The following is a 115,343-nucleotide window of genomic DNA, read 5'->3' as shown; positions in this document are numbered from 1 at the left end:
CGCCGTCTGCAACCGAGAACATTCAGGTCTCGATTTTTGCTGGCCGTGCCGCGAAATCCGGGGTATTGTCAAGATCGTGACGCCCTTCGTTTTTGATGCGGGCGTATTGACATAGTACCTGCGACTTCATCTGCGCCGCGGCATGCCCGAGGGCGCTGGTCAAAGACAACGTGCTTGTGCAGCCAAAGTAGATCTTGGTAGCATTGAACTAATTCATTGCGCCTTATTCAATATTTTACTAAAGTAACAGAATATAGAAATTTTTTAATATTAGCAGGTTTCCATGACGACATTCGTTCCCGATGGCAGCCTATCTGCCCGCGCTCATCACCGAGAAACCATTGATTTTGCCGTTCAGCAGAGCGGGGCTACGGTCGGCCTCTTTGACCTTTGGGCCGTGGTCAAGAGGCGGTTCTGGTTTCTTGCATCAATCATCATCGGCTGCACATTGCTGTCTGCAGTTGCTTCTTTTTCGCTCCCCAAAACCTATACCGCTAGCTCGGAAGTGGTGCTGGAGCGCAAAGATGTCCGGCCATTTGCCACCGATGCAGCTCTGACATCCATCGACCGCGACCGCTCGGCGGCGGAAACCGAGATGGACGTGTTGCAGTCGCGCAAGTTTGCCGGCCGCATCGTGGACCGGTTGAACCTCATCGGTGATCCCAGTTTCAATCCTTATGCGCCGGGCGGGGACAAGTCGGGCGACCGGGGCCTGGTTGACGAGATCAAGGAATTCATCGGTATCGGCAGTTCTTCGGCAACCGTTCGGGTCGTACCGGATGTGAGGACGCAACGGGATCACGCGATCTCCGCGCTGCTGTCCCAGTTCGAGGTGAGCCGGACCGGCGAAAGCCTCGCCGTGCGGCTTGTCGTAACCAACCAGAATCCGAAACTCGCCCAGGAAATCGCAAACACGATCGCCACCCTCTATGTCGAAGCCTCGCTCGAATTCAAGCAGGACGAGCGGGTCGCGGACAAGGAACGTGCACTCAACACCGGCGGTGCAGTGGCTTTTCTTCGGCAGAGCATGACGCAGCCGCTTCTTATCACGTTGCGGAACGAAGAGGCCCGGCTGCTGCAGAGCAAGGCCGAACTCGCTGCCAAATACGGCAAGAATCATCCTCAGATGATCGATGCGGATTCGCAGATAGCAGGCATCCGCAGCATGATCGAGGATGAAGTTCAGCGTATTCTGTCCGATCTCGAAGCCGAGTCCTTGAAACCCAGCGCACGAATCGTATCGACAGCCGAACTCCCCAATTCACCGTCGTTTCCCAAGCCCGGACTTATCATTCCGGCCGCATTCGCCGGCTCCACGCTGCTGGCCTGCGTGCTCGCGCTCCTGCTGGAAACGACCGACACCCGTGTCCGTAGCGGACAGCGCGCGGCGCAACTGCTGCGGATCCCCAATCTTGGCTATGTACCGAAGATACCGAAGCATCTCACCTCTCCGGGCGCCAAGCGATCCTCGTGCATTCCGGACTGGAGCAATTTCACGTCCGCCGAAGCGGAGCGGGCGGTCTATATGGCCGGTCGCTATTCCGACGCAAAGCAACTGCGGCGCATCGTGATGGTCACCTCCTGCGTTCACAACATCGCAAACGCGTCGACGGCTTGGGGAATCGCGACAGCCGCAGCAGCGGATGGCCGCCCTACCGCCTTCGTCAATCTCGATTTCAATCGCCACAACGTTCCCTATCTGAAAAGCGTTGAACGTTCACCGGAGCCAATCGAACGCTATCTCAGAAATCAAGCGGTCATTGGCGAGATCGTGCAGTCCATCCCGACCTTGCCCGGTTTCGGGTTCATCGACGCGACGCATGTGATGATGGAGCCATTCAGATCCCTGGACTCTGACAAGCTCTGCGAACTCATCATGGACCTCAAGCAAAGCGGATACGACTTCATCGTACTGCATGCTCCGCCTGTGCTCGCCTCCGGCGATGCGACTTGGCTGGCGCCCTTTGTCGATGGCGTGGTCCTTATAGCCAATTGGGGTAAAACGACTGAAGAGCAGTTGCTGGAAGCCGCTGCACAGCTGCGGATGAACCATGCGCATCTGATCGGCACAGTGATCAATCAGGTCAATCCGGAAATCCACAGGCGCCACCACTATGGCGGCTTTGTCATCACGTCCAAGCGCATCCCGGCTGGCCGCTGGCATCGCGTCCGCGGCAATGGAGCATTCCCCGAACGGGCGGACGCGGACGTCAACACGCTTCATGCTCCCGCGGCGAGACCTTCGATCACGCGCCCGTCGAATGTCGCTTAGAACAACTCTTCCCGCGCCCGCAGACGCGGCGCTGCTGGATCTCTTTGACAAACGGACTTGGTCTGGCTGGATACCTGTGACGAGCACAGGGATGAGGAAGTCAAGCAAGCCGCGGCGGGTATCCGAATTTCAACGGGACCTAATCCGCGGTATCGCCCGCCATGAAATGGAGAAACGCTTCGAGATTTGTCCATCCGTCGCCATCCAAGTCCTGTCGCCCATCGCTGGCATCTGCCGGATCGGTGCCGCTTTCGACCTCCCAGTCATCCGAGATACCGTCCATGTCGCTGTCCGGGTACGGCACCCCGGCATCGAGTTCCGGCCAACCGCCGACGTCCTGCGGACCGTTCACGAGCAGTCGTCCACTGCGATTCCTGACCGCCTCGGTGATGCGGCGATCGACGGCGTCGCGCCGAGGCTTCGTCGCACCCGCACCTGCGAGGACGTCCTCGTAAGCAATTTCGGGCGCAGAAGCGCGGACCGCCGGTGCATCGAATGCCGACGCTGAAACGAACCTTCTTTGTTTCTCGGCCAAAACAAGGGTGTCATCCTCGCTGGCGCCAGTGCGATATGGTTCGTCGTAATTGTCCTTCAAATAGATTGCGTGCCCGCGTCCGCTTTCTTCGAAGAGATGAACCATATGATCGTCTCGCAGCTTTTCCCCCGCGATCTTGTAGTTGCCGACCACATTAGCCTGGATCCGCGCCCATTCATCGCCGAAGCTTAGGACATATTGCCACTTGGGCGAGTAAAACACGTTGTTCACGACATCGGCGACGGCGCCGGGAATTTTCATCTTTATCAGCGGATTTCTGAACTGGCCGAAAGCGAAGAGAGAGTGATGCACGGAGACGTTGCCGCCCTTCGTGAACAACATGTTGCGCGCACGCTTGTCTTTCCCGGGGCCGCCCCGCAGCAGCGGTTCGCTCGCAATACCCCACTGCCAGGTGAAGTTGCTCGCGTCTTCCGAATCGATCGTCTCGTCTGATCCCCAGCTGGCGGAGATATGATCGAGCATGATGTCCTTCGCCGAGCTGGAGTACATTCCGAGGCCTCCGGAACAGCAAGCCTTCACGGCATGCGGACCGGGGCGAAGACGAATGTGCCTGATGATCACGTCATTGGTCACGATTTCGATTGAAGGACGAATTTGCGTCTCGCCGTTCCGGATGGCGATCCCGCCGCCCGGCGCCGTCTCTCCGGCAATCGTCAGGAATGGATGTCGAACGACCAGCGATCTTTCGCGAAGAACAATGGTGCCACCCGTGCGGAAAATACAAATGCGCGGGCCGGATGCCTCGATGCACGCACGCAAGGAGCCCTGCCCTGACTCGTTCGTGTTGACGACATAGACCACCTTGCCCCCCCGCCCTCCAAGAGAGCCGGCCCCGAAGCCTTCGGCCGTAGGAAAGGCACGTTGTCTGCCGTCTGGAAGCTTGGGTGAAAGTGGCTCGGTCAGTGCCGCCTGGGCTAGAGCTTGCCGTGAGAAGCCGACCCATGATCCGCAGACCAACCCTGCCAATATCAGGCAACGCGCTATCGTGAAACCAAATGCCCTTACGTCATGCGCTTGGTAGATTACCGTCATGCTCTTGTGCCGCCATCCCGCAGAAATATGACACCGACCTTCACAGATAGCCGTAGCGTCGGAGCATCCAGCCGCCCAGCCGCTGGAAGGAAACCTGCTGACGGGCCGGCATCCGTGTTCGCCACGTTTCGTCCTTGTTGAGCGCGATCGATGCGTTCATGCGCAGCCGATTGCCAGCCACCTGATGTCCCGGCCCCATGGCCTCGCCATTCTGCAGCGATGTACCCACCTGACTCAGGTCAAGCTCGAGGAACGTCCCGATTTGCTGCATAACGGCAACAGGGTCAGAGGCGAAATCCTCGTATCTGACACGCATGACCTTTTCAGAGCCCAATTTTCGCGAGAGATATTCAACCGCAAGATTGACCATGCTCCAGCGCAAGGCTGTCCTGAATACTGATTTCGGCTTGATTTCCTTCTGCAAGCCCGATTTGGCATCGCGCTCGTAACCCTTCAGCAACGACCAGGCTACACCGCGCCCGTCACGCACCAGATGAATGACCCGCATGTCGATCCCGGGGATCTGCGCAACGGCCATCGCTCTCCCCGGCAGCTTCGAGGAATCGACGACCACCTGCCGGCCCGAACATGACTGCATTGCGCTGAACAGGCGCTTCGTATGAAGTATATACAGAGAAAATTGTTTTCCGAGACCCATGCTGCTGAGCAGTCTCGTCATCATCGACAGCCCTTCGAACTTTTGCTGAAGGGCGCAATACTCCTCCATCAGCCCGGGATCCTGGCCGTCGGACCACTCCCTGCGGACCGAGCTCCAGAAGGAGCAGTCGCGAATTGCATTGCCGCATGCACAATATTCGTTGTGACGCCAGACGTGACGTGTGAGCGACGTTATCTCTCCGGCTCCCACCACGGCAGCATGCTGCCCCAGCGCAATGTCGAGTATGGTCGACCCGCTGCGTCCGTAACCTGCGATATAAGCGATGCGAACTGGTTGCGAGGGCATCATGAAGCCTTCCATTCTCTAGAAGTTTGATTTCCGCTTCGGGAGACCGCGACGTTCCATTCCGGCCGTGTATGGCTCCGCCTCACGATGCACGGAAATCCAGCAGAAGCTTTTCGATCTCCGATCCGCCCCCGACGCGCTCCAGCGCGGCGAACGAACCATCCTCCTTGAGTTCGAACAAGGTTCCGGCGTTTTCCTGCGCGCGGTTCGTACGGGTCACCACGACCAAGGCGCCCGGGCCGCGGAGATAGGAGTGGATGTTTTCGATTGCGGTCCGGATCTGGTCCAGCGAGAAGTAGTTCGTATTCAGAATGTTCGCGGCTCTCACGAGATCGAACCGGCCGGCCAGGTGCTGCGACCGGCTCATAATATCGTCTTCGACGAAGTTTATTTTGCCGTTCTCGGGCAAGGATCGTGTGATCATCTGCACCTGCCTGCTCTTGCCTGCCCGTACACGGGCGCGCAGGCGGGGTTGCAACAGGACACGCGCCAGCAGCAGTGGGGCAAATGCCAGCGTCACATAGTCCAGCCTTCTGATCCAAGGACGAACAGTGACGCCGCGCAGATCATATTGCAGCGGCCAGCCTTCCGGATCGCAAAAAACCGTGACCCCGGGAGCAAATTCGACAATGTGGGCCTCTACGAAGAGATCCGTCGCTGTGATGTGGACCGTGGCGCCGCAGCTTTCGAGGAACTTGGACAGTTCCACCGTCGTCAATCCGGTGGAGACACCCACATCCAGAATGTGGTGGAGGGATGCCGCGCGCTTCGCGATGAACGGCCGAAAAGCGACCTCCAGCTCTCGAAATCGGGACGGCTGAGTCAGTTTGAAGGTGCCATTGCGCATCTTCAATCTGGCGAAAAAAGCTGATTCCGATACCAGGTCGATCGTGTTGGAACTCAATGAATAAAATTTCTTGGCACTTACGGTCATGGCGTAACAATCCGTATCCATTAAACCAAAAGCGAACATTTTTTCGGAACTTGAAACACCGTTCCGTTGCAGGGCGGGAGTCGCCCTCTTAAAAAATTGCCACGACGTGGCGTCTTAATTATGCGTTTTTATATTCAAAATCTTATCTAATGACTGGCGGCATCATCCGCTCAGGCAAGACGTAGCATAATTTCCGGGGCGCAGCAATTTGCAACGTTAGCTGGTGGCGCCCTATTTTGCGGCATTGATCACGATGATTTTAGGTCGGGTCGCGCTAAAACATGAACGTGACCGCGACGCGGGGCGGAAATCCCACACACTTTTCCTCATCCCGCACTGGACTTCCGCACCTTAGTTGTGTTCGATAGGCCGATATTATTCTTGCATTTAAATGCCGTCGGCTCGGCGGCAGTCACTCATTTCATATTCAGCTTTATGGTGTGACCATGCGTATCGTATTCGTCGGCGCCGTCGAGAGTTCCAAGATCGCTTTGGAAGCGCTGATTAGGGCAAATCGCACTCCGGTGCTCGTAATAACGCTGCCGCCCGAAGCAGCGGGGCGCCATTCCGATTTTGTGGACCTCGGGGAGATCGGGCGGGCGGCCGGAAGCGCGATCCATTACACGACGGACATAAATTCCCAGGCGACGTTGGAGGCCGTTGCAGCGGCCGCCCCAGATCTCTCGCTCGTCATAGGCTGGTCGCAAGTCTGCCGGCGCCCGTTCAGGGATGTGGCGCGCGCGGGCACCGTCGGTTTTCACCCGGCAGCCTTGCCGCGACTGAGGGGCCGCGGCGTCATCCCCTGGACCATCCTCCGGGGTGAGGAACGGACGGGCTCGACCCTTTTCTGGCTGGACGACGGCATCGACTCGGGACCGATTCTGTTACAGCGGCAGTTTCCCGTTGCCCCGGACGAGACAGCGCGCAGTCTTTATACAAGGCACACCGAAAACCTGGCCGAGATGGTCATCGAGGCGGCGGCACAGGTCGAAGCGGGAACCGCGGCCCGTACGGAACAAAACGAGGCGGAGGCGAGCTATTGCGCGAAGCGCACCGCGGAGGACGGCCGGATCGATTGGCATGACCCGGCCGCATCCATCTTGCGGCTGATCCGCGCGGTCGGAGATCCCTATCCGGGCGCCTTTACTTTCTACAAAGGCCAGAAAATACGCATTGATGCGGCAACCCCGGTCGAGAATTCCAGGCAATATATCGGCCTGAAAGGGCAGATTCAGGCGCATACGGAGCGCGGGTTCATCGTGCTTTGCGGTGACGGGGAATGCATCGAGGCACACGCATGGGCATGGGCCTCGGACAGGCGGCCTCCGAATCACGGCAAGCTCGGCGGGTCTGACCTGGTCCAGGCTCTTACGCAAAATACATAAGAACAGTAGAAAACTATAATTGGGCCAATACTGGAAAACTGTTTACAACCCATTAAAGACGTGCTTTTTTATTACGGTATTCGAATATGCCAAGGAATTTTGCGTTGCGGTTGGAATGATCGCGAACGCCTATTTTTGTTGAATTCATTTTATCTAGCCTTTCGAGCCGGTCGAATAGACACACAACAGACGCACTGTTCTTAGCCACCATAAGAGCTTTGGGGGTCGTGCGTTCGTCGTTCGGCGGAGCTGTAGGGCTTAAAAGTATTGGAAGGGGCCGTCATGCAGCGTATACACGCCGCCGCGAAGGCAGTTCGTAATCATTTCCTGGCGTTACCGACTATTTTGGCAAGAGAGGGGGGCAGCGGAGCACCGGCCAGAATGTTCTGGGCGATCTGCGGAGCCGCCCTCGATATCGGCTTCAGGCGGATAAGGGGAGCGGTCCGCAGCGTTCAGAAATATCCTGCCCTCTATCTCACCGACCTGGCATCGGTCGGCGTCGCGCTCGCGATGGCATTATTGCTACGCTACGGCGTCGAAGAACTTTCCGCACGACCAGAGACCGCCTCGGTGCTGCTATGGTCGGGTGCGCAATACCTCACCATATGCGCACTCGTTTTCCCCCTCTCCGGCCTCTACAGCCGAAATTGGAAGTATGGTTCCATTTCCGACCTTTTCATCATTTTGCGGGCGGTGTTGCTGACCTCGCTGCTGCTCGTCTCGCTGCTGTTTTTCTCGACCAGGCTCACCGACATCCCGCGGACCGTCGTTCCGATGCAGTCGCTCCTGCTCATCGCCTTCCTGGCGGCTGCCCGGCTGAGCTTCCGCGCCGAGGAACTCGCTCTGAGGCGGCCCGTTTTCAAGTCCGGGCGCAGCAAGGACGCGCAGGACGACAACCGAATTCCGCTGCTGCTCATCGGCGCGAGCGATGCCGCCGACCTTTATCTTCGGGCTCTCGCACGCGATCCCAACGCGACCTATACGCCCGTCGCATGCCTCGACAGAAGTGAGGATCAAACCGGCATGAGCCTGCGCGGCGTGCCGATCGCCGGCCGTATTCAAGACTTCGAGCGGGTGGTCGCAGAGTTGCAGCAACAGGGCAAGCAGCCGCGTCACATCGTCTTCACCGAGGCCCCTGCGGCCTTTGGCGAGGAGGCATCCGACGGCCTGCTGAGATCCGCAGAAAGACTGGGCATCGCCGTTTCGCGCCTGTCGCAGATGACGGAGCTGAAGCGCGCCAAGGGCGACAACCCCTACGAGCTGCGCTCGATCGAACTGACCGATCTCCTGGAACGGCCGCAGGCAGCGCTCGACCGGGAGGCGATCGGTCGCCTCGTTCGCGGGCGCCGGGTGCTCATCACCGGGGCCGGCGGCTCGATCGGCAGCGAGTTGACGGCCCAGGTTGCCGCCTGCGCTCCGGCGGAGATCGTCCTGATCGACAACACCGAATACAATCTCTACGCAATCGACATGACGCTCACGGAAAGCTTCCCCGAAGTTCCGCGGTGGAGCTATCTTTGCAGCGTCCGCCGCAGCCAGCGGGTCGAGGAGATATTCGAGCGGCACCGGCCTGAACTCGTCTTTCATGCCGCGGCCTTGAAACATGTGCCGATGGTGCAGATGAATCCTTGCGAGGGCGTACTCACCAATGTCGTCGGCACCATGAATGTCGCCAATGCCGCCAAGAAATACGGCACTCTCGCGATGGTCCAGGTGTCGACCGACAAGGTGGTCAACTCGACGAGCGTCATGGGCGCGACGAAGCGTCTTGCCGAGCTCTACTGTCAGGCGCTCGACCTGAACGGGCTAGAAACGGGCCTCGGCCCGCGCTTCATGACCGTCCGCTTCGGCAACGTGCTGGGTTCCAGCGGTTCGCTGATCCCGCTCTTCAAGCGTCAATTGGCCCGCGGTGGCCCACTGACCGTGACCGACGCAAATATGACGCGCTTCTTCATGACGATCCGCGAGGCGGTTGAACTCACCCTGCAGGCTTCCGCCTACGGCTTCGAAAAGCAGCTCGGCCAGGGCGAGATCTTCGTGCTGGACATGGGCGAACCGATCAAGATCATCGATATCGCCCGCCGGATGATCCGGCTTGCCGGCTTCACGCCGGACCAGGAGATCGAAATCAAGATCATCGGCTGCCGGCCGGGCGAAAAGCTCTTCGAGGAGCTTTTCGACGAAACCGACAAGCGCACGAGTTCGCCGGTGCCAGGCGTCCTCGGAGCGGTGCCTGAACCCATTCCGCTGCCGACGCTGAGGGACGCTTTCGCGCGCCTGCAGCGCCATTCGGAACGGGGCAACGAGGCCAGCGTCGTGGCGGTCATGCGCGAATTGCTGCCGCGATATGAGCACGAGGCGGATCGCAAGATGGCGGCGGCGAGCAAGCGCACGCCGTTGCGGCCGAAGGGGCGGATCAAGGCCAAGGCAGCGAAATCACCACGCGGCTACGGCGCGGAACTCCGCCTACCCGGGAGGTGACGACGACATCGTGACGGCACTGCGTCCGCCTGCGAGAGCCCGCCGATCGGAAGCAGTGTCACGCGCCGATCTTGCAGCAGACCAGTCGGCGCCCCCCGCGCGGCCCGCATATGCGGCCGACGCAGTGAGAAGTTGAACGTTGAATACCACCGCTCGACGGTGGAGCCGATCCCGGGAGACGAGCAGTGAATCTTGTTGAAAAGGTTTCTCGCACCGAAGCCGAGCACTTTGCGGACTGTTCGGCAAAACACGGCGGAATGGCGCGCCCGTCTCGGCAGAAGCGCGTTATTGCCGTCGTCGCCAGCCTGACGGCATCTCTCGTGATCTTTCGGCTCGAGCTGCTCAAGCGGTTGGTCGCCGCCGGGCACGATGTCATAGCCTTCGCACCCGAACACGACCCCCGCGTCGAGGAGGAGCTTGCACGCATCGGCGTGCGCTTCATCCAGATCCCCATGGCGCGCACCGGGCTCAACCCGCTGGAGGACCTGCGGACCTTGTGGACGCTGCGGCGGCACTTTGCCCGGCTCCAGCCGGACATCGTCCTTCCCTATACCATGAAGCCGATCATCTATGCCGGGATCGCGGCCAGGACGCTCGGGATAAAGGAGCGCTGCTTCCTCGTGACGGGGCTCGGCCATATATTTTCGGAGGCCGCCGGTGCTTCGCTCAAGGCGCGGGCAATCCGCTACCTATGCGTCCGGCTATACCGTTCCGCGCTGCGGGGCGCCCGCGTCGTCTTCGTTTACAACGACGCGGACGACGACGACATTCGCCGCTACCGAATGTTGCAGGGCGACCTCTCGCCGACGATGATCTCCGGATCGGGAGTCGATCTCGACCATTTCGAATTCTCGAAGCCGCCTCGCGGCGGGCCGACTTTCCTGATGGTCGCCCGGCTGCTGCGCGACAAGGGCGTCGTCGAATATGTCGAAGCCGCACGGATCGTGCGTCGCTCTTTCCCGCATGCCAGATTTCAGCTGCTCGGCCATTTCGACAGCAACCCGACGGCGATTTCCCGCGAGGAAATCGACGGCTGGGTGCGCGAGGGAATACTCGACTACCTTGGCACGACAGTGGACGTGCGGCCTTATCTCGCGGCGTGCAATGTTTTCGTTCTGCCTTCCTATTACCGCGAAGGAATTCCGCGGAGCATTCTCGAGGCACTGGCGACGGGACGGCCAGTGATCACGACGGATTTGCCGGGCTGCCGAGACACCGTGCAACCGGGAGCCAACGGCATGGTCGTGAAGGCGCGCGACGTCGCCGCGCTCGCCGACGCCATGGCCGCCTTTGCGCAGGACCCGGACCTGGCGGAGAAAATGGGACAGCGGTCGCGAGAGCTCGCGGAAACCAAGTTTGACGTCCACATGATCAACAGGATGCTGTTTGCCGGCATGCACCTGGCCGTTTGAGGGATTTTCATGGTGCTGCAGATCAGCCACGTAGAACGTCGCCGGGGCGGCAGACCTGGGGCACCGCGATGATAATGCATGTCATCACCAATTTCACCGCTAGTGCCGGCGCCGAAACGATGCTGGCACGGCTGCTGCACGGAGCGACGGACGAGCGCATCGTCGTGGTCTCTCTCATCGGCGTTTCCGAGCGGAACCGCCGCCTCGCCGACAATCCGAGGGTCGCCTATGTCTCGCTAGGTGCGGCTTCGCTCGCGGCGCTTCCCGGCGCGATCCTGCGGCTTGCCCGGCTGATCCGCAAGGAGCAGCCCGACGTGATCCTCTGCTGGATGTACCACGCGATGGTCGCCGGCACCTTGGCGGCGGGAATGGCGCGGCATGGGGCGCCGGTTTTCTGGAACGTGCGCCAGTCTCTGGACGATCCCGCTTCCCTTACGCGCAGTTCCCGCGTCGCGATTGCGGCCGCGAAACTGTTGTCGCACCGGCCGACCGGCATCATCTACAACAGCGCCCGCGCGCTCGATCTGCATCGCGCCTACGGCTATGCAAACCGGAACGCGGTCGTCATTCCCAATGGCTTCGACATTCCGCAGCTCGCGGCCCCCGAACCGCGAACAGCCCGGCGAATCGGTATTGTGGGCCGCTTCCACCCGCAGAAAGATCACGGAACTTTCTTCAAAGCGGCCGCTCAGGTGGTGAAGACCCACCCGCAGGCGGTCTTTTCCGCAGCCGGCAACGGACTCGTCCGCGACAACCCGGCGGTCATCGAGCTGATGGCACAAGCCGGTCTTCCGGCCCACGCAGTCGATCTCCGGGGGGAGATCAGCGACATGCCTGCATACTATCAGAGCATCGATCTCTTGGTCCTCTCATCGCGGACCGAAGGTTTCCCGAACGTCATCGCGGAGGCCATGAGTTACGGCAGACCGATCGTCACGACGGATGTCGGTGACGCGGCCGCAGTCGCCGGGAACGCCGGCATCGCCGTACCGGCGCGCGACCCGCAAGCTCTCGCCGACGCAATGCGCGCCTTTCTCGACCTGCCGGAGGCGGAGTATGCGCGCTATGCGCGCACGGCGCGGGAACGCATTGAGAATGAGTATGCGATTGCTGCAGTGACTACCAAATATTCAGAATTCCTAATGGCTTAAATGAAGGAATTGCCCACAACTAATTGATGCGACCCTGTCCAACATATGGCGCTTTACGGTAGCATCATACAACCACATGTGACTTCGCCAAACCTTCCTGTGCAGTTGAAAGTAATTGATGGTTTCTAAGATAAGTAGTATATATAGTTTTATTTGAAAAGTGAATTAATTCCTGGTGGCGGCAAGCGACTATAGGCTGAGGATCACTTTGCGCCCTATTCTCAATTTACCCGCCCTCCGGCCCACAGCTAGAGGAAATCAAAATGATTCTGAAGGGAACCAATCTTTCCGACACGATCCGCGGCGCTCTGAGCGACGATGAGCTTTGGGGCTACGCGGGCGACGATTATCTCGATGGCGCCGAGGGCAATGACAAGCTTTTTGGCGGCGATGGCAATGACTTCATTGTCGGCGGACTCGGCGACGACTATGCCGAAGGCGGCACGGGTAACGACAGGTTCGACGGCGGCCTTGGGCACGACACGCTGAAGGGCGGATTAGGGAACGACATCTTAGACGGTGGCGACGGCAGCGACATTCTCGATGGTGGCGACGGCCATGACCAGATCCTGGGAGGCCGGGGCCACGACAAGATTTTTGGCGGCGCAGGCGAAGAATACATCGACGCAGGTGATGGCGACGACATCATCTATGCCGGTTCGGGAGACGATGGCTTCAACAACCGCGTAAATCCGGCAACCGGCCAGGTCACGCAGCAGGCGGTAGCCGGAGGCGCCGGCCACGACAGGATATATGGTGAAGAAGGCAATGACGCTCTCAAGGGCCAATCCGGCAATGATTGGGTCTATGGTGGCATCGGCAACGACATCGTCGATGGCGGCGACGGGAACAACTATCTCGACGGCGGCGACGGCAATGACTTGCTGGACTCCGAGGGCGGCATCGACGAGGCCCACGGCGGCAGCGGCAATGATAAGATCGTCGTCGGTGCCGGCGACGATCGGGTCTTTGGGGATGACGGCGACGATATGCTGTACGGCGAAGCCGGCAACGATTCTTTGAGCGGCGGCAACAACTACGATCGCATTTTTGGCGGCGACGGCAACGATACCCTGCGCGGCGACGCCGGCCAGGACGTCCTCATTGGCGAGGCGGGAACCGATATTCTATGGGGCGGAGCCGATTCCGATCGTTTCGTCTTCAAAGGTGCCCCGGTGCTCAGCGGCCAGGATACCGTCATGGATTTCCAGGATGGTGTCGATTTCCTCGTCATAGAGAAGCTCGGGATCAACCAATACTCCAGCTCAGGCGCCGCAGGCACCGTCTACGCCTATGACGCCACCGGCGGCGACGTGCTGGTAAAGGGCTACGACGCCTCCGGCAAAGCCTTCTCCATCCTGGTGGACGATCCCAACGGCACCCTTAGCGCCGCGAATTTTTCGAGCAGCGATTTCCTTTTCGCCTGATCGGTGAAGGAAGGGTCTTCGCAGCGCCGCGTATCTTTGGACGCGCGTCGCTGCGCTTCGAACCACTTGCCTGTTTCGAAGCCTCTACGCGTGCACGTTCCCGTCCTGAAAATCCCTCAGGCCGGTCATCGATTTCCATGCTTCGATCCCTTCCCGGAAGGAGAGCGGCGCGTAGTTCAGTTCGTTTGCGGCCTTGGAAACGTCGAGCGCCCTGAAGCCGCGCGGCGCCGCATCGGTGCTGCCGCCCTCCACGGCAATGAGGTGCCGTTCTGCCCCAACTGCATCGGCGACGATCTGGGCGGCTTCGAGCGACGTGCAAGCACGCCCGCTTCCCGCATTGAACACGCCACCTTCCGCCGTCTCCACCGCCTGCAGCGCCAGCGTCACGACATCGTCGACATAGACGAGGTCGACACTGTATCGCCCCCCGTCCTGAATGACGAGGGAACGACCGCTTCCGAGCGTTCGCACGAAGGTGGGCACCATACCGGTATCGTGCATGCCGGGACCGTACACCGATGCGAGGCGGAGCACCGTTACGGGCATGGCGCTGGATTTGCCGAAGGCCAAGAGACATATCTCCGCGGCGAGTTTGCTCGCCAGATAGTAGCTCGCCCGGTGCACGGGATAGGCCGGGCTCGCTTCCGAAGCGGGGCCCGTGCCGGGAGCATAGACCTGCGCCGATCCGAACAGGACAAAATGCTTCATGCCCCGCGATGCCGCTTCCATCGCGATCTGGATGGCCCCGTTCGTGTTGATCTCGAAGCATCGGGCGGCCTGACGCGCATCGCTGAGATCGGCGGGAATATAGGCGGCAAGATGAAGAACGGCGTCGGATTGCCCCAGCGGCGGGAGAGGATCGCCAATCGACCATCTCTCGACGCTGACACGCGCGCCGTTTGTGGCTGCGACCCGCTCCGGATCGCGCGCAAGCGCAGTAACCTCGTACCCTCTCGACAGGGCACGATCAATCAATCTGGAACCGATGAAGCCGGTCGCGCCGGTAACCACCAGCCGCATTTTCCTCATACCGTTTCGTCGAGTTTCGCGGAAGCAGTGACCAGGTCGCCGGGGCTCACCACGGTTTCAGACCAGTGCCGCAATATCGTCACCGGCGTGATCTGCGGCTGCTCGATCGGCTCGTCGAAGAGGAGATGGCGGATGCACATCTCCACCTCGTTGAAGCCCGCATGGATCCTGACCGCCGTCGTTCCGGAGAACCGCGCATTGATCTCGAAGATGCGGGGGACACCGTCGTCCAGTCGGAACTGGAAGTTCGCCGGGCCATAAGCGCCGAGGGCATCGGCAGCTTCCGCCATGGCCTTGTTCAGCGCGGGGAAAGGCTCTGCAAATGCCCTGTAGGTATTGCCGTCCCGAAGGTCCCTGCGCATGACGATCGTCGCGCGGCATTTCCCGTCGAAGGTCAGCGTCCCGGCAGTATACTCGGTCGTTTCGGTGCCGACATGTTTCTGGATGACGATGTCGGGCTGCTCCTCGATTGCGCGCACCAGCTGCTCGCGGTTGCGAACGACGCTGAAGCCGATCGAACGTGCCCCAACTCTCGGCTTGACGACGAGCGGAAATCCGCATTCCTCGATCAGCGTGTCTTCGTCGCCCGGCAGACAGGAGGGAACATATCCGAGGCCCCGTTCGCGAAAGAACTCGGAGGTCAGCCACTTGTCGTTGGCGATCGACACCACCCGCGGCGAACTGATGATCACCTTGGTTCCGTAGGTTCTCTCGATCGCGTCCCTGTTCGCCGCGAGGATCGGAAGTTCCACGTCTGTTCCCGGAATGAGGATGTCGGGCCGTTCGGCATGCAGGAGTTCGCCAAGCCGGTCCAGGTATGAGGGGTCCTTGGCCATCGGCACGAGATAGGCGGCATCCCCCCAGTAAAGCCCGGCCGAGAGCGGACTTGGGTCCCCCACGATTATCCTCGCGTTCAAAGTCGAGCGCCGCAGGGCGCGAATGATGCCTTGCCCGAGCAGGGCACCTGCCCCGGTGATAAAGACCTTCATGACCGCCCTGCTCCCAATTCGATTAGCTGATCTCTGCAATTGCCCAGTTCGCTCAACCGGTGCGCATCGGAACCGATCGAAACGAACGGATTGACCTCCTCGCACAGGGCCAGAAACGCCGGCATGTCGACGAGGTAGGAAGAGTTGATCTCGATCGCGATTCGCCGTTCGAGCGTCGCGCTCATTAAGTCTCTGAAATAGGTTTCCGGAAAACGCCCGTGCCGCCTCAGGCTCATGCCGCCCGGATGCGCCAGGACGTCGATGGGCGCGTTTTTGACCATACCCATCGACAGGCGGAACTCGATCCCGGCGGTCTCTTCATAGGAAATCCGCTTGAAATCCAGATATCCGCCGCGGCCGTCCGGAAGCCGGTGAACGACGCCGAGAACGATATCGCATCGATCCAGCACGTCCTGCGACGCATCCAGCCTGCCGTCGTCATCCATCGCTTTCGTCTCGCAGCCGACATAGACGCTCATATGATCGAAACGACGCGCGGCGAAGCGTATCTCGTCCCTGAACTCAGGAAACCAGGACGTGTCTTCGCGCACGTGCTCCGTGAAAGCCAGCGCCGTGAGACCGCGTTCACTGGCCGTTTGCAGGATTTCAAGCGCAGTCGCCTGCCCGTCGGTCCAACTCGTGTGGACCTGGAACTCCACGTTCAGTTGCTCTCGGCTGAGATCCCGATAGCGGCAGAACACAGGCCTGCCGGCACGTATCTTCTCCTGACCATTCATGCGTCACTCGGCCCTTTGACAAACGCTGCGGCGGACTCGCGCTGTTCACGACAGCGCGTAAGCCGGCTGAAGACCCTCGGCATCGGACAGGTGGAGCAAGGACATATCCGCCCAGGCGATGAAGTGCGGGTTTGCGAAGGCACTGTCCTCCTCCTGCACCGTCTTGCCGTAGCGGAGGCGCGAGCCGTCCAAGCGGACGACCGATCCGCCGGCAGCTTTCAGCACCGCGTCGCCGGCGGCCGTATCCCACTCCATCGTGCGGCCGAACCGCGGATAGACGTCCGCCTTGCCTTCCGCCAGCAGGCAGAATTTCAGCGACGAGCCCACGGAAGCGTAGTTCATGACGCCGTGGCCGGTGAGGAAGGCCTCGGTCTCGGAACTGTTGTGCGAGCGGCTAGCAACCGCCGTCAGTTCCACACCCCGCATCCGCACGCGGATCGACTGCCGGTGTTCGAGTGCCCATGCCGGATCGAGCAGAAGCTTTTCCGCCCTGCCGCCGTCGGCGACATAGGCGCAGCGCTGCGCGGGTGCATAGACGATGCCGGCAACCGGCACATTGCCCTCGATGAGGGCAATGTTGACGGTGAAGTCGTTTCGGCGATTGATGAATTCCTTCGTGCCGTCGAGCGGATCGACGAGAAAGAACGTGCCGCCGCTGATATCCGGAACGCGGCCCGAGGAAACGGACTCCTCGGCAACCACGGGAATCTGCGGAAACGCCGCCGCAAGTCTCTCGAGAATGATCGCTTCGGCCCGCTCGTCGGCTTCGGTGACGGGCGAGTGATCGTCCTTGTAGCAGACTTGGGGACCGGCGTCGTAGACCTCGAGAATTGCCGCTCCCGCATCGAGCGCTATGCGCTCCAGCATTTCGCAAAGGGGCGTCATTTGTCCTCCATCCTGCGGTCAAGGAATTCCTCGATCGCGAGCGCCAGGTCGGTCGGTTCATGCCCGACGGTGCGTATATGGAGTTCCGGATTTTCCGGGGCCTCATAGGGCGAGGATACGCCGGTGAAGTTCGCGATCTGGCCGGCGAGCGCCTTCTCGTAGAGCCCCTTCGGATCGCGGCGCGCACACTCGCCGAGCGGAGTGTCGACGAATATCTCGATGAACTCGCCCTCCTCCATCAATTCCCGCGCCATCCGCCGCTCGTCGCGGAACGGCGAGATGAAGGAGACGAGAACGATCAGACCGGCATCGGCCATGAGCTTGGCGACCTCCGCCACGCGGCGGATGTTCTCTACCCGGTCCTCCTCCGTAAAGCCGAGGTCCCGATTGAGGCCGTGACGCACATTGTCGCCGTCGAGCAGGTAGGTATGCTTGCCCTGAGCGTGGAGGATCCTGTCGAGCTCGTTCGCGATGGTCGATTTTCCGGAGCCGGAAAGCCCGGTGAACCAGAGAACGGCAGGGAGCTGATTTTTCATGGCGCTGCGCGCGCTCTTGTTCACCTCGAGCGCATGCCAGTGGACGTTGTCTGCGCGCCGGAGCGGAAAATCGATCAACCCAGCACCAACCGTGGCATTCGTCACCCGGTCGACGATGATGAAATTGCCCGTCGCCCGGTTGTCCTTGTAGGCGTCGAAGGCGATCGGCGCCTGTGTCGAGATGTTGCAGACACCCACTTCATTCATCTGCAGCGACTTTGCCGCCTCACGGATGAAGCTGTTGATGTTGACCTGGTGCTTGAGCGTGGTGACCGTCGCGCTGACGCTGTCGGTCTCCGTGCGCAGGATATAGCTTCGTCCCGGCATCATCGGGTTCGCATCGAACCAGATCACATGCGCCTGGAACTGGTCCGCCACGAAGGGCCGGGCACCGGGGGCGACAAGCATATTGCCGCGGGACGCATCCACCTCGTCGGAAAGGACCAGCGTCACCGCCTCGCCTTCCCCTGCCGTCGCAAGCTCCCCGTCATAGGTCACGATGGCCTTGACCGATGTGCGCTGCCCGGTCTTCGCGACGACGACCGGATCGCCCACGGAAATCCTCCCGCAGGAGATCTGCCCGGCATAGCCGCGAAAATCCGCGTTCGGCCGCATGACCATCTGAACCGGGAAGCGGAAAGGCTTTGCCTGGTCCGTTGGCTCGAGTTCGACCGTTTCCAGATATTCGAGCAGCGCCGCCCCTCTGTACCAGGGCGTATTGGTGGAAGCCGAGATGACGTTGTCGCCGTCTCGCGCCGAGATCGGGATTGGCCGTATGCTGGCAAAACCGAGCTCTTTGGCGAAAGCCATGTAGTCGGCGACGATTTCCTCGTACACCTGTTGTTGATAGTCAACGAGATCGATCTTGTTGACGGCCAGCACGACATGGCGGATGCCGAGGAGTGAGGCGATATAGGAGTGGCGCCGGGTCTGCTGGAGAATGCCCTGCCGGCTGTCGATGAGGATGATGGCGAGATCCGCCGTAGAAGCGCCGGTCACCATGTTGCGCGTATATTCCTCGTGGCCGGGCGTATCGGCGACGATGAACTTGCGTTTGGACGTGGCGAAATAGCGATAGGCCACGTCGATGGTGATGCCCTGCTCGCGCTCGGCCTCAAGCCCGTCGAGAAGCAAGGCGAGATCAATCTCCTTGCCGTTGGCGGCGCCGGGAGAGCCGACGCGCCCGAGGTTTGCGAGCTGGTCCTCGAAGACCAGCTTCGCATCGTAAAGCAGTCGCCCGATCAGGGTCGATTTGCCGTCGTCGACCGAGCCGCAAGTGATGAATCTAAGGATCGACTTGTTGTCGTGCTCGGCCAGATGCGCTTCAATGTCATGCGGCGGTATAGATTGAACATACGACATCAGAAGTAGCCCTCCCGCTTCTTTTTCTCCATCGCCCCGACTTCATCCGTGTCGATCAGCCGGCTCTGCCGTTCGGACGTGCGCACCGTCAGCATTTCCCGCAATATCTCGGGAACGGTGACAGCGTCGGACTCGACCGCCCCGGTCAGCGGATAGCAGCCAAGCGTGCGGAAACGCACGAGCTGTTCGGTAACCTCCTCTTCGGGTTGGATGGGCATGCGGTCGTCGTCGACCATGATCAGCATGCCGTCTCGCTTGACGACCGGGCGCCTGGCCGCGAAATAAAGCGGCACGATCGGAATTTCCTCGCGCAGGATGTATTGCCAGATGTCGAATTCGGTCCAGTTGGAGAGCGGAAAGACCCGCATCGTCTCGCCTTGCCCGACCCGCGTATTGTAAGTCTTCCACATCTCGGGCCGCTGGCGCTGCGGATCCCAGCCGTGCTGGGCGCTGCGGATCGAGAAGATGCGCTCCTTGGCGCGCGACTTCTCCTCGTCGCGCCGCGCCCCCGCGAGCGCCGCGTCGAAGCCGTATTTCTCGAGCGCCTGCCGGAGCCCCATCGTCTTCATGACATGGGTGTGCACGTTGGAGCCGTGCGTGAATGGGCCGATGCCCTGATCGATCCCGTCCTGATTGACGTGGACGAGGAGATCGAAGCCGAGCTCTCGCGCCATCCGGTCGCGAAACTCGATCATCTCCCGGAACTTCCATTTGGTATCTACATGCAGGAATGGAAATGGCGGCTTGGCGGGGTAGAACGCCTTCATCGCCAGATGCAGCAATACCGAGGAGTCCTTGCCGATCGAGTAAAGCGCGACCGGGTTGGAGAATGTTGCAACAACTTCTCGAATGACATGGATCGCTTCGGCTTCAAGCCGCCGAAGATGGGGAAGAGACATATCGCAATCCCTCTGATTTTAAATAATAAAAATGGCATGCAAATAAAAATGTAGCCGTCTGCGAAATGTTGCAGACGCAATCAAATAATCGTGCAGCAGTTAAATGTGATCCCGCCGACTGGTGCGCATTTAAGCGCTATATCGGCAATATTTCAAGTAAGAATAACAATCCGTATTTTCGCGAGCGATTCGCCACGCCGTTAGCGCTCAGGGCGGCCCCGCGGCCCGCGTCTTTAGGATCGCTGAAAAACGCGGATCGAAGGTCCGGCTGATCGGCTCGGCCGCGGCACCGATCGCAACCGCCCACGGGTCCGTGAAACCCAGTTGCAGCCGCGGCGCGCTGCGTTGCCGCCGCTCGGCGATCGACGGCAGCAGCGGGTGGAGAGCGTCCATGAGAAGGCGAGCGAGCCCGGATGGCATGCCGCCGCATAGAATGATCGTCTGCGGATCGAAAACCGTTTCGAGCAACTGGATCGTCGCCCGCAATTCGAACGCCGCGTCTGCGATCCAGGTAGCTACGCGACGATCCTTCAAGTGAGCGACGGCGTCGATGCGGTCGTAGAGATCGCCATCGGCGGGATCGATCTCGAGAATCTTGCACAGAGAGGCGATCGATATCCGGTGCTCCAGCGGTGCCCTCCCGTCGTCGGCGCCGCCACGCGGCCTGCTCAGAATCATGCCGATCTCGCCGGCATTGCCATGCGCGCCACGATAGAGTTCGCCATTGAGGATCAGTCCCGCTCCAAGACCGTAACCGAGATAGACGCAGAGGGCGTGGTCGACTCCATGGGCAGCGCCGACCATCTTTTCCGCGGTCGCGGCCGCCGCCGCGTCGTTCTGGAGGCGCACGTCGAAACCAGTCCCGGCCGCGAGGCTTTCAAGCAAGGGAAAGCTCTGCCAGGCAGCCATCATCCAGGGATCGTCGGCGTCGGCGTCGACGCCGAACGGGCCCGGCATCGCCACACCCAGCCCCACCAGACGGTCCCTGGATTGCCGTGCGATGGCCAAAAGTTCCTTCCGTGTTTCGTCGATCAGGGTGAGTATGGCCTCGACACCCGTCTCAGGACCGCCGGCCGGCAGGATCACCTCGTTGCGGGCGAGTACTGTGCCGATCAGGTCGACGGCGACCGTACGCGTCACGTGTCGGTCGATCTGAAGGCCGATGGCAAAGGCGCCTTCCGGTACCAGCCGATAGGGCGTCGATGGCTGTCCCCGCCCCTTGCGCACCGCGGCAAGCGACGCCACGAGCCCGTCGTTCTCGAGCTCCTCGATGATGTTGGAAACGGCCTGCTTGGTGAGTGCGGTCGCACGTGCCAGATCGGCCCGCGACAGGTGCCCGTTCAGCCGCAGAGCGTCGATCATGACACGGCGGTTGTGTGCGCTCGCGCCTTCCTGATTGGTGCCGCTCTTGGCCCGGATCGGGCGGATCTCGTTCATGAACAAATCCTCTTGACACATCTGGACTATTGAACAAAAAATAAGTCAAGACAATTGACTTAATAAGGGGTCGAAGAACCTCGGGGGAACGAAAGCGGGCTGGAAATGCCCGCGAACGCTCCGGTTTGATTTGTCGAAGGCGGCCGCGAGAAGCGGCGGAATTCCTGTTCGGCGCGCGCCAGGCGCGCCGCGAAGACTGCAACGGTCAGCTACTGGAGGCGACAATGTTGAAATCCACCCGCAACGCTTTGATCGGCGCGACGCTCATCGGGGCCGGCTTCACCGGTCATGCCCAGGCTGAAACGACGCTGAACGCGCTGTTCATGGCGCAGGCCGCCTATAGCGAGGCCGATGTCCGCGCCATGACGGATGCTTTCGCCAAGGCCAACCCGGACATCAAGGTCAATCTGGAATTCGTTCCCTATGAGGGACTGCACGACAAGACGGTGCTCGCCCAGGGTTCCGGCGGCGGCTATGACGTCGTTCTCTTCGACGTGATCTGGCCTGCCGAATACGCGGCCAACAACGTTCTTCTCGACGTCACGGGCCGCGTCACGGACGAGATGAACAAAGGCGTCCTGCCGGGAGCATGGACGACCGTGGAATATGACGGCAAACGTTACGGAATGCCGTGGATCCTCGACACGAAGTATCTCTACTACAACAAGGAAATCCTTGAGAAAGCCGGTATCAAGCAACCGCCGAAGACCTGGGAGGAACTTGCCGAGCAGGCCAAGGCGATCAAGGACAAGGGGTTGCTCGAAAGCCCGATCGCCTGGAGCTGGTCTCAGGCGGAAGCGGCGATCTGCGACTACACGACGCTGGTCAGCGCCTATGGCGGCAAATTTCTTGACGGCGGCAAGCCGGCCTTCACCACCGGCGGCGGGCTCGACGCGCTGAACTACATGGTGACGAGCTACACATCGGGGCTCACCAACCCGAACTCGAAGGAATTCCTCGAAGAGGATGTACGGAAGGTCTTCCAGAACGGCGAAGCCGCCTTCGCGCTCAACTGGACCTACATGTACAATCTCGCCAACGATCCCAAGGAGAGCAAGGTGGCCGGCAAGGTCGGAGTCGTTCCGGCTCCGGGCGCTGCCGGCAAGAGCGAGGTTTCGGCGGTCAACGGCTCCATGGGGCTCGGCATCACCGCGACCAGCAAGCACCCCGAAGAGGCCTGGAAATATATCGTCCATATGACCTCCCAGGAGACGCAGAACGCCTATGCCAAGCTGAGCCTCCCGATCTGGGCCTCCTCCTATGAGGACCCCGAGGTGACGAAGGGCCAGGAGGAGCTGATCGCCGCCGCCAAGCGTGGACTTGCCGCCATGTATCCGCGCCCGACGACGCCGAAATATCAGGAGCTTTCGACCGCGCTGCAGCAGGCGATCCAGGAAGCACTGCTCGGTCAGTCTTCTGCGGAAGATGCCCTGAAGAGTGCCGCCGAGAATAGCGGTCTCTGATCCGATCCTCGCGTGAACGGTCATGTCCCTGATTTGCGGGAAGGATCTTTCAGCCCAAAGACTTGGGCTGACTGGATTCCTGTGACAGGCACGGGAATGAGGAAGTTCACTCGCGCCACGGCATGTGAAACGCAACGGGGGATTGCACACTCTCCTCCTCCCTCATCCCTGTGCTCGTCACAGGGATCCAGCAGCGCCGCGTCCGCGGCGCGGGAGAGAAGCCTTGCCGGCAGCTACCGAAGAAGAGGTTTCCATTCATGACCGGCACCTGGATTTCGACGCGCGCGTGGCTCCTGATGTTGCCGCTCCTCGTGGTGATGACCGCGGTCATCGGTTGGCCCCTGGTCGACACCGTTCGGCTCTCCTTCACCGATGCGAAGCTCGTCGGCACCGAGGGCGGTTTCGTAGGAACGGCCAACTACATCAAGATGCTGACCGGATCGAATTTTCAGCGGGCACTTGTCACCACGACCTGGTTCGCAGTCATTTCGGTTGCCGCAGAAATGGTGCTCGGCGTCCTTGCCGCGCTCCTTCTCAACCAGCAATTCCGCGGGCGAACGGCGCTTCGTGCATTGATGATCCTGCCGTGGGCACTGCCGACGGTGGTCAACGCGACGCTCTGGCGGCTCATCTACAATCCGGAATATGGCGCGCTCAATGCCGCGCTGACGCAGCTCGGCCTGCTGGACAGCTATCGTTCCTGGCTCGGCGAGCCGGGAACGGCGCTTGCCGCGCTGATCGTCGCGGATTGCTGGAAGAACTTCCCGCTGGTGGCGCTGATCGCACTCGCCGCGCTCCAGGCCGTGCCGCGCGACATCACTGCTGCATCGCTCGTCGATGGGGCCGGTCCGTTCAACCGTTTCCGCTTCGTCATCATGCCCTATCTCGCCGGCCCGCTGCTGGTGGCGCTGGTGCTGCGTACCATCGAAGCCTTCAAGGTCTTCGACATCATCTGGGTGATGACGCGCGGCGGACCGGCGAACAGCACGCGCACGCTCTCGATCCTCGTCTATCAGGAAGCGTTTTCCTTCCAGCGAGCCGGTTCCGGCGCGTCGCTGGCACTCATCGTCACCCTGCTCGTGACAATTCTTGCCGCCGCATACGCGGCGCTCCTCCGAAAGGCCGCCGGAGCTTCGTGATGGAACGCCAAAGCCCCCTCTTTTCCGTCTTCATCCATGCGAGTGCCCTGCTTCTCGCCGTCGTCATCCTCGCGCCTGTCGCCTGGCTGTTGATCATGAGCATTTCGCCTGCCGCGGACCTCAGTGCCAAGCCGCTTGCCTGGTGGCCGAGCGACATCGACCTCTCGCGGTACCGAACCCTTTTGTCGGCTGTCGAGAACAGTGCCGGTGCGGCCTTCATCGCCTCGCTCCTGAACAGCATCAAAGTCGCCGGAATGGCGACGCTTGCCGCTGTGGTGGTCGCCGTTCCGGCCGCCTGGGCCGTGTCGCGCACGCCGGCCGTCGCCTGGTCGCTCTACGCGGTAATCGCCACCTATATGCTGCCGCCTGTCGCCCTGGCCGTGCCACTCTATATGGGTCTTGCCTATTTCGGCCTGCTTAATTCCGTCTTCGGCCTGGCGCTCGTCTATCTCACCATTCTCGCCCCTTTCACGACCTGGCTCCTGAAATCGGGCTTCGATTCGATACCGCGGGAGATCGAGAGCGCGGCGATGATCGACGGCGCGCGGCTGGACCAGATCCTGAGGATACTGACGCTGCCGCTTGCCGCCCCTGTCATGGCAACCTCGGCGCTCTTCGCCTTCCTGCTCGCCTGGGACGAATTCTTCTACGCGCTGCTCTTCACCTCCGACCAGCGCGCCAAGACCCTCACGGTCGCCATCGCCGACCTCGCCGGCGGCCGTGTTTCCGACTACGGACTGATCGCAACCGCCGGGGTCCTTGCCGCCCTGCCCCCGGTGCTGATCGGCCTTATCATGCAGAGAGCCCTGATTTCCGGGCTCACCAGCGGCGGCGTCAAGGGATGACCATGAGCATATCGAAGGACCGCCCGGCAGGGCTCATTGCAATCGACCGGGAGATGGCGCGCCAGCATGCCGACGCGATCGCTTCCTACGAGGGAGCGACGGCCACGGCGCAGCGGATCGCCGCATGGCTGAAGTCGACGGGCCGGCTTCTGCTTCTCGGCATGGGCGGCTCGCACGCCGTCGGCCGCGCCGTCGAACCGCTCTATCGCGCCCTTGGCATCGAAGCGGTCGCCGTGCCGCTTTCCGAACAGCTCGGCCAGCCGCTTTCGATCGAAGGCAAGACCATTCTCGTCACTTCGCAATCGGGCGAAAGCGCGGAAGTGCTGCGCTGGTTCCGCGAAACGGACGGCGGCACGAGCGAGACATTCGGGCTGACGCTCGAAGAAGACGCATTCCTGGCCAAAACCGTGCCTTCGCTCGTCGGATCAGGCGGGACGGAGCGGGCCTTTGCGGCCACGCGCAGCCTGACGGTGACCTTTGCGCTGCACCTGGCGGTCCTCGCCGCCCTCGGCGCCGACCCGGCCGACGCACTTCGCGCCCTCAGGGATCCCGAAGCGCCGGTAATCGATGGCGCCCTTGCAGCTCTCGCCGATGTCGGCGCGATCGTCACCTCCGGCCGCAAACTGCAGGGTCTCGCCGAAGCGATCGCCCTTGGGCTTACGGAACTCTCCCGTCTTCCCTGCTTTTCGCTAGAGGGCGGTCAGTTGCGCCACGGTCCGATGGAAATGCTGGGGGCTTCTGTCGGCGTCGTCCTCTTCCGCGCCGCCGATCCGACCGCCAAGCTCGTCGGAGCCATGGCAACCTCCGCAGCCGAAGCCGGCTCGCCGGTGATCGTCTTCGACGCATCGGACGAGTCTCCGGCCGCGGGTGCCACGACGATCCGCTTCAAGCCGGCGGCGGGCATGGCCGCGATCCTCGCTATGCTTCCAGTCGCGCAATCCCTGATGATCGCTTTCGCCGACGCGCGCGTCGAAAACGCCGGCACGCCAGTGCGGTCCACCAAGGTCACCCGGAGCGAATGACGATGCGTCCGCTTGCAGCCATCGGCAACGTCAACGTCGATCTCATACTCGGCCCGGCCGAACCCTGGCCGAAGCCCGGCACCGAGGTCATCGTCGACCATGACGAACTGCGCGTCGGCGGCTGCGCCGGCAACAACGCTCTTGCCTGGGATTCGCTCGGCGTGGACTACGTGATTGCCGCCAATGTCGGCAACGATCAGTTCGGCACCTGGCTGAAGGAGGCTTTCGGGGAGCGTTCCCGTAACTGGCCGGTGGAAGCGGTCGGTACGACGCTTTCGGTGGGCATCACCCACCCGGATGGCGAACGCACCTTCTTCACCACGCGCGGCCATCTGCCGCTGTTCAGCTTTCCGGAAGTGCACTCGATGCTCGATGGAAACCGACTTCGAGGCGGCTATGCGCTGCTTTCCGGTTCCTTCCTGACCGATGCCCTTACACTTGCCTATGACGCGCTTTTCGACTGGGCGGACGCCCACGAGATCGCCGTGGCACTCGACACCGGGTGGCCGCTCGATGGCTGGACGGAGACCAACAGGCTCAGGACGCTCGGCTGGCTGAAACGCTGTCATTGCGCCCTCTTCAACGAGGTGGAGACGACCACGCTTACGGGTCTGTCCGATCCGGCCGAAGCCGCGCTGAGCTTGAAGGGCGAAATGCCTGCGGAGGCCATCGTCGTCGTCAAGCGCGGCCCCCATGGAGCGCTCGCCATCGATCGGGACGGCGGAACTTTTTCCGTACCGGCGCCGCAGGTTCAGGTCGTCGATACGATCGGGGCCGGCGACGTCTTCAATGCGGGCTTCCTGGCGGCACTCGCCGCCGAAATGCCACTCGAAGCCTGCCTCAAGACCGGGGTCACGATCGCCTCGGAAGCGATCTCCACCCTTCCGCGCCGCTACGGCAAGCCCCTTTGGGCCTTCCTCAAGGAATCCAGGCGATGAGCGCTCTCGAAATCCGTAACATCCGCAAGCGCTACGGCGAGGTGGAAACGCTGAAGGGCATCGACATCGCGCTCGAAAGCGGTGAGTTCCTCGTGCTGCTCGGTTCCTCCGGCTGCGGCAAGTCCACGCTGCTCAACATCATTGCCGGGCTTGCCGAACCGAGCGGCGGCGACATCCTGATCGGCGAGCGTTCGGTCCTGGGGGTCCATCCCAAGGACCGCGACATCGCGATGGTGTTTCAGTCCTATGCGCTCTATCCGAACCTGAGCGTCGCCCGAAACATCGGCTTCGGCCTCGAAATGCGCCGGGTGCCGCCGGCCGAGCGCGACAAGGCGGTCCGCGACACCGCAAGGCTGCTGCAGATCGAGAACCTGCTGGACCGGAAGCCGAGCCAGCTTTCCGGCGGCCAGCGTCAGCGCGTCGCGATTGGCCGGGCCCTGGTGCGCAACCCCCAGGTGTTCCTCTTCGACGAGCCGCTGTCGAACCTCGACGCCAAGCTCCGGATGGAGATGCGAACCGAACTCAAACGCCTGCACCAGATGCTGAGAACGACGGTCGTCTATGTGACCCACGACCAGATCGAGGCGATGACGCTCGCAACCCGCATCGCCGTGATGCGCGACGGCCGCATCGAGCAGCTCGCCGCGCCGGACGAGGTCTACGACCGCCCCGCGACGCTCTATGTCGCCGGCTTCGTCGGCTCGCCGCCGATGAACATTCTGGACGCGGAGATGACCGCAAACGGCCTGAAGATCGAGGGCTGCGAGGAGGTGCTTCCCCTGCCGGCAGCCTTCAACGGGGCCGCCTGGGCGGGGCGGCGCGTGAAGGTCGGCATTCGGCCGGAGGCATTGCGGCTCGCAGCCGGGTCAGAGGCTCAACGATTGACCGCGAATGTCGAGGTGGTGGAACTCACAGGGCCGGAACTCGTGACCACGGCTACGGTCGGCAGCCAGCGCATCACCGCCTGCCTGCCGCCGCGCACGGCAGTTGGAATGGGATCGGCTCATGCCTTCACCTTCGACGGGACGGCCCTGCACCTCTTCGATCCGGAAAGCGGCCGCTCGCTTAGAATGGAATAGAGAGCAGGCCGATCTACCACCACCAAATGCGAAGGCGGCTGTCACCCGCCAGCAGCCGTTCGCACCGAAGCCGCGTGGTCGTTACGATAGCCAAGCTTCTCGGAAAGCTCGCCTGCCCCCTTGATCAGCACGCGAAGATAGGCGTCGCGATTGCGCAGCCCGTCCTCCTTCGGCGCGACGAGGCAGAGCGTTGCGATGCAGATGGCTTCCGCGTCGTAGACCGGCACGGCGAAGCAATGCGTGAAGCTGTCGACGATGCTGTTGAAGGTGAAATAGCCTTCCTTCTTTGCATTGCGGACCTGGGCGATGAATTCGGAGGGCTCGAGACGCGTACCATCCGGCAGGACGAAATCCTCCTGCGGTATGAAGGCCAGGATCTCCTCGTCGCTCATGTGATCCACGAGGAGACGGCCGGATGCGGTCCACGGAATGGCGACCGGTTCGCCTATATTGGTGGAGATGCGGAACGGACGGCTCCCCTCGTTCATCAGGACGACGGCATATTTGTTACCTTCGAGCTGACACATCTGCGCCGTCTCGCGCGTCTCCTCGGCGATCCGCGCGAGAAGATGCTCGCTTTCGCGCATCAGGTCGAACTGTTCGGCATAGGCCGCGCCGAGGAAATAGAGCTTGCGCCCGAGAAAGACGCGTCCGTCATCCCCGCGATACTCGATGATCCCCTGGCGGACGAGCAGGTTGACGAGCTCATAGACCGACGACCGCGGCGCGCCGATCCCCTGCGCGATTTCGTTCGGGCGCAAGGGCTGACGCTGCAAACGCAGGAAATCGAGGATCTCGAAAGCCCGGTCGAGACCCCTTGCCCTGCGATTGATCGTGTCTTCCGCCTCCGCCACCGCGCCCTCCTTGCCGCTTCTATTCCGGTCCTTCAGAATTGACCTCATTTAGCCTTGTAGGCGACGCAGTCAACTTCGACCTTGCAGTCGACCATCATGCGCGACTGGACGCAGGCGCGGGCCGGCGGGTTGGCGCCGAAATACTCCGCATAGACGCCGTTGAAGGTCCAGAAGTCCCGCGGATCGTCGAGCCAGACGCCGACCCGAACCACATCTTCGAGCCCATAGCCGGCTTCGTGCAGGATTGCGATCATGTTCTCGATCGCCTTGCGGCTTTCCGCGACGATCCCGCCGCCGACGATCTCGCCCGCCTCCATGGCGACCTGACCGGAAACATAGAGCCACCCGTTCGCCTCCACGGCGCGTGCAAATGGCAGGTGCTGCTTGCCCGCACCGGTTTCGCCCGTTCCATAACGCTTGATCGTCACGCTTCACTCCACTTCTTCTTCAAATTCATTGGTTGCTCAGTTGAACGTCGAGGTCTTCAGAAACTCCGCCAGGCGTTCGGTCCTCGGTTTCAGGAACATCTCGCGCGGATGCCCCTCCTCGCCGATGCGCCCCTGGTTCATGAAGATCACCCGGGACGAGACCTCGTAGGCGAAGCGCATTTCGTGGGTGACGATCAGCATGCTCATTCCATCCTCGGCGAGCCCCTTGATGACCTGCAGCACCTCGTTGACGAGCTCCGGATCCAGTGCCGAGGTGACCTCGTCGAAGAGCATGAGCTTCGGATTCATGGCGATGGCACGGGCGATCGCGACCCGTTGCTGCTGGCCGCCGGAAAGCTGCCCCGGATAATGATCCTTGCGCGAGAGCAGGCCGACGCGGTCGAGCCATTTCTCGGCAAGCACCCTCGCCTCGTCGCGGCTCATCTTCTTCACCTTGACGAGCCCGAGCATGACATTGGCGGCGGCAGTCATATGCGGAAACAGGTTGAACTGCTGGAAGGCCATGCCGGTCAGTGCGCGCTGGCGGGCGATCTCCCGCTCAGGCTTGCGCCGCCGGGCGCCTCCTGCCGTCTCGTAGCCGATCTCCTGGCCGTCGATGGCGATCGTGCCACCCTGAAACTCCTCCAGCATGTTGATGCAGCGAAGCATCGTCGTCTTGCCCGAGCCGCTGGAGCCGATGATGCTGATCACTTCCCCCTGGCGCATCGAGCAATCGACCCCCTTCAGCACCTCGACCGTGCCGTAGCGTTTGTGAAGATCGCGGATTTCGAGAAGATTGATCATCGGATTGCGAACCTCACGATGGAACGGCGGTCTTGCGCTCGACGTAACGGCCGAAGCGCTCGATGCCGTAATTGATGACGAAATAGAGAAAGCCTGCGAAGAAATAGAATTCGAGGCTCATGAAGGTGCGGGAGATCAGCTCCTGCGTCCGCAGCAGCAACTCGCTCACGCCGATGATCGAAAGCAGCGTCGATGCCTTGACCATCTCGGCCGCTGTGTTGACCCAGGCAGGAAGTGCCTGCCGCAACGCCTGCGGGCCGAGCACATAGGTGAAGGTTTGCGCGAAGGTCAAACCGATCGCCTTGGCGGCTTCGGTCTGTCCCTTGGGGATCGATTGCAGCGCGCCGCGCACCAGTTCGCCGACATGCGAACTGCAGAAGACGGCAAGGGCCAGGACACCGGCCTGGAACGGCCCGAGATCGATACCGATGGTGCTCAGGACATAGTAGCTCGCGAGCACCAAGACGAGCACCGGCGTGCCGCGGATGAAATCGGTGTAACCGCGCACGATCCATTTGACGGGACGAAACCCGTAGACGAGCGCCAGACCGACGAAGACGCCCAGCACGGTGCCGACGACGATCGAGAGAAGCGATATCGAGACGGAGACGCCGAGCCCCTTGAGGAGCGGGATGCGGGCAAGCCAGAGCTGATCGAGAAACGTGAAATCCATGACGGTTACCTCGGCACTGCAAGACGCCGCTCGGCGGCGCGCATCAGCGCGGCCAGCAGCGAGCAGGTCGCGACATAGAGGCAACTCGCAACGATCCAGGTCTCGATGACGCGGAAGGTCTCGACGTTGATCTTGCGTGCCTCGAAGGTGAGTTCCGGAACCGCGATCGCTGCGGCGAGCGAGGTATCCTTGAAGAGCGAGATCATCGTACTGCCGAGCGAGGGCAGGACGCTGCGCAGCATCAGCGGAATGATGATCGACGTGCGTATCTGCATCTCCGTAAGCCCAATCGCGAGCCCCGCCTCGCGCTGGCCGGGCGGTATGGCGATGAGGCCGCCGCGAAACACTTCGGCAAGATAGGCCCCCGAATAGATTGCAAGCGTCGCCACGAAGCTCTCGATCTTGCCGAGCCGGACCCCGAGCTCTGGAAGCGCGAAATAGCTGAACAGGACGAGGACGAGGATCGGCGTATTGCGGATCACGGTGACGTAGAGCCCGGCAGGCTTGCGCAGCAACGCCCTCCTGGAAACGAGCCCGAAGGCCGTGATCAACCCGATCACGCAACCGGCGAGGATCGCGACAAATGCCAGGCCGAGGCTGAGCGCCAGGCCTTCGAGAAGCAGGTCGAACGAGCGCCACACAGCCGCGAAGTTCAAGGAGTATGTCATGGAAGCAGCCGTTTCATGGGACAGGGCAGCTCCGCCAACAGGCGGAGCCGCCGTTGGCAGGGCTCACTTGTACTCGATGGGAAAACCGATCTGCGGCGCGGTGAGGTCCTTGCCGAACCAGGTCTTGAACGACTTGGCATAGAAATCGAATTCGACACCGGTCATGGCTTCATGCAGCGCCGTGTTGACGAAGTTCAGCCAGTCCTGATCACCGCGCCGGAGGCCGCAGGCATAGGTCTGCGGGTTCCAGCCATAGCCGGCGTCCTTATAGCGCCCCGAGTTCTGGGTCATGTACCAGGCGAGCGAGGACTGGTCGGTAGCGGCGGCATCGGCGCGGCCGGATTCGAGCGCCTGATAGATCAGGTCGACGGATTCATACTGGTCGACCGTCGCCTCCGGCAAGGCCGCATGGACCATGTCCTCGGCATAGACGTTCTGCAATACGGAAATCGTCACCGACGAGCCGGCAGCTTTCAGCGCTTCGTAATCGGCATACTTGCCGTCCGCCTTCAGCATCAGGCCGACGCCTTCACGGTAATAGGGAATGGTGAAGGCGATCTGCTGAGCGCGTTCCCCGGTAACCGTCATGAATTGGCAGGTGATATCCACCTTGCCGGTGGTGATGTTCGGAATACGGGCATCGGACGACTGGTTGACGAACTCGATCTTCTCCGGATCGCCGAACAACGCCTTTGCGATGATGCGGCCCATGTCGACGTCGAAACCCTGGAGCTTGTCTTCGGCGCTCTTGAAGTGCCACGGCGCGTTGGTGCTGCCGGTGCCGAGTATCAGATGGCCGCGGCTCAGAACTTCGTCGAGCTTGCTCGGTGCCTGTTGTGCTTGCGCTGGCATGGCCGCCAGCACGGCCGCGACGAAACTCGCGGCGACCGTGAATCTGCTGATCATCGAAAGATCTCCCCTTTTGTTCCCACTCATAGATTCCGGTATATTGGACACTGGTCCTGAATAACGGATTGACCCATCAAATGCCTTGGGTCATTACTTGTCAAGCAGGATCGGCTACATTCGCCGCCGATCCGCTCGCACCGAGGAAACCCCGCATGACACTGCCGATCGAAACCCCCGCCGTGCTGGTCGATCTCGATATCGCCCGGCGCAATGTCCTTGCGTTTCAGGCCTATGCCGACCGGCACGGCATCCGCGTGCGCCCGCACATAAAAACCCACAAGCTTCCGCAGATGGCCGAGCTGCAGCTCGATGCAGGGGCGATCGGCATCACCTGCCAGAAGGTGACGGAAGCGGAGGCGATGGTTGACGGCGGCGCCCGGATCAAGGACGTGCTGATCACTTACAACCTCCTCGGCGAGCAGAAACTCGCACGGCTGGCGCGGCTCAACGAAAGGGTGACGGTCAGCGTTGTCGCGGACAACGCGACCGTCGTCGACGGGCTCGCAGCCTTCTTCGCCGATGCCGGAAAGCCCTTGACCGTACTCGTCGAATGCAACACCGGAGCAGATCGCTGCGGCGTCGGGATTCCGTCCGAGGCGGCGCGCCTTGCCCGGCGCATCGCCGAGGCACCGGGACTGCGCTTCGGCGGATTGATGACCTATCCGCCGGCCGATGGCGCCGCACGCGTCCAGGCCTTCATGAGCGACGCGAAGCGGCTGATCGAGGCAGAGGGGCTCGAAGTTCCGTGCATTACATCAGGGGGCACGCCCGGTATGATGCAGGCAGCCGAAGCGCCGATAGCAAGCGAGCACAGGCCTGGTACCTACATCTATAACGACCGGTCGCTGGTTGCCCGTGGCGTGGCATCATGGGAGGACTGTGCCCTCACCGTGCTCGCTACCGTGGTCTCGGTTCCCAGTGAAAACCGGGCGATCATCGACGCCGGCAGCAAGGTCCTGACCTCTGACCTGCTAGGTCTCACCGGCTACGGCCACGTGCTCGGCCGCGACGACATACGTATCGACCAGCTCTCCGAGGAGCATGGCCGCCTTGTCTCGGACGGTCAGATCGGGCTCCAGGTCGGCGAACTGGTCCGCATCGTTCCGAACCATGCCTGCGTCGTGACCAACATGGTCGACGCGGTCCACGTCATCGAGGGCGGCGCGCCAAAAGGGACATGGCCGGTCGTCGCCCGCGGCCGCGTCCTCTGATCGGCGCCCGGTTACGACGCCGCAAAGGGAGAGCTCAGGGCCCGTCGTCAGCCGAAAGCTATAGTCCACTATTTTAGTGCATTTCCAAAATGTCGTGCTATCTTATCGGCGATGAGGCCCGAGACCGATGACAGGCACGGCATTCTTTCAGCAGCTCGCATATTGATAGGACTTTTCAAGAATCCACCTCGAAGCATCATAAGTTTGCGTTGCAGTAGTCTACCAAATCGGTAGCTTTATCTGGCAAAAGATGGAGGTCGAAATGAGCTCGAATAGTCTTGCCGGAATAGTGAAATTGGCGCTTATCGTCGGAAGCCTGCAACTTGGCTCGATTGGCCTCGCGCATGCGGACACGACAATTCTGAACGTGTCCTACGACCCGACTCGGGAGCTTTACAAGGAATTCAATGCGGCCTTTGCCGAAAAATGGCAGGCCGACACCGGCGAAACCGTGACGATCCAGACATCGCATGGCGGTTCCGGCAAACAGGCCCGTTCGGTCATCGACGGCCTGGAGGCGGACGTCGTGACGCTGGCACTCGAAGCGGATATCGACGCGATCGCCAAGGAAAGCGGCAAGATTCCCGCCGATTGGAAGTCCCGCTTCGATAACAACAGCGCGCCCTACACCTCGACCATCGTCTTCCTCGTCCGCAAGGGTAACCCCAAAGGCATCAAGGATTGGGGCGATCTCGTCAGGGAGGACGTGCAGGTGATCACGCCCAACCCGAAGACTTCGGGCGGCGCTCGCTGGAATTTCCTGGCCGCCTGGGCCTGGGCACGTGCCGCCAATAACGGAGACGATGCGAAGGCGCAGGAATATGTGGCGCAACTCTTCAAGCATGTGCCGGTTCTCGACACCGGCGCGCGCGGCGCGACGACCACCTTCGTCCAGCGCGGCCTTGGCGATGTGTTGCTGGCCTGGGAGAACGAAGCCTATCTGTCACTGGAAGAGCTGGGCCCCGATAATTTCGACATCGTCACGCCGTCGATCTCGATCAAGGCCGAGCCCCCCGTTGCGCTGGTCGATGGCAACGTCGACAGCAAGGGCACGCGCAAGGTCGCCGAGGCCTATCTCGACTATCTCTACAGCGATGTCGGGCAGAAGATCGCGGCCAAGCACTACTACCGGCCGTTCAAGCCTGAACTGGCGGATCCCAAGGACACCGCGCGCTTCACCGAATTGAAGCTCGTCACGATCGACGATTTCGGCGGCTGGAAGGAAGCTCAGCCGAAATTCTTCGGCGACGGCGGGGTCTTCGACCAGATCTACAGACCGGGGCAATGATATCGATGGCCGCTCGCAGCAGCACGCGGTGGCGGTTCCGGCAGCCGAGCGTCATTCCGGGTTTCGGATTGGCGCTCGGCGTCACGCTGGCATGGCTCACCATAATTGTTCTCATTCCTCTCTCCGGACTGCTGTGGCGCTCCAGTGGCCTCGGATGGTCGAAATTCGTGGAGCTCGCGCTTGACGAGCGCACGGTCAACGCATTGACGATCAGCTTCGGCACGGCCTTTATCGCAGCCGTCGTCAATCTCGTCTTCGGTGTGCTCCTCGCCTGGGTTCTCGTGCGCTATCGCTTCCCCGGCAAGCGCGTGATCGACGCCATGGTCGATCTGCCCTTCGCCCTGCCGACCGCGGTTGCCGGCATTGCGTTGACGACGCTTTACGCGCCGAACGGTTGGATCGGCTCGCTGCTCGCTCCTCTCGGCATCAAGATCGCCTTCACCCCGGCCGGGATCGTCGTGGCGTTGATCTTCGTCGGCTTGCCATTCGTCGTGCGCACCGTGCAGCCGATCATGGAAGAGATCGACAAGGAAGTCGAAGAGGCGGCTGCGACCCTCGGCGCCACCCGCTTCCAGACGATCAGCCGGGTCTTGTTGCCCGGTCTCCTGCCTGCCGGGTTGACCGGCTTCGCACTCGCCTTTGCTCGCGGCGTCGGCGAATATGGTTCGGTGATTTTCATCGCCGGCAACCTTCCCTATGTTTCGGAGATCGCGCCGCTTCTGATCGTCATCCGCCTGGAGGAGTTCAACTATCCGGCAGCAACCGCGATCGCCGCGGTGATGCTCCTGCTTTCCTTCATGATGCTGCTGGTCATCAATGTGATCCAGGCGTGGAGCAGACGGAGATATGGTTATGGCGCATGATGCCGGCTACGCTTCGAATACGCTTGTGACGGCCGCAACGTCGGAAACGCGGCTTTCGCGCGTGGTCCTGACCGTCGTTGCGCTCGGTTTCGTCGCGCTCTTCCTGCTTCTGCCGCTCGCCACGGTGTTCATCGAGGCGTTCCGCAACGGAGCGATGGAGTTCTTCACGGCGCTTGGCGATCCCGAGACCTTTTCCGCGATCCGGCTGACACTGCTCGTCGCGGGGATCGCCGTGCCGCTCAATCTCGTCTTCGGGGTGGCGGCTGCCTGGGCCATCGCGAAATTCGAGTTCAAGGGCAAGGCGTTCCTGACGACGCTGATCGACCTGCCCTTCTCCGTTTCGCCTGTGATCTCCGGCCTCGTTTTCGTGCTGCTCTTCAGCTCCCATAGCGTGCTCGGACCGATCCTGCAGAGCTACGGCATCCAGATCCTCTTTGCCGTTCCGGGCCTCGTGCTCGCCACCGTCTTCGTGACCTTCCCCTTCGTTGCGCGTGAATTGATTCCGCTGATGCAGGAACAGGGAACGGCCGACGAGGAAGCGGCACTCTCGCTCGGGGCCACCGGCTGGCAGACCTTCTGGCATGTGACGCTTCCCAATATAAAATGGGGTCTGCTCTACGGCGTGCTTCTTTGCAATGCCCGCGCCATGGGCGAGTTCGGTGCGGTCTCGGTCGTGTCCGGCCATATTCGCGGCCAAACGAACACCATGCCGTTGCAGGTCGAAATCCTCTATAATGAATATAATTTCGTCGCCGCATTTGCGGTGGCAGCGCTCCTGGCGCTCCTGGCGCTGGTAACGCTCGTTTTGAAGACTGCTCTTGAACTTCGCTACAGCGACGAGATCGCTGCCAGCCGCAGGCACTGAAAGGTCCAGACCTCCATGGAAGTCCGCGTCCAGAACATACGCAAGGAATTCGGCCGCTTTCCCGCACTCGAAGACGTTTCCCTCGACATGCGGTCGGGTGAACTGATCGCGCTCCTCGGCCCCTCCGGCTCCGGCAAGACCACGCTGCTGAGGCTGGTCGCCGGGCTCGAAAGCCCGACCGAAGGCACGATTTTCTTCGGCGACGAGGATGCGTCGAAAAAGACCGTGCAGGAGCGCAACATCGGCTTCGTTTTCCAGCATTACGCGCTTTTCCGCCACATGACGGTGCTCGACAACGTCGCCTTCGGTCTGAAGGTGCGGCCCGCCAAACGGCGCCCGGCGGCTGCCGACATCCGCCGCAGGGCCCTCGACCTGCTGGAACTGGTGCAGCTCTCCGGGCTGGAGAAACGCTACCCGGCCCAGCTTTCCGGCGGGCAGCGCCAACGCGTCGCACTCGCCCGCGCCATGGCCGTCGAACCCAACGTTCTGCTCCTCGACGAGCCTTTCGGCGCGCTCGATGCGCAGGTGCGCAAGGAGCTGAGGCGGTGGCTACGCGAAATCCACGACCGCACCGGCCACACCACGATCTTCGTCACCCACGACCAGGAGGAAGCACTCGAGCTTGCCGACCGCGTCGTCGTGATGAGCAAGGGCGCGATCGAGCAGGTCGGCACGCCCGACGAGATCTATGACCATCCGGTCTCGCCCTTCGTCTACGGCTTCATCGGCCAGTCGAACTGCCTCGACGTCACCCTCGCCAATGGCGAAATCTGGCACGAGGACCGCCCGATCGGCCTTCGTGCCGGGAACGAACCGGACGGCGCCGCAACCCTCTATTTCCGCCCGCACGACGTGGAGCTCATCGACGGCTGCGGCGGTTGCCTCGCCGGCCTCGTCACGGCGAGCCGGCGCGTGGCGGGCACCCGGCATCTGGAACTCGATCTCGGACGTACGCACCCTCCGGTCGAGATCGAACTCCCGCCGGAACGCGCCGCCTCCACCGACCACACGCGCATCGCCTTCCGGCCGACGCGATGGAAGCTATTCCGCAAGGGGGGACAGAAGGCGGCGACACCGCCGATAGAGGCGGAGGCGCCCGTGCTCGCAGCCACCGGCACGTGAGGCGGTGGACCTGGGCTGCGGAAGCGCGGATTCGCGCGGTCTAGACGCCGGGCTTTGATCTGCCGAATTAATCGGTTCCGATCAAATGAATCCTGCGGTAGAAACCGTTCCATGTCTGTTATCGATGATCTCACGAGCGCTCTCGGCGATGCCGTGCTCACCGGCGACCGGATCGCCGAACGTCACCGCGGCGATGCGAGCCTCACGGGCCGGGCCCTCCCCTTGGCGGTCGTTCGCCCGGCAAGTGTTGCCGAGGTTGCCGACGCGCTGAGGATCTGCAACGCGCATCGCCAGGCCGTGGTGCCGCAGGGTGGCTTGACCGGGCTCGCCGGCGGCGCCAATCCCTGCGCTGGCGACGTCGTCATCTCGCTGGAGAGACTTTCCGGCATCGAGGAGATCGATGCTGCGGCGGGTACGACGACGGTTCTCGCCGGAACACCGCTCGAAGTCGCCCAGCGCGCGGCCGAGGATGCGGGTTTCCTGTTGCCGATCGATCTTGGCGCCCGCGGCTCCTGCCAGATCGGCGGCAATCTGGCCACCAATGCCGGCGGCATCCGGGTCATCCGCAACGGTGTGGCGCGGGACAATGTGCTGGGACTCGAGGCCGTTCTCGCCGACGGTACCGTGATTTCCTCGATGAACAAGATGATCAAGAACAACACCGGCTACGACCTGCGGCAGCTCTTCATCGGTTCGGAAGGCACGCTCGGCATCATCACGCGGGCGGTGCTGCGCCTGCGTCCGCTACCTGCAGGGCGGCTGACGGCGCTCTGCGCACTCGGCAGCTATGAGGATGTCGTCGCCCTGCTCAAGCGGGCACAGAAGGAGCTCGCTGGCCTCTCCGCCTATGAGGCGATGTGGGAGAGCTATTTCCGCTTCAACTGCGAGGCCGAGGGGCTCAGGCTCTTCAAAGCCACTCCCGCTTTCGCCGTCATCGTGGAAGAGGACCTGCAAGGCCATGAAGCGGAACGCGAGCGGTTCGAAGCGTTTCTCGGGCGAGCCCTGGAGGACGGCGTGATCGGCGACGCGCTGATCGCGCAATCGCAAAAGGAAGCTCAAACCTTCTGGCGTATCCGCGAGGGCCACGCGCTGGACCGGCTGCCCCTGCTCCTCAACTTCGATGTCAGCCTGCCGATCGGCGAAATCGGCCGCTTCGCCGACGAATGCGGCGACGCGCTCCGGGCCAAGTTCCCCGAAGCGCACGTGTCGTTCTTCGGCCATGTCGGCGACAGCAACCTTCACATCGCCTTTTCCGTTGCGGGCGCAACCGAGAAAACGGCGCACGCAATCGACGCCGCCGTCTACGAACTGGTCGGCACCTATAGCGGCTCGGTTTCGGCCGAGCACGGGATCGGCCTCCTGAAGCGCGACTTTCTCCATCGCTCCCGCAGTCCGGCGGAACTCCAACTCATGCGGCGCATCAAGTATGCGCTCGACCCGAACGGCATCCTCAATCCGGGCAAGGTGCTGGGCTCGATTTAGCGTGGAAAATTACCCCTCGCCCTAACCCTCTCGCCGTCGATGGGGGAGAGGGGACGAAGTCGGCGCTGCTTGTCCCCTCCGCCCCGCCTGCGGGGAGAAGGTCGCCGGCAGGCCGGATGTCGGGCACTTTTTTGGGCTCAAACCCATGAGGCGGGGGATTTCGGCAGCCGGCCATCGGGATCGATGACGTCGAGACGCGGTTCTTCCGGACCGTTCCAGCGCCAGAGCGCGACGCAGGTGCCCCCGGGCGACATGAAGGATGGATAGATCACCCCGTGATAGTCGCGCGCCAGAAGATCCGACTGGAGCCTGTGGGTCTCCGGCACCGCGCCTTTGTCGAGCGCATCACGCCATTCGCAGCGATGGATCGCCTCATCCACACCAAGCCCCAGAAGAACGCTGGCATCCGTGAGGTCCGCGAGCTTCGCCCCGCGCAACTCGAGCTGCACGATGAGCGCCGGATGCTGGACGAAACCCTGGTTATATTCAGCCCAGGCGGTGGAGAGTTCGCGCGCACCATAAATCGCAGGCACGCCGATGGGATTCCAGCGGCCACCGAAGCGAGCGGCACCCGCGCCGGATAACGGCATATGCGCCCAGCGTGGAACGAAGGCGCGCCAGAGCGTTATCCGCTCGACCGACGGCGTCAGTTCCGGATCGGGTCGCGATGCGGGCGGAATGTGTTTCCCCATCCCGTCTTAGGCGTAGACGCCGGCACGTACCGATTCGAGATAGGCGAGCACCTTGTCGGCCTTGCCCTCGCCGACCAGGTCGAATGCCGTCTTGCCTGCCCAGCCGGGGATAGGCTGGTGCTTGAACCAGATGACGGCGCGGGCTTCGTCGCCCGCCATTTCCGAAGCCATGGCGAGGATGCGGACCACCTTGCTTAAGGCGCTGTCCACCTTTCGGGCGCCGGACTTCGCCGTCAGCGTATTGCGGGCGACACCGATCAGCTTCGCGAGTTCGGCGAGTGTGACGCCCAACCGGTCGGCGACAAGGCGGGCCGAGAGAAACGGGGAATGATCGTCTCCGAAACGGGCTGCAGGTATCTGGAAATCGACGGCCATTATGAGAAATCGATCCTGTTTTGATCGGGTCCCCATGAAAATAGGATCGATTTACCGTCAATTCAAGCGCAAAGTCGGCTCATTGCCGCCAGGAGGGATTGCGCCGTTCGAAGAAGGCCGACACGCCCTCCCGCGCTTCGTCCGATTCCCAGGTATCGGCAAGCTGCTCTATCGTCGCGGCGATGACGGCGTCCGTTATGGGAAGACCCAGCGACCGCGCAAGCCGCTTCGCGCGCCCGGCAGCGCCCGGAGCCGCGACGAGATAGCCCGTCACCGCGGCTTCGACGGCCCCGTCCAGCATGGTGCCGTCGACGACCGTCGTCACGAAGCCGGCGACCTTCGCCTCCTCCGCACCGAAGATCCGCGCCGACATGAACAGCGGCCGCGCCCGCGACTCGCCTGTCCGGGCAATGACATATGGGCTGATCGTCGCCGGGATCAGTCCGAGGCGCGTTTCGGTCAGGCCGAATTGAGCACCGGAAGCGGCGATCACCGTGTCGCAGACGCTGACCAGCCCGACGCCGCCGCCGAAGGCGTTCCCATGCACGCGCGCAATCAGCGGCTTCGGCAGATCATTCAGCGCCTTCAACATCATCGCAAGCCGCGTCGCCTCGGCGATCCGCGTCGGCCGGTCGGCGGAAAACTGCTGACGCATCCAGTCGAGATCGCCGCCGGCACAGAAACTCTTGCCTTCGGCGTCGAGAATAACGACCCTGATCGCTGCATCGGTTGCCAGCCGGCCCGCGACGGCGGTCAATTCGCCGATCATGGTGGCGGAAAGCGCATTGTGCTTTTCCGAACGGGCGAGCGTCACCCGGGCGACGCCGCGCTGGTCGATGGCACAACGGATCGTATCGAAGGTCATGCTGTGCTCCTCAGCGATCGTGCAAAAGCAGCGGCGCGGTCGAGTTTTTCCGAGTCGAGGCCGGTGGCAAAACCCCGCGCCTCGACAAAGGCGTTCACCGCAAGCGTATCGACATTGCCGGCCGCTCCAGGCGCATAGGGACAACCGCCGAGCCCGCCGGCGGAGGCGTCGAAAACCCTGATACCGCGCTCCAGTGCTACCGCGATATTCTCCAGTGCCCGGCCGGACGTATCGTGGAAATGCCCGGCAAGTTTCTTGGCATCGATCTCGCGGAGCGTCGCGGCCAGCATCGCATCAACCGCTTCCGGCGTGCCGCGCCCGATCGTGTCGCCGAGACTGATCTCGTAGCAGCCGAGGTCGGCAAGCAGCCGCGCGACGCGGGCGGTCTCCGCCGGCACGATCGCGCCCTCATAGGGACATTCGACGACACAGCTCACATAGCCCCGCAGGGGAACGCCTCGATGCCGGCTTGCCTCGGCGACCGGCCGAAAACGCTCGATGCTTTCGGCAATCGAGCAGTTGATGTTCTTTTCGGAGAAGCTTTCCGACGCCGAGGCAAAGATCGCCACCTCGTCGGCGCCAGCCGCAAGCGCCGCCTCGAAGCCGCGCATATTGGGCGTCAGTGCCGCGTAACGCGTGCCCGGCCGCCGGACGATACCAGCCATGACAGCCGGCGCGTCGGCCAATTGCGGTACCCAGCGGGGACTGACGAAGCTCGTTACTTCGATGCGCTCGTAACCGCAGTCGGAGAGCAGATCGACGAGCCCGACCTTGTCCTCGGTAGCAACGAGCCGCGACTCGTTTTGAAGACCGTCGCGCGGCGCCACCTCGACAATCGTGATGCGCTCCTTTGCCGGCGACGTCATTGCGCAGCCTCCTCCATCAGCGTCACGAGCACTGTGCCCTCGCTGACCTGAGCGCCTTCCGCCACATGGACATTGGCGATCGTGCCCTCGCGTGAGGCCGAGAGCGTCAGCTCCATCTTCATCGCCTCCATCACGACAAGCGCCTGTCCCTTTGTCACTGCGTCGCCGGCGCCGACCCGCACCAGCTTCACGAGACCCGGCATCGGCGCGACCAACTCGTCGTCGGCGATCTCGCTGCTCTGCCCGCCGGTCAATCCGTCCGGCACATGGAACACCAGGTTGCGCCCGCCATGGAAGAGCGTCAACGCCTCGCGATCCCGTGAGAAGCGGATCAGGCGCTTCTGCCCGGCCACCTCGAGCCGGGCACCGCCCTCGAAGCGGTCGAGCACGAGGACGGGCAGCGTGCTCGCACCGGCACGCACGGCGAACTGGTCACGGCCGCGCGAAGCCAAGGTGACGGTTGCGCGCACGTCCGCATGGGCGATCACCACCATGCGGTGCGCGTCGCCCCAGATCTGCCAGGAGCCGAGCGACGACCATGGATCGGTCGACCTGTTCGGGTCGAGCGCGCCGGTCGAAACTATCGCCGCCAGCGCCAGCGCCTCGTCACCAGGTGCGACCGGAGCGGTCAGTCGCTCGATCTCCCGGTCGATCAGCCCCGTATCCGGGTGGCCAGAGCGGAAATCATGCTCTTCCGTCAGGCGGATGAGAAAGTCGCGGTTCGTGACCGTGCCGCCTATGCGGCATTCCTTGAGAGCATCCTGCAACCGGCCGAGCGCCGCCGAACGGTTCTGGCCATGTACGATCAACTTGGCAATCAGCGGATCGTAATAGGGCGTGATCGTATCCCCCTGCCGGACGCCGGAATCGACCCGCGAAGTCCCCTCGGGAAAGCTCAATTCCGTCAGCCGGCCGGTCGCCGGCAGGAAGCCCCGGGCCGGATCCTCCGCATAGAGGCGCGCCTCGAAGGCCCAGCCGTTCATTGAAATATCGGCCTGTTTCTTCGGCAGCGGCTCGCCGCTAGCGACCCGCAACTGCCATTCCACGAGATCGATGCCGGTGATCGCTTCCGTGACGGGATGCTCCACCTGCAGCCGCGTGTTCATCTCCATGAAATAGAAGTGATCCGGCCAGAGGCCGTTGGTCACGTCGGCGATGAACTCCACGGTGCCTGCACCGACATAGCCGATCGCCTGGGCGGCCCTGACCGCGGCATCCCCCATCGCACGGCGGACCTCGGCCGTCATGCCGGGCGCCGGCGCCTCCTCTATCACCTTCTGATGCCGGCGTTGCAGCGAGCAGTCGCGCTCGAAGAGGTGGACGATATTGCCGTGCCGGTCGCCGAAGACCTGCATCTCGATGTGACGCGGCTTCGTCAGATAGCGTTCGAGAAGCACCGAACCGTCGCCGAAGGCGGATTCGGCCTCCCGCCGTGCGGCCTCCAGCGCGGGGCCGAAATCCTCCTGCCGCTCGACCCGGCGCATGCCTTTGCCGCCGCCGCCCGCCCGCGCCTTGATCAGCACCGGATAGCCGATTTCCCGTGCCCTGTCGGCAAGAAAGGATGCATCCTGCTCTTCGCCGTGGTAGCCGGGCACGACCGGTACGCCGGATCGTTCCATGAGAGCCTTGGCCGCGTCCTTGAGACCCATGGCGCGGATTGCGGCCGGCGGCGGCCCGACGAATATCATGCCTGCTTCTGCGACAGCCTCCGCGAAATCGGCGTTCTCCGACAGGAAACCATAGCCCGGATGAATGGCTTGTGCGCCGACGCTTCTTGCCGCTTGAACGATAGGAGCGCTCGCCAGATAGCTTTCGGCGGCGGGCGCCCCCCCGATCCGGATCGCCTCGTCGGCGAGCGCCACGTGCAGCGCGTCTCCGTCAGCGTCGGAATAGACGGCGACGGTGCGGATGCCGAGCCGTCGCGCGGTGCGGATGATGCGGCAGGCGATTTCACCGCGATTGGCAATCAGGAGCTTCGAAAACATACGCCTCTTTTCCAATCTATTGCGCCGCGACCACTTCGACTTCCATGAGCCAGGCCGAATCGAAAATGCCGGTGATCACCACCGTCATTGCCGGAGCCAACGAGCCGAGATAGTCGTTGCGGATCTCGCGGTTCTCCATGACGTGCTGCCTGTCGGCGAGATAGGTCGTGACCTTGACGATGTCGGTTTTCGACATGCCGGCCGCCTTGAGCTGCGCATCGACGTTCAGCCAGACCTGGCGCGCCTGCGCCTCGAAGCCCTCCGGCACGACGTCGTCCGACGTTACCGGAATTTGGCTGCTGACGAAAAGCACGCGCCGGAAATCCTCGATGCTGACAGCCTGTGAATACCCCCCGCGCGGCTGCGGTGCATTCAGGGCATTGATGTTGTCGCGTTTCATCTCGGGACCTCTCGTCACATTCTGAACAGTCCGAAGCGCGTCTCCTCCATCGGCGCGTTCAAGGCCGCCGACAGAGACAACGCCAGCACGTCGCGGCTCTTGCGCGGATCGATCACGCCGTCATCCCAAAGCCTTGCCGACGCATAGAGCGGGTGGCTCTGACGTTCGAATAGATCGAGCACCGGTTGGCGGAAGCGGGCCTCCTCCTCTTCACTCCATGGTTTTCCTGACCGCTTCAAGGCTTCGCCGCGCACCGAGGAGAGCACGCCTGCCGCCTGTTCGCCGCCCATGACCGAAATGCGGCTGTTCGGCCAGGTCCAGAGAAAGCGCGGCGAGAAGGCGCGCCCGCACATCCCGTAATTGCCTGCCCCGAACGATCCGCCGACCAGCATGGTGATCTTTGGCACCTTCACGGTCGCGACTGCGGTCACCAGCTTGGCGCCGTGCTTGGCAATTCCCTCTGTCTCGTATTTGCGGCCGACCATGAAGCCGGTGATGTTCTGCAGAAAGACGAGCGGGATCCTGCGCTGCGCGCAGAGCTCCACGAAATGCGCTCCCTTGACGGCCGATTCCGAGAAGAGCACGCCATTGTTGGCGACAATGCCGACTGGAATGCCGTGGACATGGGCGAAACCGCAGACGAGCGTGGTGCCGAACCGCGCCTTGAACTCGTCGAAGCGGGAACCGTCGACAAGCCGGGCGATCACCTCGCGGATCTCATAGGGTGTCTTGAGGTCGGCCGGGACGATGCCGGCGATTTCCTCCGGATCGTAGAGTGGCGGCTCCGGCTCGATGCGCTCGACCGTCCAGGGCTTCTCACGGTTCAAGGCCGAAACGGCGCGGCGCGCCAATGCCAACGCATGCGCATCGTCGCGCGCAAGGTGATCGGCAACGCCCGAAAGGCGCGTGTGGACGTCGGCGCCGCCAAGGTCCTCGGCCGAGACGACCTCTCCGGTCGCCGCGCGAACGAGCGGCGGGCCTGCGAGAAAAATAGTGCCCTGCTTTTCGACGATGATCGCTTCGTCGGACATGGCCGGCACATAGGCGCCGCCCGCCGTGCAGGATCCCATGACCACCGCGATCTGAGGGATGCCAGCCGCCGACATGTTGGCCTGGTTGTAGAAGATGCGGCCGAAATGGTCCCGATCCGGAAAGACCTCGTCCTGGTTCGGCAGGTTCGCGCCGCCGGAATCGACAAGATAGACGCAGGGGAGCCGGTTCTCCGCCGCGATCTCCTGCGCGCGCAAATGCTTCTTGACCGTCAGCGGATAGTAGGTGCCGCCTTTGACCGTCGGATCGTTGCAGACGATCATGCACTCGCGGCCGGAAATCCGGCCGATGCCGGTGATCAGGCCCGCGCCCGGCGCATCGTCGTTGTACATCCCATATGCGGCGGTGGCTCCGACCTCCAGAAAAGGCGTGCCCGGATCGATGAGAGTAGCAAGCCGGTCCCGCGGCAGGAGCTTGCCGCGGCTGACGTGGCGCTCGCGCGCCGTCTCGCCGCCGCCGGCTGCGGCCAGGCGCACCGCGTCCTCGATCGTCGCGATGGCCTCCGTCATGGCCGCGCGGTTCGCCTTGAACTCCTCCGAGGATGGCGAAATGTGCGAACGCAATACTGTCATGCTCCCCCCAAGCGTTACCTATTCGGCCTATTTCGTTTCGGCAAAGAGCTCCCGTCCGATCAGCATGCGACGGATCTCGCTCGTGCCCGCGCCGATCTCGTACAGCTTGGCGTCGCGCAGCAGCCGGCCTGCCGGATAATCGTTGGTGTAGCCATTGCCGCCCAGCGCCTGTATCGCCTCCAGCGCCATGGCGGTCGCCTTTTCCGCCGCATAGAGAATACAGCCGGCCGCGTCCTTACGCGCAGTCTCGCCACGGTCGCAGGCCGCCGCCACGGCATAGACATAGGCCCGCGCGGCATTCATCGTCACATACATGTCGGCAAGCTTTCCCTGCATCAACTGGAACTCGCCGATCGGTTGCCCGAACTGCTTGCGCTCATGGAGATAGGGGACGACGACATCGAGGCAAGCGGCCATGATCCCGAGCGGTCCGGCAGAAAGCACGACCCGCTCATAATCGAGGCCGGACATAAGCACCTTGACGCCCTCACCCACGCCGCCGAGCACGTTTTCCTCCGGCACCTCGCAATCCGTGAAGATGAGTTCCGACGTGTTCGATCCGCGCATGCCGAGCTTGTCGAGCTTCTGGCCGGCCGAGAAGCCGGGAAATGCCTTTTCCACCAGGAAAGCGGTGATGCCGCGCGGTCCGGCTGCCGGATCGGTCTTGGCGTAGACGACCAGGACATCTGCGTCCGGGCCGTTGGTGATCCACATCTTGCTGCCGTTCAGGACATAACGGTCGCCGCGCTTGTCTGCCTTGAGTTTCATCGAAACAACATCGGAGCCGGCGCCGGGCTCTGACATGGCAAGCGCCCCGACATGCTCGCCCGAAATCAGCTTCGGCAGATATCTGCTCTTCTGTGCCGGTTTGCCGTTGCGGTTGATCTGATTGACGCAGAGATTGGAGTGGGCGCCGTAGCTCAAGCCCACCGAAGCGGATGCGCGGCTTATCTCTTCCATCGCCACGCAATGGGCGAGATAGCCGAGTCCCGCACCGCCATGTGCCTCGTCGGCAGTGATGCCGAGCAGGCCGAGTTCTCCCATCTCCCGCCAGAGCGACATGGGAAAGGCATTGCTGCGGTCGGCATCGTCGGCAAGCGGCGCGATTCGCTCGGAAGCGAAGCGGCGCACACTCGCGCGCAGCGCATCGATCTCCTCGCCGAGCGCGAAGTTCAATCCGGCTTCAAACATTTCCATCTCCTCCCGACGCCCGCTCCACGATCTCCCCATCGCCAAGCAGAGGCGAGCCGCTGCGATCTGTCGCCGCCGCACGCCTATCGTCGTGAACGATAACATCGCCGTCGGCTAATTTCCTTCCAAAGAGCTGGCGTGCCAAGCACGATGTGCAAAGACGGCGGCAGGCATTGCGAAACGCAACCTTACAGACGGGCGAGACCTGCAAGCGCCTCGCGGACGATCTCCGCCAGCGGCTGGGCGACGTCTACGGCGACCGTCCTTACCTCCCCCCTCGGGTCCTCGAGCGTCTCAAGCTGCGTCTGCAGCAATGAGGACGGCATGAAATGCCCTGTGCGGTGGTGCATCCGCTCCGCAAGCACGGACTCGCTGCCGTGGAGAAAGACGAAGGCCAGGCCACCGGGAGCACTTTCTCGAAGCTTGTCCCTGTAGCTGCGCTTAAGGGAGGAGCAGGAAACGACGACCGGCTCCCGGCTCGCCAGCCGCTCTCCGATCGCAGCGAGCCACGGCCAGCGGTCGTCGTCGGTGAGCGGAATCCCCTCGGACATTTTCCTGATGTTTTCCGGAGGATGGAGCGCGTCGCCTTCGATGAAGGGATAGCCGCAAGCCTCGGCGATCGCCTCCCCCACCGACGATTTGCCGCTGCCCGAGACGCCCATGACGACGATCGAGCCGGGAAAGCGCCGTGCCGCGGTTGCTTCTGATTTGTACTCAACACTCATTGTCTCAGGCTTTCACTCCCTACTGATGTTCCCTTGGATCCTATCCGATTCGACGACAACGTCTCGATACATGAATGCTGCGCCTTGCCCCCGGTGCGGCACTGCCGGCCGGCGTTTCGAACTCGGCAATCATTGGAAAGTTGAGTTTTGCCACAGAAAGCGGCGCGTGCTGATTGCATCGCGGCGTCCATTCAAGCAAACTTATATGCCATAAGCTGAATCGAACTCGCGAGGAGACTACCAGATGAACAAAAAGGATCCTAACCCGATCGATGCCTTTGTCGGCTCGCGTGTTCGCATGCGCAGGCTGATGATAGGTCTGAGCCAGGAAAAGCTCGCCGACGGGCTCGGCATCACCTTTCAGCAAGTCCAGAAATACGAAAAAGGCACCAACCGCATCGGCGCCAGCCGGTTGCAGGCAATCGCCGATATACTCGGCGTCCATCCGAGCTTTTTCTTCCAGCAGGACGAAGGCAGCGCACAATCGGGCAAGCCCGCTGCCGATGTTCACGAATCCCAGGAGATTTCATCCTTCGTCGCCTCCAAGGAGGGTATCGCGCTCAACCGGGCCTTCCTGAAGATCACTGACCCGGTGCTTCGCAAGAAAATCATCTCTCTCGTCGCGGCGATGGCGCAGACGCCCGAGGCGGAGCAGACCCCGGCCCAATCCGGAAGCCGGCACGCGGAATCACTCCATGGCTGACGATCGCCATGAACATAGCTGTCCGTGACGACGATTGGCGGCGGACAGGCTGCCTCCGCCGTTCTCAAATCCACTGAGGCGGAATGAAAGTCGCATTCGTTGGCCCGACCGTTCCCGATGCAGTGCGGCTGGCCGGCAACACGCTCACGATCCGCCCGCCTGCCAGGCAGGGCGATGTTCTCCGGGCGGTGCGCGACGGCGCTGCGGCGATCGGCCTGATCGACGGCAACTTCGAATATGTCGCCCCCGTCTGGCACAAAGAAATTCTCTTCGCCCTTTCCGAGGGCGCGGCCGTCTTCGGCGCAGCGAGCATGGGTGCTCTGCGCGCGGCCGAATGCGCAGATTTCGGAATGGCAGGCATCGGCGAGATCTTTCGCCAATATGTAAGCGGCGAGGCCGAAGACGATTCCGACGTGGCACTGCTCCACGCTCCCGAGGAACTCGGCTACGCGCCGCTGACCATTCCCCTCGTCAATGTCAGGGCCACCCTCCGCCGGCTCCTGGAACTGCGATCGTTCTCCGTCGAAGATGCCGCTTGCGTCGAGGAAGCCGTCTCCTCCTTGTTCTACAAGGAACGGACCTGGGGTGCGATCGCTTCGCGCGCCCGACTGATGACGAGCGGTGATGCGCTGATCGGGAAACTGCGGGCGGGGTATGTCGACCAGAAGCGGGCCGACGGCCTTGAACTTCTGGAAGCCCTGCGCAGCCACCCGGTTGAACGGCAGCATGTGAAATGCCAATGGACGTTCCATGCGACGAGCCTCTGGAAAAGAGCGCTTGACCCGTTGCCGTCTTCCACAGGTGAACCTGCCTGAATTTACGCCAGACCGGCGGTCATCAGCATATTATTTAGGCATTAAAGTATTTCGCAAAATATTTAGGCATATCTATATTGCGAAAATTGCTGCATCGCATCATGATACGGCATGACCCATCGCGACCTCACCATTCTCGTGATTGACGAGAACGCCATCCGCGCCTCGATCATCGAGGAAGGACTGCGCGAAGCAGGACACGGCAAGGTCACCGTGATCCACGAGGTTCACGGCGTCGCCCGGGTCATCGAGACGCTCCGGCCCGACGTGATCGTCATAGACATCGAAAACCCTAACCGGGACATGATGGAGCATCTTTTCCAACTGACCCGCACGGTCGGCCGGCCGATCGCCATGTTCGTGGACCGCTCCGACACGGCCTCTATCGAGGCGGCGGTCGAGGCAGGCGTCTCGGCCTACATCGTCGACGGCCTGAAAAAGGAGCGCGTCAAGCCGATCCTCGACATGGCTGTCAGCCGCTTCAAGGCCTTCAGCCGGCTTCAGCGCGAGCTGGCGGAGGCCAAATCCGCGCTCGAGGAGCGCAAGCTCGTCGAGCGCGCCAAAGGTATTCTCATGAAAATGCGCGGTCTTTCCGAAGACGAGGCATTCGCGCTGCTGCGCCAGACGGCGATGAACGAGAAGAAAAAGATTTCGGAGATCGCGCAAAGCGTCGTGACCGCCGCCGGATTGCTGATCCGGTGACCGGCCGCTCTTTTGCTGCGGTACCTTGGGAGACACCGGAGTGAACATATTGACGAACAAAAGTGAATTCAGCGGCGAGAACCTCTCCGCCGGCGGCGCCCTGCCCGCGCCGGGAAGCATCCGCCACGAGGGTTCGCGCACCGTCCGCGCCGGATTCATCCCCCTCGTGGATGCGGCCGTGCTGATCGCCGCCGCCGAATTCGGCTTTGCGCAGCGCGAAGGCATCACCCTCGAACTCGTCAAGGACGTCTCCTGGGCGAATGTGCGCGACAGGCTTGCCTTTCGTCAGTTCGACGTGGCCCACATGCTTTCACCCATGCCGGTTGCCGCCATGCTCGGTCTCGGCTCCAATCCGTCGCCGACGATTGCGCCCTTTTCCCTGGGGCGCGGCGGCAACGCCATCACGCTCTCGACACGGCTCTACGGGCTCATGCAGCAGGCAGGAGGGCTCGGTGGAGGCGAGGATGCGTTGAAGAACGCCAAGGCCCTGGCGGCGGTCATCCGCACCGCGGGGGCAGCCGGCAAGCCGCCGCTGACGCTCGGCGTCACCTACCCCTTCTCGTCGCATAACTACGAGTTCCGCTACTGGCTCGCGGCCGGCGGCATCGATCCCGACCGCGACGTCAAGCTCGTCGTGGTGCCGCCGCCAATGACCTCCGACGCGCTGGCGGCGGGCGCGATCGACGGCTTTTGCGTCGGTGCGCCCTGGAACATGGTCGCATCCGAACGCGGCGTCGGCCGCATCGTCGCGACCAAGCAGGACATCTGGCCCTCGGCACCGGAAAAGGTCATCGGCATGCGTCCCGAATGGGCGGAGGCCAATAGGGATACGGTCTCGCGCCTGATCGTCGCGCTCGACCGCGCCGCCCGCTGGTCGGACGAACCGGCCAACCGCGGCCGCCTTGCGGAAGTCCTGGCAGAGGAGCGTCACGTGGCAGCTCCGGCCGATATCATCCGCCGGGTACTTGCGGGCGAATTCGCAATCGACCCCGAGGGAAACCGCCGCGTCGTCGAGAACTATCTCGTCTTCCACGCAGGCTTTGCCAACTACCCGCGTCCCAGCCAGGCGCTCTGGACCTACAGCCAGATGGTGCGCTGGGGCCAGACATCCTTGTCGAGGCAGCGAGTTGACGCGACCATCTCCGCCTATCGTCCGGACCTCTATCGCGAGGCGCTCGGCAAGGATGCCTTGCCGGCCGACGCGGACGCGGGCAGGCTCGAAGGAGCAACGGACGGCGATCGCTTCATGGACGGCCACGTCTTCGATCCGGGCAGGATCGAGGACTATATCAAGTCCTTTGGGGCTCCTTCCGTCGTCAATTCTCGAGTCGGTCGTCATCCTCGCGCCTGACTCGAGGATCCACACACGAGCCTCACAAGGTCGGAGCGCTCACATCAGCCGTCAAACCTGTAGTCCTTGATCGATTGTTGCTTCATTTCGATCGAGAAGCCAGGCCGCTCGGGCGGCATGTAAGCGGCGTTGCGGATCACGCACGGGTCCAGGAAGTGTTCGTGCAGGTGGTCGACATATTCGATCACCCGCCCGTCCTTCGTGCCGGAAACGGCAACGTAATCGATCATGGAAAGGTGCTGCACATATTCGCAGAGGCCGACGCCGCCGGCGTGCGGCCAGACGGGCAGCCCGTATTTCGCGGCGATCAGCAGCACCGCCAGCACCTCGTTCAGTCCGCCCATGCGGCAGGAATCGATCTGCACGATATCGATCGCGCCCTCGGCGATGAACTGCTTGAACATGATGCGGTTCTGGCACATCTCGCCGGTCGCGACCTTGACTGGTCCGATCGCTTCGCGGATCTTTCGGTGCCCGGCGACATCGTCCGGGCTCGTCGGCTCCTCGATGAAGAAGGGCTTGGCAAAGGCGAGCTTTTGCACCCATTCGATCGCCTCGCCCACTTCCCAGACCTGGTTCGCGTCGATCATCAGGTACCTGTCGGGGCCGATCACTTCACGGGCGATCCTCAGCCGGCGGATATCGTCGTCGAGGTCACGCCCGACCTTCATCTTGATGTGATCGAAGCCTGCGTCGACCGCCTCCTGCGCAAGCCGCCGGAGCTTTGCGTCGTCATAGCCGAGCCAGCCGGCAGATGTCGTGTAGCAGGGGTAGCCCTCCTTCTCAAGCGTCGCGATCCGCTCGGCCTTGCCGGGTTCGGCACGCCGCAGGATCTCGACCGCGTCGTCGCGGGTGAGAACATCCGTCAAGTAGCGGTAGTCGACGATGTCGGCGATCTCTTCCGCCGGCATGTCGGCGACGAGACGCCACACCGGCTTGCCGGCGTGCTTTGCGAGGAGGTCCCAGACGGCGTTGACTATGGCGCCGGTCGCAAGATGGATCGCGCCCTTTTCCGGGCCGATCCAGCGCAGCTGGCTGTCGCTCGTCAGGTGCCGCCAGAAGCGGCCGGGATGCTTCAAAATGTTGCTGATGTCCTGGCCGACCACGAGATGCCGCATGGCCTCGATCGCCATGCAGCATATGTCGTTGCCGCGCCCTATGGTGAAGGTGAGGCCGTGACCCGCCAGCCCCGGCCGATCCGTGTCGAGGATGACGTAAGCCGCCGAATAGTCCGGATCCGGGTTCATGGCGTCCGAACCGTCGAGGCTCGCCGAGGTCGGAAAGCGAAGGTCGAAGACGCGAAGGTCGGTGATGCGGGTCATGTTTGCTCCAATAGACCTGCAGCGCCGCGCGCCTTTTCGGGCGCGCGGAGATCACTGCGGCACTTTGATGCTGCCTGTTCGTGTCCTTCAGTCGAATAGGACCGAAGGAAACATTCGATTAGCTCAGGCGTCGGCGCGAACGCGCTGTTTCTGGCTGCCGAGGCCCTCTATGCCGAGTTCGACGACGTCGCCGGCCTTCAGATAGCGCGGCGGCTTCATGCCCATGCCGACGCCCGGCGGCGTGCCCGTCGAGATGATATCACCGGGGCGCAGCGACATGAACTGCGACAGATAAGAGACGAGATAGGCGGCGCCGTAGACCATCGTCTTGGTCGAGCCGTCCTGCATCGTCTCGCCGTTGACCTTCAGCCACATTGCGAGATCCTGCGGGTCCGCCACCTCGTCCTTGGTGACAAGCCACGGTCCGGTCGGCCCGAAGGTGTCGCAGGATTTGCCCTTCGTCCACTGACCGTGACGTTCCGTCTGGAAAGCGCGTTCGGAGACATCGTGGACCGTGCAATAGCCGGCGACGTAGTCGAGTGCCTCGGCTTCGCTCACATATTTCGCCGTCTTTCCGATCACGATGCCGAGTTCCACTTCCCAGTCGGTCTTTTCCGAACCACGCGGCAGGACCAGATCGTCGTTCGGCCCGACGATCGCGGAGGTCGCCTTCATGAAGATGATCGGCTCCGGCGGCACGGTCGCGCCCGTCTCGGCGGCGTGATCGGAATAGTTGAGGCCGATGCAGATGAACTTTCCCGTACCTGCGACGCAGGGACCAAGCCTCGGATTGCCGGACACGGCGGGCAGCGTCTCGACATCGAGATTCGCGAGTTCGTCAAGCTTGCTGGGGTCGAGCGCCCCGGCGGCGAGATCGGATACGTGGCCGGAAAGATCGCGGATGATGCCGTCGGAACCGAGAAGACCCGGCTTTTCCTGGCCCGGTTCGCCATAACGAAGAAGTTTCATGTGCTTTTCCCTGATTGAGCGTTCAAATGGTCCAGCCGCCGTCGATGGCGTAGGCCTGGCCGGAGGTGTAGGTGGCGCCGGCGAGATAGACGGCAAGGTCGGCGATCTCTTCGGGCGTGCCGAGGCGGCCCATCGGCTGGCGGGAGATAAAGGCCGCACGCGCCGTTTCGTAGTCTCCCTGTGCCCGCATGCGGCTTTCGAGCGACGGGCTTTCGACCGTTCCCGGGCAGATCGCATTGCAGCGAATGCCGTCGCCTACATAATCCGCCGCAACGGCTTTCGTCAGCCCGATGACGGCTGCTTTGGTCACGCCATAGGCGAAGCGGTTCGGCACGCCTTTAATGCTGGAGGCCACCGAGGCCATATTGACGATCGACCCGTCCTTGCGTGCGATCATGCCGGGCAGCACCGCACGGATGGTGCGGATCATCGACTTCACGTTCAGATCGAAGGCGAAATCGAGGTCCTCGTCCTTCATCGTGAGCACCGAGCCTGCATGGACGAAACCGGCGCAGTTGAAAAGCACGTCCACGGCCCCGATCTCGGCGACCAGCGCTTCGACCGCAGCGGTGTCGAGGACGTCCAGCCGGTGGGTGCTGATGCCCGCCTCACCTTCAAGGCTACCAACGGCGTCCGCGTTGATATCGGTCGCATGGACCTTGGCACCGGCCTTGGCGAAGGCAAGTGCGGTTGCGCGTCCTATGCCCTGCGCCGCAGCTGTTACGAGGACGACCTTTCCGGCAAGGTTCGCTGTCATTGGTTAGTTCCCTCAGGTTTGCGTTCGACGATCAGAATGTGATCCGCGGCAAGAACGACCTCGCCGCGCTGGTTGATGACCTCGCACCGCTCGACGACCCGGCCGGCCCTCGGGCGCTTCGGATCGTCTTCCTTGGCGGCGATGGTGACGCGGGTGCGGATCGTATCGCCGATATGGACAGGGCGGACGAATCGCAGACGGTCGTAACCGTAAGAGAAGGCGACCGGGTTGATCAAGGAGGCGGTGAGCCCGACACCGATCGAGAAGATCATCGTGCCGTGGGCAATGCGCTGACCGCCGGGGAGCGTTTTGGCAAACTCCGCGTCCATGTGATGGGGGAAGAAATCACCCGTGTGCCCGGCATGGACCACGAAGTCCGTTTCCGTGATCGTGCGTCCGCTCGTCAGCCGCACATGGCCCTGTTCGTAGTCCTCGTAATAGATCGTCTGCTCGCTCATTTTAATTTTCCAATGGAAGCGCAGCGATCGGCGTTGCCGGGCGCGCGCTCGATTGATAGGCGGCCTCCACCAGGGCCATGGTCCGCCATGCGTCCTCGACGGACCCTATGAGTTCATCATCCTCGCCGCCGGCATGGCGTTGCAGATTGGCCATGCGGTTGGCGAAGGCATCGGGGAACCAGGAACCTTCAAGCGGCACCTGAATCCAGTCGGCACCTCCGGCTGGGCGAATCCACAGCTCGTCCGGCTCGCCACGCGGGTAGTCGAGATTGACGCCGAGTTTGACATAGGCGGCACCCCTCGTCCCACAGATGCGGAATTCACAGGCCTGGAACCTCCGCCCGAAATCGTGGTCGTGATTGACGGAAAGCACGCAGCGCACGGCATCGCCGTAATCGAGGATCGCGGCGGTGCGGGTCTGGGCCACATCGTGGTTCGGATGGCCGATGGTCTTGGCGTGAACACCCCGCGGATCGCCGAGAAGACTGCGCACGAGATCCAGGTAGTGGATGGAATGCATCGCGATCTCGATGCGCGGCAGCCCCTTCAGGAACGGCCAGAGCCCCCAGGGCGTGGCAAGCGCCAGCCAGGCGTCGAAATCGACCACCTCGCCGAGATAGCCCCTGGCGATCGCATCCTTGAGCGCCAGCATCATCGGCGCGAAGCGGAGCTGAAAGTTCGCCGCCGCCCTGATGTTTCGCTCACGGCAGATTTCGAGAATTCCGGTCGCCGCCGCAAGATCGCTGCCCAGCGGCTTCTGTATCAGCGCAAAGGAGCCCTTCGGCAGTTTCGAGAGGATCGAGGCGTGCGCTGCCGGCGGCGTCGCGAGATCGAAGATCGAGTTCTCCGCCGAAAGAGCTTCCTCCTCGCTCGTAAACGCCATGACATCCGACGCCCGCGCGAGCGCCGCCGCCTTCCCGGCGTCCGGATCGAAGATGCCGGCCACCGGGAAGCCTGCGTTCCTATAGGCCGGAAGATGGGCGTCGCCGACGATGCTGCCCGCACCGAAGATGACGATGGGGCGTGGCGCAACCGGCTTCGGCCACCATTGCCGCAGCGATGAGGGATCGAATGTCTCAGTCATGGTGGAAGACTTCCTCCATCATCGCCCACCACTCGCCTTGCCTGCGGCTTTCGAGCGGCTTCTGGCAGGGCATGCACACCGACCACCATTCCTGGTTCTTCGGATGTGCCACCATTTTCGTCATGTCGGCTTCGAAGTCCTCCCCGACATATTCCCAGTAGCCGAAGAGAAGATTTTCCGGCTCCTTCAGGAAGATCGAATAATTGGTGATGTTGCACTCGCTGATCAGCGCGAGGATCTCCGGCCAGACGGCCGCATGCAGCCGCTTGTATTCAGCAATTTTCGAAGGCTCGAGCCCGATCACCATTCCCATTCTCTGCATGACCGTTCCCTTCTACCGGCGGAACTCGCGGGTGAACTCGGCGACCGAGCGCGCCTTTACCGCTTCCCAGTCCCAGGCGATGCCGATGCCGGGATCGGAGGGCGCGATCGCCCTGCCCTCCCGGATCTCCATTCCCTTCTGCGTCAGATCATCGAGCTGCGGAATGTACTCGACATACTTCCCATTGGGCACCGCGCAAACGAGGCTCACATGCAGTTCCATCAGGAAATGCGGGCAGACGGGAATGTCGAAGGCTTCCGCCGCATGGGCCACTTTCAGCCAGGGGGTGATGCCGCCGATCCGCGCCACGTCCACCTGGACGATCGAGCAGGCGCCCTTCTGCATATATTCGCGGAAATGGCGGATCGAATAGATGGATTCGCCGACGGCGATCGGCGTCGGCGTCGACCGCGTCAGACGGATGTGGCCGTCGAGATCGTCCGCCGGCAACGGTTCCTCGATCCAGGCGAGATCAAGCTCGCGGAGCCGGGCGGCGCGGCGGATCGCCTCGTCGACGGTGAAGCCCTGGTTGCAATCCGTCATGATTTCAAAGCCGTCGCCAAGGGCTGCGCGCATGGCTGAGAGCCTATCGTAATCCTCCGCCCCGCTCGGCTTGCCGATCTTGACCTTCGATCCGGAGAAGCCCTTGGCCTTCGCCTGCAATGCGTCGTCTACGAGGGCCTGTTTTTCGATGTGCAGCCAGCCGCCCTCGGTGGTGTAAAGCGGGCAGCTTTCCTTCGCCCCACCCGCCAGTTTCCAGAGCGGCAGCTTCTGCTTCTTCGCCCGCAGGTCCCATAGCGCCGTGTCCACGGCGGCGAGCGCCAAGGCCGTGATGGCGCCGATGGTCGTCGCATGCGTCGCGAACTCCATCTTCTGCCAAAGTGCCTCGATGCAGTCCGCATCTTCCCCGAGCAGGATCGGAACCAGGTGATCGGAGAGCAGCCGCATGACGGAGGATCCGCCGGTGCCGATCGTGTAGCTGTAGCCCGTGCCGGTCGCGCCGTCGGCATCCGTGATCGTGACGATCGGCGTCTCCTGGCTCACGAAGCTCTGGATGGCATCGGTCCGCTTGACCTTCGGCGGAAGATCCACCATTCGCAGTTCTATTTTCTCGATCCTAGCCATGTCAGCTTGCCAAAGCCCTTCCGGTCTCGCCGTCGAAGAGATGCGCCCGGGCCAGATCGAAGCTCATGGGCACCGCCTCGCCGGGGCGCAGCGGCCGCGGGTTGAGCATGCGCGAGACCCAGTCCCGCCCGTTGAACTGAGTGAAAACCAGGGTTTCGTTGCCCAGCGGTTCGGTGATCGTGACCGGAAGCTCAATCTCGTGGACGGCGTCCGCATCGCCGGCATGGAGGCCGTGCCCCGAAGGATAGACATCGTCCGGCCTGAGCCCGAAGGTCACTTTCTGGCCCTCGCGAACCAAGGATCGGAAGCGTGGCGGAAGCGGCAGGGTCGCGCCGCTGGCAAAGGCCAGCTTTCCGTCCGTCAGAACCGCCTCCTCCATGTTCATCGGCGGCGAGCCGATGAAGCCGGCGACGAACTTGGTCGCCGGGCGGCGGAAGACATCCTCCGGCGTGCCCACCTGCTCGATATGCCCGTCGCGCATGATGACGATGCGGTCGGAAAGCGTCATCGCCTCCACCTGATCGTGGGTGACGTAGATCATCGTCGCCTGCATGCGGGCGTGCAGTTTCTTGATCTCGGTGCGCACCTGGGTCCTGAGCTTCGCATCGAGATTCGATAGAGGCTCATCGAAGAGAAAGACGTCCGGCTGCCGCACGATCGCGCGTCCCATGGCGACGCGCTGGCGCTGGCCGCCCGACAGTTGCGAAGGGCGGCGTTCGAGAAGATGGGCGAGATCGAGGATCGCCGCTGCCTCGGCAACACGCGTCTTGATCTCTTCCGCCGGACGCCCGGCGATTTTCAGCGAGAAGCCCATATTCTCGGCAACCGTCATATGCGGGTAGAGTGCATATGACTGAAAGACCATCGAGATGTTGCGCGCCCGCGGCGGCAGGTCATTGACCTTCCGCCCGCCGATCTCGATCGCGCCGCCGCTGACCTCTTCGAGCCCGGCGATCATGCGCAGCGTCGTCGACTTGCCGCAGCCCGAAGGTCCGACGAGCGCGATGAATTCGCGATCCTTCACTTCGAGATCGATGCCGTGCACGACTTCCAGAGCGCCGTAGCGCTTGACGAGTTTCTTGAGCGTAACGGGCGCCATGAACGATTATCCTTTCACCGCGCCGAAGGTCAGGCCCGAGACGAGGTGCTTCTGAATGATGAAGGTGAGGGTCAACGCCGGAACGATCATGACGACCGCAAGCGCGCACATGCCGCGCCAGTCGATGGTGAATTCGGCGGTGTAGTCGAGGAGCCCCACGGGCAAGGTCTTGGAATTGACGGAGCGGGTAATCTGCGAAGCGAGCGCATATTCGTTCCAGGAGGTCAGGAAAGCGAAGATACCGGCCGACGCAATGCCCGGGCCGGCGAGCGGAAACTCCACCTGCCAGAAGGCCTGCCAGGGCGTGCAGCCGTCGATCTGCGCGGCTTCCGCGAGGTCTTTCGGCACCTGGCGGAAGAATCCGTCGATCAGCCAGATCGTGAAGGGAACGTTGAGCGCGACATAGGTGAGGATCAGCGAGAAATGCGTATCGATGATGCCGGTGCGCGCATAGAGCATGAAGAGCGGCAGCGACAGCGCGATGCCCGGCACCGCGCGCGTCAGCATGAAGCCGAGGAAGATCGCCGACTTCGCCTTGAACCGGTAGCGCGCAAAGGCATAGCCGCCGGAAAGGCCGATCGCCAGCGCGATGACGGTGGAGGTGACCGATACGATCAGCGAGTTGCGGAAATAGTCCCAGACCGGGACGCCGCCCTGCCCGGCACCCGAGAACATCGCCCGGTAGGCGTCGAGCGAGAGCGTCTCCGGGATCCAGACCGGCGGCTTGGCCATGATCTCGACCGTCGGCCGCAGTGACGAAAGCACGATCCAAAGACCCGGCAGGCAGATGACCAGCATGGCGAGAAAGAGCCCCGCCAGGTGCGCGACCTTCAGCAACCGCCGCCTGAGGCGATGAGACGCGTTCGTATCCATTACCACTCGGCTCCGATCTGCTGGCGCGCCGCGGCGAGCTTGCGGAAGAAATAGACGGTGAAGAAGATCGACAGCAGGATGGCGACATAGGCCATTGCGTTGGCCATCCCCATGCGGGCGTCGCCATAGGCGGTGCGTCCGATAAGCGTCCAGAGCAGTTCGGTGCGCTTGGCCGGGCCGCCATCCGTCATGATCTTGACGATGTCGTAGGCGCGCGCGACATCGAGCGAGCGGATCGTCATCGCGATGAAGGCGAAGGGCATCAGATAGGGCCAGGTGACGTAGCGGAAGGTCTGCCACGGCGTGCAGCCGTCGACATGGGCCGCTTCGACCGGATCCTTGGGCATGGCAAGCAGCCCGGCGAGAATGAGGATCGCAAAAACCGCGGTCGACGACCAGACCTCGGCGACGATGATCGAGAAGAGCGCGAGATTGCCGTCGATCAGCCAGGGAATGGCGCGGTCGGTGAGGCCCAGCGACTGCAGCGCGTTGTTGACGAAGCCGATATTGTCGTTGAACAGGAACTTGAACTGGAAGCCCACCAGCACCGGCGAGAACATCATCGGAAACATCATCGCGGTCCGCAGCGCCCGCTGGCCGTAAGTCGCCTTGTTGACGAGCAGCGCCAGGCCAAGACCGAGGAACATCTCGGCGTTGAGGGCGACGGTGAGCAGGAGCACCGTCCGGCCGAACGCGACCCAAAATTCGGCATTGGTGAGGACGTTCACATAGTTGCGAAAACCGATGAAGACCCAAAGCGAGTCCGGCTTCGTCAGGCGGAACGGCGTGAAACTGGAATAAAGCGAGAAGATGAGCGGCAGCACGATGAAGACTGCCAGGACGATGAAGGCCGGAAGCAGTAGATGCGTGGGTGCTGACAGTTTCGAGAGCTTCATCGGAGATCCTGGGAAGAGTTCACATGCGCCGCGGCGCCGAAACGGTCCGGCGCCGCCTTTCAACCGGGATCAGAGCTTGCCGGCGTCTTCGAGAATGCCGGTCGCCTTTTCGGCGGCGGCGTCGAGCGCTTCCTTCGACGTCTTGTCGCCGAGGATCGCCGCCTGCAGCTCCGGATAGACCGCGTTGGAGATCTCGATCCACTCAGCCGTCTGCGGCACCGGGAAGGCATGCTTTGCCGCTTCCTGGAAGGCCTGCAGGACCTCGGTTTTGTAGGCGTCGCCTTCAGCGGCCTTGATGTTGAAGTCCCAGACCGCGCTTCGCGTCGGCAGCGGGCCGGCGGCGGATTCGAGCTTCTGGCTGTCCTCGTTGGTCAGCCACCAGACGAGCGAGGCGGCTGCCTCCTTGTCGGCGCAGGATTCGGTCACCGAGAAGCCGTGATGCCCGGACCAGCCGGTGCGCTTGCCGGAGGAGCCGGCCGGCTGAACCTTCACGCCGACATTGCCGGCGACCTTCGACGATTTCGGATCGTTGAAGAAGGATGCCCAGCCAGGCCAGTCGAGATTGACCGCGATCGAGCCCGAGGCGAAGCCCTGTCCGAGATCGTCCCAGAGATAGTTGGTGGTGCCCGGCGGTACCGCCTTGTCCTTGTAGAGCTTGACGAACCATTCGAGGGCGCGCACGCCCGCGTCCGAATTGAAGGCCGGGCGGCCGTCGTTGTCGAGATATTCACCACCCTCGGCGACCAGCATTTCGTAGAAGCGGCCGTTGATCGCTTCCTCCTTGCCGGCGAACTGGGTGCCGTAGAAATTCGGTGGAGCGGCGAAGAATTCCGCCTGATCGCTCACCTGAGCCCAGGTGTCCGGCGGCGCGAGGTCATAGCCGTATTTGGCCTTGAATTCGGTCTTCTTCGCCTCGTCCTGATAGAGGCTCTTCTGGAAATACAGCGCGGAGACGTCGAACTGCGCCCGCGGCAGCATGACGAGCTTGCCGTCGAGCGTCGAGGCGTCGATCACCGCCAGCACGAATTTGGCCACTTCCTCGGAAGGGATGAGGCCGAAGAGGTCCGCATAGATGTCCGGATATTGCGGCGCGAAGGAGGAATGATTCGAACCGACGCACCAGGTGAGGCCGCCGGTGGCGATGTCGGACTTGATCTCCTTGTCCAGTTCGAAGTGGTTCTTCTTCGACAGGATATTGACCTTGGCGCCCGTCGCTTTCTCCCATTCACCGATGCGCTCGTAGAGTTTTTCGTACTGCTGTCCACCGATCAGTTTGGCGTCGATGGTCACGCCCTCGAACTTGCCGGGCAGGTCCGCGGCCTTGGCCGCCCCCATTGCGCAAGCAAGCATGATCACTCCGGCCGATACGCCGGAAAGCAGCCTGTTCATTGTATTTCCTCCGCTGAACACGCCCTTCTCCAGGAGCATGAGTCCTCATCTGTGAGAGACTGATTTATATACAAACGATAAATTTATGGATGGTCAAGGGCATTCCCTTCCGTCTTCCGCTTTTCATGCGTATATGGAGAGGAATATTCATCTGGGAGAGACGCGGATGGACAATGAAGAGTCCGACAAGTATCGCGCGCCGGCACTCGACAAGGGCCTGGACATTCTGGAACTGCTTGCCAGCGTCGACGGCGGCCTCACGCAGGCGGAGATTTCGAAGAGGCTGAACCGCAGCCCGAACGAGTTCTACCGCATGCTCGACAGGCTCGTACGCCGCGGCTACGTGACCCGTATCGACGGCGATCTCTATTCGCTGACCCTGAAGCTCTTCGGATTGGCGCAGTTGCACGCGCCCGTGCGCCGGCTCGCTTCCTTCGCCACGCCGCTGATGCGTGAGCTCGCCCAGAGGTCGAAGCAGGCCAACCAACTCGCTGTCTTCGACCGCGGCTCCGCCGTCGTGATCGCCCAGCAGGAGGCGCCGGATTATTGGGGTATTTCGATCCGGGTGGGCTCGCATATCAGCCTGTTCGACACCGGATCGGGCCACGTGCTGCTTGCATTCCGTTCGCCGGAGGAACGGGAGATGATGATCTCCGAGCACGTGCGCAGCAGGGACGAGATCAATCTCACCCCGGAATTCTACGCCCGTCTCGACCAGATCCGCGAGCGCGGCTACGAGATGATGGCAAGTGCCCAGACCGCCGGTGTCTACAACCTCTCGGCCCCGATCCTGGGGCCCGACGGGCGCAGCATCGCGGCGCTCACCTGCCCTTATATCTCCCTGGTCAACAATCCTTCGGCCCCTGACATCACCGAGACCATATCGCTCCTGCTCAAGACAGCATCGCAGCTTTCGGCGCTCGCCGGTGCCGATGTCGCGCAGAGCTGATCCGCGCCGAAAAGATCGACTTCTTGTTTGAACGAAGAGGAGGAGCAGCCTTGATCATCGACACGCATCTGCATCTGATTGACAAATCCGCGCTCAACTATCCGTGGCTCGCCGGCGTTCCCGCGCTCGATCGCGATTTTCTCTATGCCACGTATGCGGCGGAGGCAAAGCGCGTCGGCATTGCCGCCTCGCTGCATATGGAAGTGGACGTCGACCCGGCGGAGATCGAACTCGAAACGCGCGAGGTCGCGCGTCTTGCGGGCGAACCCGGAAGCCTCCTCAAAGGCGCGATCGCGGCTTGCCGCCCGGAAGAGGAAGGCTTCGCCGCCTATCTCGAGCGGCAGGAGGAGAACGCCTTCGTCAAGGGTTTCAGGCGGGTGCTGCACGTCGTTGCCGACGACCTCTCGGAGCAGCCTCTCTTCCGCGAAAACGTCAAGCGGCTCTCGGGCAGCCGATTCACCTTCGATCTTTGCGTCCTGCCGCATCAGATTCCGAAAGCGATTGCGCTCGCCGACCTCGCGCCCGACGTTCGGTTCATTCTCGATCATTGCGGCGTTCCGGACATAAAGGGTCACGCGGAGCACCCCTGGCGCGGCCATATGACCGAGATCGCCCGCCGCCCCAATGTGGTCGCCAAGATCTCCGGCGTGGTCGCCTATGCGGAGGAGGACTGGGCGCTAGACTCCATCCGCCCCTATGTCGAGCACACGATCGCGGTTTTCGGATGGGACCGGGTGGTCTGGGGCAGCGACTGGCCGGTCTGCACCCTCGGCGGCAACCTCTCGACCTGGGTCGCGGCCACCCAGGCCCTCATCGAAGGCTGCAGTCCCCAGGAACGGAGGAAGCTTCTCTCCGGCAACGCGCAACGGATCTGGAATCTGATCTGATAGTTGCTTCCACCTCATCCATTGTGCTCGTCACAGGGATCCAGCAGCGACGCGTCTGCAGCTCAGAAGAGTCTATTCAGCCCAAGGACTTGGCCTGGCTGGATTCCTGTGACAAGCACAGGAATGAGGACGGAGGAAAGGTGCTGCCGCACCCAGCTTAGTCAGGTTTGCTAAGTCGACCGCGGCACGTATGCCGGATGCTCTTCTCTCCCTCATCCCTATGCTCGTCAAAGGGGATGAGGGGGTGCGGTAGGCGCCGTCATGATGCGCGCCGTTGCCGTTCCAGCGTTTCGAAATGGTCGGCGATCTCCTTGCCGGTTGCGATCCACACGTCGCCTTTTGCCTGAACATGGCGCAGGAAGTCGCGAAGGAGGTGCCAGCGCATCGGACGACCGGACACTTGCGGGTGCAGGACGAGCGTCGTGACGCCGCCCCAGGCATGGGTGGCTTCGAATTCGTCGATCCAGAGGGCGAGGACGGCTTCGCGGCCGAAGAGCGGCCGCCCGCTGGAGCGGCTGGACATGCCGAAATTCCAGTCGTCGAATGCGAAATTGACCGGAATCTCCACTGGGCCCGGCACGCCGTCCGCCGACGCGTGCCGGTAGGGCAGGATGTCGTCGCGAAACGAGCTGGAATAGCGGATGCCCGATTTGGCAAGATAGGCGATCAGCTCGGGAAAGTTCTCTCCCGAGGGCGCGCGGTAACCGACGGGACGGATTCCGAACGCCCGCTGCAACGCCTCGAAGCCGCGGTCGATCTCCTCGAATGTCTCCTCCAGCCGGTCGCGATCCGGCATCTTGTGAAGAAAGCCGTGGTGACCGATCTCGTGTCCGGCCGCGACTATTCTCTCGCAGGCTTCGGGATGGGCAAGCGCCGTCCATCCGGGCGTGAAGAATGTCGCCTTCATCGCCAGTTCCGCCATCAGTTCGACGATCCTGGCGATGCCGACGCGCGCATCGTAGCCGCCATGGGAGGTGGTCACCATCCGGTCGACATTCGAAGGGTTGTTGCCGATCCATGCGGTTTCGGCGTCCACGTCGAAGCCGATGAAGACGGCGCTCTTCGCGCCGTTCGGCCAGGTCATCGCCGGCGTTTGCGGCGCCGGATTGAGCGGACGCGGCGTCAGGTCGTAGATCATGACGAAATCCTCAGCAAAAGACGGAACGCCTGTTGCCGTCGCCGGCAAGCAGGGGCTCCAGAGCGCGGCAATCCTCGAGGTGTTCGAGCTCGGCGATCGTCCGCCAGAGCCGGTCCGCCTGCTCCGTTTCGATGCTCATCGCGGCGAGCTCTTCGAACTTGGCGCGGATGGCGGCGGGGCGCATCGGCCTTTCGGCGGAGCCGGTCGCGCGGGGCACCATTCGCGACAGGCGGACGCCGTCCTTGAAGAGAAGCGTGACGACCGGCTCATCCAGCGGCTGCATCCTATCGTCTACCGTCAGCAGCATGCGGTCCATGACGGCCCGCAGACGGGGATCGGCACGCCGGTCGGCGGCATAGGCCTGAAGCCCGGCCGTCAGCAACACGCAGCGTGCCGCAAGCGCATAGGGCAGGCTCATCTGCGTGGGCGCCATGGCGCCGCTCTCCCGGGCGCCGCACATGCCCTTCAGCATGGCGCTCAACCGCAACTCGATCCTGTCGATCTCAGCTGCATCGCGGCCCGATTCGGAAAGCAGGTCGTCCAGCGCATCGATCGCCGAATGGGCGCCCCGGCAGGAGGCGTAAGGCTTGAGGACCGCGCGTCTCACCTTCCAGTCTTCGCCGAGTCCCTCGCGTAGCTTCTGCGGCTCGCAGGCGTCCTTGTTGAACGCCCGGAAAAAGCCGCCCCAGACGTCATCGAAGACCTTGGAGGGGCCGGCAAGGCCCTCCCCTGCAAACCGCGCCGCCAGCAAGCCACCTTCGGCCGCGCGGCCGGCATGGATCTTCTTCGCCTGCGACCCGTCGTGGATGAAGGCCCAGAGGCCGGACGAGAAGCTGGTGGCGAGCGTGATCGCATCACGCGTGGCAAGATCGTCGAAACCGTTAAGCCTGGCAACGGCCGCCGCAGCGGCAAGCGTGCCGCAGGTGCCGGTGGAATGCCAGCCGAGCCCGTTGTGACTGTCGTATCCGCCCGCCGCTTCGAGGACGCGCCGGCCGGTCTCGTAGCCCGCAGCCACGCTGGCGATGAGCTCCCTGCCCGTCACGGGCTGCTTCGCTTCGGCAATCGCGGCCAGGACGGCGGGAATGACGACGGCGCCCGAATGGTCGCAGCCGCCGGAATCGTCGAGTTCGAAAGCATGAGCCGCAACCCCGTTTATGAGCGCGGCCTCTCGCGCTGCTGCGCGATCGCCGGTGCCCCAGATCAGCGCGCTACCGGGCGCGCCGGCGGCCTGGCGGGCGATGCGGGCTTCCGCCGAGCGCGCGCCCGCCAGGGCCGAGCCGATCGTGTCGGCGATGTGGACTTTCGTCTTTTCGACGACATCGGCGGGAAGCGCTTCGAACCGAAGGGCTGAAAGAAAGGATGCCAGCCTGTCGACCGGCGCGTCGGCAGCAACGCGGGGCATGGAACTGCTCATGGTTTGTCGAGAATCGGTCGCGTCGCCGCGCTGCGGCCCGGCCTATTCGGCGGGGCCGCAGCGCGGCGAATTACTTCACCGCTTCGCCATTGACGTAAATGCCATCAAGCAAGGTGCCCTCGAGGCCGTACTTGGCGAAAATCGCCTTGTATTCGCCTGATTCCATCAGGGCCTTCAGCGCTGCGGCATAGGCGTCGCGCAGTTCCGTGTCCTTCTTGGCGAAACCGATGCCCTGATAGACCACGGTGAAGGGCTCGCCCACGACGGCGTAGGTGTCTTTCTCGAGATCCATCAGATAGGGCAGCGTTTCGGAACCCTGGACGGCGGCGTCGAGCCGGCCCTGCTTCAGCTGGGCGCGGGCATCGGCGGAGCCTTCCGTGCCGACGACCTTGACGGCCGGCAGCCCCTTGGCTTCGCAATTGGCAGTACTCCATTTCGCCGTCTCGTCCGGGAAGGAGGTGCGGCGGCTCATGCCGACGGTCTTGCCGCAGAAATCGGTGAGCGTCTTGAACTCGTCCTTGCGCGCAAAGGACGTGTAGAACTGCGCGCCGGATTTCATGTAATCGATGAAATCGAGCGTATCGCGGCGCTTGGGAAGATCGCTCATGCCGCTATGGATAAGGTCGACGCGGCCTGTCTGAAGCGACGAGATCATCTGTTCGAAGCCGATATTCGACCATTCGACCGTGGTGCCGAGCTCCTTGGCAAGCGCAACGCCGAGATCGATGTCGACACCCCTGAGTTCGTTGGTCGCCGGATCGACATATTCCATCGGCGGATAGTTCGGCTGGTTGGCGACGACGACCTTACCGGCCGACTTGACCCGCTCGGGCAGGCCGGCGGCATTGGCGGAGGTTGCGGCGAGGCATGCGACCGTGAGCGCTGCGATGTGCTTGTTCATGTGGTTCCCCATTTTGTCCTGGTTCGAGCCGGCGGCCTCGTCTGCCGCCGTTCTCCTGTTCCTCAGCTGTGAACGGCTTTGATGAACTCCGCCGTTCGGGCACTTTTCGGGGTGCTGAGAACCTCCGATGCCAAGCCTGTTTCGACCACCTTGCCGGTCTCCATGAAGGTGACGGTATTCGCCACATTGCGGGCGAAGCCGAGCTCATGGGTGACGACGATCATCGTCATGCCGGAAGCGGCAAGGTCCCGCATCACGTCGAGCACTTCCGACACCAGTTCCGGGTCGAGCGCCGATGTGGGTTCGTCGAAGAGAATGAGATCCGGCCGCATGCCCATGGCGCGGGCGACCGCGACGCGCTGCTGTTGACCCCCGGAAAGCTCCGAAGGGTAATGGTTCGCCTTGTCTGCGAGCCCCACCCGCTCCAGCAATGCCGCTGCCCTGTCGCGCGCTTCCTTCACCGGCTCGCCGAGCACCTGCACCGGGCCCTCGATGATGTTTTCCAGCGCGGTCTTGTGCGGGAACAGGTTTAAACGCTGGAAGACCATGCCGATCCGCCGCCGCTGGCGCGAGATCTCCGCATCGCTGATCTCGTGGAGATTGTTGCCGTCGCGGCGGTAGCCGATCAGTTCGTCCTTGACCCAGATCGCTCCGCCGTCCATGCGCTCCAGAAGATTGATGCAGCGCAGAAGCGTGCTCTTGCCCGAGCCGGAGGGGCCGATGATGCAGCTCACCTCTCCGCGGGCGACCTCCAGGCTGACCTTGTCGAGAGCGCGGAACGTGCCGTAGTTCTTCGTGACGTCGATAGCCTTGACGAGAATATCCTGGTTCATGACCGACCTCACATGGACGAGCGGATCGATTTCGAACCGCGGCCGAAATAACGCTCGATATAGTGCTGCCCGATCGAGAGCACGGAGACGACGAGCAGGTACCAGAAGCTCGCGACCAACAGCAGCTCGAGTACGCGGGTGTTGGCGAAATAGATGATCTGCGCGTTGTGGAGTATCTCGGAATACTGGATGACGCTGGCGAGCGACGTCAGCTTCACCATGCCGATCACCTCGTTGCCGACCGGCGGCACCATGACGCGCATCGCCTGCGGCAGGACGATCCGGCGCAGCATCTTCATCTGCGTCATGCCGATCGTGCGCGCAGCCTCGTACTGGCCGCTGTCGACAGACAGAAGCCCGCTTCGCACCACCTCCGAAGTATAGGCACCCTGCGATATGCCGAGCCCGAGGACGGCCGCGACGAAGGGCGTCATGACGTCGACCGTCCTGAACTCGAACAGTCCCGGAATGCCGAGCGTCGGGAAGATGAGCGCCAGGTTGAACCACAGCATCAACTGCAGCAGCGCCGGGGCGCCGCGAAAGACCCAGATATAGCCGATGGCGATCGACGACAGCACCGGATTGCCTGAAATCCGCATGATGGCGATGACGACGCCGAGGACGATGCCGAGCCCCATGGCGGCAACGGTCATCAGCAGGGTGTTGTAGAGGCCGGCGAGGATGGCGGGTGCGAAGAGAAATCGCGGACATAGCTCCATTCGATCTGCCCGACGCTGAAGGCCCGCACCAGGCCTGCAAACAGCAGGAGCACTACGCCCGCCGCGATCATTCGTCCGATATGGCGCTTCGGCACCAGTTTCAGGTGGGCGATCTCGTATTTGGAATCCGAAGGCTGAGTTGCGAGGCTTGCCACATTCATCGGCGTCGCGCCTCCTCTGCGCCGTCCTTCGCTCCCGCAAAGGCCCCGCCGCCGATCGGGCCGCCGGCGAAGGCGCAGCATTCGGCAAGCGCCGTTTCGAAGCGGGCGATCTGCTCGCGAACCTTCTCCGGCGCCGTTGCACCGTAGCCGTTTCTGCTCGCAAGCGCCTTTTCGAGCACGAGTGCCGCGAGCATCTCCGGGTGAAGCCGCGGATCGATTCCCGGCAGGTCCTCCGCCGTCAGGCCGGCAAGATCGTGTCCGCGCTCTTCACAAAAGCGCACCACTGCGCCGGTAATCTCGTGCGCTTCCGCGAAGGGCACGTCCCGGCCGACCAGCCAGTCGGCCACTTCGGTCGCGAGCGTGAAGCCCTTCGGCGCCTCCTCGCGCAGCTTCTCCACGTCGAATTCCAACGTCCCCACCATACCGGCAAAGGCGGGCAGGACCAGTTCGAGAACGTCGATCGTCTCGAACAGGCTGCGCTTGTCCTCGGCTAGATCGCGATTATAGGCGAGCGGCATCGCCTTCATGGTCGCGAGGAAGCCGGCGATGTTGCCGATCAGCGTGCCCGACATGCCGCGCGTCAGCTCGGCGACGTCGGGGTTCTTCTTCTGCGGCATGATCGAGGAGCCGGTGGAATAGGAATCATGCAGCCGCACCCAACTGAACTGCTTAGTGCTCCAGAGGCAGATCTCCTCCGCAAGCCGCGAGAGATCCACCGCCACCAGCGAGCATATGAAGAGGAATTCGGCGACGTGATCGCGCGCGGCGACGGCGTCGATCGAGTTCTCGCAAGCGGCCGAATAGCCGAGATCGATGGCGGAGAGGTCGGGACGGCGCGCAATGCCGGATCCGGCGAGCGCGGCCGCACCCAGAGGCGAGCGATCGAAGCGGCGGTCCCAATCGGCAAAGCGCTGCAGGTCGCGCAGCAGCGACTGCGCGTGCGCCATCAGGTGATGGCCGAGCACGACCGGCTGGGCCGGCTGAAGATGGGTAAAGCCGGGCATCACGGTCTCCGTATGCCGGGATGCCTGCTCGGTCAGGGCTTCTTCGATGGCGATCACGCCTTGGGAGAGCTTCCGCGCCATGCGCCGCAGATAGAGGCGCGTATTGTTTGCCGTCTGGTCGTTGCGCGACCGCCCGGCGCGAAGCTTGCCGCCAAGCGTGCCGAGGCGCGCCATCAACAGCCGTTCGAGAAAGGTATGCAGATCCTCGTCAGCCGCAATCGGCTCCTCGCGGCCGGCACCGACATCGGCTTCGATGCCTTCCAGGGCCGCGCGTATCGCGGAGAATTCACCCTCGTCCAGGACCCCGGCCCGCTTCAACTCGGAAGCATGGGCGCGCGAACCTGCAATATCTTCCTTGTAAAGCCGAAAGTAAGATCGCGGCGCGCGGGACAGGTTTGCAAGCGCTTCGGACGGTCCGGACTTGAATCGTCCACCCCAAAGCTGAGTGGGCTCGGTCATCTTCGTTCCCTTTATTTGTTCGTTATTTCGGAGAAGCTCCCACGGGTCACATGCCACGGCAAGCGAAGTTATTTCAACAAGCTATGACAAAAACGACTAGCCTTGCTCCGGGCACTTATTTAGGGTCTGCGCAAGGAACGGGGCGGAGCCGAAGCGCGATCTCGCATCGGCAGAACCTGACGGAGGAATTTTCATGGCTTCTGGACGGCGGCGCTTGCCTTCGACGACCGCGCTTCAGGTGCTGCTTGCTGTGGCCGAAAGGGGATCGACGAGCGCTGCCGCCGAAAGCACGGCGCTGTCGCAAAGCGCCGTCAGCAAGCAATTGCTGGCGCTCGAAGACCTGATCGGCAGTCCCGTTTTCGCCCGAACGCCGCGCGGAATGATCCCGACGGAGGTCGGTTCGATCTATATCGAACAGGCGCGCACCGCATTGAAGGCGATGGAGGACGCCGCCCTTCGCGTCGCCCGCCTGAAGCCGGGCCCGCGGGTGCTGAGATTGCAGGTGCCGCCCATTTTCGGGGACCGGTGGCTGCTGCCGCGCTTCCTTCGTTTTACCGAGCAGCACCCGGAGATCGAGGTGCAGTTCACGACGTTCGTTTCTCCTACCCAGTCCCAGACGCCCGATGCGATATTCCGCTTCCTGAGCGAACCGCTGGCCGAAGAGGAGACCAACTATCTCTTCGGGCGCGAGGTTCTTGTCGTCAGCGCCCCTTCCTACTGGGAGAAGAACGGCACTCCGGAGACGGTCGAGGATCTCGCCGACGGCATCATGCTGGAGCACCCGCAGACGCCGCTGCACTGGAATTATTTCGCGAGGGGTCAAGGCAAGGACGATCTCGCGGTGCGACACACCACGCGCTTCGGCTATTACACGATGGTGATCCGGGCGGCACTTGCCGGACAGGGAATGGCCTTGATCCCGCGCGGTCTTATTCTCGACGACCTTGCGGCGGGAAAGCTCGTCAATCCGAACGGCTTTGGATATCGAAGCGGCTACGGCTACTGGTTCGCAAAACCGCGAGACATTGCGCCGAGTGCTTCCATGCGGACCTTCGAAGCATGGCTGATGGCGGAAGCGGAAGGCATGGGCGACTGAGGCCCCGGGCCGTGGCGCGCCGGCTCAGCCCGCCAGCCGTGCGAGCGCGTCTCCGTCGAGCCGGAAGAAGAGCTTGTCCGGTTTGCGTGCACCGCCCAGCTCTTCATAGAAAGAGAGGAGCCGCGTGTTTTCCGCCTCCACCGTCCAATCGATGCGCGCGAGCCCGCGCTCCCTCGCCAGGCTGGCGAGCCTCTGCATCAAAGCCCGGCCGAGGCCACGGCCGCGCTGCGACCCGCCGACGTAGAGTTCCTTCAGAAAGATGCCCGGCTTTAAGCCCGGCCCGGGGTAAATCGCGGAGAAGGCGGCAAAACCAAGCATCGAACGACGCTCCTCTGCGACAAGGATCTCCGCGCCCGGCGGCATGGCTTCGAGCCCCGCGATGATCTCGGCACGCGGCGGACAGGCCACGCGGTAATGCGTCTGCATTTCCTCCATGAGGTTTGCAAGTGCGGGGAAGGCCGCGTCATTTGCCTGCAGTAGACGGATGGGCGTCAACTTCATTCCCTCAGCTCGAGCGCGCCGCCACCCAGTTGTGCCAGTCTTCCTCGCTGCCGTTGAAAACGTTGAGGTCGATCCGCCCGTCGACGCCGTGGGACAGGCCCGAGCCTGAATATTGCCAGAAGACCCATTTGCGTCCGGGATAGACCTTGGACGGGTGCGCCGCGACCGAGCGCAGCCAGAAGGGATGATTGGGGAACGCGCCCTGCAGATTGTCGCGGTAGAAATCCGGTGCGGTATAGATGATCGGGCGCTGCCCGTAGTGGCGCTCCAGCTTGTCCATAAAGACCTGCATCTTTTCCCGCACCCGCTCGGGCGACGGGCGCCGCTTGCAGCTCGACTCGCCGTTCCACTCGACATCGATGACGGGTGGAAGCGCGCTCGGATCCCGGGGGACGTTGCGGATGAACCAGTCCGCCTGCTCGCCGGCCGTGCGGCACCAGTAGAAGAAGTGGTAGGCGCCGCGTTTCAGCCCGGCCTCGTCGGCCCGGCGCCAGTTCTTCTTGAACATGGGATCGAGATGATCGCCGCCGTCGGTCGCCTTGATATAGGCGAAGTTGGCGCCTTGCGTGCGCAGCTTGGCCCAGTTGATGTCGCCCTGCCAGCGCGAAACGTCGACACCGTGAACGGCGAGCTTGCGCGGCGACCGGGTACCGAAATTGATCGGATGAGCATCGCGGAAGCTGTGGCTGTATACGCGCGAGCGGCCGCGTGGCTCGCGCGCGGGATTTTCCGGAGCGAGCATCGCAATGGGGCGCTCGGCCGGAACCGGCATGCCCACCGCCCTTTCCGCCGGCATGAAGGCCTGCGGCTGCGGAACGGTTCCCGCCCAGGCAAGCGCCTCCGGCTGAGGCGCCGCTTGCGCGGCGGCCGCACTGATCGCCGCTGAAGGAACCGGGCTTGCCGGACGGACAACGGAGCTCGTCGTCTCCCGCGACGGCCGGCTTCCCCCGAAGCCGCAGCTCGATAGAACCAGGCACGTTATGATGATCGCTGAGACAGCCGAAAAAGGACGCATGAGGACCCGCACGCAATACAACAGCCGACGGCAACCGCGCCGCCAGGACCCACTGACGAGACTTGCTAACGGGAAATTACCAAGAAAGATTGAATCCAATCTTTACGCGAACAGAGTTGCGAGGCGGCTTTGAGATTTTACCGTCAAGATTGCCCCTCACCCTAACCCTTTTCCCGTGAAACGACGTAAAACGGGGAGAGGGGACGAGCAGGACACACGCGCTCGATCGAAATAATGCACGGGAGGCCGCCGCGAGTCCCTTCGCCCCGCCCGCGGCGAGAAGGTGCCGGCAGGCGGATGAGGGGCGATTTCACCCGCAGCGAAAACTCGCATGAAACAGCCGGTTGAGCTCTTCAACCACGAGCCTCGGCCTCTCCCTGCCTCGCAGCCCTTCGTTCAGGCGGTCCGAGCCCGCCTGCTGGAACGTCATGTAGCCGTCGTGGCGTGGCCGGAGCCATGCGCCCTCGAGCGTCGCCCGAGTCGCGCGGTAGAAATCGTGGGCCGCCGCATTGACCTTATCGTCCTGCCAAGCATCCCCATGGCCGGGCTGGCCGCCGGATGCCGCATAGACGCCGCGCTGCACGCCGCCGCTCGCCACCCAATAGGCGAAATCGATCGCCTCCCCCGGCGCCTGCGAAAAGGCCGAGACGGCTATGCCCGTCCCACCGAGCGCCGAGCCGACGGGCCCGGCGGCGTCCACGGTCGGGAAATCGCCGAAGCGGACGAGCGCCGGGCGAAAGCCGGCAATGGAGTAGCTGACATAGCCGTAGATAAGCGGCGCGCAGGCGACAGGCGAGGCCTCGACAGCCATGGCCTCGAGCACCGCGATCGGATCCATACCGAAGCATGCGGGGTCGATCAGTGCCGAGATTTCCTGCAGCAGCTCGACCGCCGTGGCGGCCGTTTCGGCGTCGACGAGATCCCCCTTCCCGGCGCTGCGGCAAGGCCGACCGAGATTCCCACAGAGCGTGTAAAAGCTCATCAGCGAATGCGGAGGCCGGAGCGGCAAGAGGACGACGCCGCGACGCGCGAGCGCGAGCATCTCCCGCCATGTCTGAGGGCGATCCGTCCGATCTGGCCGCCAGGCCTGCACCTGGGTCGCGGCGTCGATTGGAAAGGCCCATTGGCGTTCATTCCACGCGTAGCTCCAATAGGACGGGCCGACGCTTGCCGCCGAGAGGGCCTGCCGCTCCGCCTCGCGACCCTGCACGTCCAGGGGAAGCAGGCAATTCTCGCCGGTGATCTGCCCCACATGCGGATGGTCGATGACGATCAGGTCGTAGTTCCTTGCCAGGGTCTCGACCGGGAAGGCCTCGAAATCCTGCAGCGACCGCTTCTCCCACCGGATCTCGACGCCCGTCTTTTCCTGCCAGGATTGCGAGCAGGCCACCATCGGGTCATAGCCGCGCGGGTGGTTCCAGGTCATTCCCTTGAGGACAACGCTCATAGGCCGAACTCCTTCCTGATCGAGCGTCCATGCTCGCCGATCCGCGGTGCGGCGCGCTCGACGCGCGGGCGGCGGCCATTGATCCTCAGCGGCGAGCGGGTGGTGGTGATCGACACGTCGTCTTCCCGCACCACCGTCTGCAGCATGTCGAGCACCTGGAAACCATCGCTCTCCAGGAGTTCGTTCCAGTCGAGCACGCGCGCGCACCAGATGTCGGCCGGCTCCAGCACCGCCAGCCATTCGTCCACGCTGCGCAGCGCGATGCGCGCGGCAATCAGCGCCTTGATGCGGTCGCGCTCGGTGAACCACGAGGACGGGTCGTCGCGATAGGGGGCGAGTTCGTCGACCTCAAGCAGGTCCGCAAGCTTCGGGATCGGCGTCATGGCGATCGCGAGATAGCCGTCGCTCGCCGCATAGACGCCGTAGGGTGCGGCGAGATAGGCATGGGCGCTCCGGAACGCCGACCGCTTCGGCAGGCGGCCTCCGTCGTTGAGATGCGTGGTCAATACCTCGAACTGGAAATCGACAAGCGCCTCCAGAAGGCTCGTTTCGACGAGGCTTCCCTTGCCGGATATGCCGCGCCGCACCAGAGCCGCGAGAATCCCTTGAGCGGCGGCGGCGCCGGCCAGCATGTCGCCGATGGCGAGCCCGAAGGGAACCGGCCCCTGCCCTTCGTCGCCGTTCAGCCACATGACGCCCGAGCGCGACTGCGCCAGGAGATCCTGGCCGGGGCGCTTCACCCAGGGCCCCTCCTCGCCATAACCGCTGATTGAGGCATAGACAATGCGCGGATTGATGGCCCTGACCGCCTCGTAGTCCAGCCCCAGCCTTTCGATGACGCCCGGCCGGAAGTTTTGGATCATAACGTCGGCCTGCGCGAGAAGCCGCTTCAGCGCAGCGAGATCGGCCTCGTTCTTGAGGTCTATCGCAAGGCTTTCCTTGGCGCGGTTGATCGCATGGAAAATCGTCGAGTCGCCGCCGATCTCTGTGTCGCTCAGGTAAAGCCGGCGGGAAAGATCGCCGCCATCCGGCCGCTCGATCTTGATGACCCGCGCGCCGAGATCCATCAGCCGCAGCGAACAATAGGGGCCGGAGAGAAACTGGCTCATATCGACGACGACCAGGCCGGAAAGCGGCAGTTCGGATTCTGTTGTCATGCGTATCTACTCTTCCCTCATGCAGCGGCAACCGGATGTGGACGCCATCCACTTGGACCAAACGATCATCTTCTTATTTGAATACTTAATTCACATATAGGTAGATTTGACAAGTCAACAACGCGGTGCACCCGCAACATAGCCGCGGGAAATACAGGTGACTGTCGTCGGCCGGGGACGGCGGGCTGTATCGCGTGAGCGGGGCAGGAGAAGCCGGCTGGCTTACCCAGAGGCATGCGCAGATGGAGACTCGCGCCAAGGCGATGCAGGACCGGACAGCGCTCCTGAAAGGCGCACCTATCGCGATAATGTGCTTAAGCTGATTGCCTGCTAGCTGGGCTCGCCAGCAGCCCAGGCGAAGGCCTGCGAAGCGCTTTCCTGCACACCGGAGTGCGCCTATCGCAATGATGTCCGAGGAAGCACGCGAAACAATGCCACAAGCGACAACGTGCGCGATCATATCGTCGTGCCGGACGCCGAATGGATCAGCACAAACGCGTCACTGCTGCTTCAGCGCTGGAACGAGTGGATTCGTTGAAGACCAGAACTATTTGCGCGGGCAAGAGCTCCTATTCGCCGCCGCCCTCCGCCATCTGCGTAGCGGCGGCGAGCGGAAAGAGACTGCAATCATGTCTCCTTCCTCGTCTACATCCTGATTCCCCTCGACTGATTAATCGCGCGCTGGCGCCGCTCGGAGACGATCTTCTCGCTGCTTTGCACGCGAACGGTCTGCTGCAAGACCTGGAGCCGATCCCGCATCGCCTCGAAGGCGCGCCGCTGGGCCGGCGAGACGCGATTGATGACGTCCGTCTCGCCGCGCAAGATGGCGTTGCGGCCGAAGCGTTCATCGAGCGCGCGGCTGACCTTGGCGAACTCTCGGGCGACGGCGGGAGCAAGCGCGCCAGCGACCACGGCGAGACTGCTGTCCTTGTTCTTGATCTGCGCCGCCAGCCGACGCAGCGCGTCGTCGGCGGCGGGCGACAAGCCGGGAATGGCAACCGCCATCCGGCGGCGCTCTTCGGTGATACTTCTAGTTTCGGCATCGAGAGCACTGGCATAGGACGCGCCGAGGGAACGGATACGGCTTGCCGCTTCCGGCAAGGCCTGCAGCGCGTCCCTCCTTTCCCGGCCGGCGGCAAGCAACTTGTCCATGATGCGGTCGGAACCGCGCAGCGCACCATAGGCGGCGGGATCATTGCTAACGGCCGCCGCAATCCGCTCACCGGCAAAGCCCTTGACGATCAGATCCTCGATCTTGCCGATCGCGTCTGCTGGGTCTCGCCAGATGCGCTTGGCGGTTTCGGCGATCGCCACGCGGTGATGGCGATAATGCGCCGCCGAGAGCGCCCGTGTTCGCGCTTCCTCGTCCACCGGCGTTTTGAACTCGGTGACGGCGGCAAGCATCGGCAGCACGGCAAAAGTTTCCTTCCCCAACTCGACACTGGCGCCGGCGACGATCTTCGACCGATCCTGTCTCTCGGCAAGGTGCTGTTCTTCGGCGAAGCGCCTGATGACGGCGAACAGGCGCGTCAGCTTTTCGCGACGCTCGGGGGCAAGATCCTCCGGCATGCGTTCGGCGATGTTGCGCTCGGCAATCACATCCGCCTTCGCGGTGAAGGCACTCCAGCCGAAGCGTGCGGTCAGCGCCTCGTTGACGCCCTTGACCTCCTGGACCAGCAAGCGGTCCTCGACGGCAAAGGCAAAGGCAGTCCTGAAGGCGTCGTCTCCCCCTTGCTTGCGGACCGCCTCGATCTCGACCAAGCGCGCCATCGCCGTTTTCGAGAGCGCCGGAACCGACAATGACATATGCGCGCGCCGCTGCTGCTCGCGGATACCGAAGCGCTCGGCGTTTCTGCGGAACTCGGTCGCATGAGCGCGTGCCAGAGGCAGCAATTCCGACAACGCGACTGTCGCCGCGGTGCGCTCGTCGCGCGCGGCGCGGCCGTCGACCACGAGCTCGGATCCGCGCAGGCGGCCAAGCCGGTCGGGTGCTTTGCCGAGATCGTCGGCAAGCTTGCGCGGTTCGATGGCGGCGTCCGATGCCAGCGCATTCAGCGCCGACAGCGCGCCATCAGGATCGCGATAGATTTTCGCGAGCACCGGATGCAGGATCGCCTCCCGCTCCTTCCACCGCTCCGAGGAGAGCTGCGCAAGACGTGCATCCTCCGCGACGCTGCGGGAGAATGTCGTGGTCGGCGGGATCAGATGTTTTCCACTCAACGGAATTCCGGTCGAGAGGGTTTCGGTCCGTTCCTCATTGTAGGAGACACGCCGTTCCCGCTCGATCGCAAAGCCGAGCGCAACGCTCGCCCGCTCCCAGAGCTTGGCCACCAGCTCCCGCTTCTCGGCAATCCCGGCCCAGCGCCGCAAAACCTCCTCTTCCACTCCGGCCGCGACCAGCGAGAGATGATAAAGCCCGCGCCGTCTGGCAAAGTCGCGGGCCTGCGCCTGATAACCGGCCTCATCCTCAAAATCGAGCGTCGTTGTCTTGGCGCCCGAGCGCGACAGGCGCTCGACCAGCGCAGCGAACAGTTGCGGCCGATGGCTTTCCCGCTCGATCCGCTCCCGGCGGGCCGCGGCGGTTTCCAGCTGGCTTGCGCTCCAGACATTGCGATCGACCTGCCGTTCCTCGAAGCGCTTCTCACCGGTTTGCTCATCGACAATCGGAACCTGGACCTTGACCCGCTCGACGCCGTCTTTGCGCAACGTGATCGTGTCGCCTTCCGCGACGCCAGCATCCTTAAGCGCCTTCGGCAGGCTCACGCCCCAGAGCCGATGGACGGTGCCGTCGTCGGTCCTGATGTCGGCATAGGGGCTCTCGTCCGCATCCTCATCATTGGGCCGGAACTTGGCCATCCCTTCTTTCACCAGTTCGCCGGTGACGCCGGCGGCATGGTCGACACGCGGCTTACGACCCCATTCGGGCTTCGCCTCGAAGTCCTCTTTCGCCGCGTAAAGATCGGCGCGGTCGCGATGGCGGGTCATCGCCACATAGGTCAGATGCTGGTCCATCATGCCGGTGGCGAGCACGAAGGTGCGGTCGACGGTCGACCCTTGCGATTTATGAATGGTCGCGGCATAGCCGTGATCGACATTGCGATAGCTGTCCTGGCTGATGACGACGTCGCGGCCACTGTCGAGGCGCACCGACAGCAGCGTATCGCCGCGTCTGTCGCCGGTCGAAACGACCGTGCCGAGCATGCCGTTCTTCACGTATTGCGGTCCAAGCCGCCGTGCCCGCGGCTCAACGAAGCGGGCGTTTTCCAGGAAGATGATCCGGTCGCCGGCGGCGAACTCACGAAGCCCACGCGCCGTCTGGAATTCCCGCGCCCCTGCAAGCGCGCCCTCGCCGATCATGACGTTGCGCAGGGCCTCGTTGAGCTTCCGGACATCATCGTTGGTGTGGGCGAGAACCAGCAGCTCGTCGCCGCGAAGGCGGCCCGGATGTTCGCCGTCGGCGGATTTCTGAAGCAAGTCACGGCGGGCATTGGCCCAATCGGCAACGATGCGGTCAACGATCTCGGCGCGGGTTTCGGTCTCGACAATGCGGCCCTGCTGCGCATAGGCATCGAGACCCTCTTCGATCTTGCCGCGGGCAAAGAGACGCGAGGCATCGCGCGCCCACGCATCACGCTGGCGGCGCACGCCGGCAAGTTCGGCAAAGCCGATCCGTTCGCTGATCGCCCGGAACGCCGCACCCGCCTCGATCGGCTGCAGCTGCATGGCGTCGCCGACCAGCACGGCTTTCGCGCCGGCGTCTTCCACCGCTTTCAGGATCCGCGCCATCTGCTGCGACGACACCATGCCGGCCTCGTCGATCACCAGCACATCGCCACGCTGGAGTGTCTCGCGTCCGCTTTCCCAGGCCAGTTCCCAGGAAGCCAGCGTGCGCGATCTGATGCCGGAACTGTCCTCCAGCCCCTCGGCCGCCTTGCCGGCCAGTGCCGCGCCGATGACCCGCCGGCCGTCGCCTTCCCAGGCGAGGCGGGCCGCCGCCAGCAACGTCGACTTGCCGGCGCCGGCAAGACCGACGACGGCTGCGATGGCATTGTCACGCGTAACATGATGGACCGCATCGACCTGCTCGGGATCGAGCCGGAAGGGCTTTTCGGTATCAGCCGTTTCGATGCTTCGAACGGCTGCGGCGACCCGCGCGTTGGAGACGCCGAAGCCCTTGCGCTTTGACAGCACCTCAGCCGACCGCGCCATGTCATATTCGATGCGCAGCATCTCCCGCGTGGTGAACACCGCCGGCTGCTTCGCCTTGCCGGTCTCGGCATCGACCTGCTGCGGCTTCAGCAGCACCAGATCGTCGGACGCCATCAGCCGCGCCCGGATATTGGCAAAATCGACGGGATCGTCGACATAGCGGTGCAGCGCCCTGGCGATATCCCTCTCGTCGAAGGTGGAGCGTTCGTTGCCAAGCTGCTTCAAGAGAAGCTCAGGCTCGGCCAGCAGCCGGTCGGCCATTTCCTGCCGGCGGGCGAGATCGGCCGGCGCAAAATACATCGCGATGCCCTTGCGGGCGAGCGCCGCCTTCTCCGGCCCAAGATGTTTCTGTGCGATGCCGTCGAGGCCCTGCTCGGCATAGGAGCGGCCATCGAGGCGGATCTCATGGCCGGCAAGCGCCAGATGCCGGTTGGCGGTTTCCGCCCAGGCGATCTTCCAGGCCTTGATCGTTTCCTTGTCGCCGGCCCAGAGCTTGTAGACGATCTTGCCGGTCGGCCTGTCCGGCGTGATGACACGCAGCGGCTCGCCGTCCTCGCCGGTCACCGCGACCTTCTTCGGCCCGAACCCCTCCTCGGTCAGCGGACGCAGCGCGGTCATCAGATGGATGTGCGGATTGCCGTCCTTGTCGTGATAGACCCAGTCGGCGACCATGCCTTTCGACGTCAAATTGTCCCGGACGAACTCACGCACCAGCGCAATGTTCTCCGCCCGCGTCAGCTCTTCCGGCAAAGCGATGATCAGCTCGCGCGCCAGCTGCGCGTCCGCCCGCGTCTCGAACGCCTCAACCGCATTCCAGAGCGCCTCGCTCGCCTTGGCGACCGATTGCCCGTCGATCGCCGCCTTCAGCCAGGCGGGGATATCGTCCGGCAGCGCCAGCGCCTCATGCACCAGTTCAGAGGCGCCGCCGCGATAGCTGAACGAGGTTCCGGCCTGCTCGTCTATCATCCGGGTGCGATGGCGATAGGCGGCGGCCGAGACGATGCTGCGTCCCGCTCCCCTGCCGATCACCTGCGCTCTGACGAACATGATCGCCACTGATGTCTCCAGACCTGTCCAGGTACGTCGCGCCAGCGACGTATATTGCGCCCTCAAACCGATCGGCCTGCCAGGGCCGATACAGCTTCTCGGTTGCAGGCTAGCCTATTTAACTATCTCTTTCTAGATAGTATAATCCGCGTCGTGGAGTACATAGCCGGAATGACGGACATTGCATTTGCCCGTGACGGTAGTGTGGCAAAGATCATTGGCGACTCGCTCCACGTGCCTTTCGGGACTCCTTCCGATCAGCCGGACCATGCCACGCGTGCTGTTGCCTGCTCGCTCGAGCTTGACGCATTCGCATGCTCCTTCCGTGAGCACTGTCAAAGAAAGACGAATCTCACGGCCACACGCGCATTGGAGCCCACGTCGGAACCGCCGGCGTTGGCAATTTCGGAGGAGAAAGTTTTTCGACTACAGCGCCTACAGCGATACCATCAACGTCGCCGCACGCCTGGTCGCGAAACGCTCGCTACGCCCAATTACGTACTGCGTTCGCTTGCGACCGTCACAATCAATGCGCAGATTAGAAGTCACCCTCGTGCCGTTGACCACGGATGTACTGAGCTGCATGAGGTGCCGGCTGTTGTCCGCCTCCTATCCATCATCAGGTTGAATTGCATTGGTGCTTCTCTGCATCTGGCCCACCAGAAACGGCGTGGCATCGCCGAACTTCTCGTGCTTGGATTCGGACTGGCACGGCCCGGTGTCGGATTAGAAGCCCGGCCGTCGCCCCACGATTACACACGGCACAACTTCTGTGACCAGCGCACCGGTTACGAAGAACCATTTTGGCCCGCAGTGATAAGCAACCGCATCAACAAGCCATATGAGCGAAAGCTCACATAATACTCCTTGTGATGTGGAGACCATCTTCCCCGGGGAGCCGACAAAATCTTGTCCGTCACTAGCAAGAGCTCAACAGAGCCTCCACTCGTTGAACGCGTGCAGCGTACCTAGTCGGTACCGCTTCGTCGTTTCATCACACGGTTTCCCTATTGAGCGCCGCTAAAGGCTCTGCGGCATTAATGCTTTGAGGAAATGAAGGCGATCGATAGACAGCTTCTTCCGTCTTATCGAGATACTGCATGAGGGCAGTCACGAGGTGATAGAATATGGAAGCTGGCACTTCAGTCGCAACGGCGCTGCCCTTCTCGTCGACGCGATCGATCCACATGCCGAGCGGCGCCGGGTCGATATGCCAACGGAACAGGCGGCCGACACGCGCCTCGATCTCCGGCTTGAGATCCGGCCCACCCGTGCCTTCAAGCGCGAGCGCGGCTTTGACCGCCTCGGCCTGCGGCCAACTGCGCGAGATGAGGTCAAGAGGGAGGGCGGCGCGGGACACCGCGCCGTAAGCCAGTCCTGTGGACCGATTGAGCCCAGTTGCTATCGCGGAAGCGTAGAGCTTGCGGGCAAAAGCGATCAGATCCGTCTGCCTACTTTTTGCGGCAAACTCGACGAGAAGCGAGGCCCATTCGAAATGATGGCCAGGCTCGGTCCACTGGCCCTTTTGACCGACGGCCGGATTCCAGGCCTCGTCGAAATATTCGCCGAGCGTCCAGCTTTCAGTATCGAAGAAATGGCTGCGGAACAGATCGATGATGCGGGCAGCCCGGCGCAGGTAACCCCGCTCGCCCGTTGCTGCGTACCACGCGAGGAAGGCCTCGAGAAGATGCATATGAGGGTTGCTCCGGCGCAGCTCGGTACCGTCTGATGTCTCCAGGAAACCGGTTAGCCTGTCATCCTCCAGGTGCTCGTCGAGAAAGGCGAAGGTCTCCTGGCCGAGCCGCAGAGCGTCTGGATTGCCGGCTTGGTATGCGTGAGCGAGCATCAACAGGACACAGGCATGATCGTAGGCATCCTCACACGCATCGGCGATCGTGCCGTCTTCCTGAAGTACTCGCGCCCAACCGCCGCGTTGAGTTCGGCCTTTCTCCATGAATGCAATGCCATGGGCAATCAGCCCGTCGGCATCGCCGTCCCAGCCGCGTAGCTTTGCCACGGAAAAGGCGTAGACCTGACGGGCCATGGTGCGCATACGCTTGGGCTTCATCAGCGGCGCAGCCTCAAAGCTCAGGGCTTCGTGGAAGCCGCCATGGCGCTCGTCGACACCCGCCGTAGACCACAGCGGCAGCGTTTCCTCGAACAACCAGTGAGCGACCCGCTCACGCCAGGCACCCGGCTGCAGCACGCGAGCGTGAGCCGGGGTGAACTTCGTCTCCAAACGCCCGCTCTTCTCTAGTTGTTCGACGATGCGCTTGACCTCCTGGCTCTTAGCGACTGGCGCCACGAAGGTGGCGTCAGCCGTGGACACGATCGCGACGTCTCGGAGACCGATGACCGAGAGCAGCCGACCCTGGCTGCGCAGGTAGGAGCGCTCGCAATCGATTGCGACGACGTCGCCGAGCACCACATTGCCGTTCCCGTCGGTAGGGCTGATATCGAGCAGCGACTGCCAGGAGCCGAGGTCGCTCCAATAGAAGTTCGCCGGCACCATCGCGATGCCGCTCGCATGCTCCATGATCGCATAGTCGATCGAGGCAGAGGGGATTGTCGAATATTGCTCGATTGGAAGGTAGGTGCCCGACACCTCGGTCGCCGCCGCCGCGAAGGCGCACTCTGTCTTTTGCCAGATCGCGGCCTGATGCTCGCGGAAAGCCGCGCGCATAGCGCCGGCGCGGAACAGAAAAATTCCGGCGTTCCAGAAAAAGGTTCCGGAGGCGACATAGGCTTTCGCCATCTCCAGTCCAGGCTTCTCAACAAAGCGGGCGACATCACGAACATTGCCCTTCCCAACCGACTCTATGTAGCCGTACCCAGTTTCCGGCGAGTCCGGCGGGATGCCGAAGACAACAAGTCTGCCGGCTTCGGCCGCCGGTACGCCCTTTTCCACTGTATTCCAGAACTGCTCCTCGGTCGAAATCTCGTGGTCGGAGGGCACAACTAGGACCAGTCCGTCGCCATGGGTGGCAATCGTCTCGAGTGCAGCCACCGCGACCGCGGCAGCCGTATTGCGGCCAACCGGCTCGAAGATCGCGTGACCACCCGCCAAATCGATGCCGGCCAGGTCGGCACGCACCCGCTCAGAATGGCGCTCCGACGCGATCACGTGGACTGGCGTGTCCCCAGCCGGTCGGGCCTTCAGCCGCCGCACGGTGTTGACCAGCATTGAGCCGTGGCCAGCAAGGTCATGGAATTGCTTCGGATTGTCCTCGCGTGAGAGTGGCCAAAGCCGCGAGCCGACACCGCCGCTCATCACGAAGCAGGAAATCCGTTCCGGCATAACTTCGCCCTCTTCCCTTGCTCGCTTCCGGCTAGATGGTCTGGTTGTAGGCGCCGACCTCCGGATTTTCCCTGAGTACGCAGTCGACCGCCTCGAACATGGCGCGCTGGCGTGCTTCCGAGACCGGGCTTTCGACCACGACGACAAGCTCCGGCTTGTTGGAGGATGCCCGCACCAGTCCCCAGGTGCCGTCCTCGTTCACCACGCGCACGCCGTTGACGGTGACGAGATCGGCAATCATCTGTCCTGCGACAGGAACTCCGTCCCGCTGCATCGCCCGGAACCGGTCCACCACCCGTTCAGCCACGGCATACTTCACTTCATCGGCGCAATGTGGCGACATGGTTGGTGAGCTCCAGGTCATCGGCAGTGCCCGGTAGATCTCGGCGATGCTTCTGTTCGGACTGCGGTCGAGCATCTCACAGATCGAGATCGCGGTGATCAACCCATCGTCATACCCGCGCCCGAGAGGCGCATTGAAGAAGAAGTGCCCCGACTTCTCGAAGCCCGCAATGGCACCCAATTCAGCGACCCTTCGTTTGATATAGGAATGGCCGGTCTTCCAGTAGTCGGTGCGCGCACCGTTCGCCTTCAGCACCGGATCGCTCGCGAAAAGCCCTGTCGATTTGACGTCGACCACGAAAACCGAACCAGGATTCGAAGCGGAAATATCCCGTGCCAACATCACACCGATCTTGTCGGCGAAGATCTCGCTGCCCTCGTTGTCGACCACCCCGCAGCGATCGCCATCGCCGTCGAAGCCCAGCCCGACATCGGCGCCGCTCTCCAAGACCTTGTCCCGGATGGCATGGAGCATCTTCAGGTCCTCGGGATTGGGATTATAGCGGGGGAAGGAATGGTCCAGATCGCAGTCGAGCGGGATCACCTCGCAGCCGATCCGCTGCAGCACATCAGGCGCAAAAGCGCCGGCTGTTCCGTTGCCGCAGGCGGCAACGACCTTCAGCTTCCGGCCAATGCGCCTGCCGCGGGTCAGATCGTCGATATAGCGCCGACGGAAGTCAGGAACGAACTCATAGGCTCCGCCGCCGGTCAGGTCGAAGTCAGCTTCCAGTACGATCCTTCTCAACTCCGCCATCTCTTGCGGCCCGAAGGTCAGCGGCCGGGCCATGCCCATCTTGACGCCGGTCCACCCGTTCTCGTTGTGCGAGGCCGTCACCATCGCGACCGACGGGACATCGAGTGCGAACTGCGCGAAATAGGCCATCGGAGACAATGCCAGGCCGACGTCCCTGACCCGGGCGCCTGCGGCCATCAGCCCGCAAACCAATGCCAGCTTGATGCCAAGCGAGTAGGAACGGAAGTCGTGCCCGGTCACGATCTCCGGACCGGCGCCCGAGCGCTGGATGAATGTGCCGAGCCCCATGCCCAGTGCCTGAGCGCCCATCAGGTTAAGTTCCGGCGCCTTCCCGCAATCGGAGCGCCCGAACCACCACCGCGCATCGTATTCCCGAAACCCCGTCGCCCGTATCAGCGGGCTCGTCTCATAGGTAAATTTGTCGGGTCCGGATTCTTGGGCCGGCCCATTTGCCGACGCCGATTCAAAACGAGCAAAATTCATCTGCACCGCCTCGCGCACCGCCAATTGTTGGAACCATTAACAGGATCGTGGTTGCGGCAGCCCCGGCTTGTCCCCTGCTCCACCCTCGACGACGAACATATCGCTGAGTTTGTAAGCAACCTCAGTCCGGTTCGTAGCCTTCAGCTTTTTCATGATGTTCCGGATGTGGACCTTTACGGTGCTCTCACGCAGATTGAGCTCGTAGGCAATGATCTTGTTCGCCTTGCCGCGCCTGAGCGCATGGATGACTTCTTCCTGGCGCTGCGTGAACATCCCCGCCATAGGCCGTGGCACTTCCCCGCCAGCGACCATGTCCATTCGCGTGGTCAAGACGCTGCTGGCGGGGACGAATATGCCGCCGGCTCGCGCCAGATTGACGGCTTGCACACAGACGTCAAAGCCGATCGAGGATGGTATATAGCCCCTGACTCCGCACTCAAGTGCCCTGAGGATTTGAGGCAGTTCATCCCGGTCGGATAGGAGCACGACGGGGGTCGGATCAAATTCCCTTACCAGATCCGAGATTTCGGCCGCATTGCTGGTATCGACAGCCTTTCTACCACCGATATTCAACAGGATTGCCGCGATGGGCGGATGAAGTTCTTTGTCCTTCCGCCATTCATCAATTGAACCATAGGCTAAGACTTGCATGCCCATACCATGCAGCACGAGACACTGGGACAGGCATTCCCTATCGAGCGTGCGGTTGTCCAGCAGGAGCAGAGCCGGGCCCGCTGCCGTGTTGTTATGCGTTTCACTCGTTGCCTTGCCAGGACGGGATGAGCTCAGCCTATGGACTTCGAGCGCGGCATTTTCGTGAATTCGAGTCAATGAATGCATGGTACACCCCCACCACAACATTAGTCGGGCGTAATAAATGAGGAGGTGGCGCTGAACGGTTCACGTCACCCGCTACATAAAAATGTCATTTTTTGAAACGGCGCCGGTAGAGCGCCAATCCCCAATAGAAAACGAGAATAAGCCTTAAACCGTCATCATTCATTAACATAAGTTAATATGCGCTATTATTTGGTTTATAGAGGAGAAATATAATATATTGTGCAATTATAGGTTACTTTACAGATTTGCAAGTCGCTCCCACTATACCCATTCTGGGTTAGCCCAAACATCTTGATCTCGCATTCGCATTTCATGTCTCACCGGGCAAACGGAGGTAACCTGGGTCGAAGTCTGCGAAGTGCTCTAGGCCTTTTTTGTTCAGCAAATGAACGGAACCCTGTCGGAAATCCAGGTAGCCCCTCTGTCTCAATTCGCGCAGCATCCGGTTGACATGGATCGCGGTTACCCCGAGTGCGGCCGCAAGATCATATTGGGTTAGGGGGCATTCAAACTCATGGGTTTTTGCAGCATCCGCCTTCTGCAGGCGCGTACCCAGCTCAAGGAGAAAATGAGCGGTACGGACCAGGGCACTTCTTCTGCCAAGATTGGTCAAGTGCTGAGAAAGAATTGCTTTTTCGCGGGCGATCGCCCCGAGTAGGCCAACGGCAAGGCTCGTGGAATGGGCGAGGCCTGACGAGATCGCCTTGGCGGGCGCCTCAAATAGCATGAGCTCGGTCTGGGCCGTGAATGATTCCAAACCTTCGCCCTCGAAGGCTCGAGAGGCTACAACCTCTCCTTTCAGGGGGAAATCAAGGATCTGCCGCTCGCCATTTATCAGATTTGTGGAAACGCAGCCCCAACCGGAATGGACGACGAAGATGCGATCCTCCTCGTCTCCCTGTCGGGTAATCACGGCATGCGCGGGGTAACGCTTAGGAATGAAGCCCAGGGATCCGAAGTGGGATTTATCGCTTTCGTCGAGCGCAACCCGGAGTATCGAGGTTTCCAGAACCCGAGCAAACGCTTCAGACGCAACTGTCATTTGCGGGGGACCCCCTTTCTTTACACTTGCATAATATACGGAGTGTGCCACAACGTAAGATTGCTAATCCGAGCTAATGCGAAATCGGTACGCGCTCCCCCCTTTTGTGAGGTCTTGTCTCGCATAGTGAGTTGTAACCGAGCGTCGACGCAATCTCACGTTTTTGCGAAGTACTCAGTTGGGTCCCTGCTTGCTCGCTAAAACCCTGCGTCGCTGCGGAAGGTGAAGCCGCCGTGTTTGGGCCCGAAGTCTGAGGCGATTGCGCTCAATCGTGGCTGCCTGACTGCCGAATGGTCGACGCGGATGAAGTCCAATGATGAGGAATCCACAAAAGGGAGATTGGGCGTCATGGAGCCTGGTGAAGGCAGCGCGTCATGCAGACGGTGCGGCGGGTTCGCGCGCAGGATGTGATTAGCATGAGCCGATGTCCGCGATCAGGAGCAGATACGCCTCAGCAATTCGGCGCCATGAATAAGTCGCAGCCCTTGCTCTGCCCTTTTCTGCCAAGTAGCGGCGTAGACTGTCGTCGTTGCAAAGCCGGCGGACGGCCGAAATCCATGATCCGGCATCTGCCGGGCCAGCGTAGAGGGCAGCATCCCCACACACCTCTGGAAGACAGGGGGCAGTCGAAGCAATCAGGGGGCAACCAAGTGCCATGGCTTCAACGGCTGGCAAACCAAACCCTTCGATGCGGGATGGAAAAAGGAAGCACAATGCATGCGAAAGTGCTTTGGCGAGGTCGTCGTCACTGATGCGGCCCAGCAGGCGGAGATTCGATGGCTGCTGCGGGACCAATCGTTTCAGCAAAGCGGCACCAACATCTCCAGCCATACAAAGATCCAGCCCCAGCCGATCCAAGGTTGGGGCAAGTTTCAACAGAAGTTCCACATTCTTGTACTTTTGGCTCTGGCCAAGGCAGAAGACAAAAGGCCGCTGCCCCAGATCGATTGACGACCGCGCCGCATCCCAGCGCGCTACATGATCACTTCCATTGTAGGTAACAGTAATCTTCTCGAAAGGAGCCACGCCAAAGCCGGCGATGTGATCGCGTGAGAAACTCGATACTGTAGTGATCGCCGACGCTCTGCGGCCCAATGTTGGAAGTATCAATCTGTGCGCCAAGCGAAATCCTCGCCCGTAGCTTTGCGGCATCAATCTGGTGTGTAGATCGTGAATGCATACGATTTGCCGCCGTACAGCTACCGGTGCGAGATTGCAGAAGCTCAGCAAGCCGCCCCTTACATAGAATGGCAATTGCGCCTGCACCCAGAACTGCGGCAGCCGAGGTCGACTGTATTCGGGCACCACACGCAGCGGGATCGACTCCAAGGGGAGGTCTCCAGGCGGTTCGCAAGGGGCCACAATCGAAAACTGGAGCCCACGGGTCATCGGATGACGTTCCGTTATTAACGCGTCGAGCGCCAAAGTCACTTCTCGCGCATAGCGGGCCACACCAGTCGGCCGCAAAGCGAGAAAGTCCCCGTTGATGGTCCAGTCATGGCTCCGATTCCGAATAGGAGCCGCGAGGGCCGGTACCCCCTCGTCGCCTCCATGCCGCGGCGCCGATTTCGCACGAGTATTCTGCTGGTCAACCGGGCGAGCGCCCCCGATATCGGTCATGCTTGCTACTCCACCGGACGACATTCACCGAACACGCAATGGAGCATCCAATGACAATTTGGGCGCCGGCCGTTCAACTTCCCATCAATCGCTCGAGCCCTTTTATCGTCTACGTGGAAGCGTTATGCCGTCGGCTTGTGTCCTTAAACCTAACCTCTTGGAAAATACCTCCACATGCGCGCCTTCGAAACGAATCCATTGGAGGTAAAGGTGGCATGCCCGGCGGCCATCTTCCTGCGACCTACACCGAGTCTAACGCCAATGAGTAAGCGCGCTATCCAAAGGGTGGTGACGTGGTGAGCCTTTCGCCGGAACGAGGGTTGCCTGGCCGCGTCAAGGACAAACCAGCGAGCGCCGGTCCTTACTCCAAGGACTGACGGCGGCTGGGAAGAAAATGCGGATGGTTTGGGGTAGGCTCGGACGCGGTGTAACGCACGCGGTGGCGGACTATGGAACGCTCATGGACGATTAACGGACGCTTTCTGGCGCAGACTCTTACGGGCGTTCAGCGATACGCTTATGAGATCGTGCGTGCCTTGGACGAACTTCTCGTCGAGCAGCCCCTCCTCGCCAGCAAGCTCAAGATCGAATTGCTCGTTCCTCACGAGGCAAAGGTCCCTTCCTTAAAAGCAATCTCAACGCGCGCCACTGCCATTGCTCCTATGCACGGCCACTTCTGGGAGCAGGCAGCGCTTGCAGCTCACGTTCGAGGTGGACTTCTCAGCTTCTGCAATACAGGCCCCTTGAGCGTCCGAAAGCAGATCCTTTGCATCCATGATGTCAACACGCGAACCTACCCGCAGAGCTATTCGCTCCCGTTCCGGCTGCTCTACCGCACCTTACTGCCTGCTTTGGGGAGGAGAGTCGCGGCGGTCGCGACGGTCTCGCGCTACTCTGCCGGCGAGCTCGTCCGTCATCGAATATGCGGACCGGGCAAGATCATGGTGATCCCAAACGGGCACGAGCACGCAGCCTCGTGGAAGCCGGGGCATTCCCAAAGGACTCGGGCCGTTGCTGGGCGGGACACGATTGTCGTCATGGGAAGCGCTATTCCTCACAAGAACACCGGGCTGATCATCGGCATGGCCGAAAGGCTTGCCGCGGTGGGGTTACGAATAGCGGTGGTAGGCATGTCCGACGCGCGCGTTTTCAAGACCGCCGGCCGGAAAGAACCGGCCAGGAATGTCATTTGGCTGGGAAGACTGTCGGATGAGGAATTGGCGGCGCTGCTCCAGGACTGCCTGTGCCTTGCGTTCCCCTCTTTCATAGAGGGCTTTGGTCTGCCTCCGCTCGAAGCCATGGCCACCGGTTGCCCCGTCATTGTTTCCAATCGTGCCAGTTTGCCGGAAATCTGCGGTGAAGCGGCTCTTTACGCTTCTCCCGACGACGCCGAAGCTTGGTTCGACCGTTTCATGCGGGTGCGCAACATGCCTCACATGCGCGATGAAATGATCGGCCTCGGCAGGATGCGAGCGTCGAATTTCCAGTGGAAGGCGTCGGCTGGCCGATATCTCGAGATAATGGCCGTTTTGGACGGATTGTCTAAGCCATCCGGCGGGCCGGTTGCCGTATCTATCGCCTGACGTGGGCGGCCTGCGCCACTGCAAGCGCCTTCAGGATCGCCATGTCGAAGCGGTCTTCGGAAAATCTGTCCGCATTCGATCGGCACGCCTGCGGTGTGATCGCCGGCTGGTTCTGCTCAAAAACGTGAATGGCCTCCTTGAGCGACTCCACCGCCTGGCTGCCAAAGAGAATACCAGTTGGAAGCTCGGCTTCGCCGAACGGCTGCACGATATCGCGCGCGCCGCCACGGCCGAAAGCGATCAGTGGCGTACCGCATGCTTGTGCTTCCGCCAGAGCTATTCCGAAATCCTCGCATCCAGCAAACACCATCGCCTTGGCCCTGGCGACCGTCCTCACATATTCCTGCCGGGGCAAATATCCTGTGAAGCTGACGTTGGAGCTGGCCATGCCCCGCAGGCTCTGCGACTGCTGCCCCTCTCCTACCACGACCAATCGCCTCGAGGGCATGTCGTTGAATGCCCGTATGACAAGGTCCGTCCGCTTGTAGGGCGCGAGAAAAGAGGCCGTAACGTAATAGTCGTCTTTGCAGGCGATGAATTCAAGTTCGTCGAGGGCAACCGGCGGAAAGACGACCTGAGCTCCCCGGCCGTAGATTCGCTGGATACGGGAGCGCACATAGCTCGAATTGGCCAACATGAGATCGGGCCCGTGGGCGGTTCGGGTGTCCCAGGTCCTCAGATTATGCAGCATGTAGCGGAAGAGCAGGCCCTTCGGGCCAAATCCGAGACGGCCCTGCGCAAGATAGGAAAACTGTTCGTCCCACGCGTAGCGGATGGGGCTGTGTACGTAGCATAAATGTGGTTGGTCAGGCCGGGTTAGAACTCCGCGCGCGAAAGCGGCGGAGGACGAGATGACGGCATCATAGCCGGTGACATCGAACTGCTCGATGAGAAAAGGGCAAAGAAAAAACAGGGAGCGATAATATTTTTGCACCATTGGCCATCGGTTGGCGGCCGAGGAATGAAACGTGACATCGTGAAAATACTGCTCCTTTATGTCCTTCGGCAGAAAGTCGAATAGAGTGAAGACCTCTGCATTTGGGAAAAGCTTGCATATGCGGGCAAGCACACGCTCACCACCGCGAAAATTTGGGCACCAATCGTGTACGACGGCGATTCTTGCGCTGCGGTCCACTAGGGCGAGCGGCTGCCGACCAGAAGTGCGTCTATGCGGTCTAAGGCGCGTGATCGTGGCCAGTTCGTCCCGGCGCATATGATGCATGTGGGAACACCCCCTCAGCCGATGTGCCTCCAGATTCTCCACATGAACGCGGTTCTGGCACACACGCCAAACAGTCTGTGTTCGGCTGTTGACGCGGGCAAGGTGGCAATCGGGCTTAGACGGTTCTCACCTGCGAGGCGGACATAATCGAAATGCGTATGGTGGCTACGTCTGATGGGCCAGCCCCCGGCACCTCGGTAGCCTTATTCACAGGCTGTCTGGCCAACCCGGCTCGCCTAGGATGAATTTCGCCAGGCGAAGGCCCGTGATTATGTCAACTGCAGGAGAGCGAGCTATTGATGAAACTGGCCGTGATCATTGCCACTTTCGGCCGCAAAGAGGAGCTTGCCCACCTTCTAGAGCACCTCGAAAGGCAGGAAAGGCTGCCGGACGAGGTTGTCGTGTCGGCTCCTGACGAGACGCACGTTCCGGTCTACGAGACGCCCAAATTTCCGATCTCGACCGTCTTGGGAAGGCGGGGACTGTGCGCGCAACGCAACCAAGCGCTCGATCAGGTCTTAGAGCGCTTTGATGTGATCACCTTCTTTGATGATGACTTCATACCCGAGGATAATTATCTCCGCCTTGTTGATCGGGCGTTTCAGGAGCATGAGGACTGGGCGGTGGTGATGGGGCACGTCGTCAAGGACGGCGCCCGAACTGCAGGTCTGAGCTGGGCGGAGGGGCTTCAAGTCCTTGCGGCTGAACGATCGAAAATGCCTGCCAAGCCGAAAATCGTTGATCATGTCGGCGCCTATGGCTGCAACATGTCGATTCGAATGAAGTTTATCGGCAAGTTGCGCTTCGATGAGCGGCTGGTCCTTTACGGTTGGCAGGAGGACATCGACTTCACAAGTCAGTTGAGACGATTCGGTCGAGTGATCGGTCTGAGTACACTGCACGGTGTTCATCTCGGACTCAAGATCGGCCGCGTCAGCGGCGAGCGCTTTGGCTACTCCCAGATCATCAATCCAATTTACCTGATAAGAAAAGGAAGCGTGCCGGCAAGTTTCGCGCTACCCCTGATGGGACGCAACCTAGCCGCCAATCTTGTGCGCAGCCTTTGGCCGGAGCCATACATCGACCGGCGGGGACGCCTTCGCGGCAACCTTATAGCCCTCGCGCATCTGCTGAAGGGCCGCATCGAGCCCGAATACATCCACAAGATAGCCGCATAGGAGGCCAGATGATGCCCTCACACAAACACCCGAGATCCATATTGCCCTTTTCATTGGAAGCGCGGGGTCTTGTTCCAGCCCGCGTTTTGTCGAAGCGTATCAGGCGTTGCGTTGGCCGTTCCGCCTTGTCCGCCGCGCTTTCCGTTTTCACCGTATGTGGACCAATTGACGCCATCGCCAACGATGAATATCTCCTCGGACCTCAGGACAAGGTGCGCGTCAAGATTTATGAATGGCGCGCCTCGCGTGACGTTATTTTTGAATGGAAGGCTTTGAATGATACCTTCACGGTCAGCGCGGGCGGGACATTGTCACTCCCCTTTGTCGGGGCAATCCCTGCCGCCGGTCTCACTCCGAACAGCCTCGCCTACGCCATTGGCGATAACTTGAAGCGCAATATGGGTCTCGGGAGACGTCCCGATGCAGCAGTTGAAGTCATTCAGTACAGACCCTTTTATATCGTCGGGCATGTGATGCAACCGGGGGAATTTCCATACAGGCCGGAGCTTACGGTTCTCCAAGCGGTAAGCATCGCCGGAGGCGTGAGAACGAGGGAAGAAAGCATCGCCAGATTCGAGCGCGAAATGATCCAAGGAAGAGGAGACGTCAGCCTTCTCGGGCTTGAGAATATCAATCTTCTGGCCCGCAAGGCACGACTGGAGGCCGAGCTTAAGCACGCAAAAAATATTAATTTTCCAGGCTCGCTGATTTCTCGTCAAGACGACCACGCGGTCGCGCTTCTCATGGGGCAGGAACGGTCAATCTTCCAGGCCCGCCGCGAAGGGCTAGAGACCCAGATCCGTGCACTTGAAAATCTTCGCGCCTTTCTGGAAAAGGAGCTCATATCATTGGACAAGCAACTTGTTTTCCACGACAGGCAGATCGCACTCATCCAGAAGGAGCTGGGGGATGTATCATCGCTTGTTTCCAAGGGCCTCGCGGCCGCTCCACGAGAGATGTCACTGGAACGCGCGCTCGCGCAGTATCAAAGTGAACGACTGGCGGGTGAGACAAGCCTTCTCCGCACGCGACAGGAGATTAGCAAGACGGAGATCTCCATTCTGGAATTGCGCAATCGGTACGTGAACGAAGTCACTGCAACTCTGCGCCAGACACAAGCGGAACTCGATGCACTGGGTCGCAAGGCAGAGACGGCGATTGAACTGCTACATGAGTCGGAAATCTCAGCGCCTCGGCTTCTGGCGCGCCAGGCTTGGGCCGCTAAGGCCAAACCGATCTACACCATCGTGCGCACGACAAATGGCCACAGCAAGGAACTACGGGCGGGCGAGTCGAACGTGGTCAAGCCGGGTGATACCTTGAAGGTGGAAATTCCCATGCCCGACCTCGAGGACTTCGAGGACTTCGAGGCCACCGACCCGGGCGACCCGGGCACCACTGCGCTCTCGATCGCGCCGACGATATCCAGAGTACCGAATGTTCGCTAGGCTCTTCAATACCGTGATAGCAAGCGAATTGCGGCCGTAGTCGGCAGGCAGCCGACTGAATGGTCGCAGGCTGTAAGCCCATTATGTGACCCATGGAAGGGCAAGCGGTCGAGCATCGCGGCGTCTTCACTGTTTCGACGGCGACCTCTCACATCGGTGGCGGACAGCAAGGTGCGTCCCGGCAATCCTGAATGAATGCGCTTCGCGATGCGAGCAGCCATAAGCCGCCAGCAGATTGAGGTCCAGATCCAAGCTCATGATGCCGGATCGCTACAGGCCGACGGGGTTTTCGCCAGGCCGGTTAAGATGGCTGCACACGCTGGCAATGAAAAGCCATCATAATTTTGAGACGCACGTTCACAAGTCCAAGCGACTCTGCTTTTCTGGGCTTGATTGGTTTCCCTTCGGACGCCTGCGGAGAGGTTGGTATGCTTTGGAGCTTCCTTGCAGTCGGAGCGGTCGGCGTGCTGATCGGACTTCGCCTCAGGGTGCCTGCGCTCATAGTCGCGTCCTTAGTAACGATTATGGTGAGCGCTACCGCGATGCAGTGCTTGGGGTTTTCAGACCAACGCACGTTTTTGACGACGCTGTACCTCGTTCTCACCTTACAAGGTACCTATCTCATTGGCCTTCTCTTTGCGACGTTGTTGCACAGGTCGCCCTTTGATCGACATCGGCGATAGGCGGTCGATTGCAGCCAGCGGACGTGCCACGTCTGTTGCGACCCTCTACGACGCCTCATCGAACCTCATGACCGCGTAGGCTGTCTTAGCCAGGATGATGAGATCAGCCCAAATGGACCAATTCCGTACGTATTGCGCGTCGAGGGCAACTCGGCTCGCGTATTCAATGTCATTCCTGCCACTTATCTGCCAAAGACCGGTCAAACCGGGGCGGGTTTTTAGATATTCGTACGCCACGGCACCATATCGCGACATCTCGCTGGCCACGATGGGCCGTGGTCCGACGCAGCTCATCTCCCCTCGCAGGATATTGATCAGTTGGGGAAGTTCATCAAGGCTGGACTTCCTCAACATTTGGCCGAGCGGCGTGGTGCGCGGATCATTTTTGAGCTTTTGGGTTTCCCGCCACTCCTCGGCTGCCCGGGGATTGCAGGCAAGATACTCCTTGAGTACCTGGTCCGCGTTCTCCGCCATCGTTCGAAACTTATAGCAATCGAATGGCGCGCCGTTGAAACCGATACGGCGATGGACGAACAGGACTGGCCCCCCCGTGATTAACTTGATGAGGAGTGCGACGACGGTCATTAATGGCAGGGCCAAAACAAGAGCCGTCGAAGCGACTGCGAGGTCCAAGCCTCTCTTGGACCTACCGCCAAGGGGCTGGAGATGTGGTCCATGTGGTCTTGCAATCGCCAAGGGCTGATCCTCAGCATTCGCGTCAATCTCCCTGGTGGAACTGCCTTCAATCGGAAGGGGCGGCCATTTGTGGCTCGGTCGTTCTTTTGAGGAGGCTTCCGAATGCGAGGAACGGCGCACGCCCGTCAACGAGCTGTTGCTACCGAGCAACCTGGCGACGATTCCGCGACGGTCTGGACGAATACCAGGAGTGTTGACTGTCATGATCTCAGCGGCCCCCAGGACATCTCACCCAGATATTTTTCAGCCGCCGCCGCCGCGAGGCAAGAACGGCAAAGGGCGTAACGTTTTTTGCAACCGCCGCCGCTGCCTACTACTAAGTTGCTATCGGCTACGCGCTTCGAATGCGGCTCGGCGACCGCATCTCGCCAATACGCGGAGCCGCACCGTCTGCCGCCCAGGAACAAGTGGAGCCGTTCTACAAGGCACCTGCAATCAATGCCCCGTCTGAGTGGCGCGCTTGCGATATTGTCGCGTCGACAAGCTACGGACCTTGGTCATGACCACGCCGATCACCGCGGTCTTTGTAACCCGCAAAATGCGTGAAAGCTCGCTGACAAGGTCCAGGGGGGTTTTCCCCCATTCCGCGACGATTAGCACACCGTCGAGCACGGAAGCAGCCACCAAACCGTGCACCCCAGAGGTGAACGGCGGAAGGTCGACAATGATGATCTCATAGCTATCGAGTTCATTGACCAATAATGCTTCCAGATTCTTGGGTGTAATCAGGCGGAGCGCATCGGATGCCGGGCTTGGCAAGAGATCAAATTGCAACCCTGGAACGGATGTGATCTGCCCTTCTATTTCCGCACCATCGCGGTTCTCGCCGGCCGGTGACTGCGAATGTGGAAGGCGCTTGGTCAACGTGGAGTGGAATCCATCGGCGTCAATTACGAGAGTCCGCATGCCGGAGACGGCATAAAGCGCCGCAAGGTTGCTCGCAACCGTGCTCTTGCCGTCATCCGGAGTGGCCGAGGTGACGCCGATGCATCGCAAGGGATGCGCGACATCGGCCAGGCTAATGGCCCCCTTCGTATGCCTGAGATTCCGGCTAAACAGAGACTCCGGCCGCCTTAGTACGTCATCCAGTTGTCCAAAGCCTCGCAGAAAGCCCACTGGTGGCAGTTCCCCGACGCAGTCAAAGCCCAACTCGTCCCTGACCTGCCTCGACGTCCGTATTGTTCGGTCCAGTGTATGCCGTGCGAATGCCAGCCCGAAGCCGGCCATCAGCCCCGAAAGGCCCCCCAATGCAAGCACAAGCTTCTTCCGCGGGTGACTGGCTGCAAGCGGTCGCGTGGCCTGCGTGATGACGCGTGCATCTGCTATCAGGTAAGGTTGTTGGTTCACAGAACTTGTGAAAGCGGCCAAGAGGCTTTCATACATCTTTCGATAGGTATCCGCGGTGACCTCGAGCTCCTCGAGAGTGGGGCCGTTTCGCGTTACTCCCTTCCCTTGTCCGGACGCCACGACCTCCCCGTCCACGATTGTAGCCCCTAGTTGACGGCCAACGCTGTAGTCGTGCTTGGCGCGAAACTCTTGGGTCACCTGCGTGGCCAGATTCATCTGGGTGCGCACTTCCTCGATGCGTTTTTCAAGCCATGCCACGCCTTCGCGTGCGGCTGCAGCTCGGGTCTCCAGCTGTTCGCGAACGAACGCTGCCGCTGTGGCATTGGCGACCTTTGCAGCTAGTGCGGGATCGTGGGATTGGAAGGTTATATCGATAGCATAGGAGACACCAACGCGCTGGACGCCCAAGCTTTCTCTGAATGATTCGACCACGATGCGCCTGCGCTCAAACTCCGGTAGTTGTGCAGTGACGGCTTTTGTTTCCGACCGGTCTTCGATTGGCGAAGCAAGCTTCTGCATCGCCTGATGTTGCAGATCGCCGTCGAGAGCGAGCATGTCGACGGCCATTTCCTTTATTCGTTGGACGCGCTCCACCATGCTTGGGCTGCTCACGGACTTGAAACGCGGGTTGTCGACAAGGTTCAACTCTTCGATCACCATCAACGCAATCTTCTCGGACCTGAGCACCGCGAGTTGGGTTTCAACCTGGGACGTGTCCAGGGACAAATTGATCTCCCCGGATTGCCGTTGCAGCAATTCGGGGATCTTCGGTTCGATGAGAATCTGGGTACGAGCCGTGAAGATCGAATCCGTGGTAGCTAAGGAAAAGCCGGCGCCAAGCAGCCCAAGCAACGGAAATGCCATGATCAGAAATATACGCTGCCTGACAAATGAGGTGATATCGGCAAAGCCGATAAACTCGGAGTCCCTAGCTGGTCCATACAAATTCTGCTGGCCTGCCGCTGCCGACCTTTGGCGCTCTAACATGGTGTCCGCCCGCAGTTCGCGTGGATCATGTGGAAGTGCCGGGCAAGCGTAAGGCACATTCTAGTGACACTCGGCCAAGCATCCCCTAGTGAATTTCTCGACCGGCGGGGCCAATCCTCTTGCGCTGCGGAATAGATGTGCATGTCGATTTGCAGACCTGCTGAGATCCAAATTGTCCCGGAAATTGCAGGTTAGCCTCAAGGGCGGGATGCGGAAATGCCCCCAAATGGAGTAGGTCTACACCCTTCATAAATTAGCGATTGACAATTTCATCTACGATGAGCAGCGAGTGCCGCTGAGATCTGGATGGAGCTTCGCTCCATCAGCGCGGCGCGTCACCGAAGGCAACTAGCAGGCGTAGGCCAAGTCGCGCGTAGCGGAGAGACAACCTTCTTTCCTCATGGACATAGATGTCGCATTGGACATCGAAGACGTCACTGACCCGCACCAAGGTGCGTGGCATATTTCCTTTGAAACTCACTCGATAGCATCATGCCCAAGGCGACGTGTTCCCTGGTCATAGTTCCGCCACTCAGATGTCCCGCGTAGCTGTCGAGGCCGTATGGATCGGCTGACCGGTCCATAAGCAGGAGATAGAGAAAACTGATGAAGGGCCGGTCAGTCAAGCCAAAGGTGGCGTAACGCCGATTGAATTCATCGGATTGCATCAGGGTGAGCATCATTTCCGTGACATTGGTCTCGCCGTTCTCCAATGCCTCCGCCCAACGGGCTATGGCTCCTGCATCCTTTGTGTGTCCTAGCACGAGACAGTAGGCAAAGCGCCCCTGCCGTACAGAGAGGGGTTCGGAGGCCCTGACTTCCGATATTTCACAGTCCCTTTTGGGGCGCACCACAGGGCGCTTCCCGAGAATGACTTCCCTTGCCGCGGCGTAGGCTGGTTTGGGCTCCCCTATTGCCCAGCCGCCATCACTCTTTGCGATGAGCTTGACGAGGCCCATAAACGCCTCGAAATTGGGTGCCCAATATGTCTCGTCCAAGAGTTCGTAAACGTGCGCCGCCTCTACGCTGTATTTCAAGTGTAACTCGCGCAAACGCATCATCGCCTGCCTAAGTCCGTCTGCCTGCTGCTCGTCGCTGCGTTGACTACCGAGGGGATTGTTGAACTCCGTGACCCAGATAGGATGGCCATAACGTGCGAGTTCCTTGAACGCCCATTCAGGGTCTTCGCCATACATATGCCAGACGGAGATATCCCAGTCGATACCGTCCTGCTTCATCCTTTCAAAGGCACCGACGTGCCCCCAGCCCGCCGTGCCAATTGCCTTTCGGATTTGCGGGTCAACGGCGGTCATTCCATCAGACAATCCTCTCAGGACAGCGCTCACCTTCGCCCATCGGGGTCCATAGTAGTCCAGTGGACCGACTCCGCCGGCAGGACCCCATTCACACGGATATTGACTACCGTCGTCCCGCTTTTCGCAAGCCTTGATGATGGCATAGTTTTCCATCTCGTTTCCCAGTTCCCAGACCCGGATGTCGGCCTTGAACTGGGAGCCAAGCGTTACGGCGAGCCTATGGGCTTTCTCGTAAAGATCTCCCACGCTGTCCTTGTCGAGGTCAATGTTGCCGGGTGTGATCACGGGAAGGATACTTATGCCGCGGGCCTTTCCTTCTTTCACAAGTACCGCGAGGTCCTCTACTCTGACTGCGTCGGAAATGTTGACGCGGTAAGATTTCATGCCGAGATCCTCGAGGAAGTTGAGTTGTTGTTCGATTCCAATGCCAGGATATGCCGTTATCGGATGGCCGTTGATCCCCCAAAGTATGTCTGCGGAGCCGGAGGCGGCCGTGGTTAGGAGATATAGTGCTCCGATTGCCAGCCGAGTAAACATGACCAAATCCTTTTCATTTCGATCCCCGAACCATGCCGCCGCCCGGCCCGCGCGGCAATTCGTCGAAAGTGAGGAGGCGGCGACGTTCGCTACACCTTTGGACGATCGCTCCCCTACTATTTGCCAGCATGACCTCTCGCTTGAATTTGTGGAATTTGGTGCTGGAAGCGCCGACCGGATCGCCATATGCCTGGCGCGTGAAACCGCATGCGAAGACGAAAATGCTGCCTTCGGTACAAGACGCAAGCGAGCCTCGTTCCCGGGGCCCTCGTCGATACTCCCGGCAGATATGCTCTAGCGGAGACATCGGGACATGGACAAAGGCGCGGTTCTTCCACCCAACAGGCAGAGTTCCTCCGGGAGCGCCGCAATTGTCCTGGTCACTGATCAGAATTATGCACTACCGACATTTTCTGCCGCGTTGTCTGCTGATCAACACACCAAAGGCGCAGACATCGCAATTCGCATGTTCGTGGTCGGTGCTGAAGATACCTGGGCCCGCCAATTTGACGAAGCGGTCGCTGGCACCAAGATTAAAGTCATTGCCGTAAGGCTGCCGCAATTGGCCGAGCTTGCCCCATACCACCGCGATCACTATCTGCCGCCTATAGCTCTCGCGAGATTTTGGATCGACAGTTTGCTTGATGCCGGGGTCGACCGGTTTCTTTATATTGACGGAGACACACTGGTCGATGGCGAGCTTGATAGCCTCTTGGCCCGTACGCCGCCAGCGGAAGGTTTGATGGCCGCACCAGATTTTCTGAACATTTTCATGGACGAGGTCAGTCGTGGTAAGAAGCGCGATCTGGCCCATCTGGAAGGCATAGGCTGCCGGGCCGAAACTTATTTCAACTCCGGCGTGATTTACGCCTCACGCGACGCGTGGAACGACATTGTTCCTGCCGCCATGAAGTTCATGATCGAGCACCCGGAACATTGCCCCGCCTCGGATCAGAGTGCGCTTAATCACGCGGCGCGTGGCCGCGTCACGATGCTGTCCCTCCGCTACAACTACCAGAGTGAACACATGATGGTCCTCGATCCGCGCAGACGAGGTATCGGTCCCACAATATGGCACTTTACCGGGGGCCCCAAACCCTGGAACATGCCCGGTTGGCCGTGGGATGAATCGTTCAATCGCTATTATTGCGCAGCCGAAATGCGCTTGCACGGAAGCACAATAGTTACACCGGTACCCCCGGAGGCCCAGACTAGGGCAGGCATAGCGCATCGGCGGCGTAGCAGAAGCAGAATGACTTGGGTTTATCCATGGCGAAAGATCACACGTAGAAGAAAAATCCTGCATCTTCTTGCCGATGACCGCTAACGGAAACTAGGCCGTAGCGGTCCGGGCTGCCAGTATCGATGTACAAGCGGTCCCGGTGACCTTTTCCAGTTGTGATTGCCAAGCACACGAGAGACTTCCGCAATCGGCGACCTACCCATTTAGACGCCGGGAAACAGCGATCCCATACTCCCAATGGCGAGCTTGCTGGAGCGCAGGAGGGTATCCACACTTTAGACAACTGGGACCGTGCCACTGATGCGGCCCAAGGGCAACCTTCTGACGCACCTAACGGTGTACCCAAACTCGATCCGGTGAAGTTATGAATTCGCTCGAACTGAATGTGGCGCCCATGAGGCCCAATGTCGCCGCACCGGGAGGTTGTCCCTGCTGTGCGTCGACCGGTACAAGGCCAATCTATCGGGCTTCTTCCATTCCCGTGCACAGTTGCATTCTGCTGGGATCCGCAGAGGAAGCCCGCGCGTTCCCTGTGCGCGATCTTGAGCTTGCCTACTGCCAAGCTTGTGGCTTCATCTTCAACCGTATCTTCGACGAGTCCGTAATGGGCTATTCGACCAACTTCGAGGAATCACAACATTTTTCGGACACTTTCGGCGCATTCGCGAAGAAACTTGCCGGAGAGATCGTGGAGGTATGCGCAGTCGCGGGAAAGCACGTGCTCGAGATCGGCTGCGGCAAAGGAGAATTCCTGCGGGAACTCTGCGCCGTGGGTGGTGCGACCGGACTCGGAATCGACCCGGGCTATCGGGCGGACAAGGGACGCGGCAGCGACGGCGATCGCAGGCTGAACTTCATCGTCGACCATTTTGGGCCCAAATACGAGCATCTCAGTGCGGATGTAGTTCTCTGCCGTCATACGCTCGAGCATATCGGGCCTGTACGGGAATTCCTCCGCTCAGTTCGACGACTCGCCGGCACGCATAATGACACCTGGATTGTCTTTGAAACGCCGGATGCAAAGCGTGTGCTCATGGAAGCCGCATTCTGGGATATCTACTACGAGCACTGCTCCTATTTCAGCCCTGGCGCTCATGCCCGTGTCTTTCGGCAAGAGGGCTTCGACGTCACCGGCCTCGAGTTGGTCTATGGAGGCCAATATCTCGTCCAATACGCCAGACCGGCCGACGGGCGAATACGGCCGACGTTGCCGCTGGAGGATGACCTTGCCGAATTGGAGCGCCTCGTTGAAACCTTTTCAAACCGGGTAAGCTCATTTCAGCAGCAGTGGCACGAACGTGTTGCCGCGGCGCACGCCTCTGGCCGCCGGGTGGTCCTGTGGGGTGGCGGGTCGAAAGCAGTCTCTTTCCTCACGACGCTCGGCCTGGGCGAAGAAGTGGATGCGGCGGTTGACATCAATCCTTACAAACAGGGCAAGTACACCCCGGGGACCGGCCACCCCGTCGTCTCGCCGCATGCATTGTTGGAGCAGCCACCGGATTTGGTCATCGTGATGAACGCGATCTATAGCAATGAGGTTTCCCAGACGCTCAACTCGCTGGGCCTCAAGCCGGAAATTGTTGCAGTGGGAAATTGATAACCGGAGCAAAACATGTCGGTGCGCGTTTCCCTTGGATTGCCGGTGTACAACGGAGAGAACTTCATAGCCGAGGCGATCCAATCGCTTCTCGACCAGGACTTCGAGGACTTCGAGCTTATCATTACGGACAATGCGTCAACGGACAGGACGGCGGAAATCTGCCAGTCGCTCGCCGAACGCGACACCAGAATACGCTATTTCAGAAATACACGGAACCTTGGAGCGGGGGGCAACTTCAACCGGGCTTTCACGTTGAGCTGCGGGACTTACTTCAAATGGTGCGCGCATGATGACCTGATCAGCGCCAACTTTCTCACGGACACCGCAAACGCTCTCGATGAGGATGCGGATGCCGTGATCGCATACCCTACTTTGCTGGGCATCGACGGGTATGGCGCAATGACTGCTTATCAGGAACGCGACTTGCCGAATATGAGGAATTTACCGCCTGCATCGCGCTTCCGGATATTGATTGCCGCGCATGGATGCGATGCGGCGATGTTCGGGCTTTGGCGCCGGAGTTCCCTTGTTCAGACGTCTCTCCATGAGCCCTACTACGGCTCCGATTGCGCGCTCCTTGCCGAAATGGCATTGCTTGGCAAATTCGTCCGTGTGCCAAGCGCTATTCTGTACAGTCGCGATCATCCCACACGGTCGGTGAATATGCACAGCAGTGAGCGCTTGCTCTGGCACAACCAGGACGCGTCAGGCTCGAATCCCTTCGAATTGTCCAGTCGATTGAGGCACCTGGTCGTAATCGCCTATAGGCATAGACGCCAAGCACCGGTTCACCATTCGCTCTGCCATCTTGCGCTTTGGATATTGGATCCTCCTCTGATAGGCCGGCTTGTCCTGGAGGGCGTCGGCGCCTTTTCACCTCGGCTTCGCGCCAAACTCCGCGCCATCGGGTTGCGCGCCTTAAAGTCGATACAGGGTTCCTCGAACCAGCCGTCAGGACGAACATGAATAAGCCGCACCTCACTTTCCAACCGATGAAGATTACCCGACCAGCATTGCCTGGTGATTCAGCCGCACGACTGCGGCGGAAAAACCTGGTCATCGTGCGCGCGGGCCGCAACTCTTTGCATGCGGGCTGGATGGCGGGAACGGGGAAGGCTGAGTTTGATCTCCTCGTGGCCGCTTATGAGGAGCTTACGCCCGGCGCAAGTGATCAGTGGTCCATCCTGTTACCTGGGCGAAAGATCGCCGGATATAACGAACTCTTCCAACGATATCCTGAACTGCTGGACCGCTACGAATACATCGCACTTATTGACGATGACATCAAAGCGACAAAGCAGGATATCAACCGCCTGTTTCAGATCGGAATGGCTTACCGTCTCGACCTGTTTCAACCAGCCTTGTCCTGGGACAGTTACTTCTCATACGCGGCGACGCTCGTCATTCACAAATTTCGACTGCGGTTCACCAACACGGTCGAGATGATGTGTCCTGTATTCCGCGCGAAATACCTGCGTAAGGCACTCCCGTTATTTAGTCTCGGCTATGAAACGGGAATAGATCTTGTGTGGACGCGTCTTAACGACGATCCATGGTTCCGCTACGCGATTGTTGACGAGGTGGTCGTGACCCACACAAGGGTGATCGGCACGACGATGAAACAGCAGGGTTTTGCCCCGAACGAGCCTTACGACAGGCAAGTCGAAAGCGTGCTGAAGAGATTCGCAGCAGAGTTTCGCGGATTCGTCACTTACGCGGGAATAGATAAGCACGACCGCCTAGTCTCATCTCGATATCTCATTGGGCTGCATTCACTAGCGACATGGACGGCCTGGCCCAGAACCCCGGTGCCCTTAACATATTTTGTCAGGCTTGTTACTGATTATACACGCCACTGCTTCGTGCGCCCAACCAACCTTCACCGAATTCCCATGGCGGAAAACGCGCCGCGCTCAAGCGAAATTCGGACCGACTCCTGACGAATTTGCACGCCGTCACCGGCGCGCGATAAACGACTGAAGGGTCGATCCGGTATCATTTCCCCATTCCCAATTAACCGCCAGGCCCACGCGCAAAATTCGCAGCGGCGGATCATCCGGATATAGATCAGTCAGAGCCCGCTGCATCACAGGTTCGTCATCGACAAAGACCACAAAGCGCTCTCCATCGAAGGGAATCCGGAGGCGGAAGGGCTTGCCCCAGTCGATTTTGGTCCAAAGCATTGTCCACACCGCGTCATAAAGCTCTTCAAAACCGTGACGCTTCGTAAACAGCGCAATCGAGGATCCATGGTATTCATCGTCCAGATAAACCGTGAACGTGAGGTAATTGTCACGGTCCTGCCAGAATACGAGCCCTGTACGGCAACAATGCGCCTGGCCGCGCTCTTCACCGGGCGGCGTAATAGTGACTTCCAAATCGGCGAAGCCAACCTCATCCCACGGCAGCGTGTACAATGTTCTGTTCGGATGGGGTTTTTCTAGGGTTCCCCGCACGCGCGCCGCACCGTTACCGGTGACGTCAATCAAGCCGATACCGAAGGTTTTGCCCCAGGTTCCTCTGCCGATCCTGGGCGCGCGTCCCGCAAGATCCCCGAACGGCCCAGCGAAGTCATCGACGATTTCGGCGCGTTGGCCAAGCCGCAGCCAAGGCGCGTCGAAGAGCACAAAGGGCGGTATGGGCACCTCGCGTGGATGCGCCTCGAAATCTCGCATCTCCACGCCACCAGCGCCGTCAAACCATATGCCGGTGCCTGTAGCTTCTTCGAGCGGTTCATCGTCAATGCCGAAAAGGCGATCGCCATCCAGGTAACAACCGATTTGCCCATATCCGTCGAGAATCTGCAACGAATGAAGGGTGTCTGGCAGTAGGCTTCGGCGCGAGTCGCGGACAAGGATGACTTCTGCCCCCTGCTCTACTCGGATGAGCGCACTCCCCTCGCCCGACACCTTGAAGAGCCAGAAATTGTCGCCATCCCGAACGCGCCACGCGAGGCCGCAAGCGCCCGGAGTATCGCCAGTCACGGCGATCGCATGAATGAGCCCCGACGGAACGCCAGGGTCGGAGGTTGCCAGGGCGACACCATCACCTCCTATGGCCCCCGTTTCCGTGCAATCGACATTGCCGCGTAAAACACGCCAAGAAGTACTCCGTCCGGCAATACCGCTGGCAACGGCGTCTCTCGTCATCGGGTCACCGACATGGGTTGTCCCAAAGCGAGACGTTAAAACCGACACTTTGTGCACTTTGATGCCATGAATGCGCGTATCGACGCGAAATCCAATCTGGCCGAGTACACATTGATGCACGCCGGCGTAGAGGATCTCGTCGTCATTGAAGGGATCAATGGCGATCGGCCGCATCATCGGGAAGGCAGCGAGCCCATGCGCTCCCTCCATGGCAGCGGCATAGTAGATTGCGCCACGCTCACGCAAAGCGACGAAATAGTAGATCCGCAAGTTCTTCAGGCCGCGAAATGCACTGAGACAGCGCGTCCCGACCCGCGTCCACAATTCTCCGTTTTCCCCTTTCGCTGCATGCACGATGAAGCCGCAACCGTCAGAAAGCGGGTCGCGGGGTGCTTCGCTCGTAAACCAGCCTATCGCGAGATTCTCGTTGAAATCAGGAAGTTTGTAGGTCGTCCTTGTGCTGTGCGCCCACCAAAGGAAGCGCCTGAGCGTCCCTTTTTTGCGCGGACCACACGCCCAGGAAACGAGCCGGTTCGGCCAAGGGTCAGCATTAGGGCCTAACGCCCAGCGATGAATTCGCCTCAGGATGTGCTCTCCGATGGTTGTGCCCTGTGACGTATTGTGCCCGTTTGTGACGGAGACAGCCATGACGAGCCCGCTCGCACGGCGGAAGGGGCCATAGGCGATCCCCTGGCGTGCCCAACCAGGTTTCACGAGCGGTTGAAACCGGAGCGTTCCATGGTCGATAGCGATCTGCCGTTCACTATCACAGCCGCCCCTAGTCACCCCGTTGGTGGTATGGGTTCCTATGACCGTGCCGGCGGCGCGATCGTCGGAAAAGGCATCGGCGACCAACAATTCGTCACGATCATCTCGCGGCCCCGCATCGATTGCGACCGATACAGTCATCGACATCCCTTCCCGTTCTATCGACGTGTCGTAACAAAAAGCTCGTGGTGCAGCCGCCGCATCAAGCGACGACGATTTCCGGCGCAAGACCGATCGCTTTCGCAATTCCTGCGATCTCATGGCGGTAAAGCGGATTCATGATGATGATCGCCTCGACCAAACAGCCGCGCAAGGACTCGGGCGAGAGAACCGGCGTTCCGGTCCGCGGTGCAAATCGCCCTTGCTTGTACGTGTTGACGTCGACAAGCGCACTGATCCCCGCTGCCGGCGGGACCACATTCACGAAGGTGATGCCCTTTGAACCGGCTCCCCAGACAACCACCCTTTCGAGGTTGCGTTTAGAAAGAAACTTCTGCCAATGCGTGACCTTGTCGCGATGCAGTCCCTCGAATTTGCGGACCATTAACACATACTCATCAGACTCTGCGGCTTCGGCAAGCGGGTGCACTGTACCGGCGCGCGCTTCAATAAACAAATACTGGTTACCAAATGAGCTTCCAGCACTCAGCACGTCGAAGCCCGCCGCTTCGACGGCGACCCGCAGTGAGTGCCCGGTGAAATAGGACACGTGTTCGTAGATGAGATCCCAGATACCCAATTCGCGCAGGGTGTAAAGGGCATTGGGGACCTCAAAATAAAATATGGTTTCGGGCCCAGTGCCGGGGTGGGTGCGCAGGGCTCGCAAGAAGGCGATTGGGTCAGCGAGGTGTTCTATGACGTGACGACAGGACACGAGGTCCGGCCGCAAATCGGCATAGCGGTCGTCGAACCAATCACTAACAAAACGCACGTGGGGAACGAGCGCGCCACGGTCTTCCTCAAAGCTCTTGTCGAAACCTATGCCCGTGGCGCCGCTGAGCGTACAAAGGCGCTTCAAAAAATCTCCCTTGCCGCAACCGACATCGATGACCGTCTTGCCAGCGAGTGCATAGCTATCGGTCAGTCGCCCCGCCAGAGCGTCCACGAACGCCAGGAACCGCGGAGAAAAATGCAGGGAGTTTTCATAGCTTTGGGTGTAGCCGATCCGCTGCTCCTCGAAGGCGGCATTAAAGAAATGCGTGCAACGGCGACAGAAGACGCCGCAAAATCGGCCGGTTTCTGCTGCGCGTGCCGAAGCTGGGCTCGAATGGAGAGCGTTGCAAAGCACGGGCAACGCCTCGAACGTGACCGAAGGCAGTAGCTCTCGCCCACAGCAAACTGGACATTCGCTGCGAAGATCTGACGCTATCGCCTCTGTTTCAACTGCCTGCGCGCTCTTCATGCCAGCTCCTCACACGTACTCTCACAAGATGCGCGGAACCGGGACAGGAATGATAAACTTTCCACCACGCGCGTGATAGTCGGCTTGCTGGTCGAGAATTTCGTCCGCAAAATTCCAGGCAAGCAGAAGAACGTAGTCCGGTTGGGCTTCGACAAGGCTCTCCGTCGAGCGTATCGGCAGACGCTGGCCAGGCATATACTTGCCTTGCTTGTGGACGTTGCGATCTACGACGAAGTCTATGAGGTCACGTCCGATCCCGATCGTGTTGATCAGCGTCGCTCCTTTGGCAGCAGCCCCATAGGCGGCAATAGAAGAGCCCTCTGACTTCAGCCTGCGCAGCAGTGCCAAAAGCTCACGCTTCAGTACGTCGACCCTTGCAGAGAAATTGCGGAAATAGTCGATCGTATCGATCCCCAGCGCCGTTTCATGCGCAAGGCGATCCTTCACGGCGGCTCCCACGCGCTCCCTGAGCTCCACATAGAGACGGAGCGACCCCCCGTGGATCGAGAGAGGCTTGATCTCGTTGAGATAAAGGCTGTGGCGACGGAAGAGCCTGTCGAGCGCCGTGACGGAGAAGTAGCAGAGATGTTCGTGATAGATTGTGTCGAACTCGCAATGCTCGATCAACGGCACGACATAGGGCACCTCGATCACCGCTACACCATCTTCCTTGAGGAGACGTGCTATCCCGGCGACAAAGCCATTTGTGTCGGCTACGTGAGCGAGTACGTTGTTGGCGTGAATGACGTCGGCAACGGCGCCCTCTGCACGAAGCGTTTCGGCGAGATCTCGGGTGAAAAAGGTGCAGCGCGTTTGCACGCCTATCCTTTCCGCGACTGCGGCAGGCCCATCGGCGGGATCGATTCCAAGCGCCTTAATTCCCGCCTCGACATAGTTCTTGAGCAGGTATCCGTCATTGCTCGCCAGTTCGATGACAAGGCTCTCCGGACCCAGGTTGCGGCGGGCGATGAGATCGATCGCGTTCTCGCGCGAATGTTCTAACAGCGCGGGCGAGAATGAGGAATAGTAGGGGTAATCGTCCGCAAAGAGGATATTTGGACTTACCGTTTCGGTGATCTGAGCGAGGCTACAGTCTCTGCAGAACGCGACGCGCAACGGGAAGATCAGTTCGGGCTTGTCGATGTCCCCGTCGGCGAGAAGGCGATCGACAAGCGGTGTTGCGCCCAGGTCGAGAAAGGTTTCGAGACGCGTTCCGCCGCAGGACCGGCATGCGTGCTCCGTAACAGAGTTCAGCTTTTCATGCAGCATGTTGGTACCACCCTCGCGCGCTTTAGATCGCCACCGCCATGGTAGGAACGGAAACCCGGCGTAGGTCTTCGTCCAACTCGCCATTGCGGATCAGCTTCTTCACATGGGCGATTCGCTTGAAGCGCTCGCCTTCAAAATCTTCGAGGGAGAGGCCAACCGAGCAGAACGCCTCGTAAAGCTGCTCGACGCCGCGCCGAGCAGTCCATTGCGGCTTGAAGGCGTGCAAGCGCCGACCAATGTAGTTGCAATCAACTCGATAGCATCGCGTATCCGGACCCGCATCGGGCGCGAACTCGATCCGACTGTTTGGCACGATGGCCTGGACGATGTCGGCGATTTCGTGAACCTGGTAGTTCTCGGTGGTCAGTCCCACATTGAAGGCCTCGTTGTGGACAAGCTCACGATCGGCCTCGAGCGCGGCAATATAGGCGCGAGCAATGTCTTCCACATGCACGATCGGACGCCAAGGAGAGCCATCGCTCTTGAGGTAGATTTGCCCGGTGGTGAATGCCCATGCAGTCAGATTGTTGAGGACAAGATCAAAACGGATGCGCGGCGATAGGCCGTAGGCCGTGGAAGCGCGCAGGAAAGTAGGGCTGAAGCTTTCGTCCGCCATAGGGGCAACCGCGTGCTCTACTTCCACCTTGGAAACGCCATACGGCGTGATGGGGTTGAAAGGCGCGCTTTCGGTCAAAAAATCCGAGCCTGCGGCTCCGTAATTGCTGCAGGACGAGGCAAAAAGGAAACGCCGCACGCCTGCCTTTTTTGCAAGCCGCGCCAGGTTCACGGAAGCTTCGCAGTTGATTTGTTGGGTGAGGTTCGGGCGATAGTCTCCAAGAGGGTCGTTGGAGAGCCCGGCGAGGTGTATGACGGCGTCGAAACCGACCAAATCGTTGGCGACAATGTCGCGGACATCCTGTTCCATCGTCGGCGTATCGTCGAGGGTGCTTTCGAACGTGCAGGAGCGGAAAATATCACTGTCGAGCCCGGTCACGTCGTGATCGCGCTGATGCAGCATCGGCGTCAGAACGGCTCCGATGTAGCCGCGGTGGCCCGTGACCAGCACCTTCATTATTCACTCCCACGTTTTCCAGGGCGCGTTCCCGCTGTCCCAAAGTGTCTGCAGGATGTGCTTCTCCCGCAGCGTATCCATGCATTGCCAGAAAGCTTCATGGCGGTACGCCATCAGTTGGCCATCGGCCGCGAGCCCCTGCATCGGCGCGTGCTCGAACATGTCTTCGTCGCCGCCGATGTAATCGCGCACGCCCGGCTCAAGCACGAAGAACGCTCCGTTGATCCAACCTTCCGAGGCCTGCGGCTTCTCGGTGAATTCCACGACGCGGTTGCCGTCAAACTGAATGTGTCCGTAGCGCGCAGGCGGACGCACCGCCGTCATTGTCGCGAGTTTGCCGTGGCTACGGTGAAAGGCGACGAGTTCGTCCAGATCGATGTTCGAAACGCCGTCGCCCCAGGTGAGCATGAATGTACCGTTGTTCATCCAGTCGATCAGGCGCTTGATGCGGCCGCCCGTCAGCGTTTTGAGGCCGGTCTCCACGAGATCGACGGACCAGTCCGGGGCGGCATTCGTGTGACGCCTCACGTTCCCGGTCGCCGCGTTGACCGTCAGGGTGCCATTGAGTGCGATGTAGTCGCTGAACCAGCGTTTGATGTACTCACCCTTGTAGCCGAGCGCGATCGCAAACTCCCGATGACCAAAGTGAGAGTAGTGCATCATGATGTGCCAGAGGATCGGCATGCCGCCGATCTCGACCATCGGCTTGGGTCGAACCTCTGTTTCTTCGGCCAGCCTCGTGCCGAAGCCACCAGCCAAGATACCCACTTTCATGAAGAACCTCCTCACGAAGACTGTGTGCCTGACGCAGGCGATTTCAGCTACGATGCATGTTCAGCGCCGAGCAAACAACACGGGCGAACGGATGATGGACACGCACACCTGGGACGTCAGGCAGGCCCTTTGCACGATCCTCGATAGCCGTATGCGGCGTCGATTTAAGCCCTTTGATGTAGCCGATTGGTCCGCGTCGTCCGTCATTTTCGCGCCGCATCCGGACGATGAGACGCTGGGTTGCGGCGGCGTTGCAGCCAAGAAGCTCGCTTCAGGCGTCGAGGTCCGCTTTGTTTTCGTTACCGACGGCGCAGCGTCTCATCGGAGGCTCATCAGTCCTGAAGAATTGCGCTCCCGGAGGGAGGCCGAAGCGCTGGAGGCGGTCCACCGTCTCGGCGCCTCCTCCAAAAGTGTGACCTTCTTACGCTTTCCTGATGCGGAGGCATCTCATCACATTCATGCGATAACGAAGGCGATCGTGCCGTTGCTCGAAAGATGGCGGCCGCAAAGCGTGTTTGTCACTCATGCAAAGGACCCGCCTTCCGACCATATCGCTGTCAACGCCGCCGTGCGGGCGGCACTTCGCTGGCATGGTCGCCCGCTCACCGTCTTCGAATACCCGGTATGGTATTGGTATCACTGGCCCTGGGTTCGTACGGGGGGCGATCTTCCCGGCATGTGGCGAACCACCCTGCGGCAGACGATCAAGACCGCCGCCGGGCTGCGTGCGCTGTCCGCACTCAACACGCTGGTCCCGATCGGCGACTTCCTCGACGTAAAGCGCCACGCACTGGCAGCACATGTTTCACAGACTCAACGCTCGGAAAACAAGGATGACTGGCAGACACTTTCAGATCTCTCAAGCGGTGAGTTCGTTGCGCGGCTGCTTGCAGACCATGAAGTGTTCACGCGCTATCGGGTCAATTGTTAGCGACCTACGTCGTGCGGTCTTCATCCTTGCGGTAAGCATCGCGACAACAAACTGCAAGGTCAGCCATGGCAACGAAAATCCCGAAGGCATAGCTCTTAATGGCCTTACCTTCGAGCGGAAGGAAATTGCCGATCATTCGGGAGATGTAAAGCTCGTCGGCGACATTGACGGTGATGGTCAACTCGATTTCGTTCTCGGCGGCCTTCCGGAGGATCCGCTCTCATGGTGGCACGGTCCCGATCTGCGCAAGACGACCATCGCCACGGCCCGCATCGAGTTCACCACCGATGGCGTGCTTGCCGATGTCGACGACGATGGTGATCTCGACATTGTCACCGCCGACGGGCCTGACGGAGTCAACGTAATCTGGTTCGAAAATCCGCGCCCGAACGGAGACCCGGCCAATGGTCAAAAATGGAAACGCCACGAGATCGGAGCAGCCGACGGTTGGGGCAAGGACATTAAGGCTGCCGACTTCGACGGCGATGGCCGTCTAGATATCGTCGTGCGAGCGCCCGGCGCAGTAATGATCTTTTTCCAGAACGAGCCGATCGCCTGGGTCGGTGTCGCCTTTCCCTCCTTTAATCTGGGCGAAGAGGGCATGGCGATCGGAGACATCGACAGCGACGGCAATATCGACCTGGTCTTGTGCGGTGTATGGGCGCACAATCCCGGCGGAGCCGAGGCACGCGATGCACCTCGATGGCAGAGCCATCTAGTTGGCCCGTTCAACCCGGCATTCAAGGCACTCGTTATCGATATCGACCAAGACGGGCGTTTCGACATTCTGTCGTCGAGCTCAGAGCACACGGCTGATGTCGCGTGGTTCCGCGCCGAAAACGGACCGTCGGGCCGGTGGGTCCGCCATGTCATTCAACCAGCCGTGGCAGGTGCTCACACGCTACAGGCAGCCGACATGGACAGGGATGGCGACATCGACGTTGTGGTCGGGCAAATGCATCAGACGGAGGAGCGGACCCTCGCCGTCCATTATAACCGGGACGGACGCGGAACGCGCTGGACCCGTCAGATCATAGACGATACCGGTTTGCACAACGGCGTTGTCGCGGACGTCGATAACGACGACGATTTCGATATCTATGGCGTCAACTGGGCGGGTCATCCGCCCCTCAGGGTATGGATCAACCGTCTCGACCCGCCCACCCCGATCCGTCGGCTCGATAGGTGGGTCTATCAGCGGATCACCAACGCGCATGTGCGTTCTTTCGGGCTGGCCTTTGCCGACATGGATGGCGACGAGCGAACGGACATTGTGTCCGGCCCGTTCTGGTACCGTCAGCCACCCCTGCCATGGCAGAAGGGATGGGAGCAGATCCGGCTTGGCGAAGGATTGGACGCGGTCGAAGCCCTCGATCTCGACGGCGACGGTCGCGCGGAGGCCACCGCCCAGCGCAACAGAGGCAAAACGCTGCAATTACATTGGCTGGAGACTGTCGATGCCGTAGCGCACAAGTTCGAGGAGCACGTGATTGGCGAGGTGCCTGCAGCGACGCATGACCTTGGCTCGCAAGGCCATGTATTCGCCCAGATCGTCGAAGGCGGTCTTCCGGAGCTGGCGGTCTCGAGCGGTGGCGGGGTCTTCTATTTCACGATCCCCGATGATCCGGCGGCCCCCTGGCCAAGGACGCGCATCTGCGCAGAGGCCTCCGATGAGGGAATAGCCTTCACCGATATCGATGGCGATGGCCTAATTGACCTTGTCGCCTCGACGGGGGAAGCCAAGGAGGTCGCCTGGTGGCGCAACCCGGGCGATGGTTCGAGAGATTGGCAGCGACGAGACATCGCGAAAGTGCCAGAAATGTTTTACCCGGATCGGGTGGCAGCGGCTGACCTCGACGGCGACGGTTACCCGGATATCGTCGTGACGGAGGAAAACGGCGCCGCTGACGGTGCGAGGGCCTCTTGGTGGCGCGGCCCAGCCACTGGCTCATTCAATTGGGGGCGGCACGAAATCACTTCGCGGGGCTCACTCAACAGCCTTTCGGTCGCTGATATGGACGGCGATGGCAGGTTGGACTTAGTCATGGCCGAGCACCGCGGCGCGCTTCGGATGTCGGTCTGGCGCAATGTGGGCGGCGGAAATTTTATCGAGCAGTTGATCGGGGAAGGTTTCGAAAGCCATCTCGGCGCGCGCGCGGTCGATCTCGACGGCGACGGCGATCTCGACATCGTTTCGATCGGATGGGACGCCCCGGGCGCCATCCATGCCTGGCGTAATGATGCGGTCGAGCAAATGCCGTCGGCCCCTGAAGCCGGCCAGTTACGACGATAGGGTGTATTGTTTCACTGTGGGGGATGCACCGGTCAATCAATCGGCGTATTGCCACCAACCCGATGTAGGTCTCGATGGAGCTTTGCGGATTTGCCATTCTCAAGGTAGTCGGCTCCGTTTCCGAGCCGAGGCAGGAATGATTTGCCGACGCAACGGAGAATGGGCCCATGAGACTGGTTTCAAGGCTGCTCGACGCTTTTTCGGAAAGACGTGTGGTCGCCACGGGAGAGGCCGCCGGATTGACGCTGGTCTCGAGAGATGCCGATCCGGAATTCGGGCGCGGTACCTATGAGCGGCCAATCCAACAGGCGATTGCATCGAAATTGGCGCCTGGTGACGCCTTCTTCGATATTGGCGCCAATATCGGCTTCTTCTCCCTCATCGCTGCGCGCCGGGTCGGAACAGAAGGCCAAGTCTACGCCTTTGAGCCGGTGCCGAGGAATGCCGCCGCGATCCTTCGAAGCGCGCAGCTCAACGGCTTCGACGCCATTCGGGTGTTCCCCGAGGCGGTTGGGGCGACGATCGGCCGCGCAGAGCTTCTTTTGGCGCGCCACATCGGGGGGGCCGCACTCGCCTCGGCCGAGGCACCACCCGATATGAACGGCCATCTCGAAGTCGATGTGACAACACTTGACGATGCGATCTCCCGGCACGGCCTGCGGCCCCCGTCGCTGGTCAAGATCGACGTCGAAGGTGCCGAGATCGAAGTCCTTCGCGGCATGACGGAAACGTTGCGAGCCCATCGACCGAGCATCATCTACGAAATCGATGACGCGACGCGCGAGGGTCTTGAACGTAAGGC

Annotated in this window: 95 protein-coding genes and 1 pseudogene (1 of these 96 only partly in view); 35 read left to right on the top strand and 61 right to left on the bottom strand. The window is 61.4% G+C overall.

From position 1 onward, the window contains the following. Positions 1–283: 283 nt before the first annotated feature. Positions 284–2,272 carry a polysaccharide biosynthesis tyrosine autokinase gene (locus PZL22_RS07025; RefSeq protein WP_284718368.1) on the top strand — a complete coding sequence of 663 codons (1,989 nt, stop codon included), beginning with the start codon at positions 284–286 and terminating at the stop codon, positions 2,270–2,272. Positions 2,273–2,411: 139 nt separating this feature from the next. Here PZL22_RS07025 and PZL22_RS07020 read toward each other — a convergent pair whose 3' ends face one another. From PZL22_RS07020 to PZL22_RS07010, 3 genes are all read right to left on the bottom strand, one after another. Continuing rightward, positions 2,412–3,860, bottom strand: a complete 1,449-nt coding sequence (locus PZL22_RS07020) for a thrombospondin type 3 repeat-containing protein (RefSeq protein WP_284718367.1) — start codon at positions 3,858–3,860, stop codon at positions 2,412–2,414. Between the two features lie 40 nt (positions 3,861–3,900). Beyond that, entirely contained in the window at positions 3,901–4,839 is a 939-nt protein-coding gene (locus PZL22_RS07015) for a sulfotransferase family protein (RefSeq protein ID WP_284718366.1), read from the bottom strand. 67 nt (positions 4,840–4,906) lie between these two features. Beyond that, positions 4,907–5,779, bottom strand: coding sequence for a hypothetical protein (locus tag PZL22_RS07010; RefSeq protein ID WP_003536057.1), 873 nt, complete (start codon positions 5,777–5,779; stop codon positions 4,907–4,909). Between the two features lie 425 nt (positions 5,780–6,204). On the opposite strand from PZL22_RS07010, the gene PZL22_RS07005 reads away from it, so the two are divergent. The 5 genes from PZL22_RS07005 (at position 6,205) to PZL22_RS06985 (ending at position 13,614) form a co-directional block, all read left to right on the top strand. Then, a complete protein-coding gene (locus PZL22_RS07005; protein ID WP_284718365.1) occupies positions 6,205–7,143 on the top strand; it encodes a methionyl-tRNA formyltransferase in 939 nt (312 codons plus the stop codon). A 381-nt stretch (positions 7,144–7,524) separates the two neighbouring features. After that, positions 7,525–9,624 (top strand): polysaccharide biosynthesis protein, encoded by a 2,100-nt coding sequence (locus PZL22_RS07000; protein WP_284718364.1) that lies wholly within the window; start codon positions 7,525–7,527, stop codon positions 9,622–9,624. A 185-nt stretch (positions 9,625–9,809) separates the two neighbouring features. After that, a complete protein-coding gene (locus PZL22_RS06995; protein WP_284718363.1) occupies positions 9,810–11,036 on the top strand; it encodes a glycosyltransferase family 4 protein in 1,227 nt (408 codons plus the stop codon). Between the two features lie 68 nt (positions 11,037–11,104). Then, a complete protein-coding gene (locus tag PZL22_RS06990) occupies positions 11,105–12,187 on the top strand; it encodes a glycosyltransferase family 4 protein (RefSeq protein ID WP_127516758.1) in 1,083 nt (360 codons plus the stop codon). Positions 12,188–12,450: 263 nt separating this feature from the next. Continuing rightward, complete coding sequence (locus tag PZL22_RS06985; protein WP_127516760.1) at positions 12,451–13,614, top strand: calcium-binding protein; 1,164 nt, start codon at positions 12,451–12,453, stop codon at positions 13,612–13,614. Between the two features lie 84 nt (positions 13,615–13,698). Here the strand turns inward: PZL22_RS06985 and PZL22_RS06980 are convergent, their stop codons facing one another. The 7 genes from PZL22_RS06980 to PZL22_RS06950 form a co-directional block, all read right to left on the bottom strand. Beyond that, positions 13,699–14,634, bottom strand: a complete 936-nt coding sequence (locus PZL22_RS06980) for an NAD-dependent epimerase/dehydratase family protein (protein ID WP_127516777.1) — start codon at positions 14,632–14,634, stop codon at positions 13,699–13,701. A 5-nt stretch (positions 14,635–14,639) separates the two neighbouring features. Continuing rightward, positions 14,640–15,632 (bottom strand): ATP-grasp domain-containing protein, encoded by a 993-nt coding sequence (locus PZL22_RS06975; RefSeq protein WP_127516762.1) that lies wholly within the window; start codon positions 15,630–15,632, stop codon positions 14,640–14,642. Further along, positions 15,629–16,369, bottom strand: coding sequence for a PHP domain-containing protein (locus tag PZL22_RS06970; RefSeq protein ID WP_284718362.1), 741 nt, complete (start codon positions 16,367–16,369; stop codon positions 15,629–15,631). The genes PZL22_RS06975 and PZL22_RS06970 overlap by 4 nt, the downstream gene beginning before the upstream one ends. Before the next feature lie 45 nt (positions 16,370–16,414). Further along, positions 16,415–17,254 carry a 3'(2'),5'-bisphosphate nucleotidase CysQ gene (gene cysQ / locus PZL22_RS06965; RefSeq protein WP_127516765.1) on the bottom strand — a complete coding sequence of 280 codons (840 nt, stop codon included), beginning with the start codon at positions 17,252–17,254 and terminating at the stop codon, positions 16,415–16,417. Then, positions 17,251–19,152, bottom strand: coding sequence for a bifunctional sulfate adenylyltransferase/adenylyl-sulfate kinase NodQ (gene nodQ, locus PZL22_RS06960; RefSeq protein ID WP_284718361.1), 1,902 nt, complete (start codon positions 19,150–19,152; stop codon positions 17,251–17,253). The genes cysQ and nodQ overlap by 4 nt, the downstream gene beginning before the upstream one ends. Next, on the bottom strand, positions 19,152–20,051 hold the full coding sequence (gene cysD / locus PZL22_RS06955) for a sulfate adenylyltransferase subunit CysD (RefSeq protein ID WP_284718360.1): 900 nt from the start codon (positions 20,049–20,051) through the stop codon (positions 19,152–19,154). The genes nodQ and cysD overlap by 1 nt, the downstream gene beginning before the upstream one ends. A 207-nt stretch (positions 20,052–20,258) precedes the next feature. Then, a complete protein-coding gene (locus PZL22_RS06950; protein WP_284718359.1) occupies positions 20,259–21,488 on the bottom strand; it encodes an ROK family transcriptional regulator in 1,230 nt (409 codons plus the stop codon). A gap of 224 nt (positions 21,489–21,712) precedes the next feature. Between PZL22_RS06950 and PZL22_RS06945 the strand changes: the two genes are divergently transcribed. The 6 genes from PZL22_RS06945 to PZL22_RS06920 all read left to right on the top strand — a co-directional run bounded on the left by PZL22_RS06945 (position 21,713) and on the right by PZL22_RS06920 (position 27,974). Further along, the gene (locus PZL22_RS06945) at positions 21,713–22,951 is read left to right on the top strand and encodes an extracellular solute-binding protein (protein ID WP_284718358.1); all 1,239 of its coding nucleotides are present in this window, start codon (positions 21,713–21,715) and stop codon (positions 22,949–22,951) included. A gap of 257 nt (positions 22,952–23,208) precedes the next feature. Beyond that, positions 23,209–24,090: a carbohydrate ABC transporter permease gene (locus tag PZL22_RS06940; RefSeq protein WP_127517818.1), complete on the top strand. Its 882-nt coding sequence runs from the start codon at positions 23,209–23,211 to the stop codon at positions 24,088–24,090. Beyond that, a complete protein-coding gene (locus PZL22_RS06935; protein WP_010975587.1) occupies positions 24,090–24,935 on the top strand; it encodes a carbohydrate ABC transporter permease in 846 nt (281 codons plus the stop codon). The genes PZL22_RS06940 and PZL22_RS06935 overlap by 1 nt, the downstream gene beginning before the upstream one ends. Continuing rightward, on the top strand, positions 24,932–25,957 hold the full coding sequence (locus PZL22_RS06930; RefSeq protein ID WP_284718357.1) for an SIS domain-containing protein: 1,026 nt from the start codon (positions 24,932–24,934) through the stop codon (positions 25,955–25,957). The genes PZL22_RS06935 and PZL22_RS06930 overlap by 4 nt, the downstream gene beginning before the upstream one ends. Next, complete coding sequence (locus tag PZL22_RS06925; protein WP_201269496.1) at positions 25,954–26,895, top strand: PfkB family carbohydrate kinase; 942 nt, start codon at positions 25,954–25,956, stop codon at positions 26,893–26,895. Before PZL22_RS06930 ends, PZL22_RS06925 begins: the two co-directional genes overlap by 4 nt. After that, positions 26,892–27,974 carry an ABC transporter ATP-binding protein gene (locus tag PZL22_RS06920; RefSeq protein ID WP_284718356.1) on the top strand — a complete coding sequence of 361 codons (1,083 nt, stop codon included), beginning with the start codon at positions 26,892–26,894 and terminating at the stop codon, positions 27,972–27,974. Before PZL22_RS06925 ends, PZL22_RS06920 begins: the two co-directional genes overlap by 4 nt. Positions 27,975–28,015: 41 nt before the next feature. On the opposite strand, the gene PZL22_RS06915 is transcribed toward PZL22_RS06920, so the two are convergent. The 6 genes from PZL22_RS06915 to PZL22_RS06890 form a co-directional block, all read right to left on the bottom strand. After that, a complete protein-coding gene (locus tag PZL22_RS06915; protein ID WP_284718355.1) occupies positions 28,016–28,876 on the bottom strand; it encodes an IclR family transcriptional regulator in 861 nt (286 codons plus the stop codon). Further along, positions 28,873–29,256 carry a RidA family protein gene (locus PZL22_RS06910; protein ID WP_127644897.1) on the bottom strand — a complete coding sequence of 128 codons (384 nt, stop codon included), beginning with the start codon at positions 29,254–29,256 and terminating at the stop codon, positions 28,873–28,875. The genes PZL22_RS06915 and PZL22_RS06910 overlap by 4 nt, the downstream gene beginning before the upstream one ends. A gap of 36 nt (positions 29,257–29,292) precedes the next feature. Beyond that, a complete protein-coding gene (locus PZL22_RS06905) occupies positions 29,293–30,060 on the bottom strand; it encodes an amino acid ABC transporter ATP-binding protein (RefSeq protein ID WP_284718354.1) in 768 nt (255 codons plus the stop codon). A gap of 13 nt (positions 30,061–30,073) precedes the next feature. After that, positions 30,074–30,733: an amino acid ABC transporter permease gene (locus PZL22_RS06900; RefSeq protein ID WP_284718353.1), complete on the bottom strand. Its 660-nt coding sequence runs from the start codon at positions 30,731–30,733 to the stop codon at positions 30,074–30,076. 5 nt (positions 30,734–30,738) lie between these two features. Beyond that, complete coding sequence (locus PZL22_RS06895) at positions 30,739–31,401, bottom strand: amino acid ABC transporter permease (RefSeq protein WP_013850791.1); 663 nt, start codon at positions 31,399–31,401, stop codon at positions 30,739–30,741. A 63-nt stretch (positions 31,402–31,464) separates the two neighbouring features. Further along, positions 31,465–32,307, bottom strand: coding sequence for a transporter substrate-binding protein (locus PZL22_RS06890; RefSeq protein WP_284718352.1), 843 nt, complete (start codon positions 32,305–32,307; stop codon positions 31,465–31,467). A gap of 155 nt (positions 32,308–32,462) precedes the next feature. Here PZL22_RS06890 and PZL22_RS06885 point away from each other — a divergent pair, with 155 nt between their 5' ends. The 6 genes from PZL22_RS06885 to PZL22_RS06860 all read left to right on the top strand — a co-directional run bounded on the left by PZL22_RS06885 (position 32,463) and on the right by PZL22_RS06860 (position 39,141). After that, entirely contained in the window at positions 32,463–33,521 is a 1,059-nt protein-coding gene (locus tag PZL22_RS06885; protein WP_284718351.1) for a D-TA family PLP-dependent enzyme, read from the top strand. A 262-nt stretch (positions 33,522–33,783) separates the two neighbouring features. Beyond that, on the top strand, positions 33,784–34,809 hold the full coding sequence (locus PZL22_RS06880; protein WP_127615777.1) for a sulfate ABC transporter substrate-binding protein: 1,026 nt from the start codon (positions 33,784–33,786) through the stop codon (positions 34,807–34,809). Continuing rightward, positions 34,806–35,672: a sulfate ABC transporter permease subunit CysT gene (gene cysT / locus PZL22_RS06875; protein ID WP_010975580.1), complete on the top strand. Its 867-nt coding sequence runs from the start codon at positions 34,806–34,808 to the stop codon at positions 35,670–35,672. Before PZL22_RS06880 ends, cysT begins: the two co-directional genes overlap by 4 nt. Next, entirely contained in the window at positions 35,662–36,537 is an 876-nt protein-coding gene (cysW, locus tag PZL22_RS06870) for a sulfate ABC transporter permease subunit CysW (RefSeq protein WP_127517805.1), read from the top strand. Before cysT ends, cysW begins: the two co-directional genes overlap by 11 nt. Positions 36,538–36,552: 15 nt before the next feature. After that, positions 36,553–37,659: a sulfate/molybdate ABC transporter ATP-binding protein gene (locus PZL22_RS06865; protein ID WP_284718350.1), complete on the top strand. Its 1,107-nt coding sequence runs from the start codon at positions 36,553–36,555 to the stop codon at positions 37,657–37,659. 111 nt (positions 37,660–37,770) lie between these two features. Further along, positions 37,771–39,141, top strand: coding sequence for an FAD-binding oxidoreductase (locus tag PZL22_RS06860; RefSeq protein ID WP_284718349.1), 1,371 nt, complete (start codon positions 37,771–37,773; stop codon positions 39,139–39,141). A 137-nt stretch (positions 39,142–39,278) separates the two neighbouring features. On the opposite strand, the gene PZL22_RS06855 is transcribed toward PZL22_RS06860, so the two are convergent. The 9 genes from PZL22_RS06855 to PZL22_RS06815 all read right to left on the bottom strand — a co-directional run bounded on the left by PZL22_RS06855 (position 39,279) and on the right by PZL22_RS06815 (position 47,862). Continuing rightward, positions 39,279–39,833: an RES family NAD+ phosphorylase gene (locus PZL22_RS06855; protein WP_284718348.1), complete on the bottom strand. Its 555-nt coding sequence runs from the start codon at positions 39,831–39,833 to the stop codon at positions 39,279–39,281. A 6-nt stretch (positions 39,834–39,839) separates the two neighbouring features. Next, positions 39,840–40,211, bottom strand: coding sequence for an antitoxin Xre/MbcA/ParS toxin-binding domain-containing protein (locus PZL22_RS06850; protein WP_003534594.1), 372 nt, complete (start codon positions 40,209–40,211; stop codon positions 39,840–39,842). Positions 40,212–40,287: 76 nt separating this feature from the next. Continuing rightward, on the bottom strand, positions 40,288–41,073 hold the full coding sequence (locus PZL22_RS06845) for a crotonase/enoyl-CoA hydratase family protein (RefSeq protein ID WP_127517568.1): 786 nt from the start codon (positions 41,071–41,073) through the stop codon (positions 40,288–40,290). Continuing rightward, positions 41,070–41,939 carry a hydroxymethylglutaryl-CoA lyase gene (locus PZL22_RS06840; protein WP_284718347.1) on the bottom strand — a complete coding sequence of 290 codons (870 nt, stop codon included), beginning with the start codon at positions 41,937–41,939 and terminating at the stop codon, positions 41,070–41,072. The genes PZL22_RS06845 and PZL22_RS06840 overlap by 4 nt, the downstream gene beginning before the upstream one ends. Then, complete coding sequence (locus PZL22_RS06835) at positions 41,936–43,924, bottom strand: acetyl/propionyl/methylcrotonyl-CoA carboxylase subunit alpha (RefSeq protein ID WP_095919428.1); 1,989 nt, start codon at positions 43,922–43,924, stop codon at positions 41,936–41,938. Before PZL22_RS06835 ends, PZL22_RS06840 begins: the two co-directional genes overlap by 4 nt. A gap of 16 nt (positions 43,925–43,940) precedes the next feature. Next, a complete protein-coding gene (locus tag PZL22_RS06830) occupies positions 43,941–44,324 on the bottom strand; it encodes a RidA family protein (protein WP_284718346.1) in 384 nt (127 codons plus the stop codon). A 14-nt stretch (positions 44,325–44,338) separates the two neighbouring features. Further along, positions 44,339–45,946 (bottom strand): carboxyl transferase domain-containing protein, encoded by a 1,608-nt coding sequence (locus PZL22_RS06825; protein ID WP_284718345.1) that lies wholly within the window; start codon positions 45,944–45,946, stop codon positions 44,339–44,341. A 27-nt stretch (positions 45,947–45,973) separates the two neighbouring features. Continuing rightward, complete coding sequence (locus tag PZL22_RS06820) at positions 45,974–47,137, bottom strand: isovaleryl-CoA dehydrogenase (RefSeq protein WP_010975571.1); 1,164 nt, start codon at positions 47,135–47,137, stop codon at positions 45,974–45,976. 188 nt (positions 47,138–47,325) lie between these two features. Continuing rightward, entirely contained in the window at positions 47,326–47,862 is a 537-nt protein-coding gene (locus PZL22_RS06815; protein ID WP_284718344.1) for a gluconokinase, read from the bottom strand. A 244-nt stretch (positions 47,863–48,106) separates the two neighbouring features. Here PZL22_RS06815 and PZL22_RS06810 point away from each other — a divergent pair, with 244 nt between their 5' ends. The 4 genes from PZL22_RS06810 (at position 48,107) to PZL22_RS06795 (ending at position 51,433) form a co-directional block, all read left to right on the top strand. Continuing rightward, positions 48,107–48,565, top strand: a complete 459-nt coding sequence (locus tag PZL22_RS06810; RefSeq protein WP_015243152.1) for a helix-turn-helix domain-containing protein — start codon at positions 48,107–48,109, stop codon at positions 48,563–48,565. Positions 48,566–48,648: 83 nt separating this feature from the next. Continuing rightward, the gene (locus tag PZL22_RS06805) at positions 48,649–49,380 is read left to right on the top strand and encodes a TfuA-like protein (protein ID WP_284718343.1); all 732 of its coding nucleotides are present in this window, start codon (positions 48,649–48,651) and stop codon (positions 49,378–49,380) included. A gap of 111 nt (positions 49,381–49,491) precedes the next feature. Further along, a complete protein-coding gene (locus tag PZL22_RS06800) occupies positions 49,492–50,082 on the top strand; it encodes an ANTAR domain-containing response regulator (protein WP_003534620.1) in 591 nt (196 codons plus the stop codon). 40 nt (positions 50,083–50,122) lie between these two features. Then, positions 50,123–51,433: a CmpA/NrtA family ABC transporter substrate-binding protein gene (locus PZL22_RS06795; protein ID WP_284718342.1), complete on the top strand. Its 1,311-nt coding sequence runs from the start codon at positions 50,123–50,125 to the stop codon at positions 51,431–51,433. A 44-nt stretch (positions 51,434–51,477) separates the two neighbouring features. Here the strand turns inward: PZL22_RS06795 and PZL22_RS06790 are convergent, their stop codons facing one another. The 11 genes from PZL22_RS06790 to PZL22_RS06740 all read right to left on the bottom strand — a co-directional run bounded on the left by PZL22_RS06790 (position 51,478) and on the right by PZL22_RS06740 (position 61,727). Beyond that, complete coding sequence (locus tag PZL22_RS06790) at positions 51,478–52,755, bottom strand: L-fuconate dehydratase (RefSeq protein WP_284718341.1); 1,278 nt, start codon at positions 52,753–52,755, stop codon at positions 51,478–51,480. Between the two features lie 123 nt (positions 52,756–52,878). Beyond that, entirely contained in the window at positions 52,879–53,724 is an 846-nt protein-coding gene (locus PZL22_RS06785; RefSeq protein WP_003534626.1) for a fumarylacetoacetate hydrolase family protein, read from the bottom strand. Positions 53,725–53,746: 22 nt separating this feature from the next. Continuing rightward, the gene (locus PZL22_RS06780) at positions 53,747–54,481 is read right to left on the bottom strand and encodes an SDR family oxidoreductase (RefSeq protein WP_003534628.1); all 735 of its coding nucleotides are present in this window, start codon (positions 54,479–54,481) and stop codon (positions 53,747–53,749) included. Next, positions 54,478–54,939 (bottom strand): MaoC/PaaZ C-terminal domain-containing protein, encoded by a 462-nt coding sequence (locus PZL22_RS06775; RefSeq protein ID WP_284718340.1) that lies wholly within the window; start codon positions 54,937–54,939, stop codon positions 54,478–54,480. The genes PZL22_RS06780 and PZL22_RS06775 overlap by 4 nt, the downstream gene beginning before the upstream one ends. A gap of 1 nt (position 54,940) precedes the next feature. Next, entirely contained in the window at positions 54,941–56,023 is a 1,083-nt protein-coding gene (locus PZL22_RS06770) for a Gfo/Idh/MocA family protein (protein WP_284718339.1), read from the bottom strand. After that, positions 56,016–56,345: an L-rhamnose mutarotase gene (locus tag PZL22_RS06765; RefSeq protein WP_017269248.1), complete on the bottom strand. Its 330-nt coding sequence runs from the start codon at positions 56,343–56,345 to the stop codon at positions 56,016–56,018. Before PZL22_RS06765 ends, PZL22_RS06770 begins: the two co-directional genes overlap by 8 nt. Positions 56,346–56,357: 12 nt before the next feature. Then, positions 56,358–57,470, bottom strand: a complete 1,113-nt coding sequence (locus PZL22_RS06760; RefSeq protein WP_017267029.1) for a mandelate racemase/muconate lactonizing enzyme family protein — start codon at positions 57,468–57,470, stop codon at positions 56,358–56,360. A gap of 1 nt (position 57,471) precedes the next feature. Next, positions 57,472–58,569: an ABC transporter ATP-binding protein gene (locus tag PZL22_RS06755; protein WP_010975559.1), complete on the bottom strand. Its 1,098-nt coding sequence runs from the start codon at positions 58,567–58,569 to the stop codon at positions 57,472–57,474. Positions 58,570–58,575: 6 nt separating this feature from the next. After that, entirely contained in the window at positions 58,576–59,442 is an 867-nt protein-coding gene (locus tag PZL22_RS06750; protein ID WP_003534640.1) for a carbohydrate ABC transporter permease, read from the bottom strand. Then, positions 59,442–60,338: a carbohydrate ABC transporter permease gene (locus PZL22_RS06745; RefSeq protein ID WP_284718338.1), complete on the bottom strand. Its 897-nt coding sequence runs from the start codon at positions 60,336–60,338 to the stop codon at positions 59,442–59,444. Before PZL22_RS06745 ends, PZL22_RS06750 begins: the two co-directional genes overlap by 1 nt. A 69-nt stretch (positions 60,339–60,407) precedes the next feature. Beyond that, a complete protein-coding gene (locus tag PZL22_RS06740; protein ID WP_411974188.1) occupies positions 60,408–61,727 on the bottom strand; it encodes a type 2 periplasmic-binding domain-containing protein in 1,320 nt (439 codons plus the stop codon). Between the two features lie 166 nt (positions 61,728–61,893). Between PZL22_RS06740 and PZL22_RS06735 the strand changes: the two genes are divergently transcribed. Continuing rightward, complete coding sequence (locus tag PZL22_RS06735) at positions 61,894–62,676, top strand: IclR family transcriptional regulator (RefSeq protein ID WP_003534646.1); 783 nt, start codon at positions 61,894–61,896, stop codon at positions 62,674–62,676. 50 nt (positions 62,677–62,726) lie between these two features. Next, positions 62,727–63,563: an amidohydrolase family protein gene (locus PZL22_RS06730; protein WP_198868380.1), complete on the top strand. Its 837-nt coding sequence runs from the start codon at positions 62,727–62,729 to the stop codon at positions 63,561–63,563. A gap of 259 nt (positions 63,564–63,822) precedes the next feature. Here PZL22_RS06730 and PZL22_RS06725 read toward each other — a convergent pair whose 3' ends face one another. The 6 genes and pseudogenes from PZL22_RS06725 to argH form a co-directional block, all read right to left on the bottom strand. Then, on the bottom strand, positions 63,823–64,701 hold the full coding sequence (locus tag PZL22_RS06725; protein WP_284718337.1) for a polysaccharide deacetylase family protein: 879 nt from the start codon (positions 64,699–64,701) through the stop codon (positions 63,823–63,825). A 10-nt stretch (positions 64,702–64,711) separates the two neighbouring features. Further along, positions 64,712–66,103, bottom strand: a complete 1,392-nt coding sequence (locus PZL22_RS06720) for an MmgE/PrpD family protein (protein ID WP_284718336.1) — start codon at positions 66,101–66,103, stop codon at positions 64,712–64,714. 82 nt (positions 66,104–66,185) lie between these two features. After that, entirely contained in the window at positions 66,186–67,016 is an 831-nt protein-coding gene (locus PZL22_RS06715; RefSeq protein WP_284718335.1) for an ABC transporter substrate-binding protein, read from the bottom strand. 62 nt (positions 67,017–67,078) lie between these two features. Then, positions 67,079–67,849, bottom strand: coding sequence for an amino acid ABC transporter ATP-binding protein (locus PZL22_RS06710; protein ID WP_284718334.1), 771 nt, complete (start codon positions 67,847–67,849; stop codon positions 67,079–67,081). An 8-nt stretch (positions 67,850–67,857) separates the two neighbouring features. Continuing rightward, a pseudogene (locus PZL22_RS06705) lies at positions 67,858–68,729 on the bottom strand (amino acid ABC transporter permease). Then, entirely contained in the window at positions 68,726–70,192 is a 1,467-nt protein-coding gene (gene argH, locus PZL22_RS06700; protein WP_284718333.1) for an argininosuccinate lyase, read from the bottom strand. Before argH ends, PZL22_RS06705 begins: the two are co-directional and overlap by 4 nt. 193 nt (positions 70,193–70,385) lie before the next feature. Between argH and PZL22_RS06695 the strand changes: the two genes are divergently transcribed. Continuing rightward, the gene (locus PZL22_RS06695) at positions 70,386–71,288 is read left to right on the top strand and encodes a LysR substrate-binding domain-containing protein (protein WP_284718332.1); all 903 of its coding nucleotides are present in this window, start codon (positions 70,386–70,388) and stop codon (positions 71,286–71,288) included. 24 nt (positions 71,289–71,312) lie between these two features. Here PZL22_RS06695 and PZL22_RS06690 read toward each other — a convergent pair whose 3' ends face one another. The 10 genes from PZL22_RS06690 to PZL22_RS06645 all read right to left on the bottom strand — a co-directional run bounded on the left by PZL22_RS06690 (position 71,313) and on the right by PZL22_RS06645 (position 89,043). Beyond that, a complete protein-coding gene (locus PZL22_RS06690) occupies positions 71,313–71,789 on the bottom strand; it encodes a GNAT family N-acetyltransferase (protein ID WP_284718331.1) in 477 nt (158 codons plus the stop codon). Positions 71,790–71,793: 4 nt separating this feature from the next. Further along, positions 71,794–72,804, bottom strand: a complete 1,011-nt coding sequence (locus PZL22_RS06685) for a glycoside hydrolase family 25 protein (protein ID WP_284718330.1) — start codon at positions 72,802–72,804, stop codon at positions 71,794–71,796. Positions 72,805–73,114: 310 nt separating this feature from the next. After that, positions 73,115–74,251, bottom strand: coding sequence for an ABC transporter substrate-binding protein (locus PZL22_RS06680; RefSeq protein ID WP_284718329.1), 1,137 nt, complete (start codon positions 74,249–74,251; stop codon positions 73,115–73,117). Then, complete coding sequence (locus PZL22_RS06675; protein WP_028005750.1) at positions 74,248–75,408, bottom strand: CaiB/BaiF CoA transferase family protein; 1,161 nt, start codon at positions 75,406–75,408, stop codon at positions 74,248–74,250. The genes PZL22_RS06680 and PZL22_RS06675 overlap by 4 nt, the downstream gene beginning before the upstream one ends. Before the next feature lie 645 nt (positions 75,409–76,053). Further along, positions 76,054–80,673 (bottom strand): Ti-type conjugative transfer relaxase TraA, encoded by a 4,620-nt coding sequence (traA, locus tag PZL22_RS06670; RefSeq protein ID WP_284718328.1) that lies wholly within the window; start codon positions 80,671–80,673, stop codon positions 76,054–76,056. A 985-nt stretch (positions 80,674–81,658) separates the two neighbouring features. After that, positions 81,659–83,962: an AGE family epimerase/isomerase gene (locus tag PZL22_RS06665; RefSeq protein ID WP_284718501.1), complete on the bottom strand. Its 2,304-nt coding sequence runs from the start codon at positions 83,960–83,962 to the stop codon at positions 81,659–81,661. 31 nt (positions 83,963–83,993) lie between these two features. Then, positions 83,994–85,541, bottom strand: coding sequence for a phosphomannomutase/phosphoglucomutase (locus PZL22_RS06660; RefSeq protein ID WP_284718327.1), 1,548 nt, complete (start codon positions 85,539–85,541; stop codon positions 83,994–83,996). A 36-nt stretch (positions 85,542–85,577) separates the two neighbouring features. After that, positions 85,578–86,381 (bottom strand): response regulator transcription factor, encoded by an 804-nt coding sequence (locus PZL22_RS06655; RefSeq protein ID WP_284718326.1) that lies wholly within the window; start codon positions 86,379–86,381, stop codon positions 85,578–85,580. A 310-nt stretch (positions 86,382–86,691) separates the two neighbouring features. Beyond that, complete coding sequence (locus PZL22_RS06650) at positions 86,692–87,423, bottom strand: Crp/Fnr family transcriptional regulator (RefSeq protein WP_284718325.1); 732 nt, start codon at positions 87,421–87,423, stop codon at positions 86,692–86,694. 411 nt (positions 87,424–87,834) lie between these two features. Further along, complete coding sequence (locus PZL22_RS06645) at positions 87,835–89,043, bottom strand: glycosyltransferase family 4 protein (protein WP_284718324.1); 1,209 nt, start codon at positions 89,041–89,043, stop codon at positions 87,835–87,837. Between the two features lie 449 nt (positions 89,044–89,492). Between PZL22_RS06645 and PZL22_RS06640 the strand changes: the two genes are divergently transcribed. Continuing rightward, positions 89,493–90,626 carry a glycosyltransferase family 4 protein gene (locus PZL22_RS06640; protein ID WP_284718323.1) on the top strand — a complete coding sequence of 378 codons (1,134 nt, stop codon included), beginning with the start codon at positions 89,493–89,495 and terminating at the stop codon, positions 90,624–90,626. Here the strand turns inward: PZL22_RS06640 and PZL22_RS06635 are convergent. Next, on the bottom strand, positions 90,616–91,848 hold the full coding sequence (locus tag PZL22_RS06635) for a glycosyltransferase family 4 protein (protein ID WP_324280280.1): 1,233 nt from the start codon (positions 91,846–91,848) through the stop codon (positions 90,616–90,618). The genes PZL22_RS06640 and PZL22_RS06635 overlap by 11 nt on opposite strands. 299 nt (positions 91,849–92,147) lie before the next feature. On the opposite strand from PZL22_RS06635, the gene PZL22_RS06630 reads away from it, so the two are divergent. Both PZL22_RS06630 and PZL22_RS06625 read left to right on the top strand, forming a co-directional pair. Further along, on the top strand, positions 92,148–93,026 hold the full coding sequence (locus PZL22_RS06630; protein WP_284718321.1) for a glycosyltransferase family 2 protein: 879 nt from the start codon (positions 92,148–92,150) through the stop codon (positions 93,024–93,026). An 8-nt stretch (positions 93,027–93,034) separates the two neighbouring features. Next, on the top strand, positions 93,035–94,474 hold the full coding sequence (locus PZL22_RS06625) for a polysaccharide biosynthesis/export family protein (RefSeq protein ID WP_284718320.1): 1,440 nt from the start codon (positions 93,035–93,037) through the stop codon (positions 94,472–94,474). A 728-nt stretch (positions 94,475–95,202) separates the two neighbouring features. On the opposite strand, the gene PZL22_RS06620 is transcribed toward PZL22_RS06625, so the two are convergent. The 3 genes from PZL22_RS06620 to PZL22_RS06610 form a co-directional block, all read right to left on the bottom strand. After that, positions 95,203–95,790, bottom strand: a complete 588-nt coding sequence (locus tag PZL22_RS06620; protein ID WP_284718319.1) for a sugar transferase — start codon at positions 95,788–95,790, stop codon at positions 95,203–95,205. Positions 95,791–96,288: 498 nt separating this feature from the next. Continuing rightward, complete coding sequence (locus tag PZL22_RS06615) at positions 96,289–98,187, bottom strand: polysaccharide biosynthesis tyrosine autokinase (RefSeq protein ID WP_284718318.1); 1,899 nt, start codon at positions 98,185–98,187, stop codon at positions 96,289–96,291. Positions 98,188–98,621: 434 nt separating this feature from the next. Next, positions 98,622–100,040, bottom strand: coding sequence for a DUF4214 domain-containing protein (locus PZL22_RS06610; RefSeq protein WP_284718317.1), 1,419 nt, complete (start codon positions 100,038–100,040; stop codon positions 98,622–98,624). A gap of 313 nt (positions 100,041–100,353) precedes the next feature. Between PZL22_RS06610 and PZL22_RS06605 the strand changes: the two genes are divergently transcribed. The 4 genes from PZL22_RS06605 (at position 100,354) to PZL22_RS06590 (ending at position 104,823) form a co-directional block, all read left to right on the top strand. Further along, entirely contained in the window at positions 100,354–101,367 is a 1,014-nt protein-coding gene (locus PZL22_RS06605; RefSeq protein ID WP_284718316.1) for a glycosyltransferase family 8 protein, read from the top strand. A gap of 520 nt (positions 101,368–101,887) precedes the next feature. Beyond that, a complete protein-coding gene (locus PZL22_RS06600; RefSeq protein ID WP_284718500.1) occupies positions 101,888–102,880 on the top strand; it encodes a class I SAM-dependent methyltransferase in 993 nt (330 codons plus the stop codon). Between the two features lie 15 nt (positions 102,881–102,895). Continuing rightward, positions 102,896–103,849 carry a glycosyltransferase family 2 protein gene (locus PZL22_RS06595; protein ID WP_284718315.1) on the top strand — a complete coding sequence of 318 codons (954 nt, stop codon included), beginning with the start codon at positions 102,896–102,898 and terminating at the stop codon, positions 103,847–103,849. A gap of 116 nt (positions 103,850–103,965) precedes the next feature. Further along, entirely contained in the window at positions 103,966–104,823 is an 858-nt protein-coding gene (locus tag PZL22_RS06590; protein WP_411974190.1) for a hypothetical protein, read from the top strand. Between the two features lie 15 nt (positions 104,824–104,838). On the opposite strand, the gene PZL22_RS06585 is transcribed toward PZL22_RS06590, so the two are convergent. From PZL22_RS06585 to rfbF, 5 genes are all read right to left on the bottom strand, one after another. Then, complete coding sequence (locus tag PZL22_RS06585; protein ID WP_284718313.1) at positions 104,839–106,941, bottom strand: DNA-binding protein; 2,103 nt, start codon at positions 106,939–106,941, stop codon at positions 104,839–104,841. 61 nt (positions 106,942–107,002) lie between these two features. Then, positions 107,003–108,202 carry a class I SAM-dependent methyltransferase gene (locus PZL22_RS06580; protein ID WP_284718312.1) on the bottom strand — a complete coding sequence of 400 codons (1,200 nt, stop codon included), beginning with the start codon at positions 108,200–108,202 and terminating at the stop codon, positions 107,003–107,005. A 21-nt stretch (positions 108,203–108,223) separates the two neighbouring features. After that, a complete protein-coding gene (locus PZL22_RS06575) occupies positions 108,224–109,471 on the bottom strand; it encodes a class I SAM-dependent methyltransferase (protein WP_284718311.1) in 1,248 nt (415 codons plus the stop codon). A 22-nt stretch (positions 109,472–109,493) separates the two neighbouring features. Next, entirely contained in the window at positions 109,494–110,543 is a 1,050-nt protein-coding gene (locus tag PZL22_RS06570; protein ID WP_284718310.1) for an NAD-dependent epimerase/dehydratase family protein, read from the bottom strand. A gap of 3 nt (positions 110,544–110,546) precedes the next feature. Then, on the bottom strand, positions 110,547–111,317 hold the full coding sequence (gene rfbF / locus PZL22_RS06565; RefSeq protein WP_284718499.1) for a glucose-1-phosphate cytidylyltransferase: 771 nt from the start codon (positions 111,315–111,317) through the stop codon (positions 110,547–110,549). On the opposite strand from rfbF, the gene PZL22_RS06560 reads away from it, so the two are divergent. The 3 genes from PZL22_RS06560 to PZL22_RS06550 all read left to right on the top strand — a co-directional run. Continuing rightward, positions 111,316–112,248 (top strand): PIG-L deacetylase family protein, encoded by a 933-nt coding sequence (locus PZL22_RS06560; protein ID WP_284718309.1) that lies wholly within the window; start codon positions 111,316–111,318, stop codon positions 112,246–112,248. The genes rfbF and PZL22_RS06560 overlap by 2 nt on opposite strands. Continuing rightward, positions 112,214–114,541: an FG-GAP repeat domain-containing protein gene (locus PZL22_RS06555; RefSeq protein WP_324280292.1), complete on the top strand. Its 2,328-nt coding sequence runs from the start codon at positions 112,214–112,216 to the stop codon at positions 114,539–114,541. Before PZL22_RS06560 ends, PZL22_RS06555 begins: the two co-directional genes overlap by 35 nt. A 167-nt stretch (positions 114,542–114,708) precedes the next feature. After that, positions 114,709–115,343, top strand: partial view of an FkbM family methyltransferase gene (locus PZL22_RS06550; protein WP_284718308.1) — the 5' portion only. 112 nt of this gene lie beyond the right edge of the window; only the first 635 of its 747 coding nucleotides appear in the window; it begins with the start codon at positions 114,709–114,711; its stop codon lies off the right edge, out of view.

The sequence above is a fragment of the Ensifer meliloti genome, from assembly GCF_030064585.1.
Lineage (GTDB): Bacteria > Pseudomonadota > Alphaproteobacteria > Rhizobiales > Rhizobiaceae > Sinorhizobium > Sinorhizobium meliloti.
This window is presented reverse-complemented; position numbering and strand designations above follow the sequence as displayed.

What these genes read in the sequence shown, in the direction of transcription:
- PZL22_RS07025 (WP_284718368.1), top strand. Translation starts at nt 284, where the DNA reads ATGACGACATTCGTTCCCGATGGCAGCCTATCTGCCCGCGCTCATCAC.
- PZL22_RS07020 (WP_284718367.1), bottom strand. Translation starts at nt 3,860, where the DNA reads ATGACGGTAATCTACCAAGCGCATGACGTAAGGGCATTTGGTTTCACG.
- PZL22_RS07015 (WP_284718366.1), bottom strand. Translation starts at nt 4,839, where the DNA reads ATGGAAGGCTTCATGATGCCCTCGCAACCAGTTCGCATCGCTTATATC.
- PZL22_RS07010 (WP_003536057.1), bottom strand. Translation starts at nt 5,779, where the DNA reads ATGGATACGGATTGTTACGCCATGACCGTAAGTGCCAAGAAATTTTAT.
- PZL22_RS07005 (WP_284718365.1), top strand. Translation starts at nt 6,205, where the DNA reads ATGCGTATCGTATTCGTCGGCGCCGTCGAGAGTTCCAAGATCGCTTTG.
- PZL22_RS07000 (WP_284718364.1), top strand. Translation starts at nt 7,525, where the DNA reads ATGTTCTGGGCGATCTGCGGAGCCGCCCTCGATATCGGCTTCAGGCGG.
- PZL22_RS06990 (WP_127516758.1), top strand. Translation starts at nt 11,105, where the DNA reads ATGATAATGCATGTCATCACCAATTTCACCGCTAGTGCCGGCGCCGAA.
- PZL22_RS06985 (WP_127516760.1), top strand. Translation starts at nt 12,451, where the DNA reads ATGATTCTGAAGGGAACCAATCTTTCCGACACGATCCGCGGCGCTCTG.
- PZL22_RS06980 (WP_127516777.1), bottom strand. Translation starts at nt 14,634, where the DNA reads ATGCGGCTGGTGGTTACCGGCGCGACCGGCTTCATCGGTTCCAGATTG.
- PZL22_RS06975 (WP_127516762.1), bottom strand. Translation starts at nt 15,632, where the DNA reads ATGAAGGTCTTTATCACCGGGGCAGGTGCCCTGCTCGGGCAAGGCATC.
- PZL22_RS06970 (WP_284718362.1), bottom strand. Translation starts at nt 16,369, where the DNA reads ATGAATGGTCAGGAGAAGATACGTGCCGGCAGGCCTGTGTTCTGCCGC.
- cysQ (WP_127516765.1), bottom strand. Translation starts at nt 17,254, where the DNA reads ATGACGCCCCTTTGCGAAATGCTGGAGCGCATAGCGCTCGATGCGGGA.
- nodQ (WP_284718361.1), bottom strand. Translation starts at nt 19,152, where the DNA reads ATGTCGTATGTTCAATCTATACCGCCGCATGACATTGAAGCGCATCTG.
- cysD (WP_284718360.1), bottom strand. Translation starts at nt 20,051, where the DNA reads ATGTCTCTTCCCCATCTTCGGCGGCTTGAAGCCGAAGCGATCCATGTC.
- PZL22_RS06950 (WP_284718359.1), bottom strand. Translation starts at nt 21,488, where the DNA reads ATGAACGAGATCCGCCCGATCCGGGCCAAGAGCGGCACCAATCAGGAA.
- PZL22_RS06945 (WP_284718358.1), top strand. Translation starts at nt 21,713, where the DNA reads ATGTTGAAATCCACCCGCAACGCTTTGATCGGCGCGACGCTCATCGGG.
- PZL22_RS06940 (WP_127517818.1), top strand. Translation starts at nt 23,209, where the DNA reads ATGACCGGCACCTGGATTTCGACGCGCGCGTGGCTCCTGATGTTGCCG.
- PZL22_RS06935 (WP_010975587.1), top strand. Translation starts at nt 24,090, where the DNA reads ATGGAACGCCAAAGCCCCCTCTTTTCCGTCTTCATCCATGCGAGTGCC.
- PZL22_RS06930 (WP_284718357.1), top strand. Translation starts at nt 24,932, where the DNA reads ATGACCATGAGCATATCGAAGGACCGCCCGGCAGGGCTCATTGCAATC.
- PZL22_RS06925 (WP_201269496.1), top strand. Translation starts at nt 25,954, where the DNA reads ATGACGATGCGTCCGCTTGCAGCCATCGGCAACGTCAACGTCGATCTC.
- PZL22_RS06920 (WP_284718356.1), top strand. Translation starts at nt 26,892, where the DNA reads ATGAGCGCTCTCGAAATCCGTAACATCCGCAAGCGCTACGGCGAGGTG.
- PZL22_RS06915 (WP_284718355.1), bottom strand. Translation starts at nt 28,876, where the DNA reads ATGAGGTCAATTCTGAAGGACCGGAATAGAAGCGGCAAGGAGGGCGCG.
- PZL22_RS06905 (WP_284718354.1), bottom strand. Translation starts at nt 30,060, where the DNA reads ATGATCAATCTTCTCGAAATCCGCGATCTTCACAAACGCTACGGCACG.
- PZL22_RS06900 (WP_284718353.1), bottom strand. Translation starts at nt 30,733, where the DNA reads ATGGATTTCACGTTTCTCGATCAGCTCTGGCTTGCCCGCATCCCGCTC.
- PZL22_RS06895 (WP_013850791.1), bottom strand. Translation starts at nt 31,401, where the DNA reads ATGACATACTCCTTGAACTTCGCGGCTGTGTGGCGCTCGTTCGACCTG.
- PZL22_RS06890 (WP_284718352.1), bottom strand. Translation starts at nt 32,307, where the DNA reads ATGATCAGCAGATTCACGGTCGCCGCGAGTTTCGTCGCGGCCGTGCTG.
- PZL22_RS06885 (WP_284718351.1), top strand. Translation starts at nt 32,463, where the DNA reads ATGACACTGCCGATCGAAACCCCCGCCGTGCTGGTCGATCTCGATATC.
- PZL22_RS06880 (WP_127615777.1), top strand. Translation starts at nt 33,784, where the DNA reads ATGAGCTCGAATAGTCTTGCCGGAATAGTGAAATTGGCGCTTATCGTC.
- cysT (WP_010975580.1), top strand. Translation starts at nt 34,806, where the DNA reads ATGATATCGATGGCCGCTCGCAGCAGCACGCGGTGGCGGTTCCGGCAG.
- cysW (WP_127517805.1), top strand. Translation starts at nt 35,662, where the DNA reads ATGGCGCATGATGCCGGCTACGCTTCGAATACGCTTGTGACGGCCGCA.
- PZL22_RS06865 (WP_284718350.1), top strand. Translation starts at nt 36,553, where the DNA reads ATGGAAGTCCGCGTCCAGAACATACGCAAGGAATTCGGCCGCTTTCCC.
- PZL22_RS06860 (WP_284718349.1), top strand. Translation starts at nt 37,771, where the DNA reads ATGTCTGTTATCGATGATCTCACGAGCGCTCTCGGCGATGCCGTGCTC.
- PZL22_RS06855 (WP_284718348.1), bottom strand. Translation starts at nt 39,833, where the DNA reads ATGGGGAAACACATTCCGCCCGCATCGCGACCCGATCCGGAACTGACG.
- PZL22_RS06845 (WP_127517568.1), bottom strand. Translation starts at nt 41,073, where the DNA reads ATGACCTTCGATACGATCCGTTGTGCCATCGACCAGCGCGGCGTCGCC.
- PZL22_RS06840 (WP_284718347.1), bottom strand. Translation starts at nt 41,939, where the DNA reads ATGACGTCGCCGGCAAAGGAGCGCATCACGATTGTCGAGGTGGCGCCG.
- PZL22_RS06835 (WP_095919428.1), bottom strand. Translation starts at nt 43,924, where the DNA reads ATGTTTTCGAAGCTCCTGATTGCCAATCGCGGTGAAATCGCCTGCCGC.
- PZL22_RS06830 (WP_284718346.1), bottom strand. Translation starts at nt 44,324, where the DNA reads ATGAAACGCGACAACATCAATGCCCTGAATGCACCGCAGCCGCGCGGG.
- PZL22_RS06825 (WP_284718345.1), bottom strand. Translation starts at nt 45,946, where the DNA reads ATGACAGTATTGCGTTCGCACATTTCGCCATCCTCGGAGGAGTTCAAG.
- PZL22_RS06820 (WP_010975571.1), bottom strand. Translation starts at nt 47,137, where the DNA reads ATGTTTGAAGCCGGATTGAACTTCGCGCTCGGCGAGGAGATCGATGCG.
- PZL22_RS06815 (WP_284718344.1), bottom strand. Translation starts at nt 47,862, where the DNA reads ATGAGTGTTGAGTACAAATCAGAAGCAACCGCGGCACGGCGCTTTCCC.
- PZL22_RS06810 (WP_015243152.1), top strand. Translation starts at nt 48,107, where the DNA reads ATGAACAAAAAGGATCCTAACCCGATCGATGCCTTTGTCGGCTCGCGT.
- PZL22_RS06805 (WP_284718343.1), top strand. Translation starts at nt 48,649, where the DNA reads ATGAAAGTCGCATTCGTTGGCCCGACCGTTCCCGATGCAGTGCGGCTG.
- PZL22_RS06800 (WP_003534620.1), top strand. Translation starts at nt 49,492, where the DNA reads ATGACCCATCGCGACCTCACCATTCTCGTGATTGACGAGAACGCCATC.
- PZL22_RS06790 (WP_284718341.1), bottom strand. Translation starts at nt 52,755, where the DNA reads ATGACCCGCATCACCGACCTTCGCGTCTTCGACCTTCGCTTTCCGACC.
- PZL22_RS06785 (WP_003534626.1), bottom strand. Translation starts at nt 53,724, where the DNA reads ATGAAACTTCTTCGTTATGGCGAACCGGGCCAGGAAAAGCCGGGTCTT.
- PZL22_RS06780 (WP_003534628.1), bottom strand. Translation starts at nt 54,481, where the DNA reads ATGACAGCGAACCTTGCCGGAAAGGTCGTCCTCGTAACAGCTGCGGCG.
- PZL22_RS06775 (WP_284718340.1), bottom strand. Translation starts at nt 54,939, where the DNA reads ATGAGCGAGCAGACGATCTATTACGAGGACTACGAACAGGGCCATGTG.
- PZL22_RS06770 (WP_284718339.1), bottom strand. Translation starts at nt 56,023, where the DNA reads ATGACTGAGACATTCGATCCCTCATCGCTGCGGCAATGGTGGCCGAAG.
- PZL22_RS06765 (WP_017269248.1), bottom strand. Translation starts at nt 56,345, where the DNA reads ATGCAGAGAATGGGAATGGTGATCGGGCTCGAGCCTTCGAAAATTGCT.
- PZL22_RS06760 (WP_017267029.1), bottom strand. Translation starts at nt 57,470, where the DNA reads ATGGCTAGGATCGAGAAAATAGAACTGCGAATGGTGGATCTTCCGCCG.
- PZL22_RS06755 (WP_010975559.1), bottom strand. Translation starts at nt 58,569, where the DNA reads ATGGCGCCCGTTACGCTCAAGAAACTCGTCAAGCGCTACGGCGCTCTG.
- PZL22_RS06750 (WP_003534640.1), bottom strand. Translation starts at nt 59,442, where the DNA reads ATGGATACGAACGCGTCTCATCGCCTCAGGCGGCGGTTGCTGAAGGTC.
- PZL22_RS06745 (WP_284718338.1), bottom strand. Translation starts at nt 60,338, where the DNA reads ATGAAGCTCTCGAAACTGTCAGCACCCACGCATCTACTGCTTCCGGCC.
- PZL22_RS06740 (WP_411974188.1), bottom strand. Translation starts at nt 61,727, where the DNA reads ATGAACAGGCTGCTTTCCGGCGTATCGGCCGGAGTGATCATGCTTGCT.
- PZL22_RS06735 (WP_003534646.1), top strand. Translation starts at nt 61,894, where the DNA reads ATGGACAATGAAGAGTCCGACAAGTATCGCGCGCCGGCACTCGACAAG.
- PZL22_RS06725 (WP_284718337.1), bottom strand. Translation starts at nt 64,701, where the DNA reads ATGATCTACGACCTGACGCCGCGTCCGCTCAATCCGGCGCCGCAAACG.
- PZL22_RS06720 (WP_284718336.1), bottom strand. Translation starts at nt 66,103, where the DNA reads ATGCCCCGCGTTGCTGCCGACGCGCCGGTCGACAGGCTGGCATCCTTT.
- PZL22_RS06715 (WP_284718335.1), bottom strand. Translation starts at nt 67,016, where the DNA reads ATGAACAAGCACATCGCAGCGCTCACGGTCGCATGCCTCGCCGCAACC.
- PZL22_RS06710 (WP_284718334.1), bottom strand. Translation starts at nt 67,849, where the DNA reads ATGAACCAGGATATTCTCGTCAAGGCTATCGACGTCACGAAGAACTAC.
- argH (WP_284718333.1), bottom strand. Translation starts at nt 70,192, where the DNA reads ATGACCGAGCCCACTCAGCTTTGGGGTGGACGATTCAAGTCCGGACCG.
- PZL22_RS06695 (WP_284718332.1), top strand. Translation starts at nt 70,386, where the DNA reads ATGGCTTCTGGACGGCGGCGCTTGCCTTCGACGACCGCGCTTCAGGTG.
- PZL22_RS06690 (WP_284718331.1), bottom strand. Translation starts at nt 71,789, where the DNA reads ATGAAGTTGACGCCCATCCGTCTACTGCAGGCAAATGACGCGGCCTTC.
- PZL22_RS06685 (WP_284718330.1), bottom strand. Translation starts at nt 72,804, where the DNA reads ATGCGTCCTTTTTCGGCTGTCTCAGCGATCATCATAACGTGCCTGGTT.
- PZL22_RS06680 (WP_284718329.1), bottom strand. Translation starts at nt 74,251, where the DNA reads ATGAGCGTTGTCCTCAAGGGAATGACCTGGAACCACCCGCGCGGCTAT.
- PZL22_RS06675 (WP_028005750.1), bottom strand. Translation starts at nt 75,408, where the DNA reads ATGACAACAGAATCCGAACTGCCGCTTTCCGGCCTGGTCGTCGTCGAT.
- PZL22_RS06665 (WP_284718501.1), bottom strand. Translation starts at nt 83,962, where the DNA reads ATGCCGGAACGGATTTCCTGCTTCGTGATGAGCGGCGGTGTCGGCTCG.
- PZL22_RS06660 (WP_284718327.1), bottom strand. Translation starts at nt 85,541, where the DNA reads ATGAATTTTGCTCGTTTTGAATCGGCGTCGGCAAATGGGCCGGCCCAA.
- PZL22_RS06655 (WP_284718326.1), bottom strand. Translation starts at nt 86,381, where the DNA reads ATGCATTCATTGACTCGAATTCACGAAAATGCCGCGCTCGAAGTCCAT.
- PZL22_RS06650 (WP_284718325.1), bottom strand. Translation starts at nt 87,423, where the DNA reads ATGACAGTTGCGTCTGAAGCGTTTGCTCGGGTTCTGGAAACCTCGATA.
- PZL22_RS06645 (WP_284718324.1), bottom strand. Translation starts at nt 89,043, where the DNA reads ATGACCGATATCGGGGGCGCTCGCCCGGTTGACCAGCAGAATACTCGT.
- PZL22_RS06640 (WP_284718323.1), top strand. Translation starts at nt 89,493, where the DNA reads ATGGAACGCTCATGGACGATTAACGGACGCTTTCTGGCGCAGACTCTT.
- PZL22_RS06635 (WP_324280280.1), bottom strand. Translation starts at nt 91,848, where the DNA reads ATGCATCATATGCGCCGGGACGAACTGGCCACGATCACGCGCCTTAGA.
- PZL22_RS06630 (WP_284718321.1), top strand. Translation starts at nt 92,148, where the DNA reads ATGAAACTGGCCGTGATCATTGCCACTTTCGGCCGCAAAGAGGAGCTT.
- PZL22_RS06625 (WP_284718320.1), top strand. Translation starts at nt 93,035, where the DNA reads ATGATGCCCTCACACAAACACCCGAGATCCATATTGCCCTTTTCATTG.
- PZL22_RS06615 (WP_284718318.1), bottom strand. Translation starts at nt 98,187, where the DNA reads ATGTTAGAGCGCCAAAGGTCGGCAGCGGCAGGCCAGCAGAATTTGTAT.
- PZL22_RS06610 (WP_284718317.1), bottom strand. Translation starts at nt 100,040, where the DNA reads ATGTTTACTCGGCTGGCAATCGGAGCACTATATCTCCTAACCACGGCC.
- PZL22_RS06605 (WP_284718316.1), top strand. Translation starts at nt 100,354, where the DNA reads ATGGACAAAGGCGCGGTTCTTCCACCCAACAGGCAGAGTTCCTCCGGG.
- PZL22_RS06600 (WP_284718500.1), top strand. Translation starts at nt 101,888, where the DNA reads ATGGGCTATTCGACCAACTTCGAGGAATCACAACATTTTTCGGACACT.
- PZL22_RS06595 (WP_284718315.1), top strand. Translation starts at nt 102,896, where the DNA reads ATGTCGGTGCGCGTTTCCCTTGGATTGCCGGTGTACAACGGAGAGAAC.
- PZL22_RS06585 (WP_284718313.1), bottom strand. Translation starts at nt 106,941, where the DNA reads ATGACTGTATCGGTCGCAATCGATGCGGGGCCGCGAGATGATCGTGAC.
- PZL22_RS06580 (WP_284718312.1), bottom strand. Translation starts at nt 108,202, where the DNA reads ATGAAGAGCGCGCAGGCAGTTGAAACAGAGGCGATAGCGTCAGATCTT.
- PZL22_RS06575 (WP_284718311.1), bottom strand. Translation starts at nt 109,471, where the DNA reads ATGCTGCATGAAAAGCTGAACTCTGTTACGGAGCACGCATGCCGGTCC.
- PZL22_RS06570 (WP_284718310.1), bottom strand. Translation starts at nt 110,543, where the DNA reads ATGAAGGTGCTGGTCACGGGCCACCGCGGCTACATCGGAGCCGTTCTG.
- PZL22_RS06560 (WP_284718309.1), top strand. Translation starts at nt 111,316, where the DNA reads ATGAAGAACCTCCTCACGAAGACTGTGTGCCTGACGCAGGCGATTTCA.
- rfbF (WP_284718499.1), bottom strand. Translation starts at nt 111,317, where the DNA reads ATGAAAGTGGGTATCTTGGCTGGTGGCTTCGGCACGAGGCTGGCCGAA.
- PZL22_RS06555 (WP_324280292.1), top strand. Translation starts at nt 112,214, where the DNA reads ATGAAGTGTTCACGCGCTATCGGGTCAATTGTTAGCGACCTACGTCGT.